Origin of the sequence: Phyllobacterium sp. LjRoot231 (genome assembly GCF_964253365.1) — a bacterium.
Taxonomy (GTDB): Bacteria; Pseudomonadota; Alphaproteobacteria; order Rhizobiales; family Rhizobiaceae; genus Phyllobacterium.
Window position 1 is genome coordinate 1 of sequence record NZ_CAXUQT020000004.1, and the last position, 114,555, is coordinate 114,555.

The 114,555-nt window shown below is 56.7% G+C and carries 111 protein-coding genes and 2 pseudogenes (1 of these 113 only partly in view); 68 read left to right on the forward strand and 45 right to left on the reverse strand.

Features of this window, described 5'->3' with window-relative positions; all coding sequences use genetic code 11:
- The 6 genes and pseudogenes from ACSQ3H_RS28580 to ACSQ3H_RS28605 form a co-directional block, all read right to left on the reverse strand.
- Positions 1-289 (reverse strand): annotated as a pseudogene (locus ACSQ3H_RS28580) (homoserine dehydrogenase); the annotation flags it as partial.
- A gap of 56 nt (positions 290-345) precedes the next feature.
- Positions 346-1,362 (reverse strand): aldose epimerase family protein, encoded by a 1,017-nt coding sequence (locus tag ACSQ3H_RS28585; RefSeq protein WP_436120429.1) that lies wholly within the window; start codon positions 1,360-1,362, stop codon positions 346-348.
- A complete protein-coding gene (locus ACSQ3H_RS28590) occupies positions 1,362-2,339 on the reverse strand; it encodes an ABC transporter permease (protein ID WP_436120430.1) in 978 nt (325 codons plus the stop codon). Before ACSQ3H_RS28590 ends, ACSQ3H_RS28585 begins: the two co-directional genes overlap by 1 nt.
- On the reverse strand, positions 2,336-3,274 hold the full coding sequence (locus ACSQ3H_RS28595) for an ABC transporter permease (RefSeq protein ID WP_436120808.1): 939 nt from the start codon (positions 3,272-3,274) through the stop codon (positions 2,336-2,338). Before ACSQ3H_RS28595 ends, ACSQ3H_RS28590 begins: the two co-directional genes overlap by 4 nt.
- Positions 3,275-3,327: 53 nt before the next feature.
- Positions 3,328-4,866, reverse strand: coding sequence for a sugar ABC transporter ATP-binding protein (locus ACSQ3H_RS28600; protein WP_436120431.1), 1,539 nt, complete (start codon positions 4,864-4,866; stop codon positions 3,328-3,330).
- 100 nt (positions 4,867-4,966) lie between these two features.
- Positions 4,967-5,947: an ABC transporter substrate-binding protein gene (locus ACSQ3H_RS28605; protein ID WP_436120432.1), complete on the reverse strand. Its 981-nt coding sequence runs from the start codon at positions 5,945-5,947 to the stop codon at positions 4,967-4,969.
- A gap of 258 nt (positions 5,948-6,205) precedes the next feature.
- Between ACSQ3H_RS28605 and ACSQ3H_RS28610 the strand changes: the two genes are divergently transcribed.
- Complete coding sequence (locus ACSQ3H_RS28610) at positions 6,206-7,252, forward strand: LacI family DNA-binding transcriptional regulator (RefSeq protein ID WP_436120809.1); 1,047 nt, start codon at positions 6,206-6,208, stop codon at positions 7,250-7,252.
- On the opposite strand, the gene ACSQ3H_RS28615 is transcribed toward ACSQ3H_RS28610, so the two are convergent.
- Together ACSQ3H_RS28615 and ACSQ3H_RS28620 are read right to left on the reverse strand one after the other, a co-directional pair.
- Positions 7,249-8,604, reverse strand: coding sequence for a sigma-54-dependent transcriptional regulator (locus ACSQ3H_RS28615; protein ID WP_436120433.1), 1,356 nt, complete (start codon positions 8,602-8,604; stop codon positions 7,249-7,251). The genes ACSQ3H_RS28610 and ACSQ3H_RS28615 overlap by 4 nt on opposite strands.
- A 1-nt stretch (position 8,605) precedes the next feature.
- Positions 8,606-10,444 carry a sensor histidine kinase gene (locus ACSQ3H_RS28620; protein ID WP_436120810.1) on the reverse strand — a complete coding sequence of 613 codons (1,839 nt, stop codon included), beginning with the start codon at positions 10,442-10,444 and terminating at the stop codon, positions 8,606-8,608.
- 265 nt (positions 10,445-10,709) lie between these two features.
- On the opposite strand from ACSQ3H_RS28620, the gene ACSQ3H_RS28625 reads away from it, so the two are divergent.
- On the forward strand, positions 10,710-12,035 hold the full coding sequence (locus ACSQ3H_RS28625) for a dicarboxylate/amino acid:cation symporter (protein ID WP_436120434.1): 1,326 nt from the start codon (positions 10,710-10,712) through the stop codon (positions 12,033-12,035).
- Positions 12,036-12,084: 49 nt separating this feature from the next.
- On the opposite strand, the gene ACSQ3H_RS28630 is transcribed toward ACSQ3H_RS28625, so the two are convergent.
- The 7 genes from ACSQ3H_RS28630 to ACSQ3H_RS28660 all read right to left on the reverse strand — a co-directional run bounded on the left by ACSQ3H_RS28630 (position 12,085) and on the right by ACSQ3H_RS28660 (position 19,223).
- Positions 12,085-13,470 (reverse strand): FGGY-family carbohydrate kinase, encoded by a 1,386-nt coding sequence (locus ACSQ3H_RS28630; RefSeq protein ID WP_436120435.1) that lies wholly within the window; start codon positions 13,468-13,470, stop codon positions 12,085-12,087.
- A complete protein-coding gene (rhaM, locus tag ACSQ3H_RS28635; protein WP_436120436.1) occupies positions 13,449-13,772 on the reverse strand; it encodes an L-rhamnose mutarotase in 324 nt (107 codons plus the stop codon). The genes ACSQ3H_RS28630 and rhaM overlap by 22 nt, the downstream gene beginning before the upstream one ends.
- Positions 13,769-14,770, reverse strand: a complete 1,002-nt coding sequence (locus ACSQ3H_RS28640; RefSeq protein WP_436120437.1) for an ABC transporter permease — start codon at positions 14,768-14,770, stop codon at positions 13,769-13,771. The genes rhaM and ACSQ3H_RS28640 overlap by 4 nt, the downstream gene beginning before the upstream one ends.
- The gene (locus ACSQ3H_RS28645; protein ID WP_436120811.1) at positions 14,767-15,765 is read right to left on the reverse strand and encodes an ABC transporter permease; all 999 of its coding nucleotides are present in this window, start codon (positions 15,763-15,765) and stop codon (positions 14,767-14,769) included. Before ACSQ3H_RS28645 ends, ACSQ3H_RS28640 begins: the two co-directional genes overlap by 4 nt.
- A gap of 12 nt (positions 15,766-15,777) precedes the next feature.
- Positions 15,778-17,298 (reverse strand): sugar ABC transporter ATP-binding protein, encoded by a 1,521-nt coding sequence (locus tag ACSQ3H_RS28650; RefSeq protein ID WP_436120438.1) that lies wholly within the window; start codon positions 17,296-17,298, stop codon positions 15,778-15,780.
- Positions 17,299-17,364: 66 nt separating this feature from the next.
- Entirely contained in the window at positions 17,365-18,363 is a 999-nt protein-coding gene (rhaS, locus tag ACSQ3H_RS28655) for a rhamnose ABC transporter substrate-binding protein (protein ID WP_436120439.1), read from the reverse strand.
- Between the two features lie 50 nt (positions 18,364-18,413).
- On the reverse strand, positions 18,414-19,223 hold the full coding sequence (locus ACSQ3H_RS28660; protein ID WP_436120440.1) for a DeoR/GlpR family DNA-binding transcription regulator: 810 nt from the start codon (positions 19,221-19,223) through the stop codon (positions 18,414-18,416).
- Between the two features lie 220 nt (positions 19,224-19,443).
- Here ACSQ3H_RS28660 and ACSQ3H_RS28665 point away from each other — a divergent pair, with 220 nt between their 5' ends.
- The 7 genes from ACSQ3H_RS28665 to ACSQ3H_RS28695 all read left to right on the forward strand — a co-directional run bounded on the left by ACSQ3H_RS28665 (position 19,444) and on the right by ACSQ3H_RS28695 (position 28,153).
- Positions 19,444-21,540 carry a bifunctional rhamnulose-1-phosphate aldolase/short-chain dehydrogenase gene (locus tag ACSQ3H_RS28665; RefSeq protein WP_436120441.1) on the forward strand — a complete coding sequence of 699 codons (2,097 nt, stop codon included), beginning with the start codon at positions 19,444-19,446 and terminating at the stop codon, positions 21,538-21,540.
- Positions 21,541-21,561: 21 nt separating this feature from the next.
- The gene (rhaI, locus tag ACSQ3H_RS28670; RefSeq protein ID WP_436120442.1) at positions 21,562-22,854 is read left to right on the forward strand and encodes an L-rhamnose catabolism isomerase; all 1,293 of its coding nucleotides are present in this window, start codon (positions 21,562-21,564) and stop codon (positions 22,852-22,854) included.
- Positions 22,855-22,997: 143 nt separating this feature from the next.
- Positions 22,998-24,527 carry an ABC transporter substrate-binding protein gene (locus ACSQ3H_RS28675; RefSeq protein ID WP_436120443.1) on the forward strand — a complete coding sequence of 510 codons (1,530 nt, stop codon included), beginning with the start codon at positions 22,998-23,000 and terminating at the stop codon, positions 24,525-24,527.
- Between the two features lie 78 nt (positions 24,528-24,605).
- On the forward strand, positions 24,606-25,547 hold the full coding sequence (locus ACSQ3H_RS28680) for an ABC transporter permease (RefSeq protein WP_436120444.1): 942 nt from the start codon (positions 24,606-24,608) through the stop codon (positions 25,545-25,547).
- Entirely contained in the window at positions 25,547-26,416 is an 870-nt protein-coding gene (locus ACSQ3H_RS28685; RefSeq protein ID WP_436120445.1) for an ABC transporter permease, read from the forward strand. The genes ACSQ3H_RS28680 and ACSQ3H_RS28685 overlap by 1 nt, the downstream gene beginning before the upstream one ends.
- Before the next feature lie 2 nt (positions 26,417-26,418).
- Positions 26,419-27,645: an amidohydrolase/deacetylase family metallohydrolase gene (locus tag ACSQ3H_RS28690; protein WP_436120446.1), complete on the forward strand. Its 1,227-nt coding sequence runs from the start codon at positions 26,419-26,421 to the stop codon at positions 27,643-27,645.
- 10 nt (positions 27,646-27,655) lie between these two features.
- Entirely contained in the window at positions 27,656-28,153 is a 498-nt protein-coding gene (locus tag ACSQ3H_RS28695; protein ID WP_436120447.1) for a RidA family protein, read from the forward strand.
- A 2-nt stretch (positions 28,154-28,155) separates the two neighbouring features.
- On the opposite strand, the gene ACSQ3H_RS28700 is transcribed toward ACSQ3H_RS28695, so the two are convergent.
- On the reverse strand, positions 28,156-28,989 hold the full coding sequence (locus ACSQ3H_RS28700) for an IclR family transcriptional regulator (protein WP_436120812.1): 834 nt from the start codon (positions 28,987-28,989) through the stop codon (positions 28,156-28,158).
- A 108-nt stretch (positions 28,990-29,097) separates the two neighbouring features.
- Here ACSQ3H_RS28700 and ACSQ3H_RS28705 point away from each other — a divergent pair, with 108 nt between their 5' ends.
- The 8 genes and pseudogenes from ACSQ3H_RS28705 (at position 29,098) to ACSQ3H_RS28740 (ending at position 37,171) form a co-directional block, all read left to right on the forward strand.
- Positions 29,098-30,294 carry an aminotransferase class V-fold PLP-dependent enzyme gene (locus tag ACSQ3H_RS28705; protein ID WP_436120813.1) on the forward strand — a complete coding sequence of 399 codons (1,197 nt, stop codon included), beginning with the start codon at positions 29,098-29,100 and terminating at the stop codon, positions 30,292-30,294.
- 11 nt (positions 30,295-30,305) lie between these two features.
- Complete coding sequence (locus ACSQ3H_RS28710; protein WP_436120448.1) at positions 30,306-32,120, forward strand: ABC transporter ATP-binding protein; 1,815 nt, start codon at positions 30,306-30,308, stop codon at positions 32,118-32,120.
- A 317-nt stretch (positions 32,121-32,437) separates the two neighbouring features.
- Positions 32,438-33,628 carry a glycine C-acetyltransferase gene (locus tag ACSQ3H_RS28715; protein WP_436120449.1) on the forward strand — a complete coding sequence of 397 codons (1,191 nt, stop codon included), beginning with the start codon at positions 32,438-32,440 and terminating at the stop codon, positions 33,626-33,628.
- A gap of 9 nt (positions 33,629-33,637) precedes the next feature.
- A complete protein-coding gene (gene tdh / locus ACSQ3H_RS28720; RefSeq protein WP_436120450.1) occupies positions 33,638-34,675 on the forward strand; it encodes an L-threonine 3-dehydrogenase in 1,038 nt (345 codons plus the stop codon).
- A 34-nt stretch (positions 34,676-34,709) separates the two neighbouring features.
- A pseudogene (locus ACSQ3H_RS28725) lies at positions 34,710-34,970 on the forward strand (IS5/IS1182 family transposase); the annotation flags it as partial.
- A gap of 173 nt (positions 34,971-35,143) precedes the next feature.
- Positions 35,144-35,419, forward strand: a complete 276-nt coding sequence (locus tag ACSQ3H_RS28730; RefSeq protein WP_436120451.1) for a hypothetical protein — start codon at positions 35,144-35,146, stop codon at positions 35,417-35,419.
- A 169-nt stretch (positions 35,420-35,588) separates the two neighbouring features.
- On the forward strand, positions 35,589-36,575 hold the full coding sequence (repC, locus tag ACSQ3H_RS28735) for a plasmid replication protein RepC (protein ID WP_436120814.1): 987 nt from the start codon (positions 35,589-35,591) through the stop codon (positions 36,573-36,575).
- Positions 36,576-36,688: 113 nt separating this feature from the next.
- Positions 36,689-37,171, forward strand: a complete 483-nt coding sequence (locus ACSQ3H_RS28740; RefSeq protein ID WP_436120452.1) for a class I SAM-dependent methyltransferase — start codon at positions 36,689-36,691, stop codon at positions 37,169-37,171.
- Here the strand turns inward: ACSQ3H_RS28740 and ACSQ3H_RS28745 are convergent.
- A complete protein-coding gene (locus tag ACSQ3H_RS28745; protein WP_436120453.1) occupies positions 37,151-38,017 on the reverse strand; it encodes an FkbM family methyltransferase in 867 nt (288 codons plus the stop codon). The two genes, ACSQ3H_RS28740 and ACSQ3H_RS28745, sit on opposite strands and share 21 nt — an antisense overlap.
- The gene (locus ACSQ3H_RS28750) at positions 38,014-39,756 is read right to left on the reverse strand and encodes an adenylate/guanylate cyclase domain-containing protein (RefSeq protein WP_436120454.1); all 1,743 of its coding nucleotides are present in this window, start codon (positions 39,754-39,756) and stop codon (positions 38,014-38,016) included. The genes ACSQ3H_RS28745 and ACSQ3H_RS28750 overlap by 4 nt, the downstream gene beginning before the upstream one ends.
- A gap of 172 nt (positions 39,757-39,928) precedes the next feature.
- Between ACSQ3H_RS28750 and ACSQ3H_RS28755 the strand changes: the two genes are divergently transcribed.
- A complete protein-coding gene (locus ACSQ3H_RS28755) occupies positions 39,929-41,023 on the forward strand; it encodes a glycosyltransferase family 4 protein (RefSeq protein WP_436120455.1) in 1,095 nt (364 codons plus the stop codon).
- On the forward strand, positions 41,013-41,780 hold the full coding sequence (locus tag ACSQ3H_RS28760) for a polysaccharide deacetylase family protein (protein ID WP_436120456.1): 768 nt from the start codon (positions 41,013-41,015) through the stop codon (positions 41,778-41,780). Before ACSQ3H_RS28755 ends, ACSQ3H_RS28760 begins: the two co-directional genes overlap by 11 nt.
- Here the strand turns inward: ACSQ3H_RS28760 and ACSQ3H_RS28765 are convergent.
- A complete protein-coding gene (locus tag ACSQ3H_RS28765; RefSeq protein WP_436120457.1) occupies positions 41,777-42,607 on the reverse strand; it encodes an MBL fold metallo-hydrolase in 831 nt (276 codons plus the stop codon). The genes ACSQ3H_RS28760 and ACSQ3H_RS28765 overlap by 4 nt on opposite strands.
- 215 nt (positions 42,608-42,822) lie before the next feature.
- Here ACSQ3H_RS28765 and ACSQ3H_RS28770 point away from each other — a divergent pair, with 215 nt between their 5' ends.
- Positions 42,823-44,592, forward strand: a complete 1,770-nt coding sequence (locus ACSQ3H_RS28770) for a metallophosphoesterase family protein (protein WP_436120458.1) — start codon at positions 42,823-42,825, stop codon at positions 44,590-44,592.
- On the opposite strand, the gene ACSQ3H_RS28775 is transcribed toward ACSQ3H_RS28770, so the two are convergent.
- From ACSQ3H_RS28775 to ACSQ3H_RS28825, 11 genes are all read right to left on the reverse strand, one after another.
- On the reverse strand, positions 44,593-45,057 hold the full coding sequence (locus tag ACSQ3H_RS28775) for a cyclic nucleotide-binding domain-containing protein (RefSeq protein ID WP_436120459.1): 465 nt from the start codon (positions 45,055-45,057) through the stop codon (positions 44,593-44,595).
- 90 nt (positions 45,058-45,147) lie between these two features.
- Positions 45,148-47,862: an ABC transporter transmembrane domain-containing protein gene (locus ACSQ3H_RS28780; protein ID WP_436120460.1), complete on the reverse strand. Its 2,715-nt coding sequence runs from the start codon at positions 47,860-47,862 to the stop codon at positions 45,148-45,150.
- A gap of 270 nt (positions 47,863-48,132) precedes the next feature.
- Positions 48,133-49,269: a glycosyltransferase family protein gene (locus ACSQ3H_RS28785; protein WP_436120461.1), complete on the reverse strand. Its 1,137-nt coding sequence runs from the start codon at positions 49,267-49,269 to the stop codon at positions 48,133-48,135.
- Positions 49,266-50,510, reverse strand: coding sequence for a glycosyltransferase family 4 protein (locus ACSQ3H_RS28790; protein ID WP_436120462.1), 1,245 nt, complete (start codon positions 50,508-50,510; stop codon positions 49,266-49,268). Before ACSQ3H_RS28790 ends, ACSQ3H_RS28785 begins: the two co-directional genes overlap by 4 nt.
- Before the next feature lie 10 nt (positions 50,511-50,520).
- Entirely contained in the window at positions 50,521-51,732 is a 1,212-nt protein-coding gene (locus ACSQ3H_RS28795) for a glycosyltransferase family protein (protein WP_436120463.1), read from the reverse strand.
- Between the two features lie 88 nt (positions 51,733-51,820).
- Positions 51,821-52,996 carry an ABC transporter permease gene (locus ACSQ3H_RS28800; RefSeq protein ID WP_436120464.1) on the reverse strand — a complete coding sequence of 392 codons (1,176 nt, stop codon included), beginning with the start codon at positions 52,994-52,996 and terminating at the stop codon, positions 51,821-51,823.
- Positions 52,993-53,991, reverse strand: coding sequence for an ABC transporter permease (locus tag ACSQ3H_RS28805; protein WP_436120465.1), 999 nt, complete (start codon positions 53,989-53,991; stop codon positions 52,993-52,995). Before ACSQ3H_RS28805 ends, ACSQ3H_RS28800 begins: the two co-directional genes overlap by 4 nt.
- A gap of 4 nt (positions 53,992-53,995) precedes the next feature.
- Positions 53,996-55,921 (reverse strand): ABC transporter substrate-binding protein, encoded by a 1,926-nt coding sequence (locus ACSQ3H_RS28810; RefSeq protein WP_436120466.1) that lies wholly within the window; start codon positions 55,919-55,921, stop codon positions 53,996-53,998.
- On the reverse strand, positions 55,915-57,804 hold the full coding sequence (locus ACSQ3H_RS28815) for an ABC transporter ATP-binding protein (RefSeq protein WP_436120467.1): 1,890 nt from the start codon (positions 57,802-57,804) through the stop codon (positions 55,915-55,917). The genes ACSQ3H_RS28810 and ACSQ3H_RS28815 overlap by 7 nt, the downstream gene beginning before the upstream one ends.
- Before the next feature lie 313 nt (positions 57,805-58,117).
- Positions 58,118-59,077: a polysaccharide lyase gene (locus ACSQ3H_RS28820; protein ID WP_436120468.1), complete on the reverse strand. Its 960-nt coding sequence runs from the start codon at positions 59,075-59,077 to the stop codon at positions 58,118-58,120.
- Positions 59,074-60,417, reverse strand: a complete 1,344-nt coding sequence (locus ACSQ3H_RS28825) for an adenylate/guanylate cyclase domain-containing protein (RefSeq protein WP_436120469.1) — start codon at positions 60,415-60,417, stop codon at positions 59,074-59,076. The genes ACSQ3H_RS28820 and ACSQ3H_RS28825 overlap by 4 nt, the downstream gene beginning before the upstream one ends.
- A 443-nt stretch (positions 60,418-60,860) precedes the next feature.
- Here ACSQ3H_RS28825 and ACSQ3H_RS28830 point away from each other — a divergent pair, with 443 nt between their 5' ends.
- Positions 60,861-62,198: a nucleotide sugar dehydrogenase gene (locus tag ACSQ3H_RS28830; RefSeq protein ID WP_436120470.1), complete on the forward strand. Its 1,338-nt coding sequence runs from the start codon at positions 60,861-60,863 to the stop codon at positions 62,196-62,198.
- 13 nt (positions 62,199-62,211) lie between these two features.
- Here the strand turns inward: ACSQ3H_RS28830 and ACSQ3H_RS28835 are convergent, their stop codons facing one another.
- On the reverse strand, positions 62,212-63,366 hold the full coding sequence (locus tag ACSQ3H_RS28835) for a DUF3095 domain-containing protein (protein WP_436120471.1): 1,155 nt from the start codon (positions 63,364-63,366) through the stop codon (positions 62,212-62,214).
- A 309-nt stretch (positions 63,367-63,675) separates the two neighbouring features.
- Here ACSQ3H_RS28835 and ACSQ3H_RS28840 point away from each other — a divergent pair, with 309 nt between their 5' ends.
- Positions 63,676-64,482: a LuxR C-terminal-related transcriptional regulator gene (locus ACSQ3H_RS28840; protein WP_436120472.1), complete on the forward strand. Its 807-nt coding sequence runs from the start codon at positions 63,676-63,678 to the stop codon at positions 64,480-64,482.
- 3 nt (positions 64,483-64,485) lie between these two features.
- Here the strand turns inward: ACSQ3H_RS28840 and ACSQ3H_RS28845 are convergent, their stop codons facing one another.
- From ACSQ3H_RS28845 to motA, 7 genes are read right to left on the reverse strand one after another with little or no spacing between them, the layout of a single operon-like run.
- The gene (locus ACSQ3H_RS28845; RefSeq protein WP_436120473.1) at positions 64,486-64,917 is read right to left on the reverse strand and encodes a hypothetical protein; all 432 of its coding nucleotides are present in this window, start codon (positions 64,915-64,917) and stop codon (positions 64,486-64,488) included.
- Between the two features lie 28 nt (positions 64,918-64,945).
- The gene (locus ACSQ3H_RS28850) at positions 64,946-66,010 is read right to left on the reverse strand and encodes an EscU/YscU/HrcU family type III secretion system export apparatus switch protein (protein ID WP_436120474.1); all 1,065 of its coding nucleotides are present in this window, start codon (positions 66,008-66,010) and stop codon (positions 64,946-64,948) included.
- A 17-nt stretch (positions 66,011-66,027) separates the two neighbouring features.
- A complete protein-coding gene (locus ACSQ3H_RS28855; protein ID WP_436120475.1) occupies positions 66,028-67,056 on the reverse strand; it encodes a flagellar motor switch protein FliG in 1,029 nt (342 codons plus the stop codon).
- Positions 67,057-67,092: 36 nt separating this feature from the next.
- On the reverse strand, positions 67,093-67,446 hold the full coding sequence (gene fliN, locus ACSQ3H_RS28860; protein ID WP_436120476.1) for a flagellar motor switch protein FliN: 354 nt from the start codon (positions 67,444-67,446) through the stop codon (positions 67,093-67,095).
- 18 nt (positions 67,447-67,464) lie between these two features.
- A complete protein-coding gene (locus tag ACSQ3H_RS28865; RefSeq protein WP_436120477.1) occupies positions 67,465-67,923 on the reverse strand; it encodes a BAB2_0123 family type IV secretion system effector in 459 nt (152 codons plus the stop codon).
- Positions 67,904-68,842: a FliM/FliN family flagellar motor switch protein gene (locus ACSQ3H_RS28870; RefSeq protein WP_436120478.1), complete on the reverse strand. Its 939-nt coding sequence runs from the start codon at positions 68,840-68,842 to the stop codon at positions 67,904-67,906. The genes ACSQ3H_RS28865 and ACSQ3H_RS28870 overlap by 20 nt, the downstream gene beginning before the upstream one ends.
- 8 nt (positions 68,843-68,850) lie before the next feature.
- Entirely contained in the window at positions 68,851-69,732 is an 882-nt protein-coding gene (motA, locus tag ACSQ3H_RS28875) for a flagellar motor stator protein MotA (RefSeq protein WP_436120479.1), read from the reverse strand.
- A 157-nt stretch (positions 69,733-69,889) separates the two neighbouring features.
- Between motA and ACSQ3H_RS28880 the strand changes: the two genes are divergently transcribed.
- From ACSQ3H_RS28880 to ACSQ3H_RS29020, 29 genes are all read left to right on the forward strand, one after another.
- Positions 69,890-70,672: a DUF1217 domain-containing protein gene (locus ACSQ3H_RS28880; RefSeq protein WP_436120480.1), complete on the forward strand. Its 783-nt coding sequence runs from the start codon at positions 69,890-69,892 to the stop codon at positions 70,670-70,672.
- Positions 70,669-71,394 (forward strand): flagellar basal-body rod protein FlgF, encoded by a 726-nt coding sequence (gene flgF / locus ACSQ3H_RS28885; RefSeq protein ID WP_436120815.1) that lies wholly within the window; start codon positions 70,669-70,671, stop codon positions 71,392-71,394. The genes ACSQ3H_RS28880 and flgF overlap by 4 nt, the downstream gene beginning before the upstream one ends.
- A 13-nt stretch (positions 71,395-71,407) precedes the next feature.
- Positions 71,408-72,784, forward strand: a complete 1,377-nt coding sequence (fliI, locus tag ACSQ3H_RS28890; protein WP_436120481.1) for a flagellar protein export ATPase FliI — start codon at positions 71,408-71,410, stop codon at positions 72,782-72,784.
- The gene (locus ACSQ3H_RS28895) at positions 72,781-73,344 is read left to right on the forward strand and encodes a hypothetical protein (RefSeq protein ID WP_436120482.1); all 564 of its coding nucleotides are present in this window, start codon (positions 72,781-72,783) and stop codon (positions 73,342-73,344) included. The genes fliI and ACSQ3H_RS28895 overlap by 4 nt, the downstream gene beginning before the upstream one ends.
- 110 nt (positions 73,345-73,454) lie before the next feature.
- Positions 73,455-73,835, forward strand: coding sequence for a flagellar basal body rod protein FlgB (gene flgB, locus ACSQ3H_RS28900; protein ID WP_436120483.1), 381 nt, complete (start codon positions 73,455-73,457; stop codon positions 73,833-73,835).
- 1 nt (position 73,836) lies between these two features.
- Positions 73,837-74,256: a flagellar basal body rod protein FlgC gene (gene flgC, locus ACSQ3H_RS28905; RefSeq protein WP_436120484.1), complete on the forward strand. Its 420-nt coding sequence runs from the start codon at positions 73,837-73,839 to the stop codon at positions 74,254-74,256.
- The gene (locus ACSQ3H_RS28910) at positions 74,256-74,573 is read left to right on the forward strand and encodes a flagellar hook-basal body complex protein FliE (RefSeq protein ID WP_436120485.1); all 318 of its coding nucleotides are present in this window, start codon (positions 74,256-74,258) and stop codon (positions 74,571-74,573) included. The genes flgC and ACSQ3H_RS28910 overlap by 1 nt, the downstream gene beginning before the upstream one ends.
- A 9-nt stretch (positions 74,574-74,582) precedes the next feature.
- The gene (flgG, locus tag ACSQ3H_RS28915; RefSeq protein ID WP_436120486.1) at positions 74,583-75,371 is read left to right on the forward strand and encodes a flagellar basal-body rod protein FlgG; all 789 of its coding nucleotides are present in this window, start codon (positions 74,583-74,585) and stop codon (positions 75,369-75,371) included.
- 8 nt (positions 75,372-75,379) lie between these two features.
- Positions 75,380-75,862, forward strand: a complete 483-nt coding sequence (gene flgA, locus ACSQ3H_RS28920) for a flagellar basal body P-ring formation chaperone FlgA (protein ID WP_436120487.1) — start codon at positions 75,380-75,382, stop codon at positions 75,860-75,862.
- Entirely contained in the window at positions 75,862-77,103 is a 1,242-nt protein-coding gene (locus tag ACSQ3H_RS28925; RefSeq protein WP_436120816.1) for a flagellar basal body P-ring protein FlgI, read from the forward strand. The genes flgA and ACSQ3H_RS28925 overlap by 1 nt, the downstream gene beginning before the upstream one ends.
- A 26-nt stretch (positions 77,104-77,129) precedes the next feature.
- Positions 77,130-77,630 carry a MotE family protein gene (locus ACSQ3H_RS28930; protein ID WP_436120817.1) on the forward strand — a complete coding sequence of 167 codons (501 nt, stop codon included), beginning with the start codon at positions 77,130-77,132 and terminating at the stop codon, positions 77,628-77,630.
- The gene (gene flgH, locus ACSQ3H_RS28935; protein ID WP_436120488.1) at positions 77,627-78,340 is read left to right on the forward strand and encodes a flagellar basal body L-ring protein FlgH; all 714 of its coding nucleotides are present in this window, start codon (positions 77,627-77,629) and stop codon (positions 78,338-78,340) included. Before ACSQ3H_RS28930 ends, flgH begins: the two co-directional genes overlap by 4 nt.
- A 5-nt stretch (positions 78,341-78,345) precedes the next feature.
- Positions 78,346-78,828 carry a flagellar basal body-associated FliL family protein gene (locus ACSQ3H_RS28940; RefSeq protein WP_436120818.1) on the forward strand — a complete coding sequence of 161 codons (483 nt, stop codon included), beginning with the start codon at positions 78,346-78,348 and terminating at the stop codon, positions 78,826-78,828.
- Positions 78,825-79,559 carry a flagellar type III secretion system pore protein FliP gene (fliP, locus tag ACSQ3H_RS28945; RefSeq protein WP_436120489.1) on the forward strand — a complete coding sequence of 245 codons (735 nt, stop codon included), beginning with the start codon at positions 78,825-78,827 and terminating at the stop codon, positions 79,557-79,559. Before ACSQ3H_RS28940 ends, fliP begins: the two co-directional genes overlap by 4 nt.
- Before the next feature lie 186 nt (positions 79,560-79,745).
- Complete coding sequence (locus ACSQ3H_RS28950) at positions 79,746-80,528, forward strand: flagellin (RefSeq protein ID WP_436120490.1); 783 nt, start codon at positions 79,746-79,748, stop codon at positions 80,526-80,528.
- Positions 80,529-80,670: 142 nt separating this feature from the next.
- Complete coding sequence (gene fliF, locus ACSQ3H_RS28955; RefSeq protein ID WP_436120491.1) at positions 80,671-82,317, forward strand: flagellar basal-body MS-ring/collar protein FliF; 1,647 nt, start codon at positions 80,671-80,673, stop codon at positions 82,315-82,317.
- Positions 82,317-82,982 (forward strand): hypothetical protein, encoded by a 666-nt coding sequence (locus ACSQ3H_RS28960; protein WP_436120492.1) that lies wholly within the window; start codon positions 82,317-82,319, stop codon positions 82,980-82,982. Before fliF ends, ACSQ3H_RS28960 begins: the two co-directional genes overlap by 1 nt.
- Positions 82,972-84,219, forward strand: a complete 1,248-nt coding sequence (locus tag ACSQ3H_RS28965; RefSeq protein ID WP_436120493.1) for a MotB family protein — start codon at positions 82,972-82,974, stop codon at positions 84,217-84,219. The genes ACSQ3H_RS28960 and ACSQ3H_RS28965 overlap by 11 nt, the downstream gene beginning before the upstream one ends.
- Entirely contained in the window at positions 84,216-85,418 is a 1,203-nt protein-coding gene (locus ACSQ3H_RS28970; RefSeq protein WP_436120494.1) for a chemotaxis protein, read from the forward strand. The genes ACSQ3H_RS28965 and ACSQ3H_RS28970 overlap by 4 nt, the downstream gene beginning before the upstream one ends.
- A 14-nt stretch (positions 85,419-85,432) precedes the next feature.
- A complete protein-coding gene (locus ACSQ3H_RS28975) occupies positions 85,433-86,617 on the forward strand; it encodes a flagellar hook-length control protein FliK (protein WP_436120495.1) in 1,185 nt (394 codons plus the stop codon).
- Positions 86,601-87,140 (forward strand): transglycosylase SLT domain-containing protein, encoded by a 540-nt coding sequence (locus ACSQ3H_RS28980; protein WP_436120496.1) that lies wholly within the window; start codon positions 86,601-86,603, stop codon positions 87,138-87,140. Before ACSQ3H_RS28975 ends, ACSQ3H_RS28980 begins: the two co-directional genes overlap by 17 nt.
- A gap of 237 nt (positions 87,141-87,377) precedes the next feature.
- Positions 87,378-88,049: a flagellar transcriptional regulator FtcR gene (ftcR, locus tag ACSQ3H_RS28985; RefSeq protein WP_436120497.1), complete on the forward strand. Its 672-nt coding sequence runs from the start codon at positions 87,378-87,380 to the stop codon at positions 88,047-88,049.
- A 136-nt stretch (positions 88,050-88,185) separates the two neighbouring features.
- Entirely contained in the window at positions 88,186-89,448 is a 1,263-nt protein-coding gene (locus tag ACSQ3H_RS28990; RefSeq protein ID WP_436120498.1) for a flagellar hook protein FlgE, read from the forward strand.
- Positions 89,449-89,479: 31 nt separating this feature from the next.
- Complete coding sequence (gene flgK, locus ACSQ3H_RS28995; protein WP_436120499.1) at positions 89,480-90,946, forward strand: flagellar hook-associated protein FlgK; 1,467 nt, start codon at positions 89,480-89,482, stop codon at positions 90,944-90,946.
- A 2-nt stretch (positions 90,947-90,948) separates the two neighbouring features.
- The gene (locus tag ACSQ3H_RS29000; protein ID WP_436120500.1) at positions 90,949-91,998 is read left to right on the forward strand and encodes a flagellar hook-associated family protein; all 1,050 of its coding nucleotides are present in this window, start codon (positions 90,949-90,951) and stop codon (positions 91,996-91,998) included.
- Between the two features lie 45 nt (positions 91,999-92,043).
- On the forward strand, positions 92,044-92,388 hold the full coding sequence (gene flaF / locus ACSQ3H_RS29005) for a flagellar biosynthesis regulator FlaF (protein ID WP_436120501.1): 345 nt from the start codon (positions 92,044-92,046) through the stop codon (positions 92,386-92,388).
- Positions 92,389-92,390: 2 nt separating this feature from the next.
- Positions 92,391-92,831, forward strand: coding sequence for a flagellar biosynthesis repressor FlbT (gene flbT, locus ACSQ3H_RS29010; protein ID WP_436120502.1), 441 nt, complete (start codon positions 92,391-92,393; stop codon positions 92,829-92,831).
- Complete coding sequence (flgD, locus tag ACSQ3H_RS29015) at positions 92,828-93,226, forward strand: flagellar hook assembly protein FlgD (RefSeq protein ID WP_436120503.1); 399 nt, start codon at positions 92,828-92,830, stop codon at positions 93,224-93,226. Before flbT ends, flgD begins: the two co-directional genes overlap by 4 nt.
- Positions 93,227-93,493, forward strand: a complete 267-nt coding sequence (locus tag ACSQ3H_RS29020; RefSeq protein WP_106718371.1) for a flagellar biosynthetic protein FliQ — start codon at positions 93,227-93,229, stop codon at positions 93,491-93,493.
- A gap of 9 nt (positions 93,494-93,502) precedes the next feature.
- Here ACSQ3H_RS29020 and ACSQ3H_RS29025 read toward each other — a convergent pair whose 3' ends face one another.
- Together ACSQ3H_RS29025 and ACSQ3H_RS29030 are read right to left on the reverse strand one after the other, a co-directional pair.
- Entirely contained in the window at positions 93,503-93,868 is a 366-nt protein-coding gene (locus ACSQ3H_RS29025; protein ID WP_436120504.1) for a type II toxin-antitoxin system VapC family toxin, read from the reverse strand.
- On the reverse strand, positions 93,862-94,077 hold the full coding sequence (locus ACSQ3H_RS29030; RefSeq protein WP_436120505.1) for a CopG family transcriptional regulator: 216 nt from the start codon (positions 94,075-94,077) through the stop codon (positions 93,862-93,864). The genes ACSQ3H_RS29025 and ACSQ3H_RS29030 overlap by 7 nt, the downstream gene beginning before the upstream one ends.
- A 134-nt stretch (positions 94,078-94,211) precedes the next feature.
- Between ACSQ3H_RS29030 and flhA the strand changes: the two genes are divergently transcribed.
- The 6 genes from flhA (at position 94,212) to ACSQ3H_RS29060 (ending at position 99,049) form a co-directional block, all read left to right on the forward strand.
- Positions 94,212-96,302, forward strand: a complete 2,091-nt coding sequence (gene flhA / locus ACSQ3H_RS29035) for a flagellar biosynthesis protein FlhA (protein WP_436120506.1) — start codon at positions 94,212-94,214, stop codon at positions 96,300-96,302.
- A 10-nt stretch (positions 96,303-96,312) separates the two neighbouring features.
- Positions 96,313-97,062, forward strand: a complete 750-nt coding sequence (gene fliR, locus ACSQ3H_RS29040) for a flagellar biosynthetic protein FliR (RefSeq protein ID WP_436120507.1) — start codon at positions 96,313-96,315, stop codon at positions 97,060-97,062.
- A gap of 3 nt (positions 97,063-97,065) precedes the next feature.
- Positions 97,066-97,473, forward strand: a complete 408-nt coding sequence (locus ACSQ3H_RS29045; protein WP_436120508.1) for a hypothetical protein — start codon at positions 97,066-97,068, stop codon at positions 97,471-97,473.
- Positions 97,474-97,548: 75 nt separating this feature from the next.
- Positions 97,549-98,130, forward strand: a complete 582-nt coding sequence (locus ACSQ3H_RS29050; RefSeq protein ID WP_436120819.1) for a rod-binding protein — start codon at positions 97,549-97,551, stop codon at positions 98,128-98,130.
- Between the two features lie 38 nt (positions 98,131-98,168).
- Positions 98,169-98,585 carry a flagellar protein FlgN gene (locus tag ACSQ3H_RS29055; protein ID WP_436120509.1) on the forward strand — a complete coding sequence of 139 codons (417 nt, stop codon included), beginning with the start codon at positions 98,169-98,171 and terminating at the stop codon, positions 98,583-98,585.
- On the forward strand, positions 98,582-99,049 hold the full coding sequence (locus ACSQ3H_RS29060; RefSeq protein WP_436120510.1) for a hypothetical protein: 468 nt from the start codon (positions 98,582-98,584) through the stop codon (positions 99,047-99,049). Before ACSQ3H_RS29055 ends, ACSQ3H_RS29060 begins: the two co-directional genes overlap by 4 nt.
- Before the next feature lie 11 nt (positions 99,050-99,060).
- On the opposite strand, the gene ACSQ3H_RS29065 is transcribed toward ACSQ3H_RS29060, so the two are convergent.
- Positions 99,061-99,402 carry a PilZ domain-containing protein gene (locus tag ACSQ3H_RS29065; RefSeq protein WP_436120511.1) on the reverse strand — a complete coding sequence of 114 codons (342 nt, stop codon included), beginning with the start codon at positions 99,400-99,402 and terminating at the stop codon, positions 99,061-99,063.
- 232 nt (positions 99,403-99,634) lie between these two features.
- Between ACSQ3H_RS29065 and ACSQ3H_RS29070 the strand changes: the two genes are divergently transcribed.
- From ACSQ3H_RS29070 to ACSQ3H_RS29090, 5 genes are all read left to right on the forward strand, one after another.
- Positions 99,635-100,657: an AI-2E family transporter gene (locus tag ACSQ3H_RS29070; protein WP_436120512.1), complete on the forward strand. Its 1,023-nt coding sequence runs from the start codon at positions 99,635-99,637 to the stop codon at positions 100,655-100,657.
- A gap of 74 nt (positions 100,658-100,731) precedes the next feature.
- On the forward strand, positions 100,732-101,265 hold the full coding sequence (locus ACSQ3H_RS29075) for a sigma-70 family RNA polymerase sigma factor (RefSeq protein ID WP_436120513.1): 534 nt from the start codon (positions 100,732-100,734) through the stop codon (positions 101,263-101,265).
- The gene (locus ACSQ3H_RS29080; protein ID WP_436120514.1) at positions 101,258-102,031 is read left to right on the forward strand and encodes an anti-sigma factor family protein; all 774 of its coding nucleotides are present in this window, start codon (positions 101,258-101,260) and stop codon (positions 102,029-102,031) included. Before ACSQ3H_RS29075 ends, ACSQ3H_RS29080 begins: the two co-directional genes overlap by 8 nt.
- A gap of 25 nt (positions 102,032-102,056) precedes the next feature.
- Positions 102,057-102,776 carry a Bax inhibitor-1/YccA family protein gene (locus tag ACSQ3H_RS29085; protein WP_436120515.1) on the forward strand — a complete coding sequence of 240 codons (720 nt, stop codon included), beginning with the start codon at positions 102,057-102,059 and terminating at the stop codon, positions 102,774-102,776.
- Positions 102,777-102,991: 215 nt separating this feature from the next.
- The gene (locus ACSQ3H_RS29090; RefSeq protein ID WP_436120516.1) at positions 102,992-104,452 is read left to right on the forward strand and encodes a diguanylate cyclase domain-containing protein; all 1,461 of its coding nucleotides are present in this window, start codon (positions 102,992-102,994) and stop codon (positions 104,450-104,452) included.
- Positions 104,453-104,473: 21 nt separating this feature from the next.
- Here ACSQ3H_RS29090 and ACSQ3H_RS29095 read toward each other — a convergent pair whose 3' ends face one another.
- Positions 104,474-105,583 (reverse strand): NADH:flavin oxidoreductase/NADH oxidase, encoded by a 1,110-nt coding sequence (locus ACSQ3H_RS29095; RefSeq protein ID WP_436120517.1) that lies wholly within the window; start codon positions 105,581-105,583, stop codon positions 104,474-104,476.
- 422 nt (positions 105,584-106,005) lie between these two features.
- Between ACSQ3H_RS29095 and ACSQ3H_RS29100 the strand changes: the two genes are divergently transcribed.
- Entirely contained in the window at positions 106,006-106,518 is a 513-nt protein-coding gene (locus tag ACSQ3H_RS29100; protein WP_436120518.1) for an isoprenylcysteine carboxylmethyltransferase family protein, read from the forward strand.
- A gap of 285 nt (positions 106,519-106,803) precedes the next feature.
- A complete protein-coding gene (locus tag ACSQ3H_RS29105; RefSeq protein ID WP_436120820.1) occupies positions 106,804-107,610 on the forward strand; it encodes a TIGR01458 family HAD-type hydrolase in 807 nt (268 codons plus the stop codon).
- 58 nt (positions 107,611-107,668) lie between these two features.
- Here ACSQ3H_RS29105 and ACSQ3H_RS29110 read toward each other — a convergent pair whose 3' ends face one another.
- The 3 genes from ACSQ3H_RS29110 to ACSQ3H_RS29120 form a co-directional block, all read right to left on the reverse strand.
- On the reverse strand, positions 107,669-108,730 hold the full coding sequence (locus ACSQ3H_RS29110; RefSeq protein WP_436120519.1) for an aldo/keto reductase: 1,062 nt from the start codon (positions 108,728-108,730) through the stop codon (positions 107,669-107,671).
- A 64-nt stretch (positions 108,731-108,794) separates the two neighbouring features.
- Positions 108,795-109,457, reverse strand: coding sequence for an aspartate/glutamate racemase family protein (locus tag ACSQ3H_RS29115; protein ID WP_436120520.1), 663 nt, complete (start codon positions 109,455-109,457; stop codon positions 108,795-108,797).
- Positions 109,458-109,513: 56 nt separating this feature from the next.
- Positions 109,514-110,620: a LacI family DNA-binding transcriptional regulator gene (locus ACSQ3H_RS29120; RefSeq protein ID WP_436120521.1), complete on the reverse strand. Its 1,107-nt coding sequence runs from the start codon at positions 110,618-110,620 to the stop codon at positions 109,514-109,516.
- Between the two features lie 206 nt (positions 110,621-110,826).
- On the opposite strand from ACSQ3H_RS29120, the gene ACSQ3H_RS29125 reads away from it, so the two are divergent.
- The 4 genes from ACSQ3H_RS29125 to ACSQ3H_RS29140 all read left to right on the forward strand — a co-directional run.
- Positions 110,827-111,858, forward strand: coding sequence for an ABC transporter permease (locus tag ACSQ3H_RS29125; protein ID WP_436120522.1), 1,032 nt, complete (start codon positions 110,827-110,829; stop codon positions 111,856-111,858).
- 23 nt (positions 111,859-111,881) lie between these two features.
- The gene (locus tag ACSQ3H_RS29130) at positions 111,882-112,892 is read left to right on the forward strand and encodes a substrate-binding domain-containing protein (RefSeq protein ID WP_436120523.1); all 1,011 of its coding nucleotides are present in this window, start codon (positions 111,882-111,884) and stop codon (positions 112,890-112,892) included.
- A 77-nt stretch (positions 112,893-112,969) separates the two neighbouring features.
- Positions 112,970-114,541, forward strand: coding sequence for a sugar ABC transporter ATP-binding protein (locus tag ACSQ3H_RS29135; protein ID WP_436120524.1), 1,572 nt, complete (start codon positions 112,970-112,972; stop codon positions 114,539-114,541).
- A protein-coding gene (locus tag ACSQ3H_RS29140) for an ABC transporter permease (protein WP_436120525.1) crosses the window boundary here: on the forward strand, positions 114,538-114,555 show its 5' end (the start). It continues 1,017 nt past the right edge of the window; 18 of the gene's 1,035 nt are visible here — the first part of the coding sequence; its start codon is at positions 114,538-114,540; the stop codon falls past the right edge of the window. The genes ACSQ3H_RS29135 and ACSQ3H_RS29140 overlap by 4 nt, the downstream gene beginning before the upstream one ends.

Genomic DNA, 114,555 nt, shown 5'->3' on the forward strand with positions numbered 1-114,555 from the left:
TGGTAACGGCGATCTTGCCGCTCTCCATCGCCGCCGTCAGCGCCGAGGCATTCGACACCTCGCGCGAATGACCCTGCTCCTGATAGGCGATATCGACGGCCTTCAGGGCATTCGGCAGGTTCAGTTCGGAAATCGCCCCGATCTCGATGCCGGGCATGTGCGCCACGCGCGTGACAATGTCGGTGCCCATCTCGCCCGAACCGATCAGGCCGATGCGGATCGGACGGCCGGTCTCCGCCCGCGCCTGCATGTCCCGCGCCAATCCCGTCAATGCAACATTCGTAGCCATCAATGCCTCCACCTTTACTGCAGACCGGCATAGGACGGGAAATTGTGATTGGCAAGTTAGACGTTATGGAAACGGAATTCCGTACGCTGGCGATAGGTCTCGCCGGGGCGAAGGATCGTGCTCGGAAACTGCGGCTGGTTCGGACTGTCGGGGAAATGCTGAGCTTCCAGACAGAGGCCGGCATGCGGTCCATAGCGCATGCCGCCAATCCCGGTAGCGGCAGGTATTTTCGCTCCATCATAGAATTGCAGGCCGGGCTCGGTTGTGTGCACCTGCATGGCAAGGCCATTGCCGGCCACAAGCGAGGCCGCAAAGCGCACGCCATCGCTTATTGGTTCACTCAGGACGAAATTATGATCGTAAAGGGTGGAGCCGCTCGTGCCGATCCGCCGTGGCAGGCGGAAATCATAGGCCGTTTCGTCAATCCCGGTGATTTCGCCAGTGGGAATAAGATCCCCGTCAACCGGCGTATAGGCATCGGCGAGGATCCTCAGGCGATGGTCGCGGATATCGCTCGACCCATCCAGATTGAAATAGGAATGCTGGGCGAAATTGGCAACGGTTGGCGCGTCGGTTACCGCTTCGATTTCGACGCATAAGATGGCATCGCCGATAAAGCTGTAGGTGCAACGAATATCCACATTGCCGGGAAACCCTTGATCGCCATCCGGCGAATGCAGTGCAAGGGTGATGGAAGACTGGCTCGCCTCGGCGATGGCCCATAGCCGCTGCGAAACCCCGCCACTTCCTCCGTGCAAGGTCTGTGTGCCCTCGTTTTGATTGAGATGAACGGTTTCTCCATCCAGCACAAAGCGACCATTGGCGATGCGATTGGCATAGCATCCGACAAGTGCACCGAAATAAGATGAAAGGGCAGGATAGTCGTCGAAACTATCGAAACCCAAAACGACGCGCTGGAGGGTTCCGTCGCTCAAGGGGATTTGCAGATCCCTGATGACTGCGCCCCAGTTCAAAATTCTGGCAACGGCACCGGCGGATGAGCGGATCGTTGCCTGAAATACGGGTTCGCCTTGAAATGTGCCGAATGGCTCTGGCTGTACATCGTCACGCATCAATAATCCCTAACAGCGACGCTGCCGCGCGACGAGAGCTTTGCTTGCAGGATCACGACGACCAGCAGGAAGAGGCCGCGTATGACCGATTGCCAGTAGGCGGAGAGCGAAATCCAGCCCTTGCCGTTTTCGAAGTTCAGCACGTTGAAGAGTATCCCCAGAAGCAGCACGCCCGCAAGTGTGGCCCCGACAGAACCGACACCGCCGGTCAGCAATGTTCCGCCAACGACGACGGCAGCGATTGCAAAGAGTTCCCAGCCGACGCCCTCGATCGGCTGCCCGGCGCCGAACTGTGAAGCAAGAATAACACCGGCGAGTCCGGCCAATCCACCGCTCGCAAGATAGACCAGAAACTTGATGCGGTCGGCGGGGAGGCCCATCAGCCGCGTCGCATCTTCATTGCCGCCGACGGCAAGCACACCGCGGCCGGTGCCGGTGAAATTCAGGACCACCCAGCCGATGATATAGGCTACGATCGCAATCCACGCGGGAATGGGAAAGCCGAGGAAATTATCCTGGCCGATCGAGGTGAAACCGCTCTCATAGGACACCGACACCGATTGGTTATCGGCGAGGAGGAGCGCTGTACCGCTTGCCGCCAGCATCATCGCAAGGGTCGCCACAAAGGGCATGATCTTCAACCGCGTGACAAGTATGGCATTGACGAGGCCGACGCACAGCCCGGCGCCAACACCGGCGCCGAGGCCGATCCAGGCGCCTTGTGGGCTGACAAGCGCGGCAACGACACTGCCAAGCGCAGCCGTCGAGCCAACGGACAGGTCTATGCCGCCGGTCATGATGACAAAGCACATACCGAGTGCCACGAGCGCGAACATCGAATTGTACCGCAGAACGCTGGTGATGTTGAAGAAGCCGAGGAAATAATCGTAGCGCGCCCAGCCAAAGAAGACCAGCAGCAGCAACGCCAGGACAACACCGTAGCTGCCAAGCAGCGAGATCAATCGAGGCCTTGTCATGTGCGCCTGCCCTGTTGCTGTATCCAGACGGCGAGCACGATGATTCCCGCCTTGACCACCAGCGCCGCCGCATCCGGAACGCCATTGGCGAGCAGTGTATAGCGAACCAGCTGGATCGTCATGGCGCCCAGCAGGGTGCCGATAATGGTCGCCTTGCCGCCACTCAAGAGAGTGCCACCGACAGCAACCGCCGCGATGGCATCGAGCTCCATGCCCATGCCAACCAGATTGGCATCGCTGGAGGAATTGATGGCGATGACGACAAGACCGGCGATCCCGGCGCAGAGGCCGCTGATCGCATAAACGATGAGCTTTACCTTGGAAACGGCGATACCGGAGAGCTCTGCCGCGCGTTCGTTGCCGCCGATCGCGATGATCTGGCGGCCGAAAACCGTGCGTTTCAGCACCCATGCGGCAGCAATCACCAGCAACACCATGAGCACGACCTGCACGGGAATTCCGAAGATGCGGCCAAGGCCGATCCACTGGAATTGCGGAATGCGGAATGTCTGGAGATTGCCATTGGTCAGCACCTGGGCGATACCACGCCCGGCAATGAACAGAACCAGCGTCGCGACGATCGGTTGAATGCGAAATTTGGCGATCAGCCAGCCATTGAACAGGCCGAACAGCCCCGCAACGCCGACCGAGATGATCATGGCTGCAGCAACAGCGAGGGCAGTATTGTCGATCGGAACGATCTTGCCAAGGAAGATCATCGGGGCAAGTGCTCCCGAGATCGCCATGAGCGACCCGACCGAAAGATCGATGCCACGGGTCGCGATGACTAAAGTCATGCCGACGGCGACTATAACAATAGTGCAAACCTGCGTGAGATTGACGTTGAGGGTCTGCATCGTGGCAAAGTTGCGGGTGAAGGCAAAATTGAACAGGATGAGCAGAGCCAATGCGATCAAGGTGCCATAGCGCGCCATGAAATCGAACGGATCGAACGGTCGCAATATGCGTTGCTGCCGCGTGGTGTCGGTCACGATACGGCCTCCGCGACAACCGGCGCACTGCCATGGGCCATGGCGGACATGACTGCGTCTTCCGTGGCCTCGTCACGGTTGAATTCAGCAACGGTGATGCCTTCGCGCAGGACGAAAACACGATCAGCGCCCTCGATCACCTCCTCCAGTTCCGAGGAGATCATCAGTACCGCAAGCCCCTGGTCAGCGAGCGTCTTGATGAGCGTCTGGATTTCGCCCTTGGCGCCGACATCGATGCCGCGGGTCGGCTCGTCGAGAATGAGCAGGCGCGGGTTCATAGCCAGCCAGCGGCCGAGCAACACCTTCTGCTGATTGCCGCCGGAAAGCTCGCGTACCTTCTGGTCTGGCCCGGAACATTTGATGCCGAGTTGCCTGATGAAGCGCTCGACGATGTCGCGCTGCGCCTTCTCGTCGATGACACCGGATTTGCTGAGCTTCGGCATGAGTGCCAGCATCATGTTTTCAGCAACGCTCATGTCGGGGACGATGCCCTCGCTCTTGCGATCTTCGGTACAGAATCCCATGCCAGCGGCGATGGCATCGGACGGCCTGTGCGGATCGAACGTCTGCCCGTCGAACTGCATTATACCCGCGCGCGGCCGGTCGATGCCGAAGACCAGCCGCGCCGTTTCCGTACGCCCCGCACCAAGAAGCCCGGCAAACCCGGCAATCTCGCCGCTGCGTACATTGAACGATACGTCCTGCACGATCTGGTTGATCGCCAGGTTCTCGGCCGACAGCAACACCTTGCCAATCTTCTTTTCGTCGCGATCGCTGAACGCCGTAGCATGACCTTCAGCACGGTCAATGGCCCGTCCGAGCATGGAGGAGACAAGACCGATCTTGTCGATCTCGCTCATGGCAGCGGTTTTTATGGTCCGGCCATCGCGCATGATGGTCACGCGGTCGCAAACCTCATAGAGCTCATCGAGTTTGTGGCTGACAAACACCACGGAAACGCCTTCCTGCTTCAACTGCCGGATGACATTGAACAGTACCGAGACCTCGCGCTCGTCGAGCGAGGAGGTGGGCTCGTCCATGATGACGAGCTTTGCCGAAAAACCGATGACGCGGGCAATCGCCACCATCTGCTGCGTGGCAGTATTGAATTCCATCAGGGGCCGGCGCACATCGGCACGCACATTGAAACGCTGCAGCAGCGTTTCCGCTTCGTTATGCATGCGCTTCCAGTCGAGCAGGCCGTAGCGGCGAGCCTCGCGGCCCAGGCATATGTTTTCGGTGATGGAGCGATAGGGAACGAGATTGATTTCCTGATAGATAGTGCTGATGCCGCTGGCCTGCGCCTGTTGCGGCGAGGAGACCTCGAATGGCTTGCCATCGAACATGACTTCTCCGGCATCGCGCTTGTAGTAGCCGGTCAGCACCTTGATGAGTGTCGATTTGCCCGCGCCGTTCTGGCCGATCAACGCATGAACCTCGCCGCGTCCGACCGCAAAAGACGCAGCCGACAGAGCAGGGATTCCGGCAAAGCGTTTGTCGATGCCAGTCATCGATAAAAGGTTATCGGTATTCATTGCAAAGCCATTTCTGAACGCATCGGAAAGCTCCGGCATAGCAATACAAATGCCGACAGAAAGCCAGCGCCCCTATAAGAGCGCTGGCATAGTGATAAAATCAATAGGCGGTGCTCAGCAGTTCTTTTGCGTTGCTGGCATCGTAGAACTGATCGGGATTGATGAGCTTGGCTGCAATTTTGTCGCCATTGGCATAAGCGACAGCCGTGTCGAAGGCCTTCGGTCCGAAACGGGGATTGCACTCGACGACCGCGGCAATTTTGCCGTCGATCACCGCCTGTACTGCCTCCTTGCCGCCGTCAATCGACAGCACAAGAATATCTTTGCCCGGCACCTTGCCGGCAGCCTCGATGGCAGAAATCGCACCGATCGCCATCTCGTCATTATGGGCATAGACCACATTGGTGTCTGGATGAGCCTGAAGCAGGGTCTCGGCAACCTGACGCCCCTTGTCGCGGGCGAAATCGCCTGTCTGTGAGGCGACGATCTTGAAGTCCGGATTTTTGGCGATCACATCGTCGAAGCCCTTCTTGCGGTCATTGGCCGGCGAGGAACCAGTCGTGCCCTCAAGCTCGATGATCGTGGTCTTGCCATTGGCGTTCTTGACGAGCCAGTCGGCGACACGCTGGCCTTCCTCGATGAAGTTAGAGCCAATGAACGTTACGTAGTCCTCGCCGGCTTTGGCCAGCGAAGCATCAACATTGCGGTCAAGCAGGATCACCGGAATACCGGCATTCTTCGCGGCCTTGATTGCCGGGATTAGCGGCTTTTCCTCGCGTGGGGCGAGAAAGATCAGGTCGACCCCCTGAGCGATCATCGAATTGACGTCGGCAACCTGTTTGGCTGCAGAGCCCGCTGCATCCGTATAAACGAGCTGCCAGCCGCGCTTCTTGGCTTCGTCCTGCATGCTGGCAGTCTGGGCCAGGCGCCATGGATTGTTGCTCTCGACCTGGGCGAAGCCGACCTTGTAGCTATCTTTCTTCTTGAGCGGTACAGAAGCGGCAAATGCGCTGCCAGCGACCATGGAGGCAGCCAGTCCAACGGCTGATGTGAGCAGCAGAGTCCGACGGGTGATATTCATTGAAAATTTCCTCCCAGAAATTAGCTTGTGGCGATCCCACTGCGGCGATCATCGCTACTTATAAAAATTAGTCAATAATTATTTATGTTGATTAGTCACGCAATCTGTTCGTAATATTCTCCGTAACTTCATTGATTCCGGGTGGCTCGCGGGCCGCCAGAAGCATCGTTCCAGACGGGTGATACGGTGGATAATTCGACCACTGGGAAAGTTAAGACCACGCGGCTTGCAACACGGCGCAAGCGTGTCAGCAAGCGTGTGACGATGACCGATATCGCCCGGGTTGCAGGGTGTTCGCAGGCTACCGTCTCCTTCGTTCTCAACAAGACGCCGGGTATCAAGCTCTCCGTCGAAACACGCGAACGGGTAATCGAAGCGGCGCGCTCGCTTGGCTATGCTGCACCGAGCTTCGCCCATCTCGACACCGCGCATATCCTGACGCCCGCAATAGACGGCAAGATCGGCTTCGTCGTCGATCAGCTTGCGACCAGTCCGGAAGCGGTGGTTGCCATCGAGGGTGCGCGCCAGGCCTCGTGGAATGCGGGGAACATCATCCTCGTCGCCCAGACTCTCAACGATCCTGAGATGGAGCCCCGCACGATCCGGGCCCTGCGTGAGCAGGGGATTTCCGCGCTGATCTACATGGCTATCTTTACACGCGAAGTGGTTCTGCCAGCGGCGGTCTACGAACTCGATGTGCCGGTGATCCTGCTTAACTGCTACACCACGGATCATGCTTTTCCAGCGGTCGTGCCGAGTGAAATCGCGGGCGGCCAGCATTCGACCCGTCATCTTATCCAGCATGGTCATCGCCGCATTGGCACGATCACTGGCGAGCCATGGATGGAAGCGGCAAAAGACCGGCTCAAGGGCTATCGCCGTGCACTGGCGACGGCTGACATTCCCTTCGATCCGGAACTGGTGATCGAGGGTGACTGGTCGGCAAGTGCGGGCTATGCGGCAACCAAGGAATTGCTGGCGCTGAAGGACCGGCCCACCGCCATTTTCTGCCAGAACGACCGTACCGCGATCGGCTGTTACGAAGCGCTGAAGGAAGCCGGAATGCGCATTCCCGAAGATATCTCCGTCATTGGCTATGACGACGAGGAAATTTCACGTCATCTTCACCCGCAATTGACGACATCGGTCCTGCCGCACAGGGCCATGGGGCGCTGGGCAATCGAGCAACTGGATAGTTTTGCACAGCCATCGGGCACGCGCTATCCGATCACCAAGCTCGAATGCCCGCTGGTGGAACGGCTATCTGTTGCCGAGTGCGCCGAGAAACTCGCGTTCTTCGGCTAAGTCTGCGGTTTGAATTTCGCATAATCGGCGCGATCGATGCCGTGCCGCTGCAACTTGTCGTAGAAGGTCTTTCGCGGAATTCCGAGCGTTTCAATGGTCGAACGCACATCGCCATGGTTTGCGCTCAGCGCATCACGGATCAATTTTGCCTCATGCTGCTCCATCGCCTCTGGCAGATTAACAGTGTTGGTCGTCTGACTGACTCGCTCGCTTTCCAACTCGCCCAGTCCGAGTGCAACCCGTTCGGCAAAGTGCGAAAGCTCGCGCACATTGCCTGGCCAGTCGTGTTCCATCAGACGTGACCGCAGCGCCCCGGTCATCTCCGGCGGCTCGCTTTTGAAGCGTGCTGCGGCACGCTGCAGGAAATGCGTGAACAGCAGCGGAATATCCTCCCGGCGCTCGCGCAGAGGCGGGATCGAAATCGTAACGACGTTCAAACGATAAAACAGATCTTCCCGGAAATTCGCGCGCTGTTGCGGACTGCCGAGATCGACCTTTGCCGCCGCTACAACGCGCAGATCCACCGGGCGGTGCTCGTTGGTGCCGAGCGGCGTGATCTCGCGAGTTTCAAGCACGCGCAACAGTTTGACCTGCGTCGACAGCGGCATGCTTTCTATTTCGTCAAGGAACAGCGTGCCGCCGCTGGCATGTTCGATGCGGCCGACACGCTTTTTCTGCGCGCCGGTAAACGCGCCGGCCTCATGTCCGAACAGTTCGCTTTCGATCACGGTCTCGGGTAGAGCACCGCAATTGAGCGCCACGAAATTGCCTTGCTTGCGGCGGCTCCATTCGTGCAGGAGGCTTGCTGCTACTTCTTTGCCGGTACCGGTTTCGCCGGCAATCAGCACGTCGACATCGGCATTCGCCACATGGCGCAAGGTCTTGCGCAGGTTCTGCATGACAGGGGTCTGGCCGATGAGCGGCAGGTTGTCGTCGGATGTTTCAAGCGCAAGGCGCAGCTGGCGGTTTTCCATCACCAAGCGCCGCTTTTCGGTCGCGCGCATGATGCTCTGGACGAGGCGATCCGCCGCGTAGGGCTTGGCAATGAAATCGTAGGCACCTTCCTGCATGGCCTCGACCGCCATGTCGATGTCACCGTGCCCGGTGATGAGGATGACGGGCAGGTCGGCATCCATGGCGCGCAGGCGGCGAAATAATTCCAGACCGTCTATATGCGGCATGCGCACATCGGTGACGACAACGCCGGCAAAATCCGGTGTCAGAAACCGCAGAGCGCCCATCGCATCGGCAAAAGGTACAACCGTAAAACCCGCGAGCTCCAGCGTCTGACGATTGGCGTTGCGCAGGTCGTCATCATCGTCGACAAAGGCGACGTTCGGTTGCGAGTTCATTTCAGATAACCCTCGGAAGATGAACCGTAAACTCAGTCCCGGCGCTGCTGCTCGTGACCTCGATGCGTCCGCCATATTCAGCGACAATGTCGTGGCAGATGACGAGGCCAAGTCCGAGGCCGCGATCCTTCGACGTATTGAATGGTGTGAACAGCGCCTGCATGATCGCCTCAGGAATACCGGGCCCATTGTCGGAAACAATCAGCTGGACCTCGTCTTCGGTCACCCGGGTTCCCACGCTGATCCTGCTGGCCGGACCGCCTTCCGTTGCCTCCAATGCATTCTGCATGAGATTGATGAGCACCTGTTCGAGACGAATACGATTGCCGTGCACCTTGATATCGGGGGGCGGTGTCTGCGTGATGATCTGCCCGGCTCTCTGCCGGAAACGGGTGCCCAGCAGGAGGAGGGCACCTTCGATAATGTCACTGACGCTGATCGGTCCCGCGTCACCAGTACCCTTGCGCGCGAAGGTGCGCAGCTCGTCGGTGATGCTGCCGATGCGTTCGGTCAGTCCGGCGATGGCTTTCAGATTGTCCTTGGCGGAATCGATCTGGTTGCGGCCAAGGAAGGTTTTGGCATTGTCGGCATAAGAGCGGATGGCTGCGACAGGCTGATTGATCTCATGGGCAACGCCAGCTGTGACCTGTCCGAGAATGGCAAGACGGTTTGCCTGCACCAGTTCCTGCTGTACCGTCTGTAGCTTGGCCTCGGTTTTCTGGCGCTCCTCGGCCTGCATCACCAGTTCGGCGTGAGCAGTGCTGAGGTCTGCCGTGCGCTCGGCAACACGCCGCTCAAGCTCAAGCCGTGCCGCCTCCTGCTCGCGGGCGCGCCGCAGTGCCAATCCGCGGCGGCGCCGGAAAAAAGCGGTCAGCCCCAGCAGGGGAGCAAGAACGATCAGCGCCAGCAACTGTGCTGTCCGTGTTGCCTCTGCAACGGCGGACGCTGCTGGGGTCAGCAGTTGCAGGTTCCAGTTCGTGGTGGGAACCGGCGTTTGTACGCGCACGAATTCTTCAGCCTTCGCCGCACCGGGCAAGCGCGCCTGAACAATATCGGGCTGGCCTTGCGGCAAGGCAGGCGTGATGTCGAGCGGCGCAAGGGGTGCATCGCCGAATTGCAGGCTTTCGCGGATTGGTCCCATCTGGTCAGCCAAGATCGGACCCTCGGTCATGAACCGCCATTCGGGAAGACTTGTGATCAGCACAATACCGCGCTGGTCGACAACCAGAGAAGGATCGCTGTTACGGCGCCAATCGGCTTCAAGTTCGTCGAACTCGACCTTGACGACGATAACGCCGAGCATGCCCGATGGGCCATCGATGCGTCTTGAAATGTATAGTCCTGGACGTTTGCTGACCGTACCGAGCGCATAGTGCTCGGCGCTGCCAGCGGCGACAGCACGGGTATAGTAGGGACGAAAGCTGTAATTGGTACCGACGAAGCTTGTCGGTTCGCGCCAGTTGCTCGAAGCGAGCGCCAACCCATCTGCGTTGAGAAGATAGATGACCGACGAGCGGGTCTCCCCGATCAGACTTTCGAGCTTGCGGTTGACCAGTTGCAACAAGCTGTCGCTTCGCGTCGTCAGCGCACTGATCACATCACGGTCCTGCGACAGGACGAAGGGCAGTGACCGCTGTTTCTCGAGTACCGTCCGCAGTAATACGGCATTGAGTTCGGCGGCGCTCTGCGCCCGGGCGTGAAGCGATCCGTAGGCACGCTTGCGGCCATAATCATTGGCGATGAAAAGCGCACCTGCAACGAGAAGCGCGGCGAGAAGGCCATAGCCAACCTTCAGAGCCGGGCCTGTCATCCCCGCGTGCAGAATGCTTTCCGAGCGCACTGCCAACCGATTTTCCATAGAAGTAGTGTGCAGATATTCGCACAAATCTCAAGAGGTGCGTGCGAATAACCGCACGGGCAGACTTCGGGCATGTCGATAGAAATTTTAATTATCCTTTATTTTCAATATCTTAATAAAATTCAACAAATTGGCACGGGGCTTGCAATGCTTTTTCGCGAGGGGACGGTCTATCCGCCCTGTAACGAGAGCCCAGGAGGCTGGCAGGCTTATTCCGCCAGACGCGGCTCGCACGATGGAGGAAGTTATGAGTCCTGTGACGATAAACGCAGCCCCGCAGCCGCGCGGCAAAACACCGATTTACGCCCATCTCTATTTTCAGGTGATCGTTGCCATCAGCATCGGCATCCTGGTTGGCCACTACTATCCCGATACCGGCACAAGCATGAAGCCGCTCGGCGACGCTTTCATCAAACTGGTGAAGATGATTATCGCCCCGGTCATTTTCCTGACGGTTACCACCGGCATCGCCGGCATGAGCGATTTGAAAAAAGTCGGCCGCGTTGCCGGCAAGGCGATGCTTTATTTTCTGACGTTCTCGACGCTTGCTTTGATTGTCGGTCTGATCGTCGCCAACGTCGTGCAGCCGGGCGCCGGCATGAATATCGACCCAGCCTCGCTTGATCCCGCCGCCGTCGCGACGTACACGCAGCAGGCGCATGAACAGAGTGTCGTCGGCTTCCTGACAAATATCATCCCGACAACAATCGTTGGCGCGTTCGCGTCAGGCGATATTCTTCAGGTGCTGTTCTTCTCGGTACTGTTCGGCCTTTCACTCGCAATGGTTGGCGAAAAAGCCGAACCGGTTACCAATTTCCTGCAGACGCTTGCCGCTCCGGTGTTCAAGCTCGTCGCGATCCTGATGAAGGCAGCGCCCATCGGTGCCTTCGGTGCGATGGCCTTTACCATCGGCAAATATGGCATAGGGTCGGTTGCCAATCTGATCTTCCTGATCGGCACATTCTATCTGACGTCTCTGCTTTTCGTACTCGTCGTTCTTGGAGCCGTGGCTTGGTACAATGGTTTCTCGATCCTGGCCCTGATCCGCTACATCAAGGAAGAATTGCTGCTGGTACTCGGCACAAGCTCATCCGAAGCCGCTCTGCCAACGCTGATGGCCAAGATGGAAAAGGCTGGCTGCAAGAAGTCCGTGGTCGGCCTTGTTATTCCGACCGGCTACTCGTTCAATCTCGATGGTACCAATATCTACATGACCTTGGCTGCACTGTTTATCGCGCAGGCGACGAATACGCATCTGACACTCACGGATCAGGTATTGCTGCTGCTCGTCGCGATGCTGAGCTCAAAAGGTGCTGCAGGCATCACCGGTGCGGGTTTCATAACCCTTGCAGCCACGTTGTCGGTCGTTCCCGCAGTTCCAGTCGCGGGTATGGCGCTGATCCTCGGCATCGACCGTTTCATGTCGGAATGCCGTGCTCTCACCAATCTCGTGGGCAATGCTGTCGCGACAATCGTCGTTGCCCGCTGGGAAGGCGAACTTGATACCAACAAGCTCGCGCAAGCACTCAATGGCGATTTCGCCGATGAGGATGCGCTGGCGCTTGCGAGCTAAATCGACAAACAATGATTGCGAAGGAGGCGGGCCAACAAGCCCGCCTTTTTCATTTGCGTTGCGGATTTTCCTGCCAACTCCGCGCATAAATATCGAAACCTTTATCCAACGGTACGACATCGTCCGACACTGGCTTGAGCGAACACTTGGCTCCGGCCAGCAGTGCAGCACCGAGACTGGTGCCGGTGGAGCCGGGCGACGCGATGATTTCACGTCCGGTCAGCGACCGTAAAGCCGACAGATAAGTCCGGTTGCGAGCGAACGGCCCCTCGACGATCGTTGGACCCGATGCACCAATCAGCTCAAGACAAGTATTTGTCATCAACGCCGTATAAAGCGAAGCGGCAGCGTTCAGTTCGGGCGCCGATCGCGACTCATCATTCAGCCGGATCACTTCAAGCGTGGGGTAGGGGCCAGATCCCTGCACGACGCTCGGTAGAATCAGGAACTGGTCGCGGATCACCTTGTTCAACACGTCCGCATCCGGTTCGACAGCATTGCCTTCGGTCAAAAGATCGAATTCGCGCCCGCCCATGAACCGCGCCGATGGCACGGCCTTGCCATAGGCATCGACATTGGCGAGCGTGTCCCGTGCCGGATCGAGCTGATCCAGCCTTCCGCCCACGGCAAAAGACACCACCCAGGTTCCGGTCGATACGACGGAAAACGGCGATGTGCGGGTGATCAGATGCGGCAGCAGCGAGGCATTGGAATCGTGGATGCCGCAATGAACCGGGACAGACTTGTCCACGCCGATCTGCCTGGCCAGCGGTTGGCGCAGATCGCCAATCCGGTCGAACGCCGAGCGGATCGGTGCCATCAAAGGACGCAGTTCGAGCGTATCGACGAGGCTCGAATATCCACCCTCCTGCGGGTTCCACAGGTCCGTATGGCAGCCAAGCGAGGTAACTTCATTCACGGCAACGCCGGTCAGGCGCCAGACCCAGTATTGTGCGTAGGTGACGATGGTCTTGACTGCGGAAAACTCAGCCGGAAACTGTGTCTTCTGATAATGGATTTGCGCACCCACATTGAGGCCGCCGGAGAGAAGCGGCGAACGCGTCTCGGCGAAATCCGGCCGCAAAGCTGCATAAGCTGCGCGCACGTCTTCAGGGTAGACATGCTCATAGTCGATCACCGGCATGGCCAGATCATCTCTGCCCAACAATGCCGCCGACGCGCCATGCGCTGTTACCGAGATTGCATCGAAGCCGGGTGACTGCGCGAACCTGGTCAGAACCTCGACAAAGAATGCCCATAGCACTCCGACATCGTAATGCGGATAGAGCCCATCCTTGGCGACGCGATTTTGCGTGCTGCGCGAGGCGATTTCCGTGCCCGTCGCAGCATCAACGACAACGACTTTGGCGTTGGTCTTGCCGACATCGATGACAGCTATGCGGCGGTTTTCGCTCATGGCAGATGGAAGAGGCATACGAGGCCTGTCTGGACGGGTGAGTTGTCCGGATTGGTGGCCATGATATCCGCCATATGCGCCCACCATGTCTTCATTACCGGATGGTTGGGAAGGCTCTGCATGGTGTGATTGGCCGGTCGCGTCAGCACGCCGAAGAGCATATTGGTGGCGCGGTCGAGATGGATCGAATAATCGCTCACGCCCGCCTCATGCAGGAGATCCACGAGCTCCGGCCAGATTTCGTCGTGGCGGCGCTTGTACTCGGCTTCCATGCCGGGATTAAGCGTCATCGTGAACGCATATTTCTCCGTCGGGCTCATGCCGGCTTCCTGTGTCTGAACTGACGGATAATGACCGGCAACGTGATTGTGACGATCAACAGCAGTCCGATGAAGATCGACATGACAATGCCGGGTACGTTGAGAAGGCCAAGGCCGAAGGTTACAAGGCCCATGACGAAGGCGGCGATGACCACGCCGCCTATCGTGCCCGAGCCGCCAAGGATCGAGACACCGCCAAGGACGACCATAGTGACGATCTCGAGCTCCCAACCTTGTGCAATAGAGGGCCGGGTGGAGCCGAGACGCGAAGTGAGGCAGACGGCAGCGATGCCGGACATCAGACCTGTCAGCAGGAACAGCGTGAACTTGATGCGCTCGACCCGGATACCGGAGAAACGCGCGGCAAATTCATTGTTGCCGATGGCGTAGATGCGGCGCCCGAAATTCGTCGCATGCAACAGGACCGCGAAGAGGATGGCGAGGACGGCGAAGAGTGCGAACTCGAAGGAAAACACCCAAAAAACATAACCTTGGCCGAAATAGGCGAAGGAAGCCGGATAGCCGCCATAGGCTTTGTCACCAAGGACGATATAGGCGATGCCACGGAAGAGGCTCATCGTTCCGATGGTGACGACGATGGAAGGCAGGCGAAGTCCGGCGACAAGAATGCCGTTGACCACGCCGCAGACGACACCAGTGCCGATTCCGATGGCGACGAGCCCGGGCGTGCCGACACCCGCCTGTGCTGCAGCCCCCATGGCGGTGGAGGCAAGCGCGATGATGGCCGCGACCGAAAGGTCAATCTCACCGGCGATGATCAGCAGCGCCATGGCGAAGGCGACCATCGCCTTTTCGGTGAAGTTGAAGGTTGCGTCGGAGAGGTTCCAGGCATTGAGGAAGTAGGGCGAGGCGAGGGAATTCGCGATGAAGATCAGCACGGCGACAGCAAAGAGCAGTGCTTCCCAACTGCCAAACAGACGCGTTGCCGATGTGCCGAGCCGATCCGGAATAAGGCGCTTTTCAGGTATCGCGCTCATGCTGCCACCTCGATCTGTTCCGACGCGCCGCGATCACGCAGGATGATACGGCCACGCCGCCGTTCCTGACGGGCATTGAAAATCACGGCGGCGATGATGACCGAGCCGGAGATCGCCATCTGTGCGAAGGGCGAAATGTTGATGACCGGCAACGCATTCTTGATGACACCGAGAAACAGCGCACCGAGTACAGCGCCGGCAACCGAACCGATGCCGCCAAGTGTCGAGATACCGCCAATGACGCAAGCGGCGACTGTGTCCAGCTCGAAGCCCGCCGCGATATCGACATAGGCTACCGCGTAGCGCGACACCCATAGGTAGCCGCAGAGACCCGCGAGCGTTCCTGAGATGACGAACGCGAAGAAGCGCGTGCGTCCGACGTCGATGCCGGCATAGACGGCCGCAGTCGGATTGCCGCCCGACGCGTAGATTGCCCGGCCAAGAAACGTGCGTGACATGACGAGATACATGATTGCGACGATGATAATAGCCGTCCAGCCGAGGATGGGCAGGCCGAGAAAGAGCTGGCGTGGCGTCTGCAGGAACGGCGCCGTCATCTGGTGTGCGTTGACCCAGGCACCGCCGGAGAGAACGAACGCCATGCCACGGTAGATGGTGAGCGTGCCAAGCGTGACGACGATGGAGGGAATGCTGAGCTTCCAGACAAAAATTCCGTTGATCGCCCCGAGAATTGCCCCGATACCGAGAGCGATAAGGAGGATCAGCGCGAGGGGCAGTTCCGGATAGGCGGCATTCAACATGCCGACCGCCATCCCGGTAAAGGCCACATTGGCAGCCACCGACAGATCGATCGATTTCGTCAGGATCACCGTCATCTGGCCAAGCGCAAGAATGATCAGGATCGACGTGTCGTTGAAGATATTTGCAAGGTTCCCGGGTTTGGCAAAGCCGGGCGAACGGGCGGAGAATACGGCAAGCAGGATGGCGATGATGATCACCAGCAGCATTTCGCGGAATTTGAATAATTGCTTGATCATACTCAACCTTTACGCATTGCCTGTTGCGGCGCGCACCAGCGTCTCGGCGTTCATGTGCGAGCGCTCGTAGACACCGGCGGACAGGCCTTCGCGCAGCACCAGCACGCGATCCGACATGCCGAGGATTTCCGGCAGTTCCGACGAGACCATGATGATGCTGAGGCCTTCACCGGCGAGCTCGCTGATGAAGGCATGGACCGCAGCCTTTGACCCGATGTCGATGCCCTTGGTCGGCTCGTCCAGAATGAGGATCTTTGGTTGGGTCGCCAACCATTTACCGATGACCACCTTCTGCTGGTTACCGCCCGACAAGGTGCCGACCGGTACGGAAAGGGCAGCAGCACGCAGGTCGAAACGCTCGGCATATTTTCGTGCAAGGGCGAACTCCTCCGCCGCACGCAGGAAACCGGAGCGGGAGGTGCGCGTCAGCGAGGGCAGGGAAATGTTCTGGTAAATCGGCAATTGCAGCACTGCACCATGGCGTCCGCGCTCTTCCGGCACATAGACGATACCGGCCTTAATGGCGTCGCCGGGGGAACGGATAACGATCTCCTTGCCGTCCAGTTTCAGGGTGCCGCCGGATGGCTTTGTTACGCCGAACAGCGACTGGCAGATCTCCGAGCGACCTGCGCCGACGAGACCATAAATGCCGAAAATCTCACCTTTCTTGAGGGCGAAGGTGATATCGCGAAACTCTGTCGGATGCGTGTAGTTCTCGACCGAAAGCACAGTGTCACCGAGCGGGATATCCACTTTCGGAAAGGCATGCTCGATGGAGCGCCCGACCATGAGCTTGACGATTTCATCCTGTCCGACACCGTCAAGCACGCCGCTGCCAACAGCCTTGCCATCACGGAAGACCGCATAATTATCGGCGATCTCATAGACTTCATCGAATTTGTGGCTGATGAACAGGATTGCTTTGCCCTGGGCTTTGAGCCGCTTCACGATCTGGAACAGGTCGTCGACCTCCTTGCGCGACAGAGCGGCGGTCGGCTCGTCCATAATGACGATGCGCGCATCGACGGACAGTGCCCGGGCAATGGCGACAAGATGGCGCTGGGCAATTGAAAGATCTTTCAGTCGCACGCGCGGATCGATATTGCTTTCCAGCGAATGCAGCAGCGCGAGTGCGCGGGCATTGACAGCTTTCCAGTTGACGAAACCAAGCCTGGTTTTCGGCGCATGGCCGAGAAAGATATTCTCGGCGACCGACAATTCGTCGAAAAGCACGGTCTCCTGATGGATCGCCGTGACGCCGAAATCGATCGCATCCTGCGCATTGGCAAACTCTACCGGCTGGCCATCGACATGAATTTCGCCCTCGTCGGATTCGTAGATTCCAGTGAGGATTTTGACGAGGGTCGATTTGCCCGCCCCATTTTCGCCAATCAGCGCTGTCACCCGGCCGGGAAACAGCGAAATGTTGACGTCGTTCAATGCCTTCACGCCAGGAAATGACTTGGAGATGCCACGCATCTCGAGGAGAGGCGTCTCTGACATTGGCTCGGGCAGGGTAATCTTGTTCATCAAATATACCGGAAGGGAAAAAATGCCCGGCAGAAGCTCTGCCGGGCTAGCCACGATACGTCCGGATCAGAAGATCTTGGAGAACTGATCGATGTTCTTGGCGTCGTAAACGAATGGATCAGCCATGGCGGCTTCGCCATTGTCGCCGACCTTGATTTTGCCCATGCGTCCAGCGGCAATTTCGCTGCCGGGAGCACCGTCCGTCTCACCCTTGACCAGGCGATAGGCGATCTGGGTTGCCGAGTAGCCAAGATCGATCGGGTTCCAGATGGCGAATTCCTTGGTCGCACCAGACTTGATCGCGCCCGCCATTTCCGAAGGAAGACCGAGACCCGTCACATAGACGTCGCCGATCTTCTTGGCATCGGCCACGGCCTGCGAGGCGGCAAGGACGCCAACGGTTGTCGGAGCAACGATGACCTTGACGTTGGGCTGCGAGGTCAGCAGGCCCTGCGCTTCGCGGTAGCTCTTGTCGGAAAGATCGTCACCATAGACTGTCGTCACGAGATTGAGGCCTGGAAAATTCGGCAGCTGCTTCTTCATTTCCTCGATCCAGGTGTTCTGGTTGGTCGAGGTTGTCGTTGCGGAAAGAATGGCGAAATCGCCCTTGCCATCTTTCAGGTGGTCGGCGGCGAGCTGCAGGCACATCTTGCCGATCAACTCGTTCGACGATGGGTTGAGATGCATGATACGGCCATCCTTGGCGACGGCTGAATCCCACGAAATGACCTTGATGCCGCGCGCCATGGCCTTCTTCAACGCCGGGACGACCGCGTCGGGATCATTGGCGGAAATCGCGATTGCATTGACGTTTTGCGCGATCAGCGCATTGATGACCTCGATCTGGCCTTCGGCCGTCGTCGATGTCGGGCCGGTATAGATGACTTCGACGCCGCCGAGTTCCTTGGCAGCTTCCTGCGCGCCCTTGTTGGCCGCTTCGAAGAAGCCATTGCCAAGCGATTTGACGACAAGGCCGATTTTGACCGTATCGGCGGCGTGCGCCTGCGATGCGAGCATGGCAAAGGCAAGTGCCGATCCCAATGCGAGTTTCTTCAAAAGTTTCATTGTCTATCCTCCCAGAGATTGAACCATGTTGTTGGTCGACACCGCTTCGATCATGCGACCGAAACGGAATTCCTTGATTTTTCCTGATTGACGTTTGCGATGATGAGCCTAACGCCTGCATCCTCCACCATTTTCCGGTCCGCATCCGAAATGCCGTCATCGGTGATGATGGTGGCAACGCGTTGCAGCGGGCAGAGGATGAGGCTTGAGCGGCGGGCGAATTTGGTTGAATCGACGAGCAGCACCAGTTCATCGGCCTGATTGATCAGTTTCTGCTCGCCCTGGATGATCAGCGCATCGGATTCCATGACGCCAAATGGGCCAACGCCTTGCGAGCCCATGAACATGCGCTTTCCGTAAAAATTACGCGTCACATCATTATCGAACGGCGAAAGAATGATGCTCTGCTCGCGGTAGATCGCGCCGCCCGGCACCGTGACCGAACTCTTGGAGTTCTTGACCAGATGTTCGGCAATGGCGAATGAATTGGTCATCACCTGCAGCCGCCGCGACGCCAGGAAATGCACCATCTGAAAAGTGGTCGTGCCACCATTGATGATGATGGCGTCACCTTCCTCGCACAACGCAACGGCCTCGCGGGCGATGGCGCGTTTCTTGTCGGCGTTTTCCGATTCAGAGACATGGAAATGCCGGCCGGCGAGAGGTGTCAATTGCGGGGGATGCACGGCTTCGGCACCGCCACGCACCCGGCGCAGCTTGCCTTTGACATGGAGCGAGGCAATGTCACGACGGATCGTTGCTTCCGACGCTTCCGTCAGTTCGGCAATGTCCTGAATGGTGATGACCGGCTTTTCCTGAACAGCGCTCAGAATGATCCGGTGGCGCTCACGCTCGTGCATGCTTGTCCTCCTCTTGTGACAATCTATGGCGCAAAAACATCGCGAGTGTCAATCAACTTCAGTCAAATAGTTTCATATTGCACTGCACAACAGTAAGTTTATGATCGAAATTGACCGTTTATGATTGACAACAAAATGCGATCTGCTCCATAGCTAGACGCAAATAGCAGCGGCCGGACGATCTGTCCTGAGCTGGCAATTGACTTTTCGGGAGGCGAATATGGCAGACAAGGTCCAACTTCTGGATAATCGTTGGGATGATCAAAAGGCAGCTGGTCTGGATGAGCCGGGCAAGCTGCTTTATCGTTCCAACCTGCTGGGTGCCGACAAGCGCATCACCAATTACGGTGGCGGCAACACATCCGCGAAAGTGATCGAAACCGATCCGCTGACCGGCAAGCCGGTCGAGGTACTATGGGTCAAGGGATCGGGCGGCGATGTGGGTACGATCAAGCTCGATGGTTTTGCCACGCTCTATATGGAAAAGCTTGAATCGCTGAAATCTATATACAAGGGCGTCGAAGATGAGGACCGCATGGTCGGCTTCCTGCCGCATTGCACCTTCAATCTCAACAACCGCGCCGCCTCCATCGATACACCGCTGCATGGTTTTGTACCGTTCAAGCATGTCGACCACATGCATCCCGATGCGATCATCGCGATTGCCGCGTCGAAAAACTCCCGTGAGCTGACGAAGGAAATCTTCGGCGGCGAAATTGGCTGGCTGCCGTGGCGGCGGCCCGGTTTCCAGCTTGGGCTCGATCTTGGCGCCTATGTGGCTGCCCATCCGAACTCCAAGGGCGTCGTCCTCGAAAGCCATGGTCTCTTCACCTGGGCCAATGACGCCAAGGAATGTTACGAGCTGACGCTTGAGATCATCAACAAGGCGATCGTCTGGTTCGATCAGAAGACCGCAGGTAAATCCGCTTTCGGTGGTGAAGCCACCCGAAGCCTCGATCCATCGGCACGCCGTGCTATCGCGGCAAAATTGATGCCGGAAATCCGCGGCAAGATCGGCGCATCTGAGCGCAAGCTTGGTCACTTCGATGATCAACCGGCCGTGCTCGAATTCGTCAATTCGAACAATTTGCGCCCTCTGGCTGCTCTTGGCACAAGCTGCCCGGACCATTTCCTGCGTACGAAAATCCGGCCGCTTGTGCTCGACTTCGACCTCGCTAATCCGAATGCGGATGCTGTCGTCGCATCGCTCGACAGCGCGCTGGAGGCCTACCGTACCGACTACGCCCGCTACTACAATGACTGCAAGCATGCCAATTCGCCGGCGATGCGCGATCCCAATCCGGTGATTTTCCTCATTCCCGGCGTCGGTATGCTGTCGTTCGCCAAGGACAAGGCGACGGCGCGGATCGCTGGTGAATTCTATGTCAACGCTATCAACGTCATGCGCGGCGCTTCGTCGGTCTCCGAGTATCAGGGGCTGCCCGAACAGGAAGCCTTCGACATCGAATATTGGCTGCTCGAAGAAGCGAAATTGCAGCGCATGCCAAAGCCGAAATCACTGGCTGGCCGCGTTGCTTTCGTTACCGGCGGTGCCGGGGGTATAGGACGCGCGACAGCGGAGCGACTGCTGGGTGAGGGCGCGTGTGTGGTGCTAGCCGACATCGACACTGATGCACTAAACGCGGCCCACGAAAATTTCGCCAAACGCTACACTTCGGATGCGGTGCGCAGCGTCCAGCTGAACGTGACAGATGAGGCAGGCGTCATTGCCAGCTATGCTGAAGCCTCGGTGGAGTTTGGCGGTGTCGATATCCTCGTATCCAATGCGGGTATCGCGTCCTCGGCGCCGATCGAGACGACGGAACTTTCAATGTGGACGCGCAATATCGATATCCTCGCGACTGGCTATTTTCTGGTTTCTCGCGAGGCGTTCCGCTTGTTCCGCCGACAGAAGATTGGGGGTAATGTCGTCTTCGTCGCTTCCAAGAATGGCCTTGCCGCATCGTCCAATGCCAGCGCCTATTGTGCAGCGAAGGCTGCGGAAATCCATCTGGCCCGCTGTCTTGCGCTGGAAGGTGCAGAAGGCGGTATCCGGGTCAATACCGTCAATCCCGACGCAGTTCTGCGCGGCTCAAAAATCTGGAACGGCGAATGGCGCGAACAGCGCGCCGCTTCTTCCAATCTGCAGGTTGACGAGCTCGAGGAGCACTATCGCAAACGTTCGCTGCTGAAGCTCAATGTGCTACCGGAAGACATCGCTGAAGCGGTATATTTTCTCGCCTCGGATTCATCCGCCAAATCGACAGGCAATATTATCAATGTCGACGCAGGTAACGCGCAGAGCTTTACACGATAATATCGGTCTCGGGAGGACATCATGGCTGAACTGCACATTTCCGGCGAACTGATCGCGTCCGAGAACGACCGGGTACTGGCCGCCCACAAGAGCGATTACGAGGCGCTGGGTGCTCATCTCGCACGACGTAACATCGACGTCGACGCGGTCACCGATAAGGTTGCGGACTTCTTTGTCGCCGTGCCCTCCTGGGGCGTTGGCACAGGTGGGACACGCTTTGCGCGCTTTCCCGGATCGGGCGAGCCGCGCGGTATCTTCGACAAGCTCGACGATTGCGCGGTGATCCAGCAATTGACACGGACAACACCGAATGTCTCTCTGCACATCCCATGGGACAAGGCGGATCCGAAACATCTGAAGGCTCATGCGGATGCGCACGGCCTTGGTTTCGATGCAATGAATTCCAATACGTTCTCCGATGCGCCGGATCAGGCGCATTCCTATAAATACGGATCGCTCAGCCATGTGAATGCGGCGACGCGCGCGCAGGCGATCGAACATAACATCGAATGCATCGAGATTGGTCGGGCGATTGGTTCGAAAGCCCTGACCGTGTGGATTGGCGACGGTTCCAATTTCCCGGGACAGAGCAATTTCGCCAAATCCTTCGAGCGTTATCTCGGATCAATGGCTGAGATTTACAAAGCGCTGCCCGATGATTGGCGTATCTTCTCCGAACACAAGATGTATGAGCCGGCTTTCTATTCGACAGTGGTGCAGGACTGGGGAACGAATTATCTGATCGCGCAGACATTGGGCCCGAAAGCTTATTGTCTGGTCGATCTCGGCCACCATGCCCCGAACACCAATATCGAGATGATCGTTTCGCGGCTGATCCAGTTCAAGAAACTTGGCGGCTTCCATTTCAACGATTCCAAATATGGCGATGACGATCTCGACGCGGGTTCGATCGATCCTTACCGGCTATTCCTGGTCTTCAACGAACTTGTCGATGCGGAGGATCGCGGCGTGGACGGGTTCCATCCCGCGCACATGATCGACCAGTCGCACAACGTTACAGATCCGATCGAGAGTTTGATTTCGAGCGCCAATGAAATCCGCCGGGCTTACGCTCAGGCGCTGCTGGTCGATCGAAAGGCCTTGAATGGATATCAGGATGAAAACGATGCGCTGATGGCTTCAGAAACGCTAAAGCGTGCCTATCGCACCGATGTCGAGCCGATCCTGGCCGAGGCGCGCCGCCGGTCGGCTGGAGCGATCGATCCCATCGCCACCTATCGCAAGAGCGGCTATCGCCAATCGATTGGAAAGAAGCGACCGGCGAGTGTCGCTGGGGGCGGGGGTATTATTTAACCAACTGCCCTTCAATGAAAACAAGGGGCTGCGCTTCATCGCGCAGCCCTTTTCTTTTTTGAATTGACAGTCCTGCCAGCATTTGTTCTATTCTACTATAAAACACTATAATCCATTATTGTGGAACAACAAAGGGAACCGTCATGAAATCACTGAAGCTCGCACTCCTTCTTGGTTCAGCGCTGATTGCTCTAAGCTCCTCTGCTTTTGCTCAAGCAAAAGGCGGCGTCATCAATGTCGCCACCATTGGCGAGCCACCCACACTCGATGCCATGGCTTCGACAGCGGATCTCGTCGGCATCGTCTCGCAGCACATTTTCGAGACACTCTACACGTTCGACAAGAATTGGAACGTCACACCACTGCTCGCTGCCAGTCTTCCCGAAGTTTCGACCGATGGCAAAGTCTACACCATAAAGCTTCGCACCGGCGTCAAGTTCCATGACGGCTCGGATATGGATTCAACCGATGTTGTCGCCTCGTTGAAGCGCTGGACTCAAGTCGCCTCACGCGGCAAGCAGACAGCCTCGATGATCACTTCGATCGAAGCCGTCGATCCTGCCACGGTCAAGATCACTCTCAACGCGCCTTATGCCCCGCTCGTTTCGCTGCTGGCTTTCAACAATGCCGCCGCGATCATCCTCCCGAGCGAAAAACAGCAAAACCCGATGACCGATCCGATTGGTACGGGCCCATATATGCTGAAGGAGCGCAAGGCCGACCAGTATATCCAGCTGACACGTTTCGATGGCTACAAGTCACCTGAGGGTGACGAGAACGGCTATGGAGGAGCGCGGCATCAATATCTCGACGAGATCCGCTTCGTTCCTGTGCCGGATGCCAATACACGCGTCGAAGGCGCTGTTTCCGGTCAATTCGATTACGTCGATAGTTTGCCGGTCGAGGCCTATGACCGGTTGAAGGACCAGAAGACGACCGAAGCCGTTTTGCTCAAGCCATTTGGCTGGCCGGTCTTTGTCATGAATACCAGCCAGGGGATCACCAAGAACCAGGATATCAGACTGGCAATCCGCGACTCGCTCAGCATGGAAGACATGATGGCGGCCGCATTTGGCAGTACGGATTTCTATTCGCTCGATCCCTCAATGTACCCTGACGGCTACAGCTGGAAGACGGACGCGGGCACCGAAGGCGCATACAACGTTGCCGACCCGGAAAAGGCTGCCGAGCTGATGAAGAAGGCCGGCTACAATGGTGAGCCAATCCGCATCCTCACCAGCCGCCAATATGAATTCCACTACAAGATGGCGCAGGTTGCGGCCGAATATTTGAAGGCTGCAGGCTTCAAAGTAGATATGCAGGTGGTAGACTGGGCAACGCTGACACAGCGCCGCGCCGACCCGAAGCTGTGGGACATCTATATCAGCCATAGTCCTTTCCTGCCGGAACCCGCCTTGATTGGCGCCATGTCGACCAGCGCGCCCGGCAATTGGGATACGCCCGCCCGCAAGGCCGCGGTCGATGCGTTCAACGCGGAAATCGACCCGAAGAAGCGTGTTGCCCTTTGGGCCGAAGTGCAGAAGGTGATCTATGCCGAAGTCCCGATCATCAAGATTGGCGACTTCAACGCGCTCTCAGCCAAGTCGCCAAAGCTGGAAGGGTTCACGCCGGCGCCGTGGCCCTATTTCTGGAACGTGTCGCTCAAGCAGTGATGTAATCGCGGTCGCGGGCAGGGCTTCCGCCTGCGACCATTCCTCAATACAGCCTGCAAAAGAGAACGATCCGCCCAGATGCTCCGTTACATATTTCAACGCTTTATCGGCATGATCATCGTGATGTTCCTGGTGGTGACGATTGTCTTCATCATCGTTCGCGTCACGCCAGGCGACCCCGCTGCAGTGATGCTTGGACCGGAAGCAACCGCTGCGGATATCGCAGCCCTGCGTCAGCAGCTCGGGCTCGATCAATCCATCCTGCTGCAATATGTCTATTTCATCGGCAATCTGTTCAAGGGCGACCTCGGGCAGTCGATCTTCCTCAACCAGCCGGTACTTGAAGCGCTGGCGCAGCGCGCCGAACCGACCTTCTTTCTCACAATTTTTTCGCTGTTGATTGCAAGCGTCATCGCCATCCCAATCGGCATCTACGCTGCCTATCGCCGTGGATCGTTCTTCGATCAGGCAGCAACGGCTGTGGCGATGCTGGCCGCAAGCATCCCGAGCTTCTGGCTCGGCCTGATCCTCATGCAGATATTCGCCGTACGGTTCGGCCTGTTTCCCGTATCCGGCTACGGCGGCCCTGGTACGTCGCTGTTGGAACGGCTGGGTTATCTGGTGCTGCCGGCATTTGCACTTGGTATCGTCTCTTCGGCACTGATCATGCGCTTCACCCGAGCCTCCATGCTGGATGTCCTCGGCGACGATTACATCCGCACGGCACGCGCCAAGGGCGTCGACGAGCGTCGGGTCGTGTTGAAACATGCCTTCAAGAACGCGCTTATTCCGATCCTCACCGTTCTGGGTCTGACTGCTGCGGTACTAATCTCCGGGGCGGTGGTAACTGAAACCGTGTTCGGTCTTCCCGGCGTCGGCAGTCTCGTCGTGTCTGCTGTCTTGCGGCGCGATTACCCTGTCATCCAGGGAGCGCTGCTCATCATCGCCGCGCTCTACGTTCTCATCAATTTTGCCATCGACATGCTTTACTTGGTCGTCGATCCAAGGGTGCGCTACTGATGACCGAAATCGTAACCAACGCCCCGACGAGCGAACGCTCCAAATTCTTGCGGGTCCTGATCCGGCGCAAAACCGTACTGTTCGGACTGATCGTTCTCGCCATTTTCGTGGTCCTTGCGGTGTTTGCACCGTTGATCACGCCCTATGCGCCAAACAAATTGTCCATCGTCAATCGTCTCAAGCCGCCGGATATGAAATGGTTCTTCGGCACGGACGAGTTCGGCCGCGACGTGTTTTCGCGCACGATCTTCTCGGCGCGGCTGTCGCTACTGGTGGGATTTGCCGTGGTGGTATTGGCGTCGCTGATTGGCGTGACCCTCGGCATCCTCGCGGGATTTTTCCAGAAGCTCGATGCGCCGATTACCCGGCTTATCGATGCGATGATGGCCTTTCCGGACATCCTGCTGGCGATCGCGCTGGTAGCAGCACTCGGGCCATCGCTCACCACAGTCATCGTCGCGCTCAGTATCGTCTATGCACCGCGGCTCGCTCGTATCGTTCGCGCTTCGACGCTCGTTATTCGCGAACTGCCCTATGTGGAGGCGGCGACATCGCTCGGTATTTCGACGCCGCATATCATGACGCGGCATATCCTGCGCAACCTGCTCTCGCCGATTCTTGTACAGGGCACATTCCTTTTCGCCAATGCCATGCTGGCAGAGGCGGGCCTGTCCTTTCTCGGGCTCGGTGTCAGCCCGGAAGTACCGACATGGGGGACGATGATCGCTTCCGGCCGTCAATATATCGGCAAGGCCGACTGGATGACGCTGTTTCCGGGCATTGCCATCGTGCTTGCCGTTCTTTCCCTGCAGATGGTCGGCGACGGCTTCCGCGACCTTCTCGACCCCCGCCTCAGAAAGGATCTCTGATCATGTCTGCATCTTCTGCAACCGCCGGTTCTTCAATGGAAGGGCGCTTGCTGCTGACCAATGTCAAACCGGTTTCATTCGGACCGAACACGCCTTTATCCAGCATCGATATTCTGATCGATGCTTATGGCAAGGTGGCCGAGTTTGGTCCGTCGCTGAGCGTTCAGGGCGATATACGTCGGGTTGACGGCAAGGGCGCATGGATTTCTCCCGGATGGGTCGATCTGCACACGCATATCTGGCATGGCGGCACGGATATTTCCGTACGCCCGCAACTGTGCGGCGCCGAACGCGGTGTCACCACCATCGTCGATGCTGGTTCGGCAGGCGAAGCCAACTTCCATGGGTTTCGCGAATATATCATCGATCCGGCGCGCGAACGTATCAAAGCCTTTCTCAATCTGGGCTCAATTGGCTTGGTGGCCTGCAACCGGGTCAGTGAACTCAGCGATATCCGCTCGATCGATATCGATCGCACCGTTGCCTGTGTCAACGAGAACCGCGATCACATCGTCGGGCTGAAAGTGCGTGCCAGCCACGTCATTACCGGCTCCTGGGGTGTTACACCGGTCAAAGTCGGCAAGAAGCTCGCCAAAATTCTGAAGATACCGATGATGGTGCATGTTGGCGAACCGCCGGCGCTTTACGACGAAGTGCTGGAAATCCTCGGACCCGGCGACATCATCACGCACTGCTTCAACGGCAAGGTCGGCAGCAGCATCATCGAGGACGATGATCTGTTCGAACTGGCGGCGCGTTGCGCAGGCGAGGGGATACGTCTCGATATCGGCCACGGCGGCGCGTCGTTCTCATTCCGCGTGGCGGAAGTCGCGATCCAGCGTGGTCTTTTGCCATTCTCGATCTCGACCGATATTCATCTGCGCAGCCTGAATTTCGCCGTGTGGGACTTGGGCACCACGATGTCCAAGCTTTTGAGTGTCGGCATGCCGTTCGACAAGGTGGTCGAAGCGGTAACGATCTCACCGGCATCGGCGATTAACCTGCCGACAGAGAACCTACTTTCGGTCGGCACACGTGCAGATTTCACCATCTTTGAACTCGTCGATTCCGATCTCACAGTCATCGACTCGATGGGCTACGAAGCGAGGCTCGACAAGCTGTTCGAGCCGCGCTGGGCAGTGCTTGGCAATGAACCGATCGCCGCCAGTCGCTATCAGCCGGTAAAGCCTGAAACATCCGGCGCTATCGCGCCCTATTCATACCGTTAAGGAACAAGCCTTGAGTCACCTATCAAGCCCGGCAATCAATGCCGACGTTTCCCCCTATGATCGTCTCAAGGAGCTGGGCATTGTTCTTCCCCCAGCGCCAAGCCCGATCGCGAACTTCGTTACCCATATTCAGGAGGGCAACATGCTGTACCTGTCAGGGCAGGGGCCGCGCGAGGATGACGGGTACATGCATACCGGCAAGGTCGGAGGTGATGTGAGCGTGGAGGAGGCTTACAAGCACGCGCGCTTGACCGGCATCAATCTCCTCGCGGTCATGCATTCGGCACTTGGAGATTTGCGGCGGGTGAAACGCGTGGTGAAGCTGCTCGGCATGGTCAATGCCGTGCCGGATTTTGCCGACCACCCGTCTGTCATCAATGGGTGTTCCGACCTGCTGATCGATGTATTTGGTGAAGCCGGCAACCATGCGCGCTCAGCCGTTGGCTTCAGCTCGCTGCCCGGCAATATCACCGTGGAAATTGAGGCAATTGTAGCCCTGAAGGATTGAGGTCAGGAATGACTGCGCCAGCCCATCACTGTTTCAATCCGCTCCGCCGAAGACTTGACTTCGGCCGTGTAGCGCTCGGGATTGTCGGTGATCTTCTGTTCAGGCAGAACGATGGAAATGGTCGCGACGCAGATGCCTTTGTCGTCGCAGATGGGCGAGGCTACGCAGGCAACGGCATAATCGGATTCGCCCGCCTGAATCGAAATGCGTGCCTGCAAGGCTTGCCTGGCCGACTCCGACAAAACGGCCGGATCGATCACGGCACGGCCGGTCGGCGAGGATTTCGCGCAATGTTCGAACAGGTCCAGTCGTTCCTGTTCCGGCAGATGACCGACCAAAAGGCGCCCCGAGGCGGTCCAGTTGAGCGGCACACGGGTGCCGACGCGAGACGTCACCTGGAAATGGCCGGGACCATCGGCCATGGCCAGTACCATCATATGATCGCCGTCACGCCCGCACACCTGCACCGTCTCACCCGAAACACGGCTCAGACTGTGCATTTCGTGATTGGCGACATTGAGAAAATCCAGCGAGCGCGCATAAGCAAGGCCGTAGTGATAAAGCCGCGCGCCAAGCCAGACCGTACTGTCACTGTTGCGCGAAAGCAGGTTCTTCTCCACGAGATCGTCGATGATCACATAGACGGTGGAAAGCGGCGCTCCAATCGCCTTGGCTATGGCATAGACACCAGCCGGACTTCCAGTCTCATACAGATAATCGAGAACCTGCAGGGCGCGATCGATGCCGCTGACGCGCGAGCGGCGGGCGGTCGCCTCGCCAGCTTTCTGAAGGCCACGAGGTGCGTCCATGTCTGATGTCTTTGCGTCCACTTTCAGGCTCCTGGCACGATCAGTAAAGTCTCTCGACTCTTTATTACATTATAACGGCATATATGCCAAGCAAACGGAATACTCTTCAAGGAGAATAGCATGACCGACTCTCATATGCCGCCCGATATACGCCAGTCGCTTGGACTGAGGCCTGTGATTAACGTTTCCGGGACGATGACATCGCTCGGCGCGTCAATTGTGGTGCCTGAGGCGGTTGCCGCTATGAGTGCCATACTCCCGCAATTCGTGGAAATCAACGATCTGCATAAGATGGCGAGCCCGGTGATCGCACGCCTGACCGGCGGCGAGGCAGGTTTTGTCACCGCCTCCTGTTCCGCCGGCATAAGCCTTGCCGTTGCCGCAACGATGACAGGCAACGATCTGGCCGCCATCGAGCGCCTGCCAGATGCGACGGGCTTGAAGGACGAAGTTATCATCCAGACCGGCCATGTGGTCAGCTACGGCGCTCCTGTAGATCAGGGTATCCGGCTTGCGGGAGCAAAGGCTGTGCTCATCGGTCAGGCTACATCATGCTATCCGTATCACCTGGATGGGGCCATCAATGAGCGTACGGCAGCGGCAGTCTTTGTCGTCTCGCACCACACAGTCCAGTATGGCCTGATCGCCCTGAAGAAGTTTGCCGAGGTTTGCCACGCTCGTGGCGTTCCGGTCATCGTTGACGCCGCATCGGAATATGATCTGAAAATCTTCCTCGCCCAAGGTGCCGATATCGCGCTCTATTCGTCGCATAAATTTCTTGGCGGCCCAACCGGTGGAATCGTTGCCGGACGCAAGGATTTGGTGCGCAGCGCCTTCCTGCAGAACATGGGTATCGGCCGAGGCATGAAACTCGGTAAGGAGAGCATCCTTGGCACTATCGCGGCACTCGAAGCCTGGGAAAAGCGCGACCATGCCGGTATCCGCGAAAAGGAAACCGGTTATCTCAATTTGTGGAAGCAGACGCTGACCGGCAAGCCCGGCGTCACCGCCGAGATCGAGCCGGACCCAACGCACAATCCGCTGGACCGTTTACGGGTGACCGTGAACCCGCAGGAAGCGCATATCACCGCGTGGGACCTAGCCGATGCACTGGCGCGCGGCGCACACCCGATCATCGTCCGCGATCACGAAGCCGAGCATGGTTTCTTCTACATGGATCCCTGCAATCTGCATCCAGGCGAGGAGAAGATCGTGGCGAGCCGTCTCGAAGAGGAACTCGGCAAGGCACGTGCCTCCAATGAGGTCATCGCAACGCCATTCGAAGAACGCTACGCCCGCCGCATCGCCGGCCTGATGCGCTGGCCGGACTAAGAGGATAGCTCATGGAAAAGCCCATCGCCCCAGTCCTGTCGGTTTCGAACCTGACTACATCCTTTCTGGCGGACGGTCGGTGGCGACCAGTCGTCCGCAACGTCTCGTTCGATGTTGGTCCCGGCGAAACTGTGGCGATTGTCGGCGAGTCCGGGTCGGGCAAGAGCGTCACCTCGCTTTCGATCATGCGGCTCCTGCAGAAGGACAAGAGCCGCATCGAGGGCAAGATCATCCTGGGCGGCAAGGATATTCTCGCTCTGCCGGAAAAGCAGATGCGCGGCGTCCGTGGCAATGATGTCGCGATGATCTTTCAGGAACCGATGACCAGCCTCAACCCGCTGTTCACAGTGGGGCAGCAAATCAGCGAGGCCCTGCTTTGCCATCACAACATCTCGCGGGCCGAGGCCAAGGCGGAAACCATCCGGTTGTTGGAAAAGGTGCGGATACCCGCGGCGAAATCGCGGTTCAACGAATATCCCCACCGCTTCTCGGGCGGGATGCGCCAGCGCGTGATGATTGCCATGGCACTTGCCAGCAAACCGAAACTGCTGATCGCCGACGAACCAACGACAGCACTGGATGTGACCATTCAAGGCCAGATCCTTGATCTCATCAAACTGCTGCAGGACGAGGAGGGCGCCTCTGTCCTCTTCATCACCCATGACATGGGCGTGGTCGCGGAAATCGCCGACCGGACCGTGGTGATGTATAATGGCGAGGCGGTCGAAACCGGCAAGACCGAGGATATCTTCGCGAGGCCGCAGCATCCGTACACGCGCTCGCTGCTGTCGGCAGTTCCGGTTCTGGGCTCGATGAAAGGACGCGAGCGGCCATTGCGTTTTCCGGTTGTCGACCGCACTACAGGCACATCCGATACGCCCGTTGAAGCTGCCGATACAGTCCAGAAGGAAACACCGCCGCTTCTCGACGTGCGCAATCTTACTACGCGCTTCAACATCCATTCAGGCATGTTCGGGCAGCTCGAAGGCCGGGTGCATGCGGTGGAGAATCTGTCCTTTACTTTGCAGCCCGGCGAGACCCTGTCGCTGGTCGGTGAATCCGGTTGCGGAAAGTCGACGACCGGACGCTCGATCATGCGCCTTGTGCAGGCACAGGGTGGCGAAGTCCTGCTCAATGGCCAGGATGTGCTGACCATGGACCCGAAGCAGCTGCGCGACATGCGCCGGACCATGCAGATGATTTTCCAAGACCCTTTTGCCAGCCTCAATCCGCGCATGACGGTTGGCGCAGCGATTGCCGAACCCTACCTCGAGCACAAGCTCGGAACCCGTGCACAGGCGCGAGACCGCGTTGCCGACCTTTTGGAGCGTGTCGGCCTCACGGCAGAAATGGCGAACCGTTATCCACACGAATTCTCCGGCGGGCAGCGCCAGCGTATCTGTATTGCCCGCGCTCTGGCGCTTTATCCGAAGATCATTGTCGCCGACGAATCCGTCTCGGCACTCGATGTGTCGATCAAGGCGCAGGTCATCAACCTACTGCTCGACCTGCAGGCCAGCCTGAACCTCGCCTATCTGTTCATCTCACACGATATCGCCGTGGTCGAACGGGTCAGTCACCGCATCGCAGTGATGTATCTCGGCGAGATCGTCGAAATCGGACCCCGCGCGGCGATCTTCGAAAACCCGCAGCATCCGTACACGAAAAAGCTGATTTCGGCGGTTCCTGTTCCAGACCCTTCGCGGCGTGGTGTCAAACGGCCTGTCTCCAATGACGAGATCAAAAGCCCCGTCCGGGCTCCGGACTTTGTCGTTCCTGCGCGGCAGTACGCGGAAGTATCCTCAGGGCATCTGGTTCAGCTGTAGCCCAGGCCGCGGTTATGGTGAGGTAAAATAATAGGGGTTTGCGACAAAAAAATATGTTCCGAACAGCCCGACCAAAACAATCGCAGCAAAAAGCAATGTTCGCGCAGCAGCATCAATGGGTATACGTAGTTTCTGGCCTAGCGGCATTCCCTGAAACGCCAGCAACCGCAGGTTTTGAGACGCTCTAAGCGATGAGGTCAGGGTTGTAACATCGTCGCCCTGGCAAGCCGATCAATCCGGGGGCTTGAGACATTCGTCCGATCGTGAGATGACACTGCGATAGTTGCCCCGTTACCAGGTATAGAGCAGGAAATCCCATGACCAAGCCCTTTATCGATCACTTGTCCTCGGAACTCGAGGGGCTGAAACAGTCCGGGCTCTACAAGACTGAGCGTGTCATCACCTCCAAACAAGCCGGGCAGATCATCGTTAATTCCGGCGCAAAGGTCCTGAACTTCTGCGCCAATAACTATCTCGGCCTTGCCAACAACGAAGAACTCGCGGCAGCGGGCAAGGCAGCGCTTGACCGCTATGGCTACGGCATGGCTTCAGTGCGGTTCATCTGCGGCACTCAGGAAGAGCACAAGCAACTCGAAGCGCGCATTTCCAATTTCCTCGGTCTCGAAGATACGATCCTTTATTCCAGCTGTTTCGATGCCAATGGCGGCTTGTTCGAAACCCTGCTCGGCGAGGAAGACGCTATTATTTCCGACGCGCTCAACCATGCCTCGATCATCGATGGCGTGCGTCTCTCCAAAGCCAAGCGTTTCCGCTACGCCAACAACGACATGGCGGCACTGGAAGAAGAATTGAAGAAGGCGGAAGGCAGCCGCTTCAAGATGATCGCAACCGACGGCGTATTCTCGATGGATGGCATCATCGCCAATCTTCAAGGCGTCTGCGACCTCGCGGAAGAATATGGAGCCATGGTCATGGTGGATGACAGCCATGCGGTCGGTTTTGTCGGCAACAACGGTCGCGGTTCCGCCGAACATTGCGGCGTCGAAGGCCGCGTCGATATTATCACCGGCACATTGGGCAAGGCTCTCGGCGGGGCGTCGGGCGGCTATACCTCCGGCAAGCGAGAAGTGGTCGATTGGCTGCGCCAGCGCTCGCGGCCCTATCTTTTTTCTAACACCCTCGCTCCCGTCATTGCTGCTGCATCGCTGAAAGTGTTCGATCTGATTGACCAAGGCGCGGAACTGCGTGCGCGGCTCAGTGCCAACGCCGCGCATTTCCGCCGCGACATGACAAAGCTCGGCTTCAAATTGGCCGGTGCCGATCACCCGATTATTCCTGTTATGCTCGGCGAAGCGACGCTGGCACAGGAAATGGCATCGCGGATGCTTGAGAAGGGCGTCTATGTCATTGGTTTTGCATTCCCGGTCGTACCCAAAGGCCAAGCTCGCATCCGTACGCAAATGTCCGCCGCCCACACGTCCGAAGATGTCGGCCGCGCGATCGAGGTCTTTGCCGAAGTCGGGCGTGATCTCGGCATCATAAAATAGGATAAAACCATGTCGAACATGATGAAGGCACTGGTCAAGGCCAAGGCAGAACCGGGCATCTGGATGGAACGCGTTCCCGTTCCAGAACCTGGTCCAAACGACGTGCTGATCCGGGTCAGGAAATCAGCGATCTGCGGCACTGACGTGCATATCTACAACTGGGACAAGTGGGCGCAAGCAACGATCCCGGTACCGATGGTCGTCGGACACGAGTTCAGCGGCGAGATTGCCGAGATTGGCTCAGCCGTGACGAAATACAAGGTCGGGCAGCGCGTCTCAGGCGAAGGCCATATCGTCTGCGGTATCTGCCGTAATTGCCGTGCGGGCAGGGGGCACCTCTGCCGCAATACGCTCGGCGTTGGCGTGCACCGGCCCGGTTCCTTCGGCGAATATGTCTGCATTCCGGAAGACAATGTCGTACTCATCCCCGACGATATCTCCGATGAAATCGCTGCGATCTTCGATCCATTCGGTAATGCCGTGCATACGGCTTTGAGCTTCGATCTCGTGGGCGAAGATGTGCTGGTCACCGGCGCGGGGCCTATCGGCATCATGGGTGCTTTGGTTGCAAAGCGATCCGGCGCGCGCAAGGTCGTCATCACCGATATCAATCCGGCACGGCTGGCACTTGCCCGCAAACTCGGCATCGATCACGTTGTCGATGCGTCAACGCAAAATCTCGCCGACGTCATGAAGGACATCGGCATGACCGAAGGTTTCGACGTCGGGCTGGAAATGTCCGGCGCCGCTCCAGCTTTCCGCGATATGATCGACAAGATGAATAATGGCGGCAAGATCGCCATTCTCGGCATTGCGCCGACAGGCTTCGAGATCGACTGGAACAAGGTCATTTTCAAGATGCTCAATCTCAAAGGCATCTATGGCCGCGAGATGTTCGAGACCTGGTACAAGATGATCGCCTTTGTCCAAGGCGGGCTGGATCTGTCCCCGATCATCACGCATCGTCTGCCGATCGATGATTTTCAGGCCGGCTTCGATGCGATGCGCTCCGGCAGTTCAGGCAAGGTGGTCCTGAGCTGGCAGTAGGCAGTCCACAAACCAACTGCGATTTCTTATGCAAGAGGTGGAGCCCTTGCTCAGCCAGATCGATGGCGAGATTGACCAGTTCACAGCCGACGGAGCCTATGATTGCAAGCCGACCTATCAGACGATCCTGCAGCATAGCAGCACCGCGAACATCGTCATTCCGCCTCGTTCAACGGCAATACCAAACAGCGGCACCGGACCGCCTGGTCAACGGGACAAGCACATTACCGCAATAGCAAGCGGCGGTCGGCTGAAATGGCAGGCGGTCACCGGTTATGGCAAGCGTGCGCTGATGCCGGCGCTGTCGGTTCACAAAGGCAATTTGTCGACCATGATCGCTGTCGCCATTCACTGCCGTTGGATTTGATCCAGGCGGTTGGAGCTGCGCCGAAGGTTGGGCGACCGCGCTGGGAGCAGCTGTCGCAACTTCTGCAGGAACCTCCCGGATACTGGAAGGAGCGGGTGGATATGGTGCGCTTCATGCGGCTCGATAGCGATGCGCGATTTGCGCTGCTTTTGAAAAGCCTGACGCCGAAGAGGAAGTCTGGTCCCTATATCTACCCGCTAAAATCCAGGGAAGGCGTGTCCTTCGCCAAGATCGAGCAGAACGACGGCAAGACGAAAGTGATCGTTGACGAGGCAGTAACGCCGGAGTTCGGTCACCATCTGATAACGCATCTGCCGGAAATCTACGCTGCGTATCTTCGCAGTGAAGAGAGTGAACCGCGTATCAGAAAACTCTAACTGGAGAGAGATCACAAAAGAAAAGGCCCCCGAAACAAGTACCGGAAGCCCTCTCAAAGTCTAAGCAGCTTGAGAATCGCACTTCCGAGAATCACTGTCAAGCACTAAGCGTCGTTTCGGCGAGTGGATTTCTTTTGCCTGATTGAAGGTGAAAGCTATGAACAGGGAAATGACAACGACGCCCTTCGGGCGGCGGCCGGTTTCGCATGCCACGCTGGAGGCACAGGCATCAGTGCGCGATTGTCCGGCTACGCAAGTCGCCGGCAAGTGGAAATTGTTCCGCACGATCACCGAGGCGCGCCCGGCTCTCGGTGTGTCTGATCGGTCGTTGGCGGTGCTGCATGCGCTGCTGAGCTTTCATAAACCGTCGCGCCTGCTTCGGGAATGTATCAGCCTGCATCGCCGCGACATTGCCAAGATGATTATTTTTGCGGACGAACAGGAACTGGACGGCCCTTGGGATGCCATCAGCGAGCGTTTTATCCCGCTGGCACGACCGCTGTTGCGTGGCTTTGACCGCTCGGGGCTCGATGCATTGGCCACTACGCTTGATGATTTGCGCTTGGATGTTGAGAAGTTATTGGAAATTCACGCTAATTATAGAAAATCAAACGCCAGTGACGTTCAAAATGAACGGCACATACAGAATCAAAATTCCGACTCTACATCTGATTTTGAACCCGGCTTTAGAAAAGACCAGGGTGCAAATGCCGAGACAAGCTGGAGCAGTGGTAACGAAGCTGAAACCAGAGAACAGATCACTACCGAAACGATTGGCCGATCCGGGCATTCGCCCACTAAATTGCCACCGAAAGCTTTTCCGCTGGGCTTGATCCTGAAGGCTTGCCCGGACATTGTCGATTACGCTCTGCGAGGCATCGAAAGCTGGCCGGACTTGGTGCAGACAGCCAATCTGGTTCGGGTGACACTCGGGATAAGTCCGGATGCATGGAACCAGGCGGTCGAAACGTTTGGTCCCAATGAAGCGGCGATTGTCGTGGCCGCGATCCTGCAAAAAGGCGAAGTCATCACCAGTCCCGGCGGCTACCTCCGGTCGCTTACCGACAAGGCCCGCGCCGGTTCGTTCTCCTCAGGTCCCTTGCTGATGGGATTGTTGAAGGCGAACCAGAAGGCGCATGAGACAAGGGCGGGGTAAAAAATTATGGTTAACAAAAGCTTGATAAGCCCTGCGACACGCCAGCCATCGACCCCGCGTCGATCCGGTGCTAAGCCGAATAGTCTGCACTGGAATCATGGACATCAAATTTTATGAGTCGTCTCGACAGCTTCATCCGCCGCATGACGGCACAGCGCGATGTTCTCAATCACATTTGCGAAAGGGTAAAGGAGTTGGATGGGCCGGTGCTTGAGCTCGGTCTTGGCAATGGTCGCACCTTCGATCATTTGCGTGCCCACTTTCCGGGGCGCAGGATCATCGCCTTCGATAGGGCCGTCGGTTCCCATAAGACCTCGACCCCTGAACCGGAGAATCTGATCGTCGGCGAGATCCGTGAATCAGCGGAACAATTTGCGGGCATCAATGCCGCTCTTGTTCATGTGGATATCGGTACAGGCTATGAGGAGAAGGATGCTATAACCCTGACATGGCTGCCGCAATTGGCGGTAGCGTTGCTTGCCCCGGATGGCATCGTCGCCAGCGGGCTCGAACTGGACCACCCGCAGCTTGAAAGCTTGCCGCTGCCACACAACGTCAAGAAGGGCCGCTACTTCCTATATCGCCGCGTCGAATAGCAGGATGTCGAACTGCCTTTCGTTGATAGGAATTTCCCTGACCTTCGCTGGCGTACTGGTTTCCTCGCGGAAAATCAGGCAATCGTCATAAAATCCTGCAAGATACTGCACGAAAGCGGCCGACTGGTCCGGACCGTAAAATGCTGGCGAGAATTCCATGTAGAGTGGAACCCTGCGGGCGAGCAGAGCTTGCATCGAGTGGCAGGCGAGGGGTTCGTAGCCTTCGATGTCCATCCACACCAGACCAATATCATCGGGATCGGTTCCAGCCTCGGCAAGGATTGAACTCACCGGCTTGACAGGAACGACGATCTTGCAATCGGAGGCATTGTGCCGTCTGGCACTGCTCTTGCCGTGATTGTTCTGATGTTGAAAGAAATCGATCTCGCCTTGGTTCTCGCCAGCGGCGCAGTTGACAAGGGTCACACGATCCCCGAGCCTGTTCTGAGCGACATTGGTGCGAAGCAAATCGAAATTGCGCGGATCAGGTTCAACGCTGATGACGTGGGAAAACGTTTCGTTCAAGGCAAAATAGACTGTCTGGGTGCCGATATTGCCACCGAGTTCGAGCAGCGTGCTGCCCTCGGGTAAAAGCCGGCGCTCTTTCAGAATGCCAATCAACCGATCGACATGATCGCGCTCGAAATGGCCTTTTCGGAAGATTTTCCTGCCTATGTAGTCATGAGGTGAAAAGCTCATGACATGATCGCCGCAATCCACTGTCAGCTTCTGAACGCGAGGGCCGATCGAACTGATCAACAGCTCCCGTCCATAACGCGTGTTGAAAAACCACCGAGCGATGCGGGTTCTGATTCTGTTAAATTGCCGGTTCGATCTTGTTTTCATGCAAACCTGGCGCTCAATTCCTGTGGGATGATATAAACGCGCAGAGGTTCGGCGCGCCCGCGAATGGCGATTTCCTGGCTCTCCAGCTCGTTAGTGTCCGACCCCGCTAAGAGGATGGTCGGTTCCGAAACGACAAGCGTCGAATAGAGCTCCTTGGCGACCGTTTCCAGCCGGCTTGCAACGTTGACCGTATCGCCGATGGCAGTGAGGTTCTTCACATTGCCATATCCCATGGCGCCGACAATGGCTGGACCGCTATGAATGCCGATCGCAACGCGGAGTGGCATCGAGAGTTCCGCCGACAGTTCATCGTTGAGCCGGTTTATCTCGCTGACGATCCTGGCCGCCGCCTTGAGCGCATTGCGGCAGGCATCTTCGGGAGAGCCACTTAGGCCGAAGAGCGCCATGGCGCCATCGCCAATGAATTTATCGAGGCGTCCGTCTGAGCGTTCGACCGCTTGACCGACAATGGCGAAATAACGGTTGAGCAGGAAGACGATATCATAGGGAAGCTGCGCTTCGGTAAGCATGGTGAAGCTGCGGATATCACAAAAGAGAATGACGATTTCCTGTTCCCGACCGGGATTGGTTTGCTGGCTACCTACGGGAAGCGCACCTTCTACGGTTGGTACAAGCAGTGGTACCACGCTGATATCGTTCATCGGCCGCAATTGGCAAGCAAGGCGTACGCCGGGATCTGCGTTGATACGGTTCAGCGTTGTCAGTTCGGTCGATTCAGGTTTCGGAAGCGCTGCCGCACCTTCAACGACCTGAACGCGGCAGGTCGAGCAGCGGCCTTTGCCACCGCACACGGCATAGTGCGGGATTCCCCCGAGGCGGCTCGCTTCAAGCACGCTGAAGCCGCGCGGAACGTGGATGATTTGACCCTCCGGATAGCGGATTTCGATCTGATCGGAGCGTTCGCGCCAGCTGCGGCGTGTGCGCAGGGCAAACACCGTCAGCAACGTGCCGGCAAATCCGCCATAGAGCGCATATTTCGCCATTTGCACCCGTTCCTTGCGGGCTTCGATCGTTCCAAATGAATATGCGGCGTCGTTGCTTTTCGAACCACCGTAGCCGGTGCTTGCCCCTGCCGGGTTGTATCCGCTGCCAAGGCTCGACTGCACTGGCTCGCTGGCGAGAATTCGCCCCGTACTGGCAAAGCCGAGCAGAGCAAGCACCGGCAGGAGAATGGCAAAGGTCAAAAGGAAGGGCGCAGCTTTGTAGTACCAAGGGCGATAGCGTAGCCAGAAATGAACTCCTATGCAGCCATGCATCCAGACCACAACAAGGGCAATTGATTGGCGAAGCCCGTTCATTGGCGAGTTGATCCACAGCGAACGCATGACAGAGGCGTAGATGTCCGGCGTGCCCATGATTTCGGAACTGATGCGTGTCGCAATCACGTGTTCAATGATCAGCAGAGGGATGAGGAGACCAAGGACAATCTGCAGCGCTTCCCGCAGCGGCATAACGAGGGTGCGGCGCTGATAGAGCGAACGCATGACGAGCGTTATGTGAACGAGAACCGAACCATAGAGAAGGGCAGTCCCGACAGGATTGCGCCAGATGGCAGTAAACCACAGCCGCCCTTTTTCTGCGGCATCGAGAGAGATCAGGTTCAGCGCGTGATTGGCGAGATGCAGCGTCACAAAGACGAGCATGATCAGCCCCGAAATCAATCGCGCCCTGCGTAGGGATCGCTCGGAAAAAAGGGGCGTTGTTACGGCTGCTGTCATAAATACCGGATAGATTTCTGCTGGATCAACTTACGCGACGAATGATGATTTGGCGAGATGAACAATGTGTTCGGATTTGGTCGTTAAAGATGGCGAGATAAAGCGGTGCTTGCAATTGTTAGCAAATACCGGAAAGCTTGCCGAACACGCGTGGATTGAACCATAAAGCCCAATGCACATTGCCTTTTACGCTCCCCTCAAATCGCCCAATCATCCGGTTCCTTCGGGGGACCGGCAGATGGCGAGGTTGCTGGTTGCCGCGCTTGGACTGGCGGGGCACAGAGTCGAGGTGGTATCAGAGTTGCGGAGTTTCACGGCAACGCCGGAGCCCGCTAAGCGCCAACAGATTGCAGGATTGGCGCAGCAGGAAGTAGATCGGCTGACCAGACAATGGCGGGACAGTGGAAAACCTGCTCTCTGGTTCTGTTACCATCCCTATTATAAGGCGCCAGATCTGATCGGACCGCCGCTGGCAGCGGCCCTGAACATTCCCTACGTGACTACGGAAGCTTCCTATTCCAGGCGCCGGGACGACAATGGTTGGGCCAGGCTGCAATCCTTCGTGGTGGAAGCGGTACAGCATGCGGCGGTCAATATCTGCTTCACCAGGCGCGATGAGATCGGGCTTGCCAGTCATATCCCTGAGGTGCGGCTGGCGCGACTGCAGCCGTTTATCGACGTTTCAGCGTTTCGCGCTAAGCCGACGGCGCATAGTCCGCATCGGCTGGTGACGGTCGCGATGATGCGGCCAGGCGACAAGCTCGAAAGCTATCGGATGCTCGCCGAGTCATTGGCCTTATTGGCTGATCGACCCTGGAGATTGAGCGTGATCGGCGATGGTCCGGAACGGGAGGCAGTGAAGGCGATGTTCGCAGGGTTTGGCGCCCAGCGGATCGAATGGCTGGGCCAGAAACAAGCGGAAGAGGTTGTAGACCTGCTTTATCAGGGCGGCACCTTTGTCTGGCCGGGAACAGGTGAGGCCTATGGTATTGCCTATCTGGAAGCGCAGGCGGCGGGGTTGCCGGTTGTGGCGCAGAGGGCGGCGGGCGTGCCCGAGGTGGTCAAGGACGGTGTGACAGGCGCGTTGACGGCGGTTGGGGATGCAAGAGCCTTTGCCGATGCCATTGTGGAGATGCTTGGCAATGACGGGCAACGCGTTGCCATGGGGCAGGCGGCGCGACGATTTGTTTTGGAAGAGCGATCGCTCGAAATCGCATCGAAACTGCTGGATCAATTGCTGCGGGAATGTGTGGCATATGACGGATAACGCGGTATGGCAGCCATTGCAGGAGGAGCTCGCGCGCTGGATCAACGCCAACCGAAATGCCCGGTTCTGGCTGCGCGACGATGATGCTGTGAAGCCAACCGCTGCGCTGGAGCGGCTGCTGGCGTTGGGCAGCGAACATGCAGTCCCGCTCACACTTGCCGTAATCCCGGCGCATGCCGAAGCACAGCTTGCCCGGCGATTGGCGCACGAGGACAGCGTGACAGTCGCGGTGCATGGCTGGTCGCACGAAAACCATGCACCGAAGAATGAGAAGAAGCAGGAACTTGGACCGCACCGCGCGCTGAATGTCGTAACGGCTCAATTGAGCGACGGGTGTAAACTGCTTGAAGAACTGTTTCCCAAGCGGTTCGTACCGGTGCTGGTGCCGCCCTGGAACCGTATGGATCCGCTGCTCCCGCCAGAATTGCGTGAGCTTGGCTTTAAGGCGATATCGGTGTTTGGTCCGCCCAAGGCAAAGCACACGGCTTTCCTGCCGGTCATCAACACGCATGTCGATTTGATGGACTGGCACGGCACGCGGGGCTGCCGGGATCATGGAGAACTGGTTGCGGCAATCGTCAAGGAGCTGCAGCAACGCTTCGACGGGAGCGACGAGCCAATCGGTATCCTCACACACCATCTTGTGCATGATGAATCGACCTGGGAGTTTTTGCTGACACTGTTCGCTGTTACCGCGGAAGTACCTGGTGGCCGCTGGATCTCCATTCGAAAACTGCTGGGCGAAAAACTGGTCTAGAGATCGATCACTTGAAAGTCGCGGGCGGCAAAGGCGCCGGCAAAGCGTTCTTTGGACAGGCGCTCGAATTCATCGAGTTCGTCATCCGTGCGGTCCGGCGCATGATGAAACAAAGCCAGTCTGCGGATCTTGGCCGCTTCCGCCAAGAGGACGCCGTGTTGCCATGTCGAATGGCCATAGCCGAAACGCCGCGGCATCTCGTCTTCTGTGTAGGTGCAGTCATAAACGACGAGATCGGCGCCTTTGATGAGCTTCAACACCACCGGATCGAATTTTCCAGCTTCGTGTTCGGTATCGTAGATCAACGCCAGTACGCGGCCGGCAAATTCGACACGGTAGCCGATGCAGCCGCCCGGGTGGTTGAGACTGCCAGTGCGGATGGTGACGCCGTCGTGAGGGGTTAACACATCACCGGAACGGAAATCGCGAAAAGCTAGGCTGGCCTTGCAGATTTCGGGCTCGACGGGAAACCATGGCGGGCGCATGAATTGCTTGACTATTTCACGTGTAGTCATGACCCCGGCCAGATGCCCGGACCAGAGGCGCACATTCATCATCGGATTGTAGAGCGGCATGAAATAGGGGAGGCCAATGATGTGGTCGTAATGGCAATGGGTGTAGAGGATGTCGAGGTGATCAATGCCTTCCAGTGACAAAGCATCACCAGCCTGTCGTATACCGGAACCGGCGTCGAAGATGATACGATGCTTGCCGCATTGGACTTCAATGCATGCGGTATTGCCGCCATACCGCCTGAAATCGGGACCCGATACGGAAACGCTCCCCCGCGTCCCCCAGAATTTCACCCGAAACACTTCGTCGTTCATTATGCTCTTTACACCCAATTCCCCTTTTTCAGGGCATCGTATCCAAACTGCAATCGTTATGCGAGGCTTGGATTTCGATTTATTTATCAGAGGCGCAATAAAAATCTGCCTCAGATCATATGTAAGCGATAGCGATTTGAATTTTAAGCTTTATGACAATTATTGATACAAACGTATAAGTCTGCTGACTTTCTTCACCTCGGAACGTATGATTCATGTCTTCTTCCAAGTTCCCGTCTATTGCTGTCATTGCCGACGCCCATTTCCACGATCTCTATGGGGATTATGATTTTGACGGCATCGATGTTGGCGGGCGTAAAATGACCGCGCGACGGCTGACCGATACGGTACGCTCCACCCGAGTGTTCAACGAAGGCTATCATGCTTTGCGCGCGGCGCTGGATGAAGTGGTGGCGCGCAGCATCGACTACGTCGTTCTGCTTGGCGACTATTCCGACGACGGCCAGATTGCGACACTCGGCGCGTTGCGGCAACTGCTCGACGGTTACACCCGTGATCACGGGCTCGTTTTCATCGCAACGCCCGGCAATCACGATATCTTCGGTCCAAACGGCAAGCACCATGCCAAACGCCTGCTCAATCTGGATGGTACCTATACGATCGTCGCGAGCGATGGTGAATTCGTCGATGACGATGCGGACGGCATGGTGGTTACCAACAAGATGTATTGCCCCGGCTATCCTGCCGGCTTGCAGGCTCTGCCGGATATCGGCTTCTTCCGCAGGCCAGGAGATTTGCATTGGGAAACACCGTTCGGCGATGATGATGATCCCTCGACGCGGCTCTACTCCGTGCGTTCCCCCGACGGGCACAATCGCTATCGGCTGATGGACGCATCTTACTTGATCGAACCAATTTCGGGTCTCTGGCTTCTGATGATCGATGCCAATGTGTTTGAACCGCACAATGGCGATTTTGCTGAGGGTGATTTAGGCGCATTCGTCGACAGCACCAATGCCGGCTGGAATGCCATGCTCAAACACAAACGTTTCGTCCTGGATTGGGCAAAAGATGTCGTGGGGAGAGCCAGGCGTGACGGCAAGCAATTGCTGGCATTCTCGCACTACCCGATGCTGGATATGCTCGACGGTACAGCGAAGGACGAAAAAGTGCTGATCGGTGCGACGAGTGCCATCAAACGGACGCCAACTCTAGACGTGGCAAGTGCAGCCATAGAGGCTGGCGTACGCATTCATTTTAGCGGGCATCTCCATGTCAATGATACGGCGAGGATTGAGAGGGACGGGGAGTGGCTCGTCAATATCGGCGTGCCGTCGCCCGTTGCCTTCCCGCCAGCCTTCAAGGTGGTGACACTAGGGGAGGGAAAACTGGAGGTTGAGACCGTCAGCCTTGATAATCTCCCGATCGATCCGGCTATCAGCAACCAATACCGCATAGAGATCGAGGTTACCGGCAAGAAGACTGGCCGTATGCTCGATGCCAAGGACTACGGGGATTTCCTGTCGGTGCATGTCGACCAGCTGGTCGTGCATCGTTATCTGCGTCGCGAATGGCCGAAGGAAATGGCGCGTCTTGTGCCTCAGCTTAGTCTCGGAGACCTGTACTTGCTAAGTCAAATCGCTCAGCCATTAGCGATCGAGGACACAGTTGCGATCATCCACGCGAAACGCGCCGACACCTTCGTTCAGAGTAATGCAAACCCGTTCGAAAGGCTTGACGCGATCCGGATGTTTGATTTTCTCGGCGATTGGTACCGGCTGCGCATGGGGAGCGAGATCGCAATCAATCGGATCTCGACAGAACGGCTTGCGGCCTATCGGTTCTTGATAAATATCTACGCTCAATCGAGGGCGATTGAAATTGGCGGTGTACAGGAAAAGTTCGCCCGACTGCTCCGGATGATGGATCGATATCTTTCAGGCCTGCCATCGCACAATTTCACCGTTGATCTCTTGAGCGGTGTGATCGCCCGGGTCGACCGGAAGCCGTCAACGCGTCTTTAGCTACTTGGCTGCTTGCTTCTGCTTGCTGCGGGCTTCGCTGAGTTCGGTTGTTGTGTGGCTCAGGCGGTCGGCAAGAACGCGCATGATCTCGATGGTCATCTCCGGGTAATCGCTAAGGAGCTTGAAAAAATGATCCTTGCTGATGCGCAAGGCCTCGAGAGCCGAGTTTGCCCGGACTGTCGCAGTGCGCGAAACGTCACAGAGGATCGCGATTTCACCGACGATGGAGTCGTGCTCGATCTCCGCAACTTTGATCTCACCGCTTGGCGAATCCGAGAGAATATCGGCACCGCCGGTGAGGATGACATAGGCTGCATCGGCTGGATCACCCTGGCGAAACAGAGTTTGGCCGGATTTGTAGCTCACGCGCTCGGATGTGAAGGCCAGAAGCTTGAGCTTGGCTGGTGCAACGCCTGAAAACAGCGGTACCCGCCGCAACATTTCAACTTCATCTTTCAGCAACATGGACGTCCACAACCCCTGATAGAGACTTTTCGATAATTTCAGCTAGACGGGCGTAAAGCTGAATTCTCAAAAGGTCTCATGTTCCCCACCCTATGACACCAGCTCCTTGAATATACCGTTTTTCTCCAGAAGAGTCGCGTGTGTTCCGTCTTCGGCCAGTGTCCCCTTGTCGAATACAATCACGCGATCGAATAGATTGGCAAGTGCAGTGTTTGACAGAACCCAGATGATCGCCGGAGCGTGGCCCTCTTCGTGCAAATCCTCCATGATGTTGTGCGTGATCTGATCCTGCACCCGCTGGTCGAGCGCGGGGAGGGAGCGATTGAAGATCACATAATCGGCACGCTTGAGCAGTGCTCTCGCGACATTGAGTTTTTGCCGCTGCACATTCGTGAGCCGCTTGCCGCCCGAGCCGACATCGAAATCCATGCCAATCGAGAGAACGCTTTCGAACAGGGCGAGACGGTCGAATAGGTCGCGTAAAATAGTGCGAATACGGTCCGAACCATCGGCTTGGGTAAAGCCGATTCTGCCGAAGAGGACATTATCCAGAAGCGTCGCCGAAAAGATGAAACGTTCGGGATCATAGCGCTCGATGACAGCTTTGAGATCATCCGGCATATCTTTGTGGAAACGTGCGCGGGCATCGACGATCTTGGCCATTAGCTGATCATTCAGAAGACCAAAGCGATGTCTCGGCTCGATGTAGGAGAAGCTGAGACGGATTATGCTCGTCCGCTCGTCCGCAGATGCCGCGTCGATACCGCGACCCTGCAGTTTTTGCAACAGCAACTGATAGGCCGGGATATCATCGGCGGTCATGAAGGTGAGCTGCTGGAAGAAAGGATGATCCGGCGGCAGATCCTCGAATAGCTCAACCGCATTGGCTGCGATCTCCAGACCCATATTGTACAGATCGATGTAAAGGTCGTTCTCGCGCAACACCGAGCGGAAATAAGGATGTGCTGCCAGTTTGCGGTTCGTCATCATCGGCCGCTTCATGCTGCCGAACAACAGGTTCTCACCGACGGTGGCTTGAGGGTTATATTCATCCAGCTTGAAAGGCACTACGAGATCGTCGAGATCTTCCTTTTTCAGCCGTTTGCGCAAAGCTTGGCGCAGCTCGACGATCCGATCAGTCAGATCGGTGTGAGTATCTGTGTTGACAGTGGAACGGAGGGCCATGTCGAGAATGTCCTGCGAAATCAGCACGGCATCGAGCACCGGACGCACGACTTTGAAGAGATCGTCAGGACCAGTTACGCCCGCGGACGCGTAGTCGACCCAATCGCTGTTAAGGTCGAGTTCTGGATTGCCGGCACGGCGCGCCTCGTTGATATCCCATTTGTATTTCGTGGCGCTCTTGCCCTCATATTCGACCTTGGTCAGCGGAGCGTGCTTGAGGCCATACAGCAGGTTATCGCGCAAAGTCCCATGGAAAAAATACGTGTCGGACGCGGCATAGGCGATACGCCGCCCAGTCACCGATTCCGGTAGCTCAAGTATGTCTCTACCATCGATGGTGATGCGTCCCTGCTCGGGCCAGATGAGGCGTGCAAAGGCCTCGGCAAGGGCTTCGGCACCACTGCCGCTATTGCCGACGATAGCGACGGTCTCGCCCGGTTGGATCTCCAGCGTGACATGCCTGAGTAATGGCGCGCCGCTATCGTCTGAAAGCGTCAGGTTGACCGCGTGCAGCGAATGCTCGAGACGGTTGACAGGCTCCGGCGCCAGAGCCTGGATTTTCGGATCAACGAGCCTATCGACGTTGAACTGTTCGACTACCTGATTGTATTTGACCTGCACGTCCTGGCGAGCCTGGTCCCAATCGATCAGTTCCTTCAGCGGACCGGGTAGGTCCTTATAGGCATTGATGACGGCAACGAGCTGGCCGATATCGAGCCTTCCTTGCAAAGCAAGAAAACCGCCGATCGAATAGAACAGGAACGGTGTGACCTGCGCCAGGAAATTATTGATGAACTTGACCAGGAATTTCCACTGGTAGAGGTCATAGCGGATCGAGAAGATAAGGCCCAGCCGGGACGCGATATCGGCGCGTTCGAAGTTCGACGTGTCATTACCGTGAATTGTGCCGATGCCCTCGACGATTTCGCCGACACGACCTGACAGTTCGCGTGCGGTCAGTTGACGCTGGCGGCCGAGTTCAAGCAGCCGCTTGCGCATGCGGGGGATGACGACGCCCTGGACTGCGACAATGCCTGCTGCGATCATGCCGAGCCAGAAATTCTGCATGATGATGAAGACAAGAGCGGTGATCGCCTGTCCGCCCAGGAGCGCTGGCTGGACGAAGGCATCACCGGTGAAGCCGCCCATGGGCTCCACTTCGTCCTTGATCATCGTCGCTATTTCGGCCGATTTCACTCGCTTGAACTGGGCAGGTGGAAAACGCAGAACGCGGTCGATCAATTCGAAGCGAATTCGTCGCAGCATTCGCTCGCCGAGGCGGCCCTTATAGGTATTGATGTAGAGCTTGAATAGCCCGTTGATGATAACGAGGAGCAGGAACACCAGGCTCAACGCCATTAATGTTTGGAAGCGCGTAAGCTCAAGGCCGTGGAAGAACACCACCTTACCGATGGCGGGTATATCATACTCTAAATGCATGAAGGTCCGGGTCGCGCCGGGTGTCTCGAAACCGTTCCCCTGGATAGGACCGTTGACGATCTGCTTTGGCAGATCGAAGGACATGAAATACGGAATCATCGAGACAGCCACGACGAACAGAATCCATATCTGCTGCAGCCGTGTGTTCGACCAAATATAGCGTGTTAGACTTGTTTCCATAGACAACCGTGGGCTGTGAATTCAGCAGGAATTTCAAATACTGAAACGTTTGAAGAGTACATGGACGAACTCCATGATTGAATCGTCCCAGCCTACAGCATCAGGTTCATGAAGGCTATATGACATGGGAAGGAACGTTCGGTTGTTAATTACGCAGATGCCGGAAGTTTGGTTCTCATTGCGATCAATGATTTTCATGAATCCGATGACGAATGGTTGTGCCATAGCGATCATCGTAGTCGGCTAGGTCTCGGCGCTAGATCGTACCTCTCATGATGAAAGCAAACTCCGCAACACCTTGGCAGTACGCTCGGCGCCGTTGAGATCGAGCTTATGCGCGGATGGTTTTGGCCGTGCCAACGCGGCTTCGACGGCTTTCTCGAGAATATCCGCATTGAGGCCGTTTTCCGGCAAGGCAAAAGTGAGGCCAAGGGCTTCCAACCGTGTTGCCCGTACACTCTGTTCTGTTTCGCCGCCGGCAGTGAAGGGGACAAGGATAGAGCGGCATTGCGCTCGTAGAATATCGCATACCGTGTTGTAACCTGCTTGCGAAATGGAAAGCTTGGCGCCTTTGAGCAATGACGGAAAATCACTACGGAAACGGATGAGGCTGACATTGCCCGGCGCATCCTTGGACAAGGCGGCGAAATCGCTCTCCGGTAGATTGGGGCCAGTGATCAGGCACCATGACCCGCGGAATGTTGAGCGCCTTGCAGCTTCCAGTGCCGAGCGGATGAGATCGAGCCCGACGGCTCCGCCGCCGGCAGAGACGACGATATCGAAGACTTCCGAAGGCTCCACCGGGCTGGGACCCGCGACAAGACCCGTATAGATGATCTTGCCGGCAATCTCTCCCGCCTGGGGAAATGTATCGGGAAGGGTTACAAAAGAGGGATCGCCATGGACGAGCACATGGTCGAAATGCGTCCTGACGAGGCTGACCGTCTCTTCGTCGCGCCCGGGCTTTGTGCGCTCCTGCAGGATATCACGGACGGAAGTCAGCAGCTTTGGTCGCGGCGACATTGCTTCGATGGCGTCGAGCAATGGCAGGAGCTCGAATCGCATCTGCCTGCGTCCAAAAGGGAAGGCTTCAATGATGACGATGTCGGGACGTGTGGCACGGAATGCTTCGAGGAGGAGATCGCGGCGACGGGTGAGGAAATCATCGCCGACCGGATTGCCTTTCTCATCGGCCAGACCCGAAAACCCGGCATTGCCGGCAAGCAGGATTGGCAATGCGATGGATTTGACATCCGGCCCGGGGAAGCCTGGGACCTGCGATCCACCCGTGATGACTGTGACGTCAAAACTGTCCGCTGCCAGTGCCGAAGCGATGCGGCTAGCGCGGGCTAGGTGCCCGACACCGAGAAGATGCTGGACGTAGAAAAAGACGCGGGGTTCGCTCACGGTTGTTGCCACTCACTTTCAAAAAGGCGGGTCAACTGGTGAATGCTGGAGTTGTGGTCGAAATGTTCCCGCACCCGTTTCTCGGCGGCTTTTCCCAAACGATACCGCAGGTCAGGCTCGCGGATAGCGTGCTCGAGTGCCAGGGCAAGCAATCGCGGATTTTCCGGCGGGACGACGAAACCGTTTTCGCCACCGGTCAAAAGTTCGGGAATGCCGGAAATATCGGTCGATACGCAGACGAGATTCTGGCTGGACGCCTCGACAAGGACATTTGGCAGCCCATCGCGATCGCCATCCGCCGCGACACGGCAAGCAAGCGCGAAGATATCGGCGCTGCGGTAATATTCGAGCACCTCTGCTTGGGCGAGTGCTCCTTTCCAGATGATGCGGTCGGCAATACCGAGCTTGACTGCAAGGGGTTTCAGTCGCACCAGCTCGTCACCCCCGCCAATATGAACAAAGCGCCAGTGAAGACGAGCAGGGAGGAGCGCCAGGGCATGCAAAAGTATATCGTAACCCTTTTTGGGCACAGCGCGGCCGACGCTCAAAATCTGCACGGGATCCGACCGGTCTGAACCGTCACGGCTGGGCCGGGCGGCAGCAAAGTGTCCGAAGCGGGCAAGGTCGAGGCCATGATAACTCAGATGCACCTGTTCCTTGCGATCGGTGAGTTCTCGCATGTGCTCGAAACCGGAGCGCGTGCAGGTGACGCTCCAGCGGGCCTCGCCGAGCTTTTCGGTCAGTTCCCAGTCCGGCGATGTCCAGATATCCTTGGCATGGGCCGAGCAGGTCCAGGGTACGTCTGTCATGATGCTGGCATAGCGTGCGACCGAAGCCGGCGTGTGGATGAAATGTGCGTGTAGCCATTCACCAGCGTCCGGCCATTCATGGGCGAGGACAAGAGCCTGGCCAAGACGACGGAAACGGTTGCGCGAGACATCGCGGCGCAGGTCTGCCCAGAACCGGCGGAGCAATGGCTTGAAGTTCGGCTCTTTCCAACCTGCTTTCAAGGCGCGAAACACGCGGATGGGTTCTTCGTGCAGATACTCCGGCAGATAAACGACACGCGCCTTGATCTCGTCATGGATCGGATGGCGCTTCGTGTCCGTCGGCTTGCGCATGGAAATCAGCGTCAGGTCGAAACCGGCGCGCTCCAGTCCCAGCAATTCCTGTGCGATGAATGTTTCCGACAGGCGCGGATAACCCTTCAGAATCACCAATGTCTTGAGTCGTACTGACAAGTTGATGCTCTTATTCCGCGACTGCGAGCAACGGCTGTTCGCGTTCATCCAGCCAGTCGCCGACGATCTCGGAAATATGAACGAGACCCTCCAGTCGCATGCCTTCGCCCTTGCCGGTTTGCGATGGCGGGGGACGGTCCGGCAAGCGCTTGAGCACTTCTGCAAAGCGCAAGGGGTCTTCGGCTTCTTCCGGCAGCAGCATTTCGATGAGGCCAAATTCGGCGGCGCGCGTGGCTCGGATCAGCTGCTCTTCGCGCGGCAGGACACGCGGGACGATCAATGCCGGTTTGTCGAAGGACAGGATCTCGCAATAGGTGTTGTATCCGCCCATGGCGACGACGGCCTTGGCGCCGGCAATCAATTCTTCCATGCGATTGTCGAATTCGATCACCTGGATATAGGGGATCTTGCTCCCCTTCTTCACCAGCTTCGCCCGCTGCTTGGCCGGCATATAGGGTCCAAGCACGATAAATGCCTTGTGTTGAAGTGTCGGGTCCTGCTGATAGGCATGAATGACATTGTGCACGAGATCGGCGCCATCGCCGCCTCCGCCGGTGGTGACCAGTATATAGTCGCCCTCGGGAACATGGGTTGAGGCATTGTCGTTCGATAGGCTGCGCTGCAGGAACCCGACAAATTTCATCTTGTCGCGCAGGGTTACAGGCACATCCAGATCGACGAGGGGATCGTAGAAATCCGGCGGACCATAGACCCATACCGCGTCGTAAAACTGATCGATCTTCCGCATCACATTATTGTTCTTCCACTCGGCCTCAAGCAGATGCGGCGCGTCCATGACCTCACGCAGGCCAAGTACAAGCGTCGTGCCGCGCGACTTCAGAAAGGCAAGAGTTTCCTCCACCTCGCCTTTTAAGCCCATCGGTTCCTTGTCGACGATGAAGATGTCGGGCTGGAAGGTCTCGGCCGTATGTCGGATGATCGACTGGCGCATCTTCAGCGTTTCATGCAGGTCTATGTGGCGTGCAAGGGAGGTGTATTCGCCATTGCGCAGCTTGATAACGCTCGGTACCTTCACGAAATCGACGCGGGCGCGATAGTCGAATGCGCCGGCGATGGTTGCGCCGGATATAATCAGGATATTGAGCCCGCGATAGTCCTCGACAAGCGAATGGGCAATGGTCCTGCACCGCCGCAAATGGCCAAGGCCGAAGGTGTCGTGGCTGTACATCAAGATCCGGGCATCTTCGAAACGCCGCATCATGGTCAAAACCCCCTGTTTTGCGGGTTGACCCGCGCAGTGCATTCGAAACGATCGTGAGAATGCGAACTCATCGGCCTCTCACTTTCTACTATCTGTAGGGATCGGCAGCGTCACGCAACCCGTCTCCCAAGAAATTGAACGCGAGGATAACAAGTATGACAGGAATCATCGGAAACAGCAGCCAAGGATAGAAGGCGATGACGCTGACGCTACGCGCTTCGGTCAAAAGAATGCCCCAACTGGTGATTGGAGGCCTGAGGCCAAGCCCGAGAAAGCTCAGTGCCGTCTCGCCAAGAATCATGCCGGGGATAGAAATGGTGGCCGTGGCGATGAGGTGCGACATAAAGCCAGGGACAAGGTGCCGTCCGATAATGCGGCCGCTCTTGGCGCCCATCAGCTGCGCCGCCAGGACGTAGTCTTCCTCACGCAGCGCCAGAAGCTTGGAGCGTACGGAACGGGCGAGTCCAGTCCAGTCCAGCATGCCGAGAATGATGGTGATGCCGAAATAGATCAGGATCGGGCTCCACGTCACCGGCATGATAGCTGCCAACGCCATCCACAGCGGCAGGCTAGGCAATGATTGCAACACTTCGATGACACGTTGCACCAGCAGGTCGAACAAACCGCCGTGATAGCCGGCGAGGCCACCGATCACGATGCCGAGCACGAAACTGATGGTTATGCCGATCAGACCGATAGTCAGCGATATGCGCGCACCGTAGATGATGCGAGACAACACGTCACGGCCAAGCCGGTCGGTGCCGAGCAGGAACATCTGGCCGTCTTTTGCCGGGCAGACGAGGTGGATATTGCCGTCAATCAATCCCCAGAAGCGGTAGCTATCACCACGACAGAAGAAGCGGAGCGGCTCTACATCATTGTGGTTGTTCGTATAGATGCGCTTCAGCGATTCCATATCGAGTTTCATTTGCCGGCCGTAAACGAACGGTCCAACAAACTTTCCGTCGTGGAACAGACGCACGCGCTGCGGCGGCGAATGGATGTAATCCACATTGCGCGTGTGCAGATTATAGGGTGCCAGGAACTCGGCGATGACGATCATGCCATACAGCAGAAGCAGAAAAATGCCCGACGCCAAAGCAAGCCTATGCCGCTTGAATTTCCACCACATCAGACGCGTTTGCGATGCGAGATGGACTTTCGCCTGCTCGTCGGTCATCACCTCGACCGACATCGGGTCGAACGGGGCGGTGGAAACGTAATGCTGCAGGGGCGCGCCGGGCGGAGGGAGCGATGCCGTCACTTGGTACTCCTGCCTTGCAAACGAATGCGGGGGTCAAGAAAGGCAAGGGCAATATCGGATATGAGTACGCCGATGACAGTCAGGAATGCGAGGAACATCAGGAAGGAGCCTGCGAGGTACATATCCTGACTTTGCAACGCCTTGATGAGCATCGGACCGGTTGTTTCCAGCGAAAGCACGATCGCAGTGATTTCAGCGCCGGAGATGATTGACGGCAAAATGGAACCGATATCGGAGACGAAGAAGTTCAGCGCCATGCGCAGCGGATATTTGATCAGCGTGCGGAAAGGGTGAAGCCCTTTGGCGCGCGCCGTCATCACATATTGCTTTTGCAACTCGTCCAGGAGGTTGGCGCGCAACCGCCGGATCATGCCAGCTGTGCCAGCTGTGCCGACGATGATGACCGGAATCCACAGATGGGAAAGGATGGATCGCGCTTTTTCCCAGCTCATCGGTTCGTTGAGGTATTTCTGGTCCATCAGATGGCCAATCGATGTACCGAACCAGATATTGGCGAAATACATCAGGATAAGCGCCAGCATGAAATTGGGGATGGCAATGCCGAGAAGCCCGAAGAAAGTCAGACCGTAGTCGCTCCAGCTGTATTGATGTGTGGCTGAGTACATGCCGATAGGAAAGGCGATTATCCAGGTAAACAAGATGGTGACGAAAGAGACGAGGATTGTCAGCCACATCCGTTCTCCCACCACCTCGCTCACGGGCAGCTGGTATTCGAAGGAATAGCCGAAATCTCCCTGCAGCATGCCGCCAAGCCAATGGAAATAACGCAACACTGGCGGCTGGTCGAAACCATATTGATGGCGCAGTTCCTCAATCTCCTGCAGATTGACGGTTTCACCCTGAGCACGAAGTTCCGCAATCTGGCTCTCGAAGAAATTGCCTGGCGGCAACTCGATAATGGTAAAGACCAAGGCCGAGATGACCAATAGGGTGGGGATCATCGCGGCGATACGCCAAAGTATATAACGCAGCATTTCTCTAGACCTGCTCCCCGCTCAGCCAGAAAGTATCAGGCATGTAAATGCCGAGATAGCTCGTCGGATCAAATCCGTAGAGGCCCTTTTCGGGAACATTCTGCAAACGTGATGTACGGACGATCGGTTGCAGTGTGCCATTGACAAGCCCAATCGAAAATACCTGCTGGGTATAGATGGCCAGCATCTGCTGCCAGATTTCGGTGCGCTCCGCCAGGTGAGCGGATCGCTGCCAGCGCCCCAAAAGCTCGGTGAGCTGAATTGCTTCGGGAAGGTCCGCTGCCTTGCCCTGGCTGCCATGCGACAGGTAATACATTCCCCAGAGCGGCCATTGCAGCTGATCGTCCATCGTCGGCGCCAGCTGTCCCGGGTTCATGTCGGCCGTCGCCACGCCATTGTCCATCCCATACCAGATCGACATCATGATGCGCCCGCCCATAGCACGGCTGCGGAAAATGTCGCGCTGGGATGTACGAATGAACAACGCAATGCCGATCTTGCGCCAGTGATCGGTGACGAGTTCAAGCACATCCGTATCAACGGAGCTCTCGCCCGGTGTCTCGATTGTGATCTCGGCTAGCCGTCCGTCCGGGAGCAGGCGAATACCGTCCTCATCGCGGTTTTGCAATCCGGCCTCGTCAAGCAGCGCATTGGCCTGTTCCGGATCGTGATCGATCCAGGCACTGGCATATTCGGGCTTGAACAGAGGACTTTCGGGCAAAAGTGTATCAGCACTAGGAACGCCGAGACCGTAAAACACCGCCATGTTGATTTCGTGCCGGTCAATGGCAAGCGACAAAGCCCGTCGCACCCGCACATCGCGAAACAGCCCACGCCAGACGTCATCGCCGCAATTCAGATTGGGCAGGATTGCGACGCGCGAGCCGCGCGTTGCCTTCCACAGATCAACCTTTATCGGATAGCGATCTTCCGCATCCTTCAGGAAGGTGTAATCGGCAAAATCAATGCCGGTTGCCTGCAGGTCGCTTTCCCCCGCTCCCGTTTTCGCGGGAATGATGGAGGATGAACTGACATTGAGGACAAAGCGGTCGATATAAGGCAATTGCCGGCCGTTTTCGTCGACGCGGTGGAAGTACGGGTTGCGTTCGAAGATGAATTGTTCCGCCGGTGGCGCTGTCGTATTCCGCCAGGGATAAAGGGTTGGAAGCTCGGGATTCTCCGGCCGGTATTCGCGCGCCATCTTGATGTGAAGGTCAGCCCACTTTTTCACCCGTTGTTCCTGCATCAATGCAGAAAGCCTGAACTGATCTTGGTATTTCTTGTGGAATTTCTTGAGATAAGCGGACGGGCCGGTGATAATCAGCGGTTGCGGGCCGGCGAGGCTCGGCAGGAAGTCCGGATTCGGCTTGTCCCAGGAATACCGGACAGTCAATTCATCGAGAACTTCGAAACGCGGCAGATTCCCGTCGACACGCAGAACCATTGAGCCGCCGCCGGGAGTGAGATCCTTGTTGAGCAGGACGTCTTCCCACCAATAGCGGAAATCATCGACAGTGAAGGCGGAACCATCCGACCATTTGTGCCCCTCCCGCAATGTGAAGGTGAAGACGGTGTCATTTTCGGATCGGAACGTTTCGAGAATGTCGGGCTGGAAAACGAGATGTTCGTCATAGCCGATCAGCCGCGCATAACCGTATATGGTCATGAACCGGATATCCTTGGCGCTGCCGATGATCGTACGGACCGTTCCGCCATATTGGCCGGGGGTTCGTCCCATCGCCTTCAGGCCGACGATGCGAGGCCGCTTCGGCAGACGCTGGGGAAGGGGGGGCAGGCTGCGCGCCCGCAGTTGATCTGTCAGATATTCCGGCTCGAGCTCTCGGTCGGCAGCACTTGCCGGGCCCGGCAGCATCGCGCAGCCGAGAGCGCCAAGGCCAAAAGTACCAAGGACAGTGCGGCGCGTTACCACGAACGTAGTTCCCTTGCATCGGCATTGCGCCGGGCGAGCACCAAATGGCCACCGCCAAGATCAGCCGGCGCAAGCGTATCGCCGTTGCCATCGCCGGTGAATTGCGAACCCCAAGCCTGTTTGTCTGAAGCGCCGCCCGCCTTCAAGGTCTTGAAATCGAGCGGCCTGTCGAGATCAGGGAACGGTATGGCTGCCAGAAGCGAGCGCGTATAGGGGTGTACGGGATCGCGCAGAATGATTTCGCGCGGGGCAATCTCGACGATACGGCCCGCGCACATGACGGCAATACGGTCCGCCATATAATCGACAACGGCGAGGTTGTGGGAAATAAACAGATAGGTAAGGCCGAGTTCCTTCTGCAGGTCCTTGAGAAGATTGAGAATCTGCGCTTGAACTGAGACGTCCAGCGCCGAGACTGGTTCGTCGCAAATCAGCAGTTGTGGCCCGAGCGCGAGAGCACGGGCGATACCTATGCGCTGGCGCTGACCGCCGGAAAAGCTGTGTGGATAGCGGTTGAGATAGCGCTGGTCGAGGCCGATTGCCTGCATCAGCGCGCGCACCTTCTCCAGACGGTAAGCACTGTCGCCAAGTCCATGTATCTCTAGCGGTTCGCTGAGGATGTTCTGCACCGTCATGCGCGGTGAGAGCGATGAGACCGGATCCTGGAACACCATCTGGATGCGGGTGCGCAACTCCATGAGTTCGTCGCCTTCCGCCTTGAGAACATCGATCTTTCCTCTGCCGTCGTCAAATGTGACCGAGCCGCTGTCGGGCGTGATCGCGCGCATCAATATTTTACTGACTGTGGTTTTGCCGCTACCGCTCTCGCCGACAAGACCGAGGCATTCGCCGCGCCTGATATCGAAGCTGATGCCGTCCACCGCTTTTACCAAGGTCTTATCCTGCTTGCCAAACAGGCCCGACTTGCGGATGCCATAGGCTTTCACCAGGTCGCGAACGGAAAGAAGAATTTCCGGCGCGTTTTCGCTCTTTTTTTTCTTTGCCCACAATGTGCTCGAATTGACCGGGACTTCGCGTAGTGCCTTCAAGCGTTCACCAGGCTTCATGTCGAAATGTGGTACGGCAGCCATGAGGCCTTTCAGATAGGGATGCTGCGGCTTACGGAAGATCGCGTCTACTGGTCCTGCCTCCATGATCTCACCGTGATAGATGACCACCACCTCGTCGGCCATATTGGCGACGACGCCGAGATCATGGGTGATGAGTAGTATTGCCATGTTCAGCTTGTGCTGGAGATCGCGCAGCAGTTCGAGGATCTGCGCCTGGATCGTGACATCAAGCGCCGTCGTCGGCTCATCGGCTATGAGCAAAGCGGGGCGGCAGATGAGCGCCATAGCAATCATGGCGCGCTGGCGCATACCGCCCGACAGCTCGAACGGGTACATGTCATAGGTGCGGCTTGGCTTGGCAAAACCGACAAGGCCGAGCATTTCCTCGGTTTTTGCCCGGCGCTCGTCTTTCGTCGCTTCGGTGTGGATTGCCAATACTTCGCTGATCTGGTTGCCAACAGTGTGTAGCGGCGACAGCGACGTCATCGGCTCCTGAAAGATTTTCGCCATGCGGCTGCCGCGTAGCGCCCGGATCTCGGGCCCATCACGCGACAATTGCAGGATATCCGTGCTTCTGCCATCGATTGGATCGGTGAACAGTATTTTCCCGGTAACCTTTGCCGTATTGGGCAGGATTCCCATGACGGACTGGCTGATGACGGACTTACCCGAACCGGATTCGCCGACAAGAGCAGTCACTTTTCCCGGAAGAACGCGCAGGTTTGCACCCTTGACGACTTGCAAACGTCCACCAAGCATCGAAAACGAAATGCCCAGATTTTCGATACGCAACAGATCAGATTCCGACTTCATGCCAGCCAATTGTTCCCTCGGAGCCTTGTTCGTTGCTCACCTACATTGAACCTATCGCACGGCCTTGGGGGAGTCTAGCTGGCTCTGCGTGCCGACAGCGCCGCACCTGCTTCAACAATAGTTTGCCGGGCGGCTGGCGAAATTACGCTAAAGGTTACTCGAATCCCCACTTTGGTGGTGAGTAAGAAGAATAATTCGCTATATCTGCGAAGGGCCGTGTGACTCTCCCGCCTGCGATCGGCGAGCGTTTTAGCTGATGCAGTCGTCCAATAAAAATAGAGGATGCTACCGAAGGCGCACCGAAAGCCGGCGATCAGAACGTAGGACACAGACCCGCGCCTAGTACGTCCTCGCAGCGCGGCGAACGGCGGAAATTATCATAATAGAGCGTCCACGCGGTCTTGTCGGCAGCTCTGTAGGGACCAAATTTGAAATACTGATTGGTACCCAGTCCCTTGTCACCATGACCGATATGGCCCTTAACTGTTACAATCCATTTCTTGTTAGCGAAAATCTCGACATGGCCGGTCCCGTCCGGGCCGGGCTTCGTATAAATGGCGAAATCGATCCAGCCGGAATCCGGCGAAGGCAGGCTGTTGCCATGATCGGTCACGGTAATCGCATCGGTGCAACTGTTGAACTGGCTGCCGTCCTGAGGTGTCCAGTTCTCGTCGGTTGCGACGAGCGCGCGCATCTGATTCGTGTCCGGCCTGAACCAAACCGGCGTTTGCTTGTCGCCGCATGCCTTCACGGTGCTTGATTCTTCCGATCCGGAAGGCGCCACATAATTGGTTTCGATGGTCGCGAACAGTTTGCCGTGGTTGAGACGCAACGCCAGGAATGGACTGAAATCACCGGCCGCATCAGGCCCTATCTCGCGCTTCCATTGCGCGATCAGGTAGCGATGGTCGCCTTTCGGGACAGGGTCGCCAAACTTGACGGCAAAACCATACCAAACACCCTCAGTATAGGGTACGCGACGGTCAGTTTTCTCCCAGATCTCGGCGCGTTCGCTACAGTTCTTTTTGATGTTCGGGCAAAATGGCTTGACGCTCAGCTTCAAGGCGCCAGTGCCAGACTGCTTGACCTCGGACTGGAATTCGAACGTCCCGGCGCGCTGTTCAAAATTCTTGCGGTAGTAAAGCCCGCCACTTGCCGCAAAATCCTTGCCGTCAAAACCATCGAAGAGCGTGTCACCCCCTGGCTCTGCTGCCGCACTGGATAGATTGAGAGTAGCGGCAAGAAGAGCCATGGCGACGATCTTTCCTGTCATTGCATGAATTTATCGATCATGGGACGCCGATCCTGGGCCTTCGTATCGCGATGTAACAGCATAACCTGTTCCGCATCTGACAGACCATCGTAGGTGACCTGATCATAGGCGTCGTCCAGCTGCGCTGTCTGTTCGGAAGATTTCGGCAGTAGAACTGTAACTTTCTGCCCGACTCCGCGCAATTTTTCCTCGCCCAATGTGACCCAGTCGCCACCACAATAGGTGGCAAATGCCTGACTGGCGATGACCTCGCGCGAATATTTCTTGGTTAGGCCCTGCAGGCGCTGCACTTCGTTCACGGCGGAGCCGAAAGCGGAGAAGGTCAGGCGGTCTTTAAGCCCGACATTGCCAAACATGACATTGCCGACATGCAGGCCGATACCATAGCGAACATCGCCAAGACCATCCTTGCACCGCTCCTTGTTGAGTTCAGCGACGCGTGCCTGCGCCTTGAATACCGCATTGAGAGCGGTCTGGCAGGCGATCTTCGACGGATCCTTATGACGTCCGCAGGGGTAGACCGCAAGAAAGCCATCGCCCATAAAGCTCAGGATTTCGCCGCCTCCCCGGTTGAACGGGGCCGCAATGGCATCGAAAAAATGATTAAGCGTATCTATATAGGCCTGCCGTCCTTCTTTTTCGGCTAGAACGGTCGACTCGCGCATATCGCCCATGACGAGAGCTGCACGGATTGTATCGCCATCGCCACGGCGGATCTGGCCATTCAAAACGCGCTTGCCGGCATTGCCGCCGAGATATGTGGTGAGCATATTGTCGGCGAGCTTGCCAAGAACCGCCATTTTTGCTGCTACTGCCAAATGGTTTTGCAACCGCAGGAGCGCGGCGATCATCGCGTCGCTAAACCCTTCCTTGCTGTCAGTTGACCAGGAACCCATCATGCCTTGCGTCGATTGACCGCCAAAGGGCTGCAAAAAGGCGAGATAGTCGGTGACACCTTCCTGTTTCAGCTCGTCGAGGACTGGAAATTCGAGTGGTCCATCGACATCGATGCGTCGGCGCAGATGCTCCAGATTGTTGCTGAGAAGATAGAAGTAGGGGCTCAACAGGAAGCGTTCGGGCTTTCCGGCGGGGTCGTGCCGGTAACCTTCGACGCTCATGCCACTCGCGCGTTTCCAGGTGAATCCCAACGCATCATAGAGCGGATGCAGCATGGAGAACGACAGGTTGACGCGGGCGATCGGCAGGCCCGCCGCTGCGATACGTTCGCAAAAGCCGCGTACAATGGTTTCCAGATTGTCGCCGGCAAGCGAAGTTTGTGTGAGCCAGTCAGCTACTTTATCGAGAAGTATGGTGGATACGTCAAATTGGGTCGTGCTCATCCGTCGTCCTTGCAAATGCGAGCCACGTCCACTTCCCGCACACAGTCGCTGCTCCTGAGGAAGCGCGATCAAATCGCGCACAAAATAGGCAGGAAACAGGAGGAAGATGAGCGAATCGGGCAATGGTGTCAACGTCGGCAACGGGCGTGCCTGCATCGTAATCTCACCGGTCCGGTATGGCTCAGGCGGGTAGTTCGGCGGGCGGTCCTCTATCGGTCATTGTCTCCGTTTGTCAGATGGGCATGTCACCGATTTGAAACAATAGGCGATTGTCAATTGATCGTGAGTGACCTGTCGATACTTCCATCCCGACAGGCGCCTGGCTTGTTTCTCAAAGAGAACTCCGAGGCGGCCCTTGACCGTTCGCTTGACAGCCAACTTCATAGCGGCCATCTAAAACCGACTTGATTGCCGGTGACGGCGCTTGCACAAAAGAGAACATCTTGGCCTCCTCCGCTTTTTCAGATCTTTCCGGCAAAATCGCAACACGACGGGCCCGCGCCGGTGTCATAGGACTTGGCTACGTCGGATTGCCGCTTGCGATCACGCTTGCGCGCAGCGGTTTTGCCGTAACTGGTTTCGATATCGATCCGGGCAAGATCGTCGCGCTCGATGCCGGTCGCTCCTATATCGAAGCGGTCACGGACGAAGCTCTCAAAAGCGAGGTAGTGGCGAAGAGGTTTCGCTCGACAAGCGACTTTTCCGGGCTCGCGAGGTGCGATGTTATCATCATTTGCGTCCCGACGCCGCTGACGAAACACCGCGATCCTGATCTTTCCTTTGTCGAGGCGACCTGCCGCTCGATCGCGGCTGCCTTGCGCCCCAGCCAGCTGATCGTGCTTGAGTCGACCACCTATCCCGGCACGACCGACGATGTAGTCAAGACGATCCTGGAAAAAACCGGCCTCAAGTCCGGCACAGATTTCTTTCTGGGCTTCTCGCCCGAACGCGAAGATCCTGGCAATCGCGATTTTCAGACTGCCACGATCCCGAAAATCGTTGCGGGCGACGGCGAGGAGGCACGCGAATTGATGCAGGCCTTTTACGGTGCGGCGGTAAAAACCGTGGTGCCGGTTTCGTCCAATGCGACGGCGGAAGCGGTGAAACTCACAGAGAATATTTTCCGCTCGGTGAATATCGCGCTCGTCAATGAACTCAAGACCGTCTACGCGGCGATGGGTATCGATATCTGGGAAGTGATCGAGGCGGCGAAGACCAAGCCTTTCGGCTATATGCCCTTCTATCCTGGGCCGGGACTCGGCGGCCACTGCATCCCCATCGATCCGTTCTATTTGACATGGAAATCGCGCGAATATGAATTGCCGACCCGATTTATCGAACTGGCCGGCGAGATCAATTCCGCTATGCCGCGCCATGTCGTCGGGAAGCTTGCCGAGGCGCTCGATATGGGTGCGGGCAAAGCGCTCAGCCGGTCTCGCGTTCTGGTCCTCGGGCTGGCTTACAAGAAGAACGTGCCGGATATCCGTGAAAGCCCGTCGCTACGGCTGATCGAAATCATCGAGGAACGTGGCGGAAAGGCCGATTATCATGACCCCTTCGTTGCCGAGATCCCAACAACGCGCGAATACATGGCGCTGAAGGGCCGCAAATCGATAGATTTAGATGAGGCTTCAATAAAATCTTACGATGCCATTCTGATCTCGACCGATCATGACGACGTCGACTACGCCGCTCTGGCGAAGTGGGCGCCGCTTATCGTCGATACGCGGAATATTTTTGCGAAACTTGGGCTAATGGCCGAGCATATTGTGAAGGCGTAGCTGGTTGACCGTCTTAAGACAGTTTCGCCTTCAGATTACTTGCGGCCATAGCATAGCCGCCCATTGCTCCATCGATGAAATGAATGTGGTCGTGGGCGCGGGGCGCCGGCACGAAACAGGTGATCAGCGCTGTGTCTTGCCGATGCAAGCCATATTGGACGATACCTGCTTTCGAAGCGTCTTCCAGCAACATTTCGATACGACTCAAACGCCCGGCATCTATGTCGATGGTCATCTTGAGGCCGTCGTCAAATTTGCGGAAATCGGAGTTTTGCGACAACTCGACTTTGTAGCGCTTCGGATCGAAGCCGCCCGCAGTGAGCCCGAGCCTGTCGAGTGCGAAAGTCAATGCAATCTGTCCGATAATTGCTAGTTTGCGGGAAAAGCGCTTGCCGATCGGGGCGGTGGCCCGTGCTTCCGCATCGACACCTTTGGTGGCCAAGCTGATCGGCGGCCCCTCCGCGGGAAGCGGGTGGGAGCCGCGGCTCTGCTCCGCCGCGACGGCAATGATGTCAGCAACAAGCATCTGGAATTGCGCGCTGGCACCTGACGTCCCCGGAACTGCGATGATCGACACGATCTCGCCGTTGCGCGCCTCAATCGGGTTCCAGCGGCAGGAAAGGCCGGTTAGGTCAGGCCGGGTACCGGAAGAAGCAGGTTCGACGGCGTACCGGCCCCCTTTCATCTGCGCTTCCGCCCAACTCGCGCCGCCTCCGGCAAACATGGCGTAGGAAACGTAGGGACTGACCTTGAAGCGGGCGACGCGCACGTCAAGGCCCTCGGCACGGATATCGTGCATCGGAACAAGCGCCGCACGCAGGCTCAGTTGCAGATCATCTGCAACCCAGGCTTGTACTGCTGCCAGAGCTTCGCGGACGAGCGGTGCGGCGGATGCCGGTAGTGCCACCAGCGCCCCATCGCCGCCGAAAACGAAGGGATAGTTCTTTTTGCCGAGCGCGTTAAGGAGGGCAGAGATGACGCTCACGCCGGCCATGTTTACGGCCTTGTAGCGGCCCGCCTCGATCGCCTTGGTCGAACCGACGATATCGGCTGTCGCCAATACCCAGTCATCCGGGAGCGGCTTGTAATTGTTCGTATCGGCGACCCCCTCGAATTGCGTGAAAACGGGAAGCGTATCGAAGAAATTATCGTTTGTTTCTGTTGCCATATACTGGCATTAGCACAAACCAAAGCGGCGGGCGACGGAGGATTGCATCACGCAGCGCGTGGCTTATGCAGATTAACCGTAGCGCGATATTGTAGCCTTATAAGCGTGAGAAAAATTCGGAATATTTCAACCAAGAATTGTGTCTGCATTGCAAAAATGTGATAAGGAAGGAATACAATTGTTCATCGGCTTGTGCGCCGAGTCAGGGTCGTGCAACCATATACACGTTAGTGATTCGTTGCCTTCCAAACAATCCGGATTTTTAAGTTTACTGACGATGATGCCGGCACATTATGCCTGCCAAGAGGAATGACCCAAGTCCCGATGCATTTTGATCTGGCCCATTTTCCGGACTTCGAAGAAGGCTTTTTGAGTGGTACCGTCAAGCACGATACCCTTGAAATGCTTGTTGAAATCAGGCGGCAACTGAGCTGCCGCTACATCACGCATGTGGGCCATACCGACCAGCCGGGGCCCTATCGCGGTCCTGCTCCTGATGTATCTGTACTGACCACCGTGCCGGTGAAATGGGTGCTGCGTTATGCAGCCAAGAACTACTTCTCGGTTGATCCGATCATGCAGGCTATAAGGCCATCTAGACACCAGGGAAATGCACCCGGTACCGTACGCAATCTCTCGGCGGAGGCGGGATTGTCGACCGAGGTCAAACAATTTCTGCGCGATTGCGAGTTGCGTGGTTTGGGCAATCTTTATCTGGCTGTCGAAGCTTCGAATGCGCATGGCTTTCGTGGAGTCACGCTGTTCACTTTCGACGTCGAACCGGCGGATGAAGTTGCATTCGTCGAGGGGATGCGAAAGAGATTGGGGACTGTGTCGACGCGCCTGCACAATGTGCTGCACGGCAATCGCAATCCGGGCCTTGCCGCAATCGTCGGCAAGCTTTTAACGAAGCGCGAGATCGACTGTTTGTATTGGGCCGCCAACGGCAAGACCGATGGCGAAATCGGCGAGATTCTCAACATCGCCCGATGGACCGTGGTGACCTATCTGCAGAACGCCAAGAACAAGCTTGGTTGCTCCAATCGCACATCGACGGTGGCGACGGCGCTGGCCCTGGGCGTCATCGAAATGCCAGCCATTGCCAGCAGGTTCTAGACGCTATTTGGGTGCAGTAAGTTGCGGTAGCCGAGCGTTGTCGAAGGCCGCTGTGAGCAGCGCCGTATTGTCAGCTGGGCTTTTGCCGGTCTCAGAAAAACGCACATGATGCAGATCGATCTCGGTCGTATCGGCCGAGAGGGTCAGCCTGAAATAGGCGTTCACGCCCATATTGCTGAATTCCAGATCGAGCATTACCTTTGGCGTTGAATTCCAATCGAGCGTGTACTCGCCGCCGAGGCCGAAGGTAAGCGTATCCGGATAAAAAGTCAGTTCCGTTGCAGAATTGACGATGTCGGCAATATTGCCGAAGAGTTCGCAACGAATGAAGGCTATATAGTCCGCTACATCCACAAGGCGAAGATCGTGTATGACCTCCGTCAGATGTGCGGAGATGATCTCGACGCGGGCAACTGAATATTGTGTTCTCTTCATATATATTGATCCGCTCAAATTTACGCGATTATTTACGGCGTCCATTAACAAATTGAATAAGCTCGGCCACGGCCTTGTAAAATTCCGGGGCTATCACGTGATTGACCTGAACTTGCTTATAAAGTGACCGTGCCAATTGGATATTCTCGAATATGGGTATGTCATGCGTCTCGGCGATCTCCCTGATCTTGAGAGCGATGATATCCTGCCCCTTGGCGACAACCACAGGCGCCCCATCCTGTGAAGGGTTGTAGCGGAGAGCAACCGAGAAGTGTGTCGGATTTGCGACGATCAGTGTGGCAGTCGGTACCGAAGCTATCATGCGCTGGCGTGCGCGGTCGCGGCCAAGTGAACGCAAGCGGGATTTGAGCAGTGGGTCGCCTTCTGCCTGCTTGTGTTCGTCCTTGACTTCCTGGCGCGTCATGCGGAGTTCGCTGCGCCAGTAAATCCGTGTCCAAGCAAGGTCAAATGCGGCAAGCACGGTGACGGCAATCGCCACGGAGGCGAGCAGGCGCACGATGTGCGTGCGGATAAGTTCGGGCAACTGGCTAGGCTCCGTGATGATCGCATCGACGAAGAAATGGCTGTCCTCGAAGAAGATCATAAAGACGATGATGCTCGCGGCTGCAAATTTGAATGTGGATTTGAGGAACTCGACGCGGCCTGCTGAACCGAAAAGACGCGACCAGCCCTTGACGATGGAGATGCGCGACGCTTCGGGCTGGATGCGGTCGAAGACGATGCGCGGAGCGTTTTGCAGGACAGATGCGAGGATACCGGCGCCAGGGACGATGACGAGGATCGGCAGCAAGGCCATGCCTATGGCTGCGCCGATGATGCCGAACAATTGCCGTGCATCGTCGGCGCTGTTGAGCCGCCAGTCATCCGACTTGTCGAGGAGTTCAGAAAGAAATGCGGCAAGCTTGGCTCCGCTGGGCACGACGACGAACACCATGATGATGAGAAAGGCGACAATCGAGGCGAGGATCGGTGCTTCCCGGGAGAAAGGGAGGTTGCCCTTTTCGACCGCATCACTGACTTTTTTCTCAGTGGCTTCCTCGGTTTTGCTTTCCTTGTCAGCCGTATCCGACATTTGCTAGCGAACCCGTCTCACGCTGCAGGCTCTTCCGCCTCAAGCTTCAGATCACCGCGGTCTGCGAGCACAATGGCCGTGCGGGCAATGGTGCGCCGCGCTTCCGTCACGGCATTGGCGTTGATATTGGTCTGGCTGGATAGCTCGGTTTCCACCATGCGCCGCCCGCGGGTGGACAGCGACTGCAGGATAAGTTCCTGCAACTGCGGTTCGCAGCCATGCAAAGCCGTCGTGACCACATCGGTCTGGATTTCATCGAAGAGAACAAGCCGGGCGCGCTGCGATATGCGCACGATATCCTCGAAGGTGAACAGCTTGGCCTTGATCTTGGCGAGATCATCGGCGCCGAGATCGGTGAGGCCGGCAAGCAATTCGTCGATCTCGGATTTTTCCAGCTGATTGATGATATTGGCGATCGTGCCGTGATGGCTCTTTTCGGAACTCGAATTGTCCTTGCCGGTGACTTCGCGCTGCAGGATGCCCTCCAGCATTGCCGAAACGGCTGGACCAACTTTACGAATGTGCAAAGTGCGCTGGATGATGGCGCTGCGCTGCGCTGCGTCAAAACGGATCAGGAGTTTCGCAGCAATATCGGAGGGCAGGCGGGAAATCACATAGGCGCTGACCTGTGGATGTTGTGCGGTCAGATAGGCATGAAGCACGTCGGATGGAATGCGTGGCAACTGGTCCCAAACCGACTCCTGCGTCAGTAATTCCGGACGGCGGTTCTCGATGACGGCGCTGGCCTCGTCGGCCGATAGTGTTTCGCGCAACAATCCCTCGAAGCGCATCCCAGCCTCGGACACCGGCGCCCCATCGGCGAAGGCGTTCTCGAACTGCTTGACCAGTTCTTCGAAATCGCCCGGCGTGATCGGTTCGAGTTTGCGTGCATGGCCTGCAAGCGAACGCAGATCATCGGCGGTGAAATGCTTGAGAAGGCGCGATGCGGATGGCCGCCCGATCGCCACGAGCAATGCCGCAACCTTTTCGGGACCCGACAGATCCATGATGGCACTTGCACTTTGGGGTGTTTCTTGATCGCTCATGCGGCCCGGCTTCTAGGAGTTGTATGGTGGATTGGATCAGATACCGCTGCCGATGACCTCGGTAAGGCTGACACCGAAGCGAGAGGAATCGTCTTCGAGAACGATTACTTCGCCGCGGGCGATAACCCTGCCATTGACGACGATATCGACCGGATCTCCAATCTGCTTGTCGAGCGTGACAACGGCGCCGCGGCCGAGCTTCATCAGATTGGCGACGGGCATGGATGTGCTGCCCAGCACTACCTGAACATCCACCGGAATGCCCATGATGAGATCGATGTTGGGCTTCGTGCCTGCCGATTTGCGGCCCGGCTGCGGATCGTCGCGCTTCAAATCTTCGATCGCTTCGTTGAGCTCGTCTTCGATTGAGTTCTTGTCGGATATGGCCATGATTTGGTAAGTCCAGAGTTAGAGGACGGCGCTTGCCACATCGGCTCTGCGGACGATGCGGTTAACGAATACGGGGAGGTTTTTTGCAGGAGCAACGGGTGCTGTCTCAGCAACAAACGCAGGCATCCCGGGAGCAACGGTTGATTGTTGGAATGGTGCCGGGATTACCCGGACGTTATCCTTGAGATCATTCTTTGCCCGCTCGACGAGGTCGATGGCGCGTGTGATTTCGGAACGCACGCGATCCGAATCTTTCAGTCTGGCCTCAAGCCGGACGCTCTCGTCGCGGCAGGTTTCCCGCTCCGCCTGCAGGATCGCCAGCGCCTGCTGCAGATTGGCGGCGGAACTGGCGACCTGATGCGCCATCACGCGGCTCATGGCTGTGAGGCGGTTGGCCTTGCGCAGCGCTGCAAAGAAGACGGCGAGCGACACCGCCGTCAGCGCGATCGAAAGAAGATTAACCAGCGGCAAGCTCATCGAGGAGATCCTCTTCTTCATTGATGGGATCGGTGATCCGTACGGTGAATGCACTGCCGGCCTTGCCGAGCCGGCACCGGTAGAGCGCCTGTTTGCCACTGCGCAAACGAACCTGGTCGATTGCATCCTTTGGCAGGTGCAACACCTGACCTGGCTGTAACAGAGTGATCTGTTCGAGCGTCATCGAGCCCTGCTGCAGATAGGCTTCGACGTCGATGCGGGCTCGGCTGACTTCGAGCCGCAGCTTCTTGGCCCAAGTCGGGTCGGAATGGTGTGCGGGCTGGCGGAGCAGGCGCGCTATGGCTTCCTGCATCGGCCTGAAGCTGGAGCGCGGCAGGAGGATCAGGATCTGACCGGATCGCCCGGCAGCTTTTAGCGCGATCGTGCAGCAGATCATGCGTGTTTCCGTGACTGTCCCCGGCGCGAGGTGCGTAGCCTCGACCAGGTCGCCGATCTGAAAAAGGGACTCACCGCCGCCCGAGAACATATGATCGAGCGAGGCGGTTACATCGGAAAAGATTTGCCGGGCAATACCAAGGTCGACAGAGGTCAGCGACCGCTTCGCGGCGCCGGTATCATGGCTGGCGCCCGAACCGAACAGCGCTTCGATACCGCAATCGACGAAGCTGCGATCCGCTGCGAGCATCAGACGTGATCCCCATTTGGCGACGGGGACCATACCGACGAGCCCGGACTGCAGAAGTGTCTCGCCGATCGCATCTTTTTCGAGTGATTCAATGCGCACGAATTCCGCCCCCACCGCGACATCCGTCTGGGCTGCAATTCTCGCGCCAAATGATGCCGCGAGATCACGGAAGACTGTTTCCAGTGATTTGAGATCATCAACCGACAAGCCAGCGGCGCGCAGGATGTTTTCTGCAAGCGCGTCCGGCCGTTTTTGTTCAGTTTCAACGTCCATGATCGTCCTTATGCCGCTTGCTGCAACGGAGCGGGAGCGGCTGGTGTCAGCGTTTCCTGCTCGACCACATCGATTGACGGACGGTCATAAGCGGAAATGGTCTTGCGGCCATATTCGAGCGCGATCTGGGGTAGTGCGCCATTCATATAGGCAAGCAATGTCTGCTTGACGATCATGTACAGGCGGTTCTGTTTTTCGCGGGTTGTCTTGATTTTGGTGGCGATGGGGCCGACGACGCCGTAGGAAAGGAAAATACCGGCGAAGGTTCCGACCAGCGCCGCGCCGATCAAATGGCCGAGCACCTCCGGCGATTCGTTTAGCGCGCCCATAGCCTTGATCACACCGAGGACTGCCGCGACGATGCCGAGGGCCGGAAGGCCTTCGGAGACGCTGACCATGGCGTTGTAGGGCTTGAGCTTGTCGCGGGCGATGGTGTGGATTTCCTCGTCCATCAGCGCCTCGATCTCGTGCGAGCGCGCGTTGCCAATGATGATGAGACGGCAATAGTCGCAGATGAAATGCGTCAAATCGTGGTTCTTGAGCACACTCGGGAACGTTTGGAAAATCGTTGATTCCGTTGGATTGTCGATGTGGACCTCGACCTCATTGCGCGATTTGGCGCGCAGCTCACGCATCAGGGCGTAGAGAACGCCGAGCACATCCAGATAGTCCCGCTGTTTGGGAATCTTGTTGGTAAAGGCTTCCATACAGGCGCGGCCAGTATCCTTAACTGCGGAAAACGGATTGGCCACCAGGAAGGTGCCGAGCGCAGAGCCGCCGATGATGACGAATTCCCATGGTTGCATGAGCACGGCGACATGGCCCCCCATCGCGATAAATCCGCCGAGAAGACATCCCATCGTCACGACGAGTCCAACAAGAATACCCAAGACACTCTCCTGCACGTTTATCACTAGAGGGCTAACAGCGTCGGCTTGCGTGAACCTTGCAGGAGATGGAGTTCGCACGTGGTGGTGATCAGCTCGACAGCTTCAGGCAAGCTTGATTTGACACATATGGGTCAAACGTTTTCGGGAAAGGCGCATCATGATCAATACGATGACGGGCTACCGGCTGATTGCCGCGGACTTGCCGCGCTCGCTTGCCCGGGTCTCCAAAGAGCCAATGGTCCAGCGGGATAGCGACTATTACCTGAAGAATATCGGTAATGTGAAATCGATCGACGAGTTCATGAAAGACACGAAGCTCTACAATTATGCGCTGAAGTCCTTCGGTCTTGACGATATGGCTTATGCCAAGGCTTTCATCCGCAAGGTTCTCACGGAAGGTGTCGAGGATCCGGAGAGCTTCGCCAACAAGCTTACGGATCAGCGTTACAAGGAACTTGCAACGGCCTTCAACTTCGCCAAGCTCGGCGACAAGACGACCGCCCAGCCTGAAGTTAAGCAGCCGATCGTCGACAAATATGTGCGCCAGACTCTCGAAGTCGAAACGGGGCAGCAGAATGAGGGCGTGCGGTTGGCGCTCTATTTCGCCCGTAAGGCGCCGACCATTACCAATGCTTTCGAGATACTTGGCGATAAGGCGCTTCTCCAGGTCTTCCAGGCGACCTTCAACATGCCGGCGCAGATGTCCAATCTCGACATCGACCGACAGGCCAAACTGGTCGAGGACAAACTTGATCTGAAGGATCTCAAGGACCCCGCCAAACTCAACAAGCTGCTGACGCGTTTCACTGCCATGTACGAGATGAACAATCCTTCGACAGCTGCGAGCGCACCATCCTTGCTGCTGGGAGGAACCTCCACCATCGGGATCTCGGCAAGCATTCTTGCGACTTTGCAATCGTTCAAGTTGGGTGGTCGCTGATGGAAAATTCGATCTATGTGGGGCTTTCCGCGCAAATATCGCTGGAGCGGCGTCTTGATGCGCTGGCTCACAATGTGGCGAATATGTCGACACCAGGCTTTCGCGCCACAGGCATGAAGTTCGAGGCTATGGTGTCGAAGGCCGCGGAAAACTCGAGTTTCGTTACGGCCGGCGAAAGCTACATCAAGACCGAAGCCGGTCTGATCACCCAGACGGGCAATCCCCTGGATGTGGCGGCGAAAGGCGACGTTTGGTTCTCCCTCCAATCACCGGCCGGTCAGGTCTATACGCGCGATGGTCGTATGCAGATGTCGACGACGGGCGAACTCCTCTCCGTGAAGGGCTATCCAATTCTCGACGCAGGCGGGCAGCCATTGACGATCGATCCAAATGGCGGACCGCCTGATATTTCGTCGGATGGAGCGGTCTATCAAAACGGCAAGCAACTGGGCACGATCGGCCTTTTTACCATCAGCCCGAACGCCAAGCTGACTTATTTCGACAATTCCGCCGTCATTCCGAGCGTGGCGGCTCAGCCTGCCATCGACAATCCCAACGCCGGCGTAATTCAAGGTTCGATCGAAGGCTCAAATGTAGACGCAATCAGCGAAATGACACGGCTGATGAGCGTATCACGCGCTTTCGAACGTGTTGATGCATTGCTTCGCGGCAGCGAAAACACCTTTTCCGAAGCCATAAAGACGCTCGGATCTAAGACGTGATCGCCGTTTGACCATGCAGTCGCTTGAAGCAGCCTTGCCGACGATACGCCAACGGACAGGCAGTCTTGATACGCTGGCAAAGATCGTATCGCAGATCGCCCTGGAGCGGAGCCCGGTTGCCGTCGGCGGCTATGTCAATGAAGTGTCGCGCTCCGCCATCGGGGTTCGTGGGATATCGGACAAGGTTCAACTCGGCGACATCGTGGCGATCCGCTCTGACAACCAGCTCCACCCGGCCGAAGTTGTCCGGCTCGAACAGACCAAGGTACTGATCAAACCGTTCGATGACCGCATCATGCCGTCGCTTGGAACAACGGTCTTCCCGGAAGGACCGTTACGCATCGCCCCTGCGCCCAACTGGAAGGGCAGGGTGATCAATGCGCTGGGATACCCACTCGACGATAAGGGCCCGTTATCGGCAGGAATCGATCCAAAGCCGGTCGATTGCCCGGCACCGTCCGCCATGAACCGTAGCCGGGTGGAAAAGGGATTGCGCACCGGCGTGAATGTCGTCGATGTGTTTGTGCCAATGTGCTTTGGCCAGCGCATGGGCGTCTTCGCTGGGTCTGGCGTTGGCAAATCCACGCTGCTCGCCATGATGACCAAAGCCACCGACTTCGATACTGTCGTACTTGCTCTGACCGGCGAGCGTGGGCGCGAAGTCCGCGACATGCTCGAAGACACGATGGCCGGGAAGCTCGAAAAGACCATCGCGGTCATCGCAACGGGCGACGAAAGCGCGATGATGCGCCGGCTTGCACCCAATACGGCAACGGCGATTGCAGAATATTTCCGTGATCGCGGCGAGAATGTCCTGCTGATTGTCGATTCCATCACACGATTTGCCCATGCAGCGCGCGAGATCGCCATTGCAGCGGGCGAACCGCCAGTGTCGCGGGGCTATCCGCCAAGCGTCTTCAGCCAGTTGCCGCGTCTACTTGAGCGGACCGGACCGGGTCTCGAAAGAGGTGGCACGATCACCGGCATCTACGCGGTTCTTGTCGATGGCGACGATCACAATGATCCAATCTCAGATGCCATTCGCGGCACGCTCGACGGCCATATCGTCCTCGATCGTGGCATCGCAGCGCAGGGACGTTTCCCTGCAGTTGACATTCTCGGGTCCATTTCTCGCCTTGCACAGCATAACTGGACCGCGGATCAGCTGAAACTGGTGACGAGCTTGCGCGGTCTGGTCGCGCGTTTCGAGGAAACCCGCGATCTGCGCATGATCGGGGCCTACCAAGCAGGAAGCGATCCCCTGATCGATCAGGCGGTCAATCTTGTCCCGCTCATCTATGACGCCATGCAACAGACACCGGCCTCGCCGCTCTCGCAGGATCCATATAATGATCTTGCGGCATCGTTGCGACCAAAGGAGCCATCATGACGAAACAACAGGCGGCGCCAAAAACGACCACGGCAGAACCCAGGGTCGTTCGCTCGCGCGACAAACGCTTTGACGGTTATCTGAAGAGTGCCGGGTTTGTGCTGGCCGTCGGCTGCTTCGTGCTGCCTTTCGTGATGTATTACGACATTCTCGATGCTCGACCGAAGCCCGTATCCTCGGGCAAAAAGGTCAACGATCCGCTCGACCGGACCAATCAGAAGGTCGTACGCGACACCCATGGCAGAAACGGAACTTCGCTTGGCAAACCAAGCGAGGAACTTGACCCCATGACAACGGCAACGACGGCGGAACTAACCGAGGACAGATTGGCGCGCATTGATGGGGCCAGCAAACAGCCGTTTCCCGGCAAACCGGTTTTTCTGGTGCGCGAGGTCGTCGGCGGACTGGTCATGATCGAAGACGATACCGGCTACTGGTTCGTCGAAAAAGGCGCAACCCTCCCGGATGGAAGCAAGCTCGTCGCTATCGAACGTGGTAACGGCGGCGACAGCTGGCAGATCAAGACATCCGACGGCGATGTGATCAACCGCACCAACTAGTGAACCTCATTCCGAACATAAGTTCCTAGCGGATCTGGCCGCAAGTCTCACGCAAGTTTGAAAGCATAGGTTAAGGCAAGATTAACCGGGTCAGACGTGCGAGGAAAGACATGCAGGGCATCCATCTATTCGAGCTGGCGTCACGTCAGGCCGAATGGCTCTCAGTGAGGCAGGCGGCGATCTCCGGAAACGTGGCCAATGCGAATACGCCGGGCTTCAAAGCACGCGATGTCGAACCATTCAAGGACGTGCTGGAACAAACGCAGCTTACCATGGCCGCGACCAATTCCAAACATCTTGAGATCGATGCGTCCGGCATCAGCGCTACAGCGCTGCGCAAGGATGCGGTGACCGAACAGAATCATTCCAAAAATACGGTCAACCTCGAGGAGGAAATGGTGAAATCCGGCGAGATCAACCGCCAGTTTTCTCTCAACACCAGCATCGTGAAGGCGTTTCACCGCATGATGCTCTCAGCAGTAAAGAGCTAAGATGTCCGATCCACTGCAAGCCGCCCTCAAAGTCGCCGCATCCGGTCTTTCCGCGCAATCGACGCGCCTGCGCATTGTTTCGGAAAACCTCGCCAATGCACAGTCGACGGGCAAGACCGCAGGTAGCGACCCTTATCGACGCAAGACAGTTTCCTTTGCGACAGAGCTTGATCGCGCCACCGGCGTCGAAACGGTGCGCATTGCAGAAGTCGGCAAGGATACCTCTGGCTTTACCGAAGAATATGACCCGAGCCATCCGGCAGCCGATGCCAATGGCTATGTGAAATTGCCCAATGTCAGCATGGTCGTTGAAATGGCGGACATGCGTGAAGCCAATCGCTCCTATGAAGCCAATCTCCAGGTAGTCAAGCAAGCACGCGAACTGATTGCCATGACTGTCGACCTATTGAGGAATTCCTGATGATAGACCAACTTCTCAGTGTTTCCACGCGTAACGCTCTCTCGAATTTGTCGGAGACTGTAACCCAAGGCGCAGCGTCTCCTGCTGTGGCCACGGGCCAGCCTTCATTCGGCAATGTTCTGTCACAACTGGCCGGATCAGTCAGCAACAAACTTGAAGGCGCGGAAGCGGTTTCGATGAAAAGCATGACGGGGGATGTGCCAACCCGCGATGTCGTGAACGCAGTCATGGATGCGGAGCAGTCGCTGCAAACGGCAATCGCCATTCGCGACAAGATCGTCCAAGCCTATCTCGAAATCAGCCGCATGCCCATTTAAGGATTATCGATGAAAGCGCTCACCATCGCTGCGACCGGCATGAATGCCCAGCAGCTCAATCTGGAAGTGATTGCCAACAACATCGCCAATATCAATACAACCGGGTTCAAGCGAGCCAAGGCTGAATTCTCGGATTTGCTATATCAGGCGGAACGCACGGCAGGTGTTCCCAATGCGGCGAACCAGAGCATCATTCCGGAAGGGGCGATGGTCGGGCTCGGCGTACAAACCTCGGCGGTGCGCAATCTGCATATCCAGGGCGGGCTCAACCAAACCGGCAACCCGTTCGATGTGGCGTTGGTGGGTCGCGGATGGTTCCAGATCCAGAACCCGGCTGGCGAGACGCTGTACAGCCGTGCCGGCGCATTTAATACGAATAGCACGGGCCAGCTGGTGACGCTCGATGGCAATCTGGTCGAGCCGAACATCATTGTTCCGACCGACGCGATCGAGGTCAAGATTACCGATACGGGCCAAGTCTTCGCGAAAATGGCCGATCAGACGGCGCTTGTCGATCTCGGCCAGCTGACGATCGCCAATTTCGCCAATGAGGCTGGGTTGGAGCCACTTGGCGACAATCTCTACAAGCAGACGGATGCTTCCGGCGATGCGGTTGTCGGTGTCCCGGGCGATCCCGGTTTTGCGACGCTCAAACAGGGCTACCTTGAGAATTCCAACGTCGATCCGGTCAAGGAAATCACTGATCTGATTACGGCGCAACGCGCTTATGAAATGAATTCGAAAGTGATTCAGGCTGCGGACGAAATGGCTCAGGTCGTTTCGAAGAACCTGCGCTGAGGAACATCATGAAGGTGGCAACTTATTCGGCTAAAAAGATTGTAGGCATACTGGCCTTGGCTATCTGCGTTTGGCCGTTGGCATTCGCCGCCTATGCCGACCGCATAGCGTTTCTCGTGCCATCGCAGATTATCTATCCGGGTGAGACAATCGGCGGTTCCGGTCTTCAAGAGAAATATTTCACCATCAGGGCGAGCGCGGCGGGCCAATATGTCATGTCTTCGCAGCAGCTTGTCGGCAAAGTTGCGCGCCGCACGCTACTGCCCGGACAGCCAATCCTGGTCAGTGCATTGAACGAGCCGGATCTCGTCGAGCGCGGTGTTCCGGTAGCTCTGGTCTACAGCACGGGCACGCTGGTCATCACAGCCAAAGGTACGCCAATGGAAGCCGGACACGCTGGTGATTTCATCAAGGTGCGTAATATGGACAGCGGCATCATCGTCTCCGGTACGGTGTTGGCTGATGGCAGCATCCAGGTCGGGATGCAATGATGCGTTTCATCGCTGCTCTCCTTCTGGGGATACTGGCAGGCACCGTCGCCGTGCAGGCAGCCGAGCCCTCGCCGGATGCCAAGCTGTACGGCACGCCTGGCGAAGCCAAGGCAGCATGGCGAAAGGCCGAAGCGCAGGCCGCATTACACAGCGGCGATGATGGACGTTGGGGCGGTGCTGCATCGCCCTTGGGGGAGGGCGGTGCTATCGCCCGCTTGAAAGACATCGCGAACATTCAGGGCGTGCGCGAAAATCAGCTGGTTGGCTACGGTCTCGTTATCGGTCTGAACGGCACGGGCGACAGCCTGCGCAGTGCACCCTTCACCGAACAATCCCTGCGCGCGATGCTCGATAATCTCGGTATTAGCCCACCTCCGGGCTCCTCGCGCGTGAAGAATGTCGCGGCGGTTATTATCACCGCCAACCTGCCACCCTTTGCCGGACGTGGCTCACGCATCGATATTACGGTTTCCTCCCTCGGTGACGCGACATCGCTTGCCGGCGGAACACTGGTGATGACGCCGCTGGCGGCGGCCGATGGCCAGACCTACGCCGTTGCGCAGGGCAATATGGTCGTCTCCGGGTTCGTGGCTTCGGGACAGGCCGAAACCTTGACTCAAGGCGTTCCGACCAGTGGCCGCATTCCCAACGGCGCGCTCGTCGAAAAGGAAGTGACCGGCAATTTCGGCCAGGACGAACTTGTAGTGGAATTGCGCGAGCCAGACTTCACGACAGCCGTGCGTATCACCGATACGATCAATGCCTTCGCCAAACGCCGCTACAACCAGCCCGTCGCCAAAGAGCGTGACTCCAAGACGATACGGTTGCGCAAGCCGAAGAACATTTCTGCCACCCGCTTTCTCGCCGAGATCGAAGGCCTGCCGGTCGTGACGGACGAGGTGGCGCGCGTTGTCGTCGATGAGCGCACCGGCACGGTGGTAATAGGTGAAAAGGTGCGTATCTCGCGCGTTGCGATCAGCCATGGGAGCCTGTCAGTGCGCGTCACCGAGACACCCACGATCGTCCAGCCTGAGCCATTTTCCGATGGTGTAACTGCAGTCGAGCCGAACACGACCATTGATGCAACACAGACATCGAAGCTCGGCATTCTCGGCGGTACGGATCTAGAAAGTCTCGTCAAAGGCCTGAACCAGATCGGAGTGAAGCCACAGGGTATCATTGCGATCCTGCAGGGCATCAAGACAGCGGGCGCATTGCATGCGGAGCTGGTGGTTCAATGAGTACGGTACTGGGTATGAAGAAATCGATCAGACTGAGCGTTGCGGTATTGGCTTTCAGTTCCGCTTTGCTCCTACCGGTTGCCTATGGTGTCTCGCAGGAGACTGAAGTCAAGGAAGAGAACGGTCAGGAGATTGACCGCTATTGCACCAACATCAGCGACAAGGCAGCCGATGAGCGCTATGCAATGCAGACGCGCGAACTAGCACAACTTCGCGCGGACATAGATAGCCGTATTGAGCAACTCGACGCCAAGCGCAAGGAATATGAAGTCTGGCTGAAGCGGCGCGACGAGTTCGTCGACAAGGCTGAGGATTCCCTTGTCGGCATCATCTCCAAGATGCGGCCGGATGCAGCGGCGGCGCAAATGGCGCTCCTTGGTGACGAGGCCGCCGCAGCACTTCTTCTCAAGCTCAATCCCCGCGTCTCCAGTGTCATTCTAAACGAAATGCCTGCGGAAAAATCATCGAAGCTTGCCCGGGTAATCGTCGGGTCACGCATCGTTCCAGCAGAAAGAACCGCCCAATGAGAAAAGCGGCACAATCGTTCGCTCTTGTCAGCGTCTTCGCCCTTGCAGGATGCGCAAACAACATACGCGACTTCAATCGGGCGCCGGAAATGTCGCCGGTCGGCACAGGCGTTGGCCAGGGCTTCAACGTTACTGACCCGGCTTATTACCCGTCGCAACCGCGGCCGCAAAAATATTCGCTCTGGCGGGATAGTCAGGCTAGCTTTTTCCGCGATCCGCGGGCGACCAATCCCGGCGACGTGCTGACGGTTGACATCACGATTGATGACAAGGCAAAGCTGGACAACAAATCTGACCGGTCACGTGTGGCATCCTCTGGCTACGGATTGTCGGCCAACATTGGGGGAAGCGGCGTATCGCCGAGCGATATTAGCGGCAATCTCGATCTGAATTCCGACAGCCGGTCCAAGGGCGAAGGCAAGATCGATCGCTCCGAGAAGATCAATCTGCAGGTCGCGGCGATCGTGACTGCTATTCTACCGAACGGCAACATGGTTATCCGGGGTTCTCAGGAAATCGGTGTCAACAACGAGTTGCGGGTTCTTAATGTGGCGGGCGTGGTCCGTCCCCGGGACATCACGAATCTGAACAGAATTGCATACGACAAGATTGCCGAGGCACGGATTTTTTATGGTGGACGCGGACGTCAGAGCGAGGTGCAACAACCGCCTTGGGGGCAGCAGATCCTCGACACCGTCTCGCCGATCTAGGATTGATAATGAGCGTTGCTGAAGATACCCCATCCGCGCCGAAAGGCCCTTCGATCGTCGCGCTGATAGGCGTTGTCGCTGTGCTGACGCTTATCGCGGCGGGCGGTGGATGGCTCCTTGGTGGTCAACTCGGTTTGGGTCCGTCGCAGGCAACCAAGGCCGATGGTGACAAGCAGGCTGCACCCGAGGAAGTGCCTACGGGTAGCGTTGTGCCGCTGAAGCCGATCCTCACCAATATCAAAATACCGCAGGATGTATGGATCAGGCTCGAAGCTGGCGTCGTTGCACGGCCCGGTGAGAAAGTATCGGATGAGCTTGCCGCCACGGTCGCCGGTGATTTCATGGCCTTTATGAAAACCGTCAATCTCATGCAGCTCCGTGGTCCCGCCGGGATCGAATATCTGAGAACTGATCTGCAGGAACGCGCGGTGATGCGCTCCGAAGGCAAGATCGAAAAAGTCTATATCTGGGCGTTGGTGATGGAATGAAAAGACGTCTTCTGACACCTACGTTACTCCTGGTTTTCACCGGGACCGCGATGGCGCAAACGTCGCTGCTCGAAGGTTTGCTGCCGCCCGGCAGTGCATCGACCAGCGGCCAGATCATGCAGATGCTGGCGGCGCTGACAGTACTGTCGATCGCACCGGGCCTGTTGATCATGGTGACCAGCTTTACCCGCTTCGCCATTGCCTTTTCGATGCTGCGTTCAGGTCTAGGCCTGCAAACGACGCCGGCCAATCTGGTGATGATCAGCCTGGCATTATTCATGACATTTTATGTCATGGCGCCGGTTTTTGACCGCGCTTGGCAAAATGGTGTTCAGCCACTGGTCAACAATCAGATCACGCAGGATGCCGCGATCAACGAGATTGCGACGCCGTTCCGCGAGTTCATGCTGCGGCAGGTGCGCGACAAGGATCTGCGCCTCTTTGAAGATCTGGCGGACGAGTCCTTTCGCACCAAGGCCAATGAAGTAGTCGACATGCGAATCCTCATTCCGGCCTTCATGATTTCCGAACTGCGCCGGGGTTTCGAGATCGGCTTCCTGATTGTTCTGCCCTTTCTTGTGATCGACTTGATCGTCGCGACGCTGACCATGTCGATGGGCATGATGATGCTGCCGCCAACAGTGCTGTCGCTACCGTTCAAGATCCTGTTTTTCGTGCTTATCGACGGCTGGAATATTCTGGTCGGCAGCCTGATCCGCTCATTTTCCTGAAGGGTAGACCAGCTCTTTACCAAGAAGAAAAAATTAACGCTGTGTGTTATTGAAAGTGTAATACTTATGTCGTACTCATCACGCCATGACGGGTTGTCATCGAGACAATAGGCATCATGCCGTTCCGTCAGATCGGTTAAAATCCGATATGTCCCCATCAAAGTATCTCATCAGGGGCTTCATCCTATGACCAGCATTCTCACCAACGCGTCAGCAATGACTGCGCTTCAGACACTCAACAACACCAACAAAAACCTTGCTACCACGCAGGACCGTATCGCTACTGGTCAGCGCGTTTCCACGGCTTCTGACAATGCTGCCTACTGGTCAATCGCGACCGGCATGCGTACCCAGAATTCCGCTCTTTCCGCAGTCAAGGACGGTCTCGGTCTCGGTGCTTCGATCGTTGACACAGCCTACACGGCTCTGACCAGCGCCATCGACCTCGCCAGCAAAATTCAGGCGAAATATGTTGCCAAGGAAACGCCTGGCACCGACGGCACGATCATCGATGCGGACATCGCTGAAATGAAGGCCCAGATTGTCGAGATGGCGAAGGGTGCAACATTCCAGGGTGTAAACCTGTTGGAGACTGGTGGTGCGGCACAGAACATCGTGACCGGCTACACGTCTGGTACTGGCGTAACGACGATGAGCGTCGCGGCCTATGACCTTGAAGCCGCGTTGACCGCTGCAACATCGTCCTCGACCGTCGAAACAGCCGTCAACGCCATGAAGGCTGCTGCTGCTGGTCTTGGCTCTGCCAAGACTCGTATTGATACACAGCAGACGTTCACGGGCAATCTGATGGACGCAATCGATCGCGGCGTTGGCCAGCTCGTAGACGCTGACATGAACGCAGAATCCGCACGTTTGTCGGCTCTTCAGGTTCAGCAGCAGCTGGGTATCCAGGCTCTCTCGATTGCCAACTCCAGCAACCAGAGCATCCTGTCGCTATTCCGCGGCTAATAACGATAGTTTTTCTAAATCAGACTTGGGCCACGCTTCGCGCGTGGCCCTTTTTGTTTTGCAACGACGCTCCGACACGAGGCTCTAACTTCGCGCAAGCTTCGCGCTCTATGGTTCCATCACGCGACCGTGGTGGGAATTGATGGAAAAGAACATAAGACAGACATTTGCGCAGCTCGGCACAGCGATGCAGAAGCTTGGCGCAAGACGGCTCATTGCTCTTGCGATCATTGGCGTCACATTGTTCAGCGCCATTCTTATATCGAGCCTTTACCTCAATCGTCCGCAGTACGAGACGCTTTATGTCGGTCTCAGCCGCGACGATGTTAATCGCATGGGCATGGCGCTTGGCGAAGCGGGCATTCCCTTCGATGTGAAATCAGATGGCACCTCCATTCTCGTGGCCTTTGGCAAGGCCGATCAGGCACGCATGTACCTGGCGGAAAAAGGTCTGCCCACCAGCAACAATGCCGGTTACGAACTCTTCGACAATATGGGCTCTCTCGGCCTCACTTCGTTTATGCAGGAGATCACCCGGGTGCGCGCGCTCGAGGGTGAAATTTCCAGGACCATTCAGGCGATTCGCGGCATCAAGGCGGCGCGCGTTCATATCGTCTTGCCGGAGAAGGGCAGTTTCCGCCGCGGTGATCAGGCGCCTTCCGCCTCGGTCGTCATTCGTACGGAAGGCGATTTTGCCATCGAATCAGCACAGTCGATCCGCCAGCTCGTTGCCGCGGCGGTGCCGCAGCTTACCGCTGCGGAAGTCACCATTCTCGATACCAATGGCCGTCTTCTTGCCTCCAAGGATGACGGCACGAATGCGGGCGCGGTGATGTCGGCAACGCTTGAACAGAATGTTTCCGCGACGGTGGATGAAAATATCCGCAAAGCGCTCGCGCCCTATCTTGGCGTCGGCCATTTTCAGACCAGCGTTCAGGTCGCGCTCGATACCGACCGCCGCCAAACCAACGAGACTGTGTTCGATCCTGAATCGCGCGTGGAGCGTTCTGTGCGGGTTGTACGTGAAAGCGGGGATTCGAAGAATTCGACCAGCGACAATGCAACGGGTGTCGAACAGAACATTCCGCAGGAAGAAATCGCCAGCAAGAACGGCGATAATTCTTCGGAAAAGACTGATAAGCGAGAAGAACTAACCAACTACGAGTTGAACTCGAAGACAGTGTCGACGACCAGCGACAGTTATCAGATCAAGCGGCTCTCGATCGCTGTCGTCATCGATCAGGCGCGGTTGCTGGCAACGGCCGGCGTCACGCCCGCACCGGATAAATTCCTGGAACAGCAGATCGCCAAGATCACCGAGCTTGTCGCAACGGCGGCAGGTCTAGACCAGAAACGCGGCGACGTCATTAATGTAACCGCGGTCAACTTTATGGAAGCCGCAGACGAACAACTGGCGCCTGCCTCGACCCCGGTATCGGAAATGATCTTCCGTCAGGCCGGCAGTTTCATAAATGCTGCTGCTCTAATCGCGGCCGTGGGGCTCGTGCTCTGGTTCGGCGTGCGTCCGCTGATGAGGGAAATGAACAAGCCTCAGGACGCATTACAGGTCGCCACAGGTTCCAATCTTCCGGTTCCAGGTTTAGCCCCGGCGACGAATCTTCCGGTCGTTGCGCAGGCTCATGCGGAACATAGCCTGCCCTATGATGATCTGAGCGAGCTCCGGCGACGCATGCGCGTTCCCGCCCAGAATCGGCTCGAACAGATGATCGACATGGATGAAGAACGGGTCGCGGCCATCCTGAAACAATGGGTTCACGAGGCAGCCTGATGGTCGTTCGCTCTGTCGCCAGTGTGTTGACTGATTTCACGCCGAAGCATGTGCCAGCGGACCGCGTCACCGTGTTTGCGGCCGTGAGCAGGGAACGAGCCGACATATTGGCGGAGATCGAGGAGCCGTCGGAGAATGTTGTCGAACTCATCGACTATGAGTTGAAGATCAAGGAGTCCTTCGTCGCGGGGCGCGAATCCGGCCAGGCAGAGGCCTCGGTGCTGTTTGAGGCCGAGAAAATCCGGCTTGAGAGGGAATTCCAGGACCAGCTAGCCGCCGCGGAAGTGCTCTTCATGCAACAAACCGGCACGCGCATGGCGGAGCAGATCAGCGGCGGGCTGGCCGCAATTTCATCGGATCTTTCGGGATCGCTCGCTGCCGTTCTCACGCCTTTAGTCGAAGAGCGCCTGCGCGAACGGACGGTGGAAGCCTTTGCCAATGAGGTCGAACGAATGACGAAAGGGTTCGCTGGCGTGAGCTTGGAAATTTTCGGTCCATCCCATCTTCTCGACGTGCTTCGCATGCGACCGGAGATCGATCCGGTATGTTGCACCTTCACGGAATCTGGCCAATCCGAATTATCGTTGAAACTGGATGATGCAGTAGTAGAGACGCGGCTTGGCCGCCTCATCGACGCATTGAGAGATACCGCCAATGAATATTGATCCCGAAACGCACCGTGAAATCATAATTGTCCGGCGCGGACGCGAACATGAAGAAGGCCATCATGGCGGCGTCTGGAAAATCGCCTATGCGGATTTCATGACCGCGATGATGGCGTTCTTCCTTGTCATGTGGCTCATCAATGCGGCCAACGAGGAAACAAAGGCCGCTGTTGCCGCCTATTTCAATCCCGTCAAGCTGATGGACCGGCAGTCGAGGCCAAAAGGCATCGAGGAAACCGACAATCAGGAGGGCAAGGTTCGCTTTGAAAGCCCGGATGCGACTGAAGCAGAAACCAAAAGCGCTCGCAACGAAAAGCAAGTTCAATCACCACCTGCGACCGAAGAACGTCAGATTTTCAAGGATCCTTATGCGGTGCTTGCCGAGATAGCCACGGAGTCCGGCGTCCTGCAAAATCGTTCCGCAGCGGGGGAGGGCGGTTCCAATCGTGCCGGCCCGTCGACAGGCGCCGAGGGCGGAGATGCCTATCGCGACCCGTTCAATCCCAATTACTGGTCGACGCATGTGGAAGATGAGATTTTTCCACTGACGGACAGTCCGGTTACTTCGCCTCCGTCTCAGGACAAAGCTACAACGTCACAGCCGAATGAAGCTTCTGATGCAAATGCCCAAGCCAAGCAGGCGGCGCTGGAGAAACGAATGGCAGCCGGCGAGCTGATCGCCGATGCGAAGGTCGCTACATCCAATGATGCCAAGCCGGCTGATCCCGGAAAGACGACGTCCGCGAAGGATGAAAAGCCCGGCGCGGTTGAGATCAATGCCGCCCGTGAGCTTGCTGCCGAGATTTCGAAGAAAACCGGCGCAAGCTCGGATGAAAAAGCGCCCGACATTTCGGTCGTCCCCACTGAAGATGGCGTCATGATCCAGCTCACCGACAAGGTCGATTACGGCATGTTTGCCATAGGATCGGCCAAGCCGGACAAGCGCGTCGTGCAGGTGCTCGATGAAATCGCCAAGATTATCGCGACCCGCAAGGGCGACGTCGTCATCAGCGGACACACGGATGCCCGCCCATTCAAAAGCGAGACGTATGACAATTGGCGCCTGTCGTCCGCACGGGCGCATATGGCCTATTACATGTTGACGCGTGGCGGTCTCGACGCCAAGCGTGTCCTGCGCGTCGAGGGCTATGCTGACCGCGACCCGAAGATTCCGGCTGATCCTTACGCTGCCCAGAACCGGCGCATCGACATCTTTCTGAAGACGGCTTCCAGATGATCGCGCGGCAAACCATCCGCTGGTTGTTATTCGGCCTGTTCAGCCTGCCGCTGACGACAGCGCAGGCCGAAATGCCATCGCCGGAGCCTTATCTGCTGGTACGGTCCTTACGCATGTTGCAGGATCAGGTGGCGTCCGGAAAGCCTGAAGCGCTGCCGATGCTCAATCGTGTGCTTGGTCATATCGCCGAACAGCTTCAAGCGGCAAAGCCGGAGGTCTGGTCGAAACCGGCCAATGTCTACGCCATTTTCATTTATCTCCTCAATGGCGGTAATCCGGAGGTTGTTCGCACCATATTGACCTCGGCAAATCTTGGGCAGGTGGATCCTAAACTCGTGGCAGGGTCTCTGGCCTATGCCGATGGCGATACTCTGCGCATCATCGAGAATTTCCAGGAATTGCCACCGAATGTCCCCATCGAGCTTGTCGCATCAATCTATCTGGTCACAGCGACGCAGCTCGCGGGCATCGACGCGGGAACAGCGCTCAAGCGGCTGGATTATATACGCCTCAACGCACCAGGAACGCTGCTAGAGGAGGCTGCGCTGCGGCGCGGCCTGATGATCGCGGCACGTCTTGGAGACAAGGACAAGGTCAGGTTGATGGCGCGGAACTATCTGCAGCGCTTTGCCCTCTCTCCTTATTCGGAGGATTTCTTCCGTCAGCTTGTCGACGCATTGATGGTGATCAAGGGTAAGATCAGCAATGAGGAGATCGAGGAAATGGCCTCATTGGCGTGGCCCGGAGCCCGCTTGCCTTTCTACCTGCGGGTTGCCCGCGGTTCAATCGTAGGCGGCGATATGCAGCGGGCACGGTTTGCGTCGGAGCGGGCTGCCGCCCTGGCGATTGCGCTTAAAGCGGACGACACGCAGGCCAAGCTCTATCTGGCGGTCAGCAATGTCGGTTCCGACAAGACCGGCGATGCCAAGTTCATGCTTTCGAAATTGCCGAAAGACCGTCTGCATGGTCGCGATGTAAAGCTGCTGGAGGCTGCGACCATGATGGCGAACAAGATCCTTGCGCAACCAATTCCAGGGATGGATACACCACAGAAGGCGTCGATCGCGGGCAGTGCCATTGCAGACGCCGAACCTGGCAGGGCCAAAGCAGCTCCAGTCGAATCCCTTGATCCGATAGTCGATGAGACGCACAAGAAACTCGACGCAATTGACGCGCTTCTCGGGAAGGCCAGGAAATGACTATTGGAGCTCAGATGCCTCTCAGAACAATGCTTGACGCAATTGTCCGTGACAAGGGCAAAGACGACATGCCCGACCAAAAGCCGGCAAAGGGCAAGGATGTTCCGGCGGATTTCAGATCGATGGTGAAGGCGGCTGGCCCGAAGCTAAAGCTCGACAAAGAGGATGCAACGCCGGAAAAGGATGTCGAATCCCTGGATACTGCCGAGCCGGACAAGGATGTTACCGAAGCTCCCGCTCAAGGCATCTTCGGGCAGGCAATCCTTGCTTTCGAACAGCTGCTCGACCGGCAGCAACGCGAGAATGGCGAACAGCCACAACCCGTCACCAGGGCCAGGACGTCATCTGAAGCCGATACAGCTGTCGGACCTATAGAAATCGTCGAGGCGGATCAGGGGAACGAAAAACAGGCCCAGATGCCCGCGCCCGATAAAAAGTCCGTTCCGAAAGCCACCACGGATTCGCAGGTTGCCGCTGCTTCGCTGGACAAACAGGAACCCGCCGAGCCGGTCACGGCGACTAGGCAGGCCGTTGCGTCAGCGACGCAGGCCTCTGAGGCACCAAAGCCCAAGGCGAGTACCAAGGCCCCGGTAGAACATACCGCGCCGCCGACCGTTGAAGCGACTGCATCAACGCCGTCACCTTCGGTTCAGGCGGAGGCAAAACTCAGTGTGACTGCGTCGAATAGCTCGACGCAGGTACAAACAGCCCTGCCTGTCACCGATGTCCAGATTCTTTCCGACCACAGCACGCCAGACACCAGAACGCTGGTGATTCAGTTGCAGCCCGTCGAACTCGGAACGGTCACCGCGCGCATGCGCCTGACGCCTGATGGTATGCATATCCAGTTGATGGCGGAAAACCCGGCGATGGCAGAACATCTCGCCAAGGACCATGACATGCTTAGCAGGGCCCTGCAGCGGGCGGGTGTGGCGGACGATGCCTCCTCGGTCACCATCTCGGTGATCGATCGCTCCAGCGCCTCCTCGAATACGCAGACCGGGCAGCAGAACCTGCCCGGACAGGATCAGCAGACCGGTGCGCGCGCCAGCGGCGGGGGTCAGTCGGGATTCCAGGGCACGCCCGGAGACCGCTCTGGCAATAAACAGCCTTTTGAAGAGATGCGATCCAATGAACGTAAGGAAAACGCGGCGAATCCGGGTATCGAAACCAACCCTTCACATGGTTTGGTTGTTTAGCCTATTTTTTGCGTCGCAAACCGCCTCGGCAGAAAACCTTTGCGAGCGGCAAATGCACCGCGCCTCGACCAAGTACGATATTCCGATCGGCATTCTCTACGCGGTTGGCTTGACTGAAACAGGGCACAAGGACTCGCTGCAACCCTATGCAATGAACATTGAAGGCAAGGCGGTTTTTATGTCGTCAGCTGCAGCCGCTGTGGTCAAATTCAACGAGGCGCATTCGCTGGGAGCGAAGCTTATCGACCTCGGATGCATGCAGATCAATCACTATTTTCACGCCAGCAAGTTCCCGTCAGTAAATGCAATGCTGGACCCCGCCACCAACGTGGACTACGCGGCGCGATTCTTAAAGGAGCTTCGGACGCGTGAAGGCAGCTGGACTATGGCGGTCGCTCGCTATCACGCGGGGCCTAATAACGACCCGGCCCAGAAGCAATATGTTTGCCGAGTAATTGAAAACATGGTGGCTACTGGCTTCGGAAACTGGACGACCAAGGCGCGAATGTTTTGCGATAAGTGATTGTGTTAATACTTGGTAATAAAACGTGAATTTGTCTTGATGGTCATATTTTGTTAAGTTCGAAAAGTAATGATTAGTCCGGTTTAGGGCGTACTCTCCTCCCTGGGAGTTGACCTCCCCCGAATTATTTAGGACTCCCAATTAATTAGGTGCAATATATTGGGAATTGTCGCCGAGTCATCGACCCCGCTAGTTGTGTGTTGCTTGGGGCAAAATAATGATTCGGAAGGTGGGGCAGTGATTGTAGTCGTCGACGAACGAAGTCTGGTGACGAGTGGGTATTCGGCGTGGTTCGCCCGTGAGGGCATAACAACAACAGGTTTTACTCCGGACGATTTCGGCGATTGGGTCGCCACCGTTCAGAAAAACGACATTATGGCGGTGGAGGCATTTCTCATAGGGGAATGTGTCAATCGCAGTCAGTTTCCACAAAAAATTCGCGAGCGCTGTTCAGCGCCGGTCATCGCTGTCAATGAGACGCAGTCGTTGGAACACACGCTGGAACTTTTCCAGGCGGGGGTCGATGATGTGGTTCGCAAGCCGATGCATGTGCGAGAAATCCTGGCACGGATCAATGCCATTCGCCGCCGTTATGGCAATGGCGATGCGGGAACGCAGGTAGGTCCGATCCGGGTATTTTCTGACGGCCGTGATCCGCAGGTCAATGGGCTTGATTTTTCTCTGCCACGGCGGGAACGGCGTATACTGGAGTATCTGATCGCCAACCGGGGCCGCCGCCTCAATAAGGCGCAGATATTCAGCGCGATCTACGGCATTTTCGACAGTGATGTCGAGGAAAGTGTTGTTGAAAGTCATATCAGCAAGCTACGCAAGAAGTTGCGCGAGCAGCTTGGGCATGACCCGATCGATTCCAAGCGCTTCCTTGGCTACTGCATCAATCTCGACTGACCTCCCAGAATAATCCTGCCACCGGCGGCCAAGTCGAAATTCAAGTAATTACCTCAGTGAACCGTCAGAACGTCAGCTTCGCGCAAGTATTGCCCGCTAACGATTCTGAACGGAATCACGGTGTAAGGAGACGGAAATGAGCCTCTATGGAATGATGCGAACCGGTGTGTCGGGCATGAATGCTCAGGCCAACAGGCTGTCGACCGTGGCGGACAATATCGCCAACTCCAGCACGACCGGTTACAAGCGCGCCAGCACGCAGTTCGCATCGCTGGTGCTACCAAGTTCCGGCGGTGCCTATAATTCCGGCGGTGTGGAGACAGTTGTTCGCCACCATATTTCGGATGACGGCTCGTTGCGCTTCACCACCTCCTCGACGGACCTTGCACTGAAAGGCAATGGCTTCTTCATCGTCGGCAATGCCGACGATACGCCATATCTGACGCGCGCCGGTTCATTCGTGCCTGATGCGCAGGGTAACCTTGTCAATTCGGCCGGCTACTATCTGATGGGTTACCCAGTCGTGAATGGCAACGTCAATCCGGTTGCCAACGGTTTTCAGGGGCTCGAGAAGGTCAATATTGCGCAGAATGACCTGATCGCTGATCCAAGTCGTACAGGCATATTTACAGCCAATCTCCCGGCTGGCGCTTCGATCGTTGCGGCGGCTGACCGCCCGCCTACAAATACCACTGCGTCAGCCCAATACACCGCCAAGACATCTGTGCAGACATTCGACAATCTTGGCAATGTCGTTGTCGTCGATCTCTATTTCACCAAAACTGCAAACAACACTTGGGAAGTGGCAGCGTATAATCATGCGAATGCTTCGGCTGGCGGTGGGTTTCCCTATACTCCTGCTGCGCCCTTGACGACGGAAAATTACACCTTCGATGCCGTCACCGGCAAGCTCACTTCGGTCGATCAGTCAATATCGATCACCGTTCCCAACGGACAGCCGTTAGAGATCGATTTTTCCGCCACCAAACAATTGGCGGGTGACTACACCCCTATCGAGGTGAAGATCGACGGCAACACGCCGAGCCCCATCGACAACGTCAGTATCGGTGACGACGGCACCGTCACGGCCATTTATAAGAACGGCGCGAAACGCGCTATCTATCAAATCGCGCTCGCCGACGTTCCAAGTCCTGACAACCTGCTTGTCATGACCGGAAATGTGTTCTCACCAAGTGCCGAATCCGGCGATGTCCAGCTGGGCTTTGCCGGCAGCGGCAGCTTTGGCACGCTGACATCCGGTGCGCTGGAAGAATCGAATGCAGACATCGCGCAGGAACTGACTGAGATGATTGAATCCCAGAGAAGCTACACGGCAAATTCGAAGGTCTTCCAGACCGGCGCGGATTTGATGGACGTGCTGGTTAATCTGAAAAGGTAGTTGAACTTCTAATGGCGAATGGACATAGGGTATGTCACTAACTTCGGCGCTCCTTACCGCTCAGAGTGCTCTTAATACCGTATCGAAACAGACAGCGTTGGTGTCGCGCAATATTGCGGGCGCCAACGATCCTGATTTTTCCCGGCGTATCGGCTCGGTCGTGAGCGGACCGAACGGATCGACCTATCTGTCTGTAACCCGTTCCGCCGACTCTGCACTCCTGTCCAAATATATCGAAAGCAGCAGCCAATATAACGCTTCAAATACCCTGCAAACGGGTCTCGACCGGCTGTCCGGTATCTATTCCGCCAACGATGCTTCGGGCTCGCCCAGCGCGCTTCTTGGTGACCTGCGCGATTCACTGCAGCTCTACGCGTCTCAGCCCGGCAACACATCGGTTGGGGAGTCGGCTGTTACCAAGGCCACCGAACTGGCCAATGCGTTGAACAAGGGTACGGAAGAAACGCAGAAGCTGCGCCAGGATGCGGACAGCGACATCAACGACTCCGTCAAGAATCTGAACTCGCTTCTGACGCAATTCGAGACGGTCAATAATCGCGTTATCAATGGCACGCGTGCGGGGACCGATGTGTCGGATTATCTCGATCAGCGGGATTCATTGCTGAAGCAGATATCCGGCGAGATCGGCATCACTACGCTGGTGCGCGGCGACAATGACATGGTGGTGTTTGCCGAATCCGGCGTGACCCTCTTCGAGGGATCGGCACGAACCGTCAGCTTCACGCCGACCAGCGCATTTAGCGCGGGCACAAGCGGCAACGAGGTCTATGTCGACGGTGTGCCGCTGTCGCACGGCACCTTCCAGCAACCTTATGGCACCGGCCGCCTCAGCGGTCTGCTCCAACTACGCGACGATACAGCGCCTGCCTATCAAAACCAGCTTGACGAGATAGCACGCAGCCTCGTCAGCATGTTTGCGGAAAAGGACCAGAAGACACCTGCAACCCTGCCGACGGTACCAGGCCTGTTCACCTATTCGGGCGCGCCAGCAATGCCCGCTGACGCAACAATCCTTCCGGGCATCGCCGGCACGATCAAGGTTTCTTCTGCCTTCATTCTGACCGAGGGCGGCAATCCTGCGCTTTTGCGTGATGGCGGTGCGGCCGGGGCAGACTATGTGCAGAATCCGGATGGATCGTCAGGCTATTCGACACGCCTGCAGGATCTCATCGGTGCTATCGCCGCACCCCGCAGTTACGACCCGGATGCGGCCGCCGGAGATAATTTGAGTCTGCTCGATTTTTCGGCGGCCACGATCAGCTCGCTCGAGACCAAGCGGAAATCCGTTACCCAGACCAACGAATATAACGGGGTTCTAGCCTCGCGGGCTGAAGACGCAATTTCCAATGCCAGTGGCGTGAATATCGACACGGAAATGCAGTCGCTACTCGATCTCGAACATTCCTATCAGGCATCGGCGCGGATCATTTCCGCCGTGGACGCCATGCTGAACGAACTCTTGCAGGCGGTGAAATAGATATGAAGACCCAGTCGGTTTCATCCTACATGCTTTCGAATTCGACCCGCAACATCATAGCCAAGGCCCAGGCAGAACTGGTCAAGGCGAACCAGGAAGCCACGACAGGTTTCGTTTTCGACAAGGGGCTGACCCTCGGAAGCCGCACCGGGCAATCGATTTCGTTGCGCAAAGAGCACGATCGTCTGACGGTGTTGACCCAGACCAATGGTCTGATCTCGGAGCGGATGACCGCCTCCCAGGATGCCCTGAGCAATGTCATCAAGGGATCGCAGGATTTTCTCGGCAATGTAACGGCGATGCGCGGGGCGAGCGAGGGCCGTTCGATTATCGTCGACAAAGCGAAAGGTCTGTTGCAAGCCGCTACTGACCTGATTAACACGAGCTACAATGGGGAATATATTTTCGCCGGCGAAAACACGGACGTCAAACCGCTTGGCGATTACGGCGCGGCGGGCGATCCGGCACGTGCAGCGGTATTGCAGTCGTTTCAGGATTATTTTGGCTTTCCGACCACTGATCCGCAGGTTGCGAACATCAGCGCCGCCGATATGAAAACTTATCTCGACACTTCGTTTGCTGCTGAGTTTGATGCGGGCTCGTGGTCAACCAACTGGTCATCCGCCTCGGATACACTCGTCAAGAGCCGGATAGCGCCCACGGAACTCGCCGAAACATCGGTCAGCGCCAACAATGCGGGATTCCGTCAGCTCGCCATGAGTTACACGATGATGGCGGAGCTCGGCGATATCGGCCTCAATCAAGCTGCGTTCGATACGGTGATCGACAAGGTCGCCCTGACGACAAATCAAAACTCTACCTCTCTGGCGGGCGCACAGTCCTTCTTAGGTAATGCCCAAGCGCGCACGAAGGACGCAACCGACCGGCTTACAGTACAGATCAATGTATTGAACAGTTCGGTTCTCGATCTGGAGGCGGTGGATCCCTATGAAGCCGCAAATCGGGTTGAGGCTTTGAGGACCCAAATAGACGCGTCCTACGCACTGACTGTAAAAATCCAAAGCCTGAGCTTGCTCAACTACCTGAAGTAAAACAACGAACGCGATAGCCGCGTTCGTTAAAAGCCGGAAAAGCACATGTACCAGGCCCGATACGACGACATCATGAATGATGGTGCTGACGAAGCCAAGGAGCGGGAACGTTCCCTGTTCGATCAGTCGATCATGATGCTGGAAGCGGCCCGCGATGAAGGCGGCTATTCTTACAAGGGTATCGAGGCAGTGTATTTCACGTCGCGTCTGTGGATGATCGTGATCGAAGATCTCGGCAGCCCCGCCAATGGATTGCCTCAGCAATTGCGGGCGTCACTGATCTCGATCGGTCTTTTCATTCTTCGGGAACTGGAGGCCATCCGGCAAGAGACTTCGCGAGATTACGACAGCATTATCGACATTACCAAAACCATTCGCGACGGGCTCTAATCATGAAAATCTCGCTGCGCGCCGGTGAAAAAGTCTACGTCAATGGTGCCGTCTTGCGTGTTGACCGCAAGGTCTCACTCGAATTCATGAATGATGTGAGCTTTCTGCTCGAGAGTCATGTCCTTCAGGGGGACCAGACGACAACACCGCTTCGGCAGCTTTATTTCGCTGCACAGATCATGCTGATCAATCCAGCGATCAAGGATGAGGCTAACCGCACGTTCAAGCGCATGCTGGCGTCGCTCCTCGCAACATTCGAAAACCAGCAGGTGCTGAAAGAATTGAAGTTGATCGACGAAATGGTCTGCAATGACCGCGTGTTCGAAGCGCTCAAATCCATCCGGTTGCTCTATGCGCTGGAAGCACAGATTCTTTCTGGCTCAGCAGAACCGATCATTTCCTCTCAAACAGAACAGGCCGTCAGGCCGGAGGCAACCGCATGACCACGATCCCTCCCGTAGGAACACAGACGGACACCACAACCGATTCGACCAAGGCCACCGGTCCCGGTGTCGATTATCAGGCTTTTCTGAAACTGCTCGTTGCAGAAATGAAAAACCAGGATCCGACCGAGCCGATGGATGCCACACAGCAAATTTCACAGCTGGCACAGTTTTCGAGCGTCGAACAAGCGGTCCAGACTAATACCAAGCTCGACCAGTTGCTTGCGAGTTCATCTTTGTCACAGGCTGATGGAATCATCGGTCGGACCGTCACCAGTTCCGACGGCACGGTCAGTGGTGTCGTCGAATCTGTACGCATTTACAGCGACGGCATGATAGCGACACTCAAGGGGGGAGCCCAGCTTCCGATTACTGCCGGCATCGTCGTCAGCTAGATGAACGAGGCCGACGCCCTCGATATCGTCAACCAGGCCATCTGGACGGTCATCGTTGCCTCTGGTCCGGCAGTCGGAGCCGCGATGCTGGCGGGCGTCTGCATCGCGCTGTTTCAGGCACTGACGCAGATCCAGGAAATCACACTCACCTTCGTTCCCAAGATCCTCGTCATCCTGGCTGTTCTCGCATTGACCGCTCCCTTCGTCGGCTCACAAATCAATACACTGACGCTGTTGACATATTCCCGGATCGAGAAGGGATTCTAATAGACGCGACTATAGAGAGTAGGGAATGCGGACCCCTGGCATTCCTTGCGGGAAGTCTTTCGTATTGCGTGTCACCAAAAGCATGGAATGAACATCTGCTGAGGCCCAAATAATGGCGTCAGGCAGCTTTATCTTGTGCTCTTGGCGGAGTGTAACGGCGCGTTCGGCGATCTGATTCTCTAATGGCAGTACGTTGAAGCTGTCGAGAAATGCGCGTGTTCGGCTCTCCACATCGGCATCAACTCCGACCATAACCTCCATCCATGTGATGACACTGATGGCCTTGTCGCTGTAGCGAGTCAATTCGTCGCGAGCTTCCGGGACCGCATTTAGGAAATCAATGAGAACGTTGGTATCGAAGAGTGCTTTCACCATTCGCTCCGGATGTTCTCTTGATAGACAAGGCCGTCCATCCGCCTTTGCCCCCATAGACCAAATGCGTCTTTTGCCACCTCTGCAGACTGCTTCTCAAGGAAATCGTCGATCGCCTGCCGTATCAGAGCGGCACGAGATTGCTTTTCTTTTTTGGCCAACCGGTCAAGTTCGCGAATTTGGGTATCATCCAGTGTTATAAGTGCCCGCATCTCAAATTCCTATATCAGATATCAGCATTATATATCACATGCTGATATGTCCGGCAATTGTAAATGGCGTTCTGCAAGTCTTTGGCTTCGCACAAGCTTCGGCTCCTATTGTCCACGCGACATAGGAGAATGCCGTGCAGCAGGCCGCAGTAAAACGATTGGGCGACAAGGGCTATTTGACCGGCAGCGATGTTGGCCTGGCTCTCGGCATCGTTATCATCCTCACAGTTCTTTTTCTGCCCGTTTCACCAATCGTTCTCGATATTGGCCTGGCCTTTTCCATTGCCCTCTCGGTGCTTATCCTGATGGTGTCGCTGTGGATCCAGCGGCCTCTCGATTTCTCTGCCTTTCCAACAGTGCTTCTGATCGCGACAATGATGCGCCTGTCGCTCAATATTGCGACGACGCGCGTCATCCTTACCCATGGTGACGAAGGTTATGCGGCGGCCGGCCAGGTCATCCACGGCTTCTCGCAATTCGTCATGGGTGGCGATTTCGTCATCGGTTTGGTGGTCTTCGCCATCCTCATCATTGTCAATTTTCTCGTTATCACCAAGGGCGCGACACGTATTGCAGAAGTTGGTGCGCGCTTTACGCTCGATGCCATTCCCGGCAAACAGATGGCTATCGATGCGGATCTTTCTTCGGGATTGATCGACGAGAAGGAAGCGCAACACCGGCGCCGCGAACTCGAAGAAGAAAGCGCCTTCTTCGGTTCGATGGATGGTGCCTCAAAATTCGTACGCGGTGACGCGATCGCGGGTCTGATCATTACGGCCGTCAATATTTTCGGCGGCATCATCATCGGCGTGACGCGGCATGGTATGGAGGTCAGTCAGGCCGCTGATGTCTTCACCAAGCTCTCCGTCGGCGATGGTCTCGTCACGCAGATACCGGCCCTAATTGTATCACTGGCGGCCGGCCTCCTGGTCTCCAAAGGCGGGACGCGCGGTTCCACAGACAAGGCTGTCTTCGGTCAGCTCGGCGCCTATCCGAAAGCGTTGTTCGTCGCCGCTCTGTTGTTATTCGTGCTCGGCATCCTGCCAGGGCTGCCGGCCTTTCCGTTTTTCGTGCTTGCGGCCGGTCTTGTGGCCATCGGCATATCCGTCCCGCGCAAGCTGGCACGGGTGGCCGCCGCTGCGCAGGCTGAAATTGCGTTGAAGCAGAGACACGCTGAACAGGAAGACCGGGATTCTGTCAGGGCTTCGCTTGAAACGGCGCAGATCGAGCTTTGTCTGGGCAAGCAAATCTCGGCAAGGTTGCTGGCATCGCAGCTTGAGCTTGCGCATCGCGTCAACAAAATGCGCAAGAAGTTTGCGGTTGAATACGGATTTGTCGTCCCGGAAATCAAGGTTACAGATGATTTTCTCCTGCCTCCCAAAACTTACCGTATCAAAATCCACGGGACAGTCGTCGCTTCGCATGAGCTGCGGGTTGGCGAAATCCTGGTCATTCCTGGTGACCGGCCACCCCCGCATGTGCCGGGCGAAGAGGTGAGGGAGCCGGCGTTCGGCATGAAGGCCTATTCCGTTCCGGAGACCTTCGCCGCCGACCTCAAGCGCGACAACTACATGACGGTCGACAACCTTTCCGTATTGTTGACCCATCTCAGTGAGATCGTCCGCAACAATCTGGCACAGCTGCTTTCCTACAAGGATATGCGTGCGCTGCTGGATCGGCTTGGACCCGAATACCGCAAATTGCTCGACGATATCTGTCCGGCACATCTTTCCTATTCGGGCCTGCAGGCGGTTCTCAAGCTGCTGCTGACGGAACGGGTCTCGATCCGTAACCTGAACCTCATTCTCGAAGCAATAGCGGAAGTGGCACCGCATATTCGCCGTTCGGAAATGATTGTCGAACATGTGCGGATGCGTATGGCGCAGCAGATCTGCGGTGATCTTGCCGACAACGGCGTTCTTTCCGTTCTGCGTCTCGGCAATCGTTGGGATCTTGTTTTCCACCAGAGCCTCAAGCGCGACGCCAAGGGTGAGATTACCGAATTCGATATCGATCCGCGTCTGCTGGAGCAGTTCGGCAATGAGGCGAGTGCCGCAATCCGCAAGCACCTTGATGCGGGCGAGCGCTTCGTTCTCGTTGCTTCGCCGGAAGCGCGGCCGTACATCAGGATGATCATCGAGCGCCTGTTCGCGACATTGTCAGTCCTGTCACATGTCGAGATTGCACGCGGCGTAGAGGTGCGCTCCCTCGGTACTATTTCGTGAGGCTTTAAACGTGCCGCCACTGAGCGATAGCATCGTTGCGGCCGTGCTTGTCGTTGCCCGTGTAGGAGCCTGCCTGATGATCATGCCGGGCATTTCCAGTCCGCGTATTCCGATGCAAATACGGCTCTTCCTGGCGCTCGCCTGTTCGCTGATGGTCGTTCCACTGGTGCTTCCGCAGGTGACACCTGCGGCCAAGGCAGAACCATTGATGCTGATGCGGATCATCGTCATCGAAGCCATCGTCGGCGCGTTCATCGGCATTCTTGCACGGATTTATTTTTGGGCCCTGCAATTCATGGCCAATGTAATGGCGATGGCAACGGGATATTCAGGCGCACCGGAGCGCGCTATTGAATCAGAGGAACCGCAAGCTGCCATTGCCAGCCTGATCACGCTCTCCGCGCTATGTCTGTTCTTCGTGTCGGACCTGCATCTGGAGGTGTTGCGTGCGCTGCTTTCGTCCTATTCGACGATTCCTGTCGATGGCGTTTTTCAGCCGGGAACGGCAATGGTCAATCTGACTGACACACTGTCCGGGGCGTTCATGAGTACCATCCGCATTGCCGCGCCCTTCATCGTTTTTGCCGTCGTGGTCAATGTAGCGGTCGGACTGATCAACAAGCTTACGCCATCGATTCCCGTCTATTTCATTTCGTTGCCTTTCGTGCTCGCGGGCGGGTTGATGCTGCTCTATTTCAGCATGTCTGATCTTCTGCGGTTTTTCACCAATGAAGCCGGGACTTACCTGAGGAACTTTTGAGCGATGGCAGCGAATGGCGGAACTCTGACATCCTATCTCGGATTGATCAGGCTGCAAAAGCTCGCCAAGGCGCGTCATGCGCTGGACCTGTCACGCCTCAATGCACAGTCAGCTGCAATCGAGGAAGAGAATGATGCTCTCTTCAGGATGCAGGATGATCGTTTTGCCGGAAATACAACGGCGTTTGTTCCTGTACATGTCATCATGAAGCGCCTTGAGACAAACAAGACGCTACAGGCCCAGCTGTCGGAACAGATGGTTGAGACCAAACAGAATCTGCTGAAAGTGTCGCGAACCCTCGACACCCTAAATAGCCGGCTTCGCGTTCTGGAAAAGGAAACATCGCGAGCTGAAATCGCGGACGAGATGGACGAATATATGGGGCATCTGCTTGCGAAACGAGCAATCTAAAGATGCAAGGCTCAAGCCTCCCGTAAGTTTGGGAGGGTAGAGTGCGTGTCATGAAACAGGATGGAACAGGAATCGATGGCCATTAATCCACCCTCCGATCTGGTGCTGGATGTTGCCATGGCAGCCGATCCGGACACCTTGCGGGCCTCCGTGGAGAAGTTACGCAGCATGGCTTCCGACCGTGTCGCGGCACAGATGCAGCTGTCACGTGAGAACTTTGCCTCCATGCAGCAGCCGATTCCGGTAAGTGGATCCGTTACCGATAATGCACCTCTTGCGCCGAACCCTGCCTTCAAAAAGTTCGAAGCATTCATGCTGCAATCCTTTGTCGAATCCATGTTTGCGGGAGACAACCAGGCGGTATTCGGCGAAGGAATTGCCGGAGACTATTGGAAATCGATGATGGCGGAAGCCGTCGCCAACAAGATGGCCGATGCCGGCGGCATAGGCGTCGCCCGCATGCTGGAGCAGCAGAGCGCCAAAAGGGCGAAGTCTGAAGCCGCAACACAAGCAGAAGGCGCGGCTTCGGGAATATCCACTGACCAACACCATTTTCAAAGGCAGGATTCAAATGTCATTTTATATCAGATCGAACGCCAGCTCATTCATAAGCAATTAAAATCAACGGAAAGCGTTGACGACTCTAGGCAAAGTTAGAGCACAGACTCAAAGCCGATGAGATTGGAGGAATAGATATGGAAATAGAGATAATGATCAACGATCAGAACCACAGCGATGTGTCCGAACCAGCGCTGGAACCCGTCCTTTTCGCCATTCGTCGCTTAGAAGATGTTGTAGAGCGCGAGACACGGCTGCTCCTCGAGGGCCAGACGGTGGACCTCGCGGATATCAACGCTCATAAAAGCCGCGGTCTGCGTGACTTCAACAAGGCTATGGGCAAGGCGGTGAAGACAGTGGATACACCTGCACTCAAGGCGCTTCAACCTGTTCTCGATGGCCTGCGTCAAAAGCTCGATCGCAATTGCGATGCGATCAAATTGCACTTACGCGCTGTGACCGAGCTCGCCGGAATTATCCGCGATGCGCTTGAGACGCAGGAAGCGGACGGGACCTACACGGCGAGCCAGGTAAGGAACGGGCTCGGCGCATGATCCGTATTGTCCTGATTGGTCTGTGGATCTGCGCGGTTGCACTCGGATCGCTATATTTTGCCGTCTGGCAGAATTCGGCAACAGCGGCCGTTGCGCCCCAGACTCAGGAAGCCCTGGATGACGGCAAGACCGAGGTCTTCAGTGTCCCGATCATCATCGACAATGCGGTTCAGGGTTATGTGGTTTCCCAGCTGGCCTATACCCTGGACCATGCCGTAAACGCATCCTTCAAGATCCCAGTATCCTATTTCATCAATGACGAGATTTTCAGCCAGTTCTATGGGCATTATTCGGACGTCAAGGACGTTCAGAAGGTGAAATTCGACGACGTCAAGAAATCGATCATCGACGGGGTCAATGCACGATTTCCACAGCCGCTGGTGAAGGATCTGCTCGTTGAGCAATTCAATTACATCACTGCCAAGGAAATCCGCGACCAGAACACCAAGGGTCTGGAGCGCTAGCAAGCGTGCCCTCAAAGTGAATAATACTTACCGGCAAGCGCGCTCAGAATTGTGTCCGTCAAAGGGGTGACGCCGGCATTCTCGATGAAGCGCACGCCAAGTTCCATGTCCTTGCGCCAGACGATTTCCGTGATCAGCGCGCCACGGTACTGATCATCAAACAGCCAAAAGCGAATAGGAACGGCGCATTGGCTGACAATCCGGATCTTTGCTCCGCCCCCGGCAAGGTTGTGAAAATGACATTCGGTCAGAAACTGGCCGGCAAGCGTGACGAGTTTGCCGGAGCGCAATCGTGTTCGCTTGCGCTCCTCGACCCGCTTTTCCGCTTTGTTGTCCGCTTGGTATAATGGCATGGAAGTCGCCTGGCCTGGATTGAGGCCGGTAGAAAGGGCGCACGGACCTCTTCCATACCGGCGGTTCATTCCATGCTTGTAGCGGCAAACAATTGCAAATCCGTTATGCCTTGATCGGATACATTGTCGCCAACCACTCGAGATTGCGCAGATTCACGTGCCTGGATCAATGGTGCTTGCGTCGCGGACGCTTTCAAGAGTAGGTACAGCTGAATATTGACAGCCCCCTTAGGTGACACACTTGCCAACCGCCACCAGGCTCCGGATTGCATCCTACATCTTGTCGTTCATCGCGCTCGTCGCTGTGCTTGAGCTTGGCTTGCTGTCCGCACTCCTCTCGGGCCTGCTCGTCTATAACCTGGTTCATTATTCGGCTCCGTTGCTTGGTAGATTGGGCATTTCCGGTCATCTGGCCAAAACGATTGCGCTGGCGATACTAGCGCTGATTTTCATCCTGGTGATTGTCGCCGCCGTCACGAGCAGCATGGCGCTGCTCACCGATGGTTCAGATGAAGGTATCGTGTCGCTTTTTCAAAAGATGGCAGAAATCATCGATACAGCCCAGATCCATCTGCCGAATTGGGCTCGCGATTATTTCCCGTCAAACCTTGAAGAACTGGAAACGCTGGCAGCGAAGTGGCTGCGCGAACACGCCGGTCAGCTCCAGCTCGTCGGCAGGGAACTTGGCGTCCTCCTGGTCCGCATCATCGTCGGCATGGTGATTGGTGGAATGATTGCGTTGAGTTCTTCCGTTGTCGCATCACGTGAGCCGGGTCCGCTGGCGGTTGCCCTTGGCGAACGTGTCGAACTGTTCAGCGCAGCATTTCGCAACATCGTGTTCTCGCAGCTTCGAATCTCGGCACTGAACACAATTTTCACGGCGATCTACCTTGTTGTGATTCTGCCGTTTTTTGGTGTTCACCTGCCGCTGGTGAAGACAATGATCGCTGTGACGTTCATTGCGGGGCTTCTTCCTGTTATTGGCAATCTGATCTCCAACACTGTGATTGTGATTGTGGCACTCAGCGTTTCCTTTGTTGCCGCAGTGGGTTCGCTCGCCTTTCTGGTAATCATCCACAAGCTCGAATATTTCCTGAATGCCAGGATCATAGGATCACGTATAAAATCGCGGGCGTGGGAATTGCTGCTTGCTATGATCGTGCTGGAAGCCTGGTTCGGCATCGCCGGCCTCATCGCTGCGCCGATTTACTATGCTTATCTCAAGGACGAACTTAAAAAACAGAGCCTGATCTAGGCGGCGAATCCGCGGTCGCGTGATATAATTTCGGACGGCAGGGAATAAATCCGCTGCAGATCCGTATACGCCTTATGAAGAGTCCGAAACCCCGTTTTGATGTTGTTGGCCAGCTTGATTCCTTGCGCCGGTATGCACGTTCGCTAACACGGAACGAGACCGACGCGGAAGACCTTGTGCAGGATACGTTGGTGCGCGCTTATGAGCGGCGCAGTCATTTTCGCAATGGCGGAAACCTGAAGGGTTGGCTTTTGTCGATCCTGCACAATGGTTTTATCGACAGCAAGCGTTCAAGCCAGTCGGAAGCGCGCCGCGGGGATGCTTTGGCAATCATTGCCGAAACTAGTCTTCGGCCGCCGCAGGAGCATTCCATACGGTTGACGGAGGTCCGAGATGCCTTCTTCTCTCTGCCCGAGGAGCAGCGAGCAGCCCTGCATTTGGTAGCGATCGAAAGTCTCTCCTACGAAAAAGCCGCAGCAACTTTGGGAATACCGATAGGCACGCTGATGTCCAGAATTGGCCGCGCGCGTGCGACACTGCGTTCTCTCGAGGCTGAGCAACCCGGCAAAGCCGTACATCTGAAAATTGTTGGAGGCCGCGATGAATGACGCGATTGATCCTGTCGTTGAGGCCGATCTTGATGCCTATGTCGACGACCAGCTGGATGCGGGCCGCCGCATCGAGATCGCCCGTTACCTGTCGCATCATCCCGAACAGGCTGCCCGTGTCATGTCGGACCTGCAGGCCAGGGACGAATTGCGGCTGGCGCTAACCGGCATGCATAGCAAGGGATCGCTGGAGACGAGTGAAGCGGCGCGTCGCCTTGAACGCGGTCTTATGCGAAACCGGCTGCTTGGAAATTTGCAACGTGTTGCGGCCATCGCGGCTCTCGTTGGTTTCGGGTGGTTAGCGCATGCCGGCTTTGGCCCGCTGATTATCTCGGAGGTCGTCGCTTCGACACCGCCTCCAGCGTATGTTTCGGATGCGGTGATGGCTCATAGGACGTCCTTGCTTAGGGCAGGGATGAAGTCGCAGTCTGAGGTGAACAGCTACGATCCTGCGGAAATACGTGCGGCAACCGCTATCACCATGCCGCAGCTTCCGGACCGGTGGATCGTCAACGATGTCCAGCTTTTCCCATCGGCCTTCGGACCAAGTGTCGAGATGGAAATCAGATCGGATGACATCGGTCAGCTCTCGCTTTTCGCGGTTCGTCCCGGCACTTTCGATGTCGTGAAGCCGAAAGCGTTGCGCATCAATGACAGCGCCGCCGCCTATTTCCAGATTGGTGACGTGGCCTACGCCCTTGTATCGAATGCGAGCACCGCAGACCTTGAAACAGTAGCATCGCAGCTTGCAAAAACCCTTTACTGATCAATCAAGCCAAAGGATCATAACCATGACTACACCACTTCGCTATGAAATGGGCACTGCGCGCGGACAGTCCGCCGCATTGTTAGATCAAGGATTGCGCCAGCATATGCTGCGCATCTACAATTATATGGGCTTGGGCCTTGTCCTGACGGGTGTCGTTGCATTCGTCGTCGCCTCGACACCGGCTCTCTACGTTCCAATCTTTTCGACTCCATTGAAGTGGGTTGTCATGCTGGCTCCGCTTGCTTTCGTGATGTTCTTCTCGTTCAAGATGCAAACGATGTCCGCGGCATCAGCACAGGCCATGTTCTGGGCATTTTGTGCGGTCATGGGGCTTTCGCTGGCGTCGATCTTCCTTGTCTTCACTGGAACCAGCATCGCGCGCACATTCTTCATCGCGGCGACGATGTTTGGTGCGACCAGTCTTTACGGTTACACGACGAAGCGTGATCTTTCCCAGTTCAGCTCGTTCCTTATCATGGGTCTCATCGGCGTTGTCGTAGCAAGCCTCGTCAATATGTTTCTCGGCTCCTCGATGCTGCAGTTCGTTGTCTCAGTGGCGGGCGTTCTTGTATTCATCGGCCTGACGGCCTGGGATACGCAGTCGATCAAGGAACAATACGCCGAGAGTTTCGATTCTGAATCGCAACAGAAGCTAGCTGTTTTCGGCGCCTTCTCACTTTACCTGAACTTCATCAATCTTTTCCAACTGCTGCTCAGCCTGACTGGTCAGCGCGAAGAATAAGACAATCAGGTAGCAATTCTTTGCAAGCCAGCATGATCCGAAGCAATCTTCGCGTCACGCTGGCTTCTTCTTTTAAATGAAGTTCTTGAAAAAGTGCATGTGCATGCTTCCTCATTCAACGACGAAAATCTTCTCAAGGTAACGATTGTTCAGTGAATATGGTTGATGTAGATGCATGCTCGTAAAACGGGACCAGTTCGAAAGATTCGCGTTAGATGAACGAACATGCCACTCATGAGACCGATTTCGAGGCATTCGATCTCGCTCCGATCTCTCTATGGCTGGAAGATTTCAGTGCGGTTCGGCAGCTGTTCGAGAAATGGCGGCAAACGGGCGTCGCCGACATCAGGGCTTATTTGCGAGAAGAAGAGGACCGGGTCAGGCAATGCTCCAGTCTGATCCGGGTTCTCAAGGTCAACCGCAAGACGCTGTCTCTGTTTGAAGCAGACGATTTCGAGCATCTGACCGGCAACCTGAGTTCGATATTTCGTGACGACATGCTGCAGTCGCATATTCAGGAACTGTCGGCTCTTTGGAATGGCGATACCGAATTCTCCAGCGATACGGTGAATTATACGCTGTCGGGGCGGCGGCTGGATATCCAGCTTCGAGGCGCAGTTCTACCGGGATATGAAGATTCATGGACCCGGGTATTGCTGTCCATTGAGGACGTTACCGACCGCGAGGAGGCGCGTCGGCAACAGATCGAGAGCAAGCGCTACGCTGAGGGGCTGTTCGAATATTCTCCCGTGTCGCTATGGGTCGAAGATTTCAGCCGCATCAAGCGCCTGCTTGACGAAGTGCGGGGGCAGGGCATTACCGATTTTCGCGTGTTTACCGATGTCCATCCTGAATTCGTTGGACAATGTGCAAGCGAGATCCGCGTCATCGATGTCAATAATGAAACGCTCAGGCTATTTCTTGCGCCCGACAAGCTGACCTTGTTGCGCCGGCTCCCCGATATTTTCAGGGACGGGATGAACACGCATTTCAGGGAACAGCTCATCGAACTCTGGAATGGCAATTTGTTCCATCAGCGCGAGACCGTAAACTATGCGCTCGATGGTACCGAACGCCATGTGCTGTTGCAATTTTCCGTCCTGCCGGGCCACGAACAGGATTGGTCGTTGGTTCAGATATCCTTGACCGACATTACGGCACGCAAGAAGGCCGAAGCCTATCTGGAATATCTCGGCAAGCACGATGTGCTCACCAAGCTTTACAACCGCGCCTTCTATGTAGACGAATTGAACAGGCTCGAACGCCGTGAATTCTATCCTGTATCGATCATCATCCTCGACCTTAACGGATTGAAGGTGGTCAATGATCAGTGGGGGCACGGTGTTGGCGATGCTTTGTTACGCCGGGTCGGCGAGGTATTGGCTGGGGCGGTCAAGCCTCCCTGCTATGCAGCACGTATCGGAGGAGACGAATTCGCGGTTCTCCTTCCGGCCATCGATGAGCTTGGCGCCGCGAGCATGATCGACGAAATCCGCAGTCTTATCGAAATCAACAACCAGTATTATTCCAATATACCTCTGAACATATCGATCGGCTGGGCCACCAGCAATGTCGGCGAGAAGATGGAAGCCGTGGCCAAGCGCGCTGATTTGTTGATGTACGAGGACAAGCGTTCGCATTATTCGTCAGAGAACGAGCGTCGTAAACTCGATTAGCTACGAACGCTCACCTCTCCGTCAGGCATTCTGGGGGATTTTGAACAGATCCGCATGATTGCGGGGCTGGGATCGCCAATATTGTTCGGGCGCAATCACCTGTGCCCCGAGTTCTGCCGCCGCGTGCCACGGCCAGCGGGGATCGCAGAGGATTGCGCGTGCAAGTGCGATCGCGTCGGCGTCGCCGCTGGCAATGATCTCTTCAGCCTGTTTCGCTTCGGTGATTAGCCCGACGGCAATGACGGGTATTTTCACCTCAGCCTTGATACGGCGTGCGAATGGCACCTGATAGTTGGGCTCGACCGGCATTTTCTGCAGAGGCGAGAGGCCGCCGCTGCTGACATGGATGGCGGCGCAACCGCGTGCTTCCAGTTGCTTTGCGAAGATAATAGTGCTCTCGACGTCCCAGCCGCTCTCGACCCAGTCGGAAGCGGAAACGCGTGTCCAGACAGGCTTATTGCCGGGAAACGCTGCCCGTACTGCATCGAACACTTCAAGAGGGAAACGCATGCGGTTTTCCAGGCTTCCGCCATATTCGTCTTCGCGCTCGTTGGACGATGGCGACAGGAATTCGTGCAGCAAATATCCGTGGGCCGCATGAATTTCGATGCCGTTGATACCGATCTTGTCCGCGCGTTTCGCCGCCTTGACGAATGCATCCCGTATGCGGTCAAGCCCAGCGCTATCGAGTGCCGTCGGAGCGTCATATTCTTCCAGATAAGGCACCGCCGACGGCGCTTCGGTTTTCCAGCCCCTCGGCTCATTCGGCGCAATCTGCTTACCACCTTCCCACGGCACACGGGTCGATGCCTTTCGTCCGGCGTGGGCTAGCTGCACTGCGACCGGTATCGGCGAATAGTCCCGGATCGCGGCGACAACACGCCCGAGTGCTGCTTCATTGTCGTCGGAATAAAGCCCGAGATCGCGGGGAGAGATGCGTCCTTCAGGCGTTACGGCGGTAGCTTCCGTGACCAGCAAGCCGGCGCCCGAGAGGGCAAGGTGGCCGAGGTGCATCATATGCCAGTCGGACGCCGAGCCATCTTCGGCGGAATATTGGCACATGGGAGCGATTATGATCCTGTTCGCGAGTTCGAGCGAATCCAATCGCAGTGGCTGAAACAACTGGCTCATCTATATTACCTCAACTTTTGGGTGGCCGCGTTACGAAATTGGGAGTTTCGTTGCAGCAGGGTTGCTTGAATTCAACTGAGAACAAATGGATGCTGTCTGCGGGAAGTCAAGTAACGGGTTCGTAATGGGCTGAGCCGCTACGCTCTTTGGTGGGTCTAACATAACTTTTTTGTGTGGCCTATTTGGCATCAGAAGTGGTGATTGCAAAGGCTTTCGAGTACGCGGCTTCCGCGGCGGCCACCTCGTGGTCCGTCAACTTTTTGAACTCGCGCTCGCGGCCTCTTGCCTTCTTTGGGCGGGGTTGAGAAAAATCGAAGTCTCGATGATATACCGGGGGACAACCGGAGTGACGATTCGTTCGCAGTGTCAGTGTATCGGGCTCCGGATTATACATAGCACCTAGATAGGTCGATGAGGCTTCGATGCTCTTTATTTTTATTATTCTTGCTGTCGCATTTCGCCTTATTACGCTTGCCATTTCAATCAAAAACGAACGGAAGTTGAAAGCTGCGGGGGCCATGGAATTCGGCGAAATCAACACACGCGTTCTGGCGCTATCGCATATTGCCTTCTATCTATGCGCTATTACTGAATACGGCTTCTCCGACTACCAAGCCGATGCGCTCACCGTGGTGGGATTGGTCATCTACCTTATTGGTGCTTTTTTTCTGGTGGTGGTCATTGCCAGCCTCAACTCACAATGGACCGTCAAACTCATCATCGCCCCAAACCATTTCTTGGTGACGACCCCGCTATTTCGATTTGTAAGGCATCCGAATTATTACCTGAATATCATTCCGGAGCTTATCGGTTTTGCTCTGACATTGCATGCGTTCTGGACGCTCGCGATCGGCCTGCCTCTCTATCTCGTGCCGCTAGTCATCCGCATCCGCCAGGAAGAGGGTACGATGCGCGCCCACTTCCCCGAGTACTGAGCCACCACCATTTCAAATGTAAGATCTTTGCGCGCTGCCTGAAACTCCAGGGCAACAGGTGGCCGCTACCTTTGTAACTCCTTCAATGACCTTCCGGCCTAGCTTCGTCGGGGTCCGGCCTTCAAGGAGTTTTTTGGATGCCGCACTGTCGGGATTTGATCGGCATGAGCTCATTACAATTCCGTCTTTGCCAGAGACACATGGGAACTATTCGATTCTAAACGTTTAGCCATGCTAGGCTTTGAAGAATTTGACGCCCAACGCTTCCGCGTCCATTCTAATCCGATGATTAGCGGTGTGGTTCTGGATCTTGCTGGCGTCCTCTATGATGGCAAAGAGGCTATACCGGGCGCAACAGATGCTGTCGTCCGCTTGCACAAGGCGGGTCTACCTGTCCGATTCGTGAGTAACACGACACGCTCGAACAAACGGTCCATTCTTGACCAGCTCGACAGGCTCGGCTTCTCTGTCACGAACGGCGAGCTTTTCACTCCAGCGCAAGCAGCGCGTGAATGGCTTGGTCAACATAATCGATCGCCGTACCTTGTGGTTCATCCCGATCTGGTGGCGGATTTTCACGATCTGGCGGGCGGCGGCGACAGAAAGGCGGTCGTTGTCGGCGATGCGGGCATGACCTTCGACTACCTGATGCTGAACAGGGCGTTTCGAGAGTTGATCAAGGGAGCGGAATTCCTGGCGCTGGCGCCAAACCGGACGTTCAAGGATGCAGATGGAGAACTCAGTCTCGATGCCGGAGCGTTCGTTGCGGCGCTGGAATTCGCAAGCCAAAAAAGTGCTGTTGTCTTGGGAAAGCCGTCGCCTGCATTCTTCCTGTCCGCACTAGCCAGTATGCAATGCCCGATTGCAGAAGCCGTAATGGTCGGGGACGACGCGGAAACCGACATCGCGGGGGCCTTGCGGACCGGACTTGCCCACGCTCTGCTGGTACGCACGGGCAAATACCGCCGCGGCGACGAGGACCGTTTCAAGCCCTCACCAACTGCGACGGTTGACGACATTTCCGCAGCGGTTCACTGGATCATGGCAGCGCGCAACCGCGAAGAAAAGTCACTCGGCTCTTGTCACACTTAGCGGAGACTGTCGCTGCAGTTGGGATTGTCGCCTTACCAAAGCGGGAACCAACTGTATTTTATTGCTTACCGAGATCCTCATAGCTAGCGTGCAGCGCCCAATCGCCGGTGGAGAAGCGGTCCTTCGCGAAATTGTGCTGATGCCAGTATGGATAAATGTATGGTAGACGGCTCTCCTGGTTGAGGCGCTCCAACTCCTCGCCGCTCAGTTCAAGGTCAACTGCGGCGATATTGTCCTGGAAATGCTGCTCAGTAAGACCGCCGACCACCAGTGAGGTGACGCCAGGCCGAGTGAGCGTCCAGGCCAAGGCAACCTGTGCGGCAGAAACGCCGCGCGAGGTCGCGATATCGGTCAGGGTATCGACGATGTTCCAGAGCCGTTCCTCGTCCCGGATTGGCGGTTCGCTCCAGCCAGCGGCCTGACGTGAAGACGCGGGAGCCTTGTTACGTCCGAAGGCGCCAGAAAGGAGGCCCGCGGCCAGCGGGCTCCAGACCATGACGCCCAGGCCTTGATCGACCGATATCGGCAGCAGTTCATATTCAGCTTCGCGTGCTTCAAGTGTGTAGTGAATCTGTTGCGTTACAAAGCGCGGATAGCCTTTAAGTTCCGAAACGCCGAGCGCCTTCATGATATGCCAGCCGGAATAGTTCGAGCAGCCGATATAGCGGATTTTTCCCTGCCGGGTGAGCGTATCGAGGGCCGAGAGCATCTCTTCGAGCGGTGTAAGCCCGTCCCATTCGTGCATGAAATAGATGTCTATGTGGTCGGTGCGCAGGCGTTTCAGGCTCCGCTCGCATTCGCGGATGAGGTGATAGCGCGAGACGCCCTCGTCGTTCGGACCGTCGCCTATACGCATGCGCGCCTTTGACGAGATCAGCACCTGATCACGCTTTCCTTCAAGCACCTCTCCGAGGATCTCTTCTGATCGGCCAAGCGAATACATGTTGGACGTGTCGAAGACGTTGATGCCGCCATCGATGCACGCATCCACGAGACGCCGGGCATCCTTGACGCTCTGATTTGCAACCATCGCGAAATCGCCTTCTCCTCCGAAAGAAAAGGTACCCATGCTGAGAGCCGAAATCTTCAAGCCGGAACGGCCAAGGGTCCTGTATTCCATTGTACTACTCCCGTTAAAATAGTGATGGGTGGTGGGTAAGTTGGCGCCCTCTTTTCGGAACGCCTCAACTAGGTGACAACTGTGTGGCGACGTAAGCCATGCCGAGTTCTGGACTGCTCAGAACCGGTACGCTGCTTCCGGTCTCCCCGATGGATGACAGGGCGTTGGCCATCGATGCCTGGGCGAGGACGATGAGGTCGACCGACGTGGCAAGCTCGCGGAAGCCTGCAATCACCATCGCGTCATGACCGTCGCGGTCTCCCTTGATCAGGCGATCGAAGGCGCCTGCGCAGAGCTTGTCGACGATCGTGCAATTCCTGTTTGCGGCCATCGCGGTTTTCTCTATCAGCCGGCTGGTCGGGCCCAACGTTGTCGGCAAAGTCGCAAGCACGCCGATGCGCTCGGTTCTCTCAACGGCGGCCATCGCCATGCCGCTGTCTATGCGAAAGAGCGGTACGGACGAGAACGGGCGGATGGCGTCCAAGGCATCGCCGAGCGAGGAGCAGGTTACCACGATCGCGTCTGCGCCCGCATCTATCGCGGAGAAGACGTACTGACCCAGTCTCTGCATTGTCTTCTTCGAAAGCGCGCCATCCCGGATCGTGTTCTGCAACAGACTTTCATCTACGATGTTGAAGCTGTTCCAATGGGGCAGCTCTCGCAAAGCAAGCGGCTTGAATGTGGCGGCCAGGCCGGGAACGGTGTGGATGAGAGCGAGAGATGGCATGGTTGGAAGTTACCTGGCTTTGAAATCACCATGTTCGGTGTGCACATTCGTCGCTGTCAGGCGACCGGCAGCTTGCCGCCGTTTTCCCTCATCTTCCTCGGGTTCTTCGCCGGCTTCTGCGGGTCTTTCCGCACGTCACTGGATCGTGCGATCAGCTCAGCGCCGACAAGGATTTTGACCGAAGGCTGTGTTTCGGAAGCGTTGATCAGATCGTCCAGCACAGTGACCGCCAGATATCCGATCTTGCGTTTGGAAACGTCGATGGTCGTCAGGGACGGTTCCATGGTCGAACTCAAGGGGAGATTATCAAAACCGATTATCGAAACATCGTCGGGAATGCTGATGTCGAATTCTCTCAATGCTTTGATGAAGCCATAGGCGATGACATCGTTGGTGCAGAAGTAGCACTCCGCCAGTTCTGTGCCTGCCCGAAGGAGCGAAAGCGCATCGTTGTAGGCGCCGTCATAGGTCGACTCGACGGAGATGACATCAGCCTCGTTCACCTTGAGGCCCAGCCGGGTCATGTTCTTAAAGAATGCTTCCTTCCTCAGGCGAAAATTCGTCGTATCGACGTGGCTGGCGACGAAGCCAATGCGCTCGAACCCCTGATTCTGGAACCGCGAGAGAACCTTGTAGACGGCATCCTCATTGTTCATGTTGACGAAATTGGCGTCGATCACATCGTAAAAGGTGTCGATGAAGACCGTAGGCAGACCGAGGCTCTGGATGATCCTGACGTCGGATTCAGACAGTTCGGTACCAAGTGCGATCACGCCGCTGATCGGCGCGCCGGCAAGAGATTCCGCAATCGTGCTGATCGACTGACCTTCATGGCTTATGACCTCAAGCGTGTACCCGCGGCGGGTCGCTTCGATCGACATGCCGTCAATATAATCGGAAATGAAATGGCTATGATCGCGGTTTACGGTATGGCCGTGCTTGGCGATTTTTAGGAAGCGCAGCGTATCGCTTGCTTCGGTGCGGCCCTTCGCAATGCGCGGAATATAGTTCAGGCTGGCAACGGCCTCGAGTACGCGTGCGCGCGTCATCCCCGAGATTTCTCCTTTGCCGTTCAGCACCAGAGACACCGTCGCTGGCGATACACCCGCCACGTCCGCGATATCCCGTATCGTTAAAGACTTCTTTTCCTTCATGAGTGCCATGACTGCCGTTGTGATCTGAATATCGCGCTCAAGGCGCACAGCCGTTTAGTAAACAACTCTCTCGACCACAGCGAGGGTTACGGCAAAAAATCGCGCTTCGCAACCGAAATGGCTAAAAAAACCTGCTTGCATAAGCCGAATAGCTTTGATAACGCTTTAGTGCTTTAGTAAAGACCGCTTAAGTTTACTAAACATGGGAGGAGACCATGCACAAAACCGGTGGGCAGCTTATCGTGCTTGTTGCCATCAATTGCTTGGTACTCCTTGTCGGAGCAGCCATATCCGGCGGCTCGTTCTTGTCTATTTTTAATCTTCAGTCCATGGCGAGCCAGCTTCCTGAGATCGGCCTTCTTGCCATCGGGGTGATGCTTGCCATGTGCGCCGGGAACGGCGGCATCGACCTTTCGGGCATTGCGCTCGCCAATCTCTCGGGTGTGCTCTCGGCAGTGCTGGTCGGCACCGTCCTGTCGGGCACTGAGCACGCAGTCGCTTTTACATTCGCCTTCATCGTCGTCGCCGTTTTCATCGGATTTCTAGGCGGCTTGATTAACGGCCTGCTTATCTCCCGCCTGAATATTACGCCGATCCTTTGCACGCTCGGCACGCAGATGGCGTTCACAGGACTTGCGGTCGTCGTGTCCGACGGCAAAGCCATCATGGTCGGAAGCCCCGAGCCTCTTTCCAGCATTGGCAACGGCATGTTTTTTCAGGTCCCGATCGGCTTTTTGATTTTCGCGGCCGTTGCAGCTCTGATCGCCGGTCTGCTGAAATACACGCCCTTTGGGTTCTGGCTTATGCTGATGGGCTCCAACCCGAAAGCGGCAACCTATGCCGGTTTCCCGAAGAGCCGTGTCCTTATCGCAACCTACGCGATCAGCGGCACGCTCTCCGGCCTAGCCGGGGTCATTATCGCTGCCCGCAATGTCAACGTGAAATGGGACTATGGCACGTCCTATCTTCTGATTGCGATCCTCATCGCCGTCATGGCGGGTGTCCGGCCAGAGGGCGGCTATGGCCGCGTCATCTGCGTCGTACTTTCGGCAGTCGCGCTTCAATTGCTGTCGAGCATGCTGAATTTCGGCGGGCTGTCGAATTTCGTACGCGATTTCGCCTGGGGCGCGCTGCTGCTCACTTTTCTTGCCGTGGGTCGATACGACCTCGTCGGCGTTTTGTTCCCGGGCAATCGCCAACGGGCAGGTTTGATGCGCATCCCTCACGCATCGAAGCGTGAGAGTTGAGGGAGGTAATTGTGGAGGAAGTTATGCGAGAAAAATCCAAGAAAATTCTGATGGGGTCCGTCGTTGCCGCATTCGTGACTGCTGGTTCCGTCGGGTCGCTGATGGCTCAGGACAAGCCGGTCATCGCGACCGTGGTCAAGATCAGCGGCATTCCATGGTTCGACCGTATGGAAACCGGTGTCAAAGCGTTTGGCGAGCAAAATCCCGATGTGGTCGCAAGCCAGAGCGGACCCGCGACCGCGGATTCCGCGCAACAGCTGCAGATCGTCCAGGACCTCGTCGCCAAGGGCGTCAACGCTCTGGCCGTCGTGCCAATGGACCCTGCTGTTCTTGAAGGTACGCTGAAGCGCGCCATGGAGCGCGGAACGATCGTTGTTACGCACGAAGCCGACAATCAGGTCAACACGAATGCCGACGTCGAAGCGTTCAACAACGCTGCATATGGTACCGCTCTGAACGAACGGCTGGCCGAGTGCATGGGCAAGGCGGGCAAATGGACAACCTTTGTCGGATCCCTGGGCAGCCGCACCCATCTTCAGTGGGTCGGTGCCGGGGAGGAGAATGCAAAGAAGTATCCTGATATGCAGCTGGTCGATCCGAACAACGAGTCCTTCGACGACGCTAACGGCACCTATGAGAAGGCCAAGGAAATCTTGCGCAAGCACCCCGACATCAAGGGTTTCCAGACCTCGGCCGGCAACGATGTACTCGGTGTCGGCCGAGCAATCGACGAAGCAGGGCTATCGGGTAAGGTATGCCTCGTCGGCACCGGGCTTCCGAATCCCTCCGCAGATCTTTTGGAATCCGGCGCCATAACGGCGATCGGTTTCTGGGATCCGAAGAACGCCGGCATGGCAATGAATGCTGTCGCTAAGCTCCTGGTGAGCGGCAAGCAGGTCACCGACGGCATGGATCTCGGCGTTGAAGGCTACAACAAGGTGACCGTCACCAAGGGTGCGGGAGATGGCCTTCTGGTTGTCGGCAACGGCATGGTTCTGGTCGACAAGGCCACCTACAAGGAACGCATGTTCTAAGCGGTTGTGAAATGCGCCCCGGGGGATCCTTTTGCGAACCCCCGGCTGGCGAAGCTTTTCCAGTTGCTGTGCTAACCATGATCATAATAGGGATTTCGCGGGTGCTAGAGACCTCGAATAGCGAAGGCCGTTTTCTCGAGCTGCGGCAGGTTCACAAGCGTTTTGGCGGCGTTCACGCGCTGCGTGGCGTCGATCTCTCCCTGCAGCTCGGCGAGGCATACCACCTCCTGGGCGAAAACGGCTGCGGCAAAAGTACTGTCATCAAGATCATGTCCGGAGCGCTATCTCCTGACGAAGGCGAGATTATTCTCGACGGACGGTCTTTCGACGCCCTGTCCCCCATCCAGGCGCTCAGCGCCGGGATCGAGACGGTCTATCAGGACCTTTCCCTGCTGCCGAATCTTACAGTCGCCGAAAACGTTGCCCTCAGCGAGCAGCTGGTCCACGGTGGCGGCCGGTTGGCCCGTCTTTTCGACAAGTCGAGGCTGAGACAGACGGCTGCCACGGCTCTCGAGGCGGTCGGCCTGCCGGCAGACCGCGCATTCATGGGGACGGTCGTATCCGATCTGCCGCTTGCCTCGCGCCAGCTTGTCGCGATTGCGAGGGCGATCGCCACCCGTGCCAAACTGGTGATCATGGATGAGCCCACCACCTCGCTGACGCGCCGGGAGGTCGACAATCTTATCGAGGTCGTTGAGCGCTTGCGTTCCGAAAACGTGGCCGTGCTGTTCGTCACGCACAAACTCGACGAATGCTACAGGATCGGCGGGCATGCAATCATCTTCAGGGACGGTGAGTGCGTAGCCCAGGGAAAGATCGAGCAATACACGAAGACGCAGCTTGCTGAATTGATGACCGGGCGGCTGATCGACTCCGAGCGATACAGGACTGGGAGCCCCGCTGTTGCGGAGCTCTTCAGCACACATCACCTTGGCCGTGCATCGAGCTTCCAGGACGTGAACCTGAAAGTCAGGAAAGGCGAGATCGTCGGTGTCACCGGTCTTGCCGATTCCGGCCGCAACGAGCTTGCGATGGCCATTGCCGGCATCGCGCCTTCGACAAGCGGCAGCATGCGGATCGAGGGTGTGGAAAAAAAGGTTCGCTGGCCATCCGAAGCAATCGATTACGGGATCGGCTACGTTCCGGAGGATCGACTTGCCGAGGGTCTGTTCCTCGACAAATCGATCTTCGAGAACGAGATCGCGTTGGTCGTCAAAAAGCTCAGCAACCCGTTCGGGATCGTCGACAAGCAGGAGGGCCACCGTGTGGCCGCCAAGCTGTCGGAAGAGATGCGACTCAATACGCGCGATCTCGATATGCCGGTGGGCGCGCTTTCAGGCGGAAACCAACAGCGGGTATTGATCGGGCGTTGGCTTAGCATATCGCCAAAACTTCTCGTGCTTCACGGCCCGACGGTCGGCGTGGACGTTGGTTCGAAAGATACGATCTATCGGACCATTCAGTCGCTTGCCGAAGCCGGCATGGGGATCATCATCGTCAGCGACGACCTGCCGGAGTTGCTGCAGAACTGTGACCGGATCCTCGTCATGAACGGGGGAAAGATCATCACCGAATTCGATGCCGACAAGGCGGATGAAGATCTCCTCTACAAGGCAATGCTGACTTCCAGAACGGAGAATGTCGAATGAGCTCGTCACACCTT

Bases quoted from the DNA above. Each gene is read 5' to 3' on its own strand.
- ACSQ3H_RS29125 (WP_436120522.1), top strand. From the start codon at position 110,827: ATGCACAAAACCGGTGGGCAGCTTATCGTGCTTGTTGCCATCAATTGC.
- ACSQ3H_RS28715 (WP_436120449.1), top strand. From the start codon at position 32,438: ATGACCAAGCCCTTTATCGATCACTTGTCCTCGGAACTCGAGGGGCTG.
- ACSQ3H_RS28775 (WP_436120459.1), bottom strand. From the start codon at position 45,057: ATGTTGCTGAAAGATGAAGTTGAAATGTTGCGGCGGGTACCGCTGTTT.
- ACSQ3H_RS28625 (WP_436120434.1), top strand. From the start codon at position 10,710: ATGAGTCCTGTGACGATAAACGCAGCCCCGCAGCCGCGCGGCAAAACA.
- ACSQ3H_RS28745 (WP_436120453.1), bottom strand. From the start codon at position 38,017: ATGAAAACAAGATCGAACCGGCAATTTAACAGAATCAGAACCCGCATC.
- rhaM (WP_436120436.1), bottom strand. From the start codon at position 13,772: ATGAGCCCGACGGAGAAATATGCGTTCACGATGACGCTTAATCCCGGC.
- ACSQ3H_RS28585 (WP_436120429.1), bottom strand. From the start codon at position 1,362: ATGCGTGACGATGTACAGCCAGAGCCATTCGGCACATTTCAAGGCGAA.
- ACSQ3H_RS28960 (WP_436120492.1), top strand. From the start codon at position 82,317: ATGGTCGTTCGCTCTGTCGCCAGTGTGTTGACTGATTTCACGCCGAAG.
- ACSQ3H_RS28895 (WP_436120482.1), top strand. From the start codon at position 72,781: ATGACGAAACAACAGGCGGCGCCAAAAACGACCACGGCAGAACCCAGG.
- ACSQ3H_RS28965 (WP_436120493.1), top strand. From the start codon at position 82,972: ATGAATATTGATCCCGAAACGCACCGTGAAATCATAATTGTCCGGCGC.
- flgB (WP_436120483.1), top strand. From the start codon at position 73,455: ATGCAGGGCATCCATCTATTCGAGCTGGCGTCACGTCAGGCCGAATGG.
- ACSQ3H_RS28795 (WP_436120463.1), bottom strand. From the start codon at position 51,732: ATGATGCGGCGTTTCGAAGATGCCCGGATCTTGATGTACAGCCACGAC.
- ACSQ3H_RS29120 (WP_436120521.1), bottom strand. From the start codon at position 110,620: ATGGCACTCATGAAGGAAAAGAAGTCTTTAACGATACGGGATATCGCG.
- ACSQ3H_RS28990 (WP_436120498.1), top strand. From the start codon at position 88,186: ATGAGCCTCTATGGAATGATGCGAACCGGTGTGTCGGGCATGAATGCT.
- ACSQ3H_RS28680 (WP_436120444.1), top strand. From the start codon at position 24,606: ATGCTCCGTTACATATTTCAACGCTTTATCGGCATGATCATCGTGATG.
- ACSQ3H_RS28710 (WP_436120448.1), top strand. From the start codon at position 30,306: ATGGAAAAGCCCATCGCCCCAGTCCTGTCGGTTTCGAACCTGACTACA.
- ACSQ3H_RS29060 (WP_436120510.1), top strand. From the start codon at position 98,582: ATGATCCGTATTGTCCTGATTGGTCTGTGGATCTGCGCGGTTGCACTC.
- ACSQ3H_RS28780 (WP_436120460.1), bottom strand. From the start codon at position 47,862: ATGGAAACAAGTCTAACACGCTATATTTGGTCGAACACACGGCTGCAG.
- fliN (WP_436120476.1), bottom strand. From the start codon at position 67,446: ATGGCCATATCCGACAAGAACTCAATCGAAGACGAGCTCAACGAAGCG.
- ACSQ3H_RS28825 (WP_436120469.1), bottom strand. From the start codon at position 60,417: ATGAGCACGACCCAATTTGACGTATCCACCATACTTCTCGATAAAGTA.
- ACSQ3H_RS28770 (WP_436120458.1), top strand. From the start codon at position 42,823: ATGTCTTCTTCCAAGTTCCCGTCTATTGCTGTCATTGCCGACGCCCAT.
- repC (WP_436120814.1), top strand. From the start codon at position 35,589: ATGACAACGACGCCCTTCGGGCGGCGGCCGGTTTCGCATGCCACGCTG.
- ACSQ3H_RS29020 (WP_106718371.1), top strand. From the start codon at position 93,227: ATGAACGAGGCCGACGCCCTCGATATCGTCAACCAGGCCATCTGGACG.
- ACSQ3H_RS28870 (WP_436120478.1), bottom strand. From the start codon at position 68,842: ATGGACGTTGAAACTGAACAAAAACGGCCGGACGCGCTTGCAGAAAAC.
- ACSQ3H_RS28630 (WP_436120435.1), bottom strand. From the start codon at position 13,470: ATGCCTCTTCCATCTGCCATGAGCGAAAACCGCCGCATAGCTGTCATC.
- ACSQ3H_RS29030 (WP_436120505.1), bottom strand. From the start codon at position 94,077: ATGCGGGCACTTATAACACTGGATGATACCCAAATTCGCGAACTTGAC.
- ACSQ3H_RS29130 (WP_436120523.1), top strand. From the start codon at position 111,882: ATGCGAGAAAAATCCAAGAAAATTCTGATGGGGTCCGTCGTTGCCGCA.
- ACSQ3H_RS29025 (WP_436120504.1), bottom strand. From the start codon at position 93,868: ATGGTGAAAGCACTCTTCGATACCAACGTTCTCATTGATTTCCTAAAT.
- fliF (WP_436120491.1), top strand. From the start codon at position 80,671: ATGGAAAAGAACATAAGACAGACATTTGCGCAGCTCGGCACAGCGATG.
- ACSQ3H_RS28845 (WP_436120473.1), bottom strand. From the start codon at position 64,917: ATGAAGAGAACACAATATTCAGTTGCCCGCGTCGAGATCATCTCCGCA.
- ACSQ3H_RS28855 (WP_436120475.1), bottom strand. From the start codon at position 67,056: ATGAGCGATCAAGAAACACCCCAAAGTGCAAGTGCCATCATGGATCTG.
- ACSQ3H_RS28765 (WP_436120457.1), bottom strand. From the start codon at position 42,607: ATGAACGACGAAGTGTTTCGGGTGAAATTCTGGGGGACGCGGGGGAGC.
- flgD (WP_436120503.1), top strand. From the start codon at position 92,828: ATGACCACGATCCCTCCCGTAGGAACACAGACGGACACCACAACCGAT.
- ACSQ3H_RS28815 (WP_436120467.1), bottom strand. From the start codon at position 57,804: ATGAAGTCGGAATCTGATCTGTTGCGTATCGAAAATCTGGGCATTTCG.
- ACSQ3H_RS28690 (WP_436120446.1), top strand. From the start codon at position 26,419: ATGTCTGCATCTTCTGCAACCGCCGGTTCTTCAATGGAAGGGCGCTTG.
- rhaI (WP_436120442.1), top strand. From the start codon at position 21,562: ATGGCTGAACTGCACATTTCCGGCGAACTGATCGCGTCCGAGAACGAC.
- ACSQ3H_RS28760 (WP_436120456.1), top strand. From the start codon at position 41,013: ATGACGGATAACGCGGTATGGCAGCCATTGCAGGAGGAGCTCGCGCGC.
- ACSQ3H_RS28640 (WP_436120437.1), bottom strand. From the start codon at position 14,770: ATGAGCGCGATACCTGAAAAGCGCCTTATTCCGGATCGGCTCGGCACA.
- flgA (WP_436120487.1), top strand. From the start codon at position 75,380: ATGAAGGTGGCAACTTATTCGGCTAAAAAGATTGTAGGCATACTGGCC.
- ACSQ3H_RS28910 (WP_436120485.1), top strand. From the start codon at position 74,256: ATGATAGACCAACTTCTCAGTGTTTCCACGCGTAACGCTCTCTCGAAT.
- flgG (WP_436120486.1), top strand. From the start codon at position 74,583: ATGAAAGCGCTCACCATCGCTGCGACCGGCATGAATGCCCAGCAGCTC.
- ACSQ3H_RS29115 (WP_436120520.1), bottom strand. From the start codon at position 109,457: ATGCCATCTCTCGCTCTCATCCACACCGTTCCCGGCCTGGCCGCCACA.
- ACSQ3H_RS29135 (WP_436120524.1), top strand. From the start codon at position 112,970: ATGATCATAATAGGGATTTCGCGGGTGCTAGAGACCTCGAATAGCGAA.
- ACSQ3H_RS28615 (WP_436120433.1), bottom strand. From the start codon at position 8,604: ATGAACTCGCAACCGAACGTCGCCTTTGTCGACGATGATGACGACCTG.
- ACSQ3H_RS29055 (WP_436120509.1), top strand. From the start codon at position 98,169: ATGGAAATAGAGATAATGATCAACGATCAGAACCACAGCGATGTGTCC.
- ACSQ3H_RS29050 (WP_436120819.1), top strand. From the start codon at position 97,549: ATGGCCATTAATCCACCCTCCGATCTGGTGCTGGATGTTGCCATGGCA.
- ACSQ3H_RS29110 (WP_436120519.1), bottom strand. From the start codon at position 108,730: ATGGAATACAGGACCCTTGGCCGTTCCGGCTTGAAGATTTCGGCTCTC.
- ACSQ3H_RS28590 (WP_436120430.1), bottom strand. From the start codon at position 2,339: ATGACAAGGCCTCGATTGATCTCGCTGCTTGGCAGCTACGGTGTTGTC.
- ACSQ3H_RS29100 (WP_436120518.1), top strand. From the start codon at position 106,006: ATGCTCTTTATTTTTATTATTCTTGCTGTCGCATTTCGCCTTATTACG.
- ACSQ3H_RS29045 (WP_436120508.1), top strand. From the start codon at position 97,066: ATGGCAGCGAATGGCGGAACTCTGACATCCTATCTCGGATTGATCAGG.
- flaF (WP_436120501.1), top strand. From the start codon at position 92,044: ATGTACCAGGCCCGATACGACGACATCATGAATGATGGTGCTGACGAA.
- ACSQ3H_RS28835 (WP_436120471.1), bottom strand. From the start codon at position 63,366: ATGGCAACAGAAACAAACGATAATTTCTTCGATACGCTTCCCGTTTTC.
- ACSQ3H_RS29000 (WP_436120500.1), top strand. From the start codon at position 90,949: ATGAAGACCCAGTCGGTTTCATCCTACATGCTTTCGAATTCGACCCGC.
- ACSQ3H_RS28650 (WP_436120438.1), bottom strand. From the start codon at position 17,298: ATGAACAAGATTACCCTGCCCGAGCCAATGTCAGAGACGCCTCTCCTC.
- rhaS (WP_436120439.1), bottom strand. From the start codon at position 18,363: ATGAAACTTTTGAAGAAACTCGCATTGGGATCGGCACTTGCCTTTGCC.
- ACSQ3H_RS29095 (WP_436120517.1), bottom strand. From the start codon at position 105,583: ATGAGCCAGTTGTTTCAGCCACTGCGATTGGATTCGCTCGAACTCGCG.
- ACSQ3H_RS29075 (WP_436120513.1), top strand. From the start codon at position 100,732: ATGAAGAGTCCGAAACCCCGTTTTGATGTTGTTGGCCAGCTTGATTCC.
- ACSQ3H_RS28750 (WP_436120454.1), bottom strand. From the start codon at position 39,756: ATGACAGCAGCCGTAACAACGCCCCTTTTTTCCGAGCGATCCCTACGC.
- flgK (WP_436120499.1), top strand. From the start codon at position 89,480: ATGTCACTAACTTCGGCGCTCCTTACCGCTCAGAGTGCTCTTAATACC.
- ACSQ3H_RS28950 (WP_436120490.1), top strand. From the start codon at position 79,746: ATGACCAGCATTCTCACCAACGCGTCAGCAATGACTGCGCTTCAGACA.
- ACSQ3H_RS28740 (WP_436120452.1), top strand. From the start codon at position 36,689: ATGAGTCGTCTCGACAGCTTCATCCGCCGCATGACGGCACAGCGCGAT.
- ACSQ3H_RS28730 (WP_436120451.1), top strand. From the start codon at position 35,144: ATGGTGCGCTTCATGCGGCTCGATAGCGATGCGCGATTTGCGCTGCTT.
- fliI (WP_436120481.1), top strand. From the start codon at position 71,408: ATGCAGTCGCTTGAAGCAGCCTTGCCGACGATACGCCAACGGACAGGC.
- ACSQ3H_RS28865 (WP_436120477.1), bottom strand. From the start codon at position 67,923: ATGAGCTTGCCGCTGGTTAATCTTCTTTCGATCGCGCTGACGGCGGTG.
- ACSQ3H_RS29085 (WP_436120515.1), top strand. From the start codon at position 102,057: ATGACTACACCACTTCGCTATGAAATGGGCACTGCGCGCGGACAGTCC.
- ACSQ3H_RS28665 (WP_436120441.1), top strand. From the start codon at position 19,444: ATGGCAGACAAGGTCCAACTTCTGGATAATCGTTGGGATGATCAAAAG.
- ACSQ3H_RS28820 (WP_436120468.1), bottom strand. From the start codon at position 59,077: ATGACAGGAAAGATCGTCGCCATGGCTCTTCTTGCCGCTACTCTCAAT.
- ACSQ3H_RS28805 (WP_436120465.1), bottom strand. From the start codon at position 53,991: ATGCTGCGTTATATACTTTGGCGTATCGCCGCGATGATCCCCACCCTA.
- ACSQ3H_RS28840 (WP_436120472.1), top strand. From the start codon at position 63,676: ATGACCCAAGTCCCGATGCATTTTGATCTGGCCCATTTTCCGGACTTC.
- ACSQ3H_RS28705 (WP_436120813.1), top strand. From the start codon at position 29,098: ATGCCGCCCGATATACGCCAGTCGCTTGGACTGAGGCCTGTGATTAAC.
- ACSQ3H_RS29090 (WP_436120516.1), top strand. From the start codon at position 102,992: ATGAACGAACATGCCACTCATGAGACCGATTTCGAGGCATTCGATCTC.
- ACSQ3H_RS28675 (WP_436120443.1), top strand. From the start codon at position 22,998: ATGAAATCACTGAAGCTCGCACTCCTTCTTGGTTCAGCGCTGATTGCT.
- fliP (WP_436120489.1), top strand. From the start codon at position 78,825: ATGAAAAGACGTCTTCTGACACCTACGTTACTCCTGGTTTTCACCGGG.
- ACSQ3H_RS28605 (WP_436120432.1), bottom strand. From the start codon at position 5,947: ATGAATATCACCCGTCGGACTCTGCTGCTCACATCAGCCGTTGGACTG.
- flgH (WP_436120488.1), top strand. From the start codon at position 77,627: ATGAGAAAAGCGGCACAATCGTTCGCTCTTGTCAGCGTCTTCGCCCTT.
- ACSQ3H_RS28685 (WP_436120445.1), top strand. From the start codon at position 25,547: ATGACCGAAATCGTAACCAACGCCCCGACGAGCGAACGCTCCAAATTC.
- ACSQ3H_RS29080 (WP_436120514.1), top strand. From the start codon at position 101,258: ATGAATGACGCGATTGATCCTGTCGTTGAGGCCGATCTTGATGCCTAT.
- ACSQ3H_RS28975 (WP_436120495.1), top strand. From the start codon at position 85,433: ATGCCTCTCAGAACAATGCTTGACGCAATTGTCCGTGACAAGGGCAAA.
- flbT (WP_436120502.1), top strand. From the start codon at position 92,391: ATGAAAATCTCGCTGCGCGCCGGTGAAAAAGTCTACGTCAATGGTGCC.
- ACSQ3H_RS29065 (WP_436120511.1), bottom strand. From the start codon at position 99,402: ATGCCATTATACCAAGCGGACAACAAAGCGGAAAAGCGGGTCGAGGAG.
- tdh (WP_436120450.1), top strand. From the start codon at position 33,638: ATGTCGAACATGATGAAGGCACTGGTCAAGGCCAAGGCAGAACCGGGC.
- ACSQ3H_RS28925 (WP_436120816.1), top strand. From the start codon at position 75,862: ATGCGTTTCATCGCTGCTCTCCTTCTGGGGATACTGGCAGGCACCGTC.
- flgC (WP_436120484.1), top strand. From the start codon at position 73,837: ATGTCCGATCCACTGCAAGCCGCCCTCAAAGTCGCCGCATCCGGTCTT.
- ACSQ3H_RS28980 (WP_436120496.1), top strand. From the start codon at position 86,601: ATGGTTTGGTTGTTTAGCCTATTTTTTGCGTCGCAAACCGCCTCGGCA.
- ACSQ3H_RS28880 (WP_436120480.1), top strand. From the start codon at position 69,890: ATGATCAATACGATGACGGGCTACCGGCTGATTGCCGCGGACTTGCCG.
- ACSQ3H_RS28600 (WP_436120431.1), bottom strand. From the start codon at position 4,866: ATGAATACCGATAACCTTTTATCGATGACTGGCATCGACAAACGCTTT.
- ACSQ3H_RS28755 (WP_436120455.1), top strand. From the start codon at position 39,929: ATGCACATTGCCTTTTACGCTCCCCTCAAATCGCCCAATCATCCGGTT.
- ACSQ3H_RS28850 (WP_436120474.1), bottom strand. From the start codon at position 66,010: ATGTCGGATACGGCTGACAAGGAAAGCAAAACCGAGGAAGCCACTGAG.
- ACSQ3H_RS28660 (WP_436120440.1), bottom strand. From the start codon at position 19,223: ATGCACGAGCGTGAGCGCCACCGGATCATTCTGAGCGCTGTTCAGGAA.
- ACSQ3H_RS29105 (WP_436120820.1), top strand. From the start codon at position 106,804: ATGATTAGCGGTGTGGTTCTGGATCTTGCTGGCGTCCTCTATGATGGC.
- ACSQ3H_RS28970 (WP_436120494.1), top strand. From the start codon at position 84,216: ATGATCGCGCGGCAAACCATCCGCTGGTTGTTATTCGGCCTGTTCAGC.
- ACSQ3H_RS28595 (WP_436120808.1), bottom strand. From the start codon at position 3,274: ATGGCGCGCTATGGCACCTTGATCGCATTGGCTCTGCTCATCCTGTTC.